This window comes from Klebsiella sp. KP20-425-1 (assembly GCF_025813515.1).
GTDB lineage: Bacteria > Pseudomonadota > Gammaproteobacteria > Enterobacterales > Enterobacteriaceae > Klebsiella > Klebsiella pneumoniae.
In genome coordinates, this window is the sequence record NZ_CP109614.1 from 1 (window position 1) to 112,669 (window position 112,669).

A 112,669-nucleotide genomic window follows, 5' to 3' on the forward strand; every position below is an offset into this window, starting at 1 on the left:
GTGTCACTTTCGCTTTGGCAGCAGTGTCTTGCCCGATTGCAGGATGAGTTACCAGCCACAGAATTCAGCATGTGGATCCGCCCATTGCAGGCGGAACTGAGCGATAACACGCTGGCACTGTATGCGCCAAACCGTTTTGTGCTCGACTGGGTAAGGGACAAATACCTCAATAATATCAATGGACTCCTCAATGATTTTTGCGGTGCGGACGCCCCGCAGCTGCGTTTTGAGGTGGGCGCTAAGCCCGCCAGCTCGCTGCAGAAAGGGGCGGTAAGCCCGGCTGCGGCGGCCATTCCGGCGGCGCAGGTGCAGACCGCGCGCGCGGCGCCGACGATCGTGCGCCCTGGCTGGGATAATGTCCCGGCGCCGGCGGAGCCGACCTACCGCTCTAACGTTAACGTGAAACACACGTTTGATAACTTCGTCGAAGGTAAATCTAACCAGCTGGCCCGCGCGGCGGCGCGTCAGGTGGCGGATAACCCGGGCGGCGCCTACAACCCCCTGTTCCTCTATGGCGGGACGGGTCTGGGTAAAACTCACCTGCTGCACGCGGTGGGGAACGGCATTGTGGCGCGTAAGCCGAACGCGAAAGTGGTCTATATGCACTCCGAGCGTTTCGTTCAGGACATGGTTAAAGCGCTGCAGAACAACGCCATCGAAGAGTTTAAGCGTTACTACCGCTCCGTTGACGCCCTGCTGATCGATGACATTCAGTTCTTTGCCAATAAAGAACGATCCCAGGAAGAGTTTTTCCACACCTTCAATGCGCTGCTGGAAGGTAATCAGCAGATCATCCTGACGTCGGATCGTTATCCAAAAGAGATCAACGGCGTTGAGGATCGTCTAAAATCCCGCTTCGGCTGGGGGCTGACGGTGGCGATCGAGCCGCCGGAGCTGGAAACCCGCGTCGCGATCCTGATGAAAAAAGCCGACGAGAACGACATCCGCCTGCCGGGCGAAGTGGCGTTCTTTATTGCCAAGCGTCTGCGCTCGAACGTGCGTGAGCTGGAGGGGGCGCTGAATCGCGTTATCGCCAACGCCAACTTCACCGGCCGGGCGATCACCATCGATTTCGTGCGCGAAGCGCTGCGCGATCTGCTGGCGCTGCAGGAAAAACTGGTCACCATCGACAATATTCAAAAGACGGTGGCGGAGTACTACAAGATTAAGGTAGCGGATCTGCTGTCCAAACGCCGCTCCCGTTCGGTGGCGCGTCCTCGCCAGATGGCGATGGCGCTGGCCAAAGAGCTGACCAACCACAGCCTGCCGGAAATCGGCGATGCGTTTGGCGGCCGAGACCATACCACCGTGCTGCACGCCTGCCGCAAGATTGAGCAGCTGCGTGAAGAAAGCCACGACATTAAAGAAGATTTTTCCAATTTAATCAGAACATTATCCTCGTGACGCTATGAAATTTACCGTAGAACGTGAACATTTATTAAAACCGCTGCAACAGGTGAGCGGTCCGTTAGGTGGTCGTCCGACGCTGCCCATTCTCGGTAACCTGCTGCTTCAGGTCGCGGAGGGCGCGCTGTCGCTGACCGGTACCGATCTTGAAATGGAGATGGTGGCGCGCGTGGCGCTGGTTCAGCCGCACGAAGCGGGCGCAACGACCGTTCCGGCACGGAAATTCTTTGATATCTGCCGCGGCCTGCCGGAAGGCGCGGAGATCGCGGTTCAGTTGGAAGGCGATCGCATGCTGGTGCGTTCCGGCCGCAGCCGCTTCTCGCTGTCGACCCTGCCCGCCGCCGATTTCCCGAATCTGGATGACTGGCAGAGTGAAGTGGAGTTTACCCTGCCGCAGGCGACCATGAAGCGTCTGATCGAAGCCACCCAGTTCTCGATGGCGCACCAGGATGTTCGTTACTACTTAAACGGCATGCTGTTTGAAACCGAAGGCAGCGAACTGCGCACGGTGGCCACCGATGGTCACCGCCTGGCGGTCTGTTCGATGCCGCTGGAAGCGTCGCTGCCGAACCATTCGGTGATCGTGCCGCGTAAAGGGGTGATTGAGCTGATGCGGATGCTCGACGGCGGGGATATCCCGCTGCGCGTGCAGATTGGCAGCAACAATATCCGCGCCCACGTTGGCGATTTTATCTTCACCTCTAAGCTGGTTGATGGCCGTTTCCCGGATTATCGCCGCGTATTGCCGAAAAATCCGGATAAACACCTCGAAGCGGGCTGCGATATTCTGAAGCAGGCTTTTGCGCGCGCGGCGATTCTCTCCAACGAGAAATTCCGCGGCGTGCGGCTGTACGTTAGCGAAAACCAGCTGAAAATCACCGCCAATAACCCGGAACAGGAAGAAGCGGAAGAGATTCTGGATGTGACCTACGCCGGAACGGAGATGGAGATTGGCTTCAACGTTAGCTATGTGCTGGATGTGCTGAATGCGCTGAAGTGCGAGAATGTACGCATTCTGCTGACGGATTCGGTGTCGAGCGTGCAGATTGAGGATGCGGCTTCGCAATCCGCAGCCTATGTCGTCATGCCTATGCGGCTGTAGAAAATATCGGGCTATCTTGCTTGTTATTCTGGCTCCGGGCAGTGCTCGCAATCCTCACGTACTTTAGTACGCTCCGGTTGCTGCGCGCTGGCCGAAACCAGACTAACTGCGCCGATAACGCCCTGGTTATGAGCTGATATGTCGCTATCCCGACTTCTAATCAAAGACTTCCGCAATATTGAACATGCGGATCTCGCTTTATCTCCCGGCTTTAACTTCCTGGTTGGCGCGAACGGCAGCGGCAAAACCAGCGTGCTGGAAGCTATCTATACGCTTGGCCACGGCCGGGCATTTCGCAGTTTGCAAATTGGCCGGGTGATCCGCCACGAGCAGGATGCGTTTGTTCTGCATGGGCGTTTACAGGGCGAAGAGCGGGAAACCGCCATCGGCCTGACCAAAGACAAACAGGGCGACAGCAAGGTGCGTATCGACGGCACCGACGGCCACAAAGTGGCGGAGCTGGCGCACCTGATGCCGATGCAGCTGATTACCCCGGAGGGGTTTACTTTACTCAACGGCGGCCCCAAATACAGAAGAGCATTCCTTGACTGGGGATGCTTTCATAACGAAGCCGGATTCTTCACCGCCTGGAGCAATCTGAAGCGCCTGGTCAAGCAGCGCAACGCCGCGCTGCGTCAGGTCAGTCGCTATGCCCAGCTGCGGCCTTGGGATCTGGAATTAATCCCGCTGGCGGAGCAGATCAGCCGCTGGCGTGCCGAATACAGCGCCGCTATCGTCGAAGACATGGCGGATACCTGTCAGCAATTTTTACCGGAATTCACGCTCACCTTCTCTTTCCAGCGCGGCTGGGAAAAAGAGACCGACTACGCGGAGGTGTTGGAGCGGAATTTCGAGCGCGACAGAATGTTAACCTACACCGCCCACGGCCCGCATAAAGCGGATTTTCGCATTCGCGCCGACGGGGCGCCGGTGGAAGATACCTTGTCGCGCGGGCAGCTTAAGCTGCTGATGTGCGCCCTGCGTCTGGCGCAAGGAGAGTTCCTCACCCGCGTCAGCGGGCGGCGCTGCCTGTACCTGATAGATGATTTTGCCTCGGAACTTGATGATGCCCGCCGCGGTCTGTTATCCAGCCGCCTGAAAGCGACGCAGTCGCAGGTTTTCGTCAGCGCGATCAGCGCTGAACACGTTATGGACATGTCGGACAAAAATTCGAAGATGTTCCGCGTGGAAAAAGGTAAAATAACGGATTAACCCAAGATTAAATGAGCGAGAAACGTTGATGTCGAATTCTTATGACTCCTCCAGTATCAAAGTCCTGAAAGGGCTGGATGCGGTGCGTAAGCGCCCGGGTATGTATATCGGCGACACGGATGACGGCACCGGTCTGCACCACATGGTATTCGAGGTTGTGGATAACGCTATCGACGAAGCGCTCGCGGGTTACTGCAAAGATATCGTTGTCACCATCCACAGCGATAACTCCGTCTCCGTCCAGGATGACGGCCGCGGCATCCCGACCGGCATTCACCCGGAAGAGGGCGTCTCCGCAGCGGAAGTTATCATGACCGTCCTGCACGCTGGCGGTAAATTCGATGATAACTCCTATAAAGTTTCCGGCGGTCTGCACGGCGTAGGCGTCTCGGTGGTTAACGCCCTGTCGCAGAAGCTGGAGCTGGTTATCCAGCGCGATAACAAAGTTCACAAGCAGATGTACGAACACGGTGTGCCGCAGGCACCGCTGGCCGTGACTGGCGAAACCGACAAAACCGGCACCATGGTGCGTTTCTGGCCAAGCCTGGAAACCTTCACCAATGTCACCGAATTTGAATATGACATCCTGGCGAAACGCCTGCGCGAGCTGTCGTTCCTGAACTCCGGCGTCTCTATCCGCCTGCGCGATAAGCGCGACGGCAAAGAAGACCATTTCCACTACGAAGGCGGCATCAAGGCGTTCGTTGAGTATCTCAACAAGAACAAAACGCCGATCCACCCGAATATTTTCTATTTCTCCACCGAAAAAGACGGTATCGGCGTGGAAGTGGCCCTGCAGTGGAACGACGGCTTCCAGGAAAACATCTACTGCTTTACCAACAACATTCCGCAGCGTGACGGCGGTACTCACCTCGCCGGCTTCCGCGCGGCGATGACCCGTACCCTTAACGCCTATATGGACAAAGAGGGCTACAGCAAAAAAGCGAAAGTCAGCGCCACCGGCGACGATGCGCGTGAAGGCCTGATTGCCGTGGTATCCGTGAAGGTGCCGGATCCGAAATTCTCCTCGCAGACCAAAGACAAGCTGGTCTCCTCCGAGGTGAAATCGGCGGTGGAGCAGCAGATGAACGAACTGCTGAGCGAATACCTGCTGGAAAACCCATCCGATGCGAAAATCGTGGTCGGCAAAATTATTGACGCCGCGCGCGCCCGTGAGGCCGCACGTCGCGCCCGTGAGATGACTCGTCGTAAAGGCGCGCTGGATCTGGCAGGCCTGCCGGGCAAACTGGCGGATTGCCAGGAGCGCGACCCGGCGCTGTCCGAACTGTACCTGGTGGAAGGGGACTCCGCGGGCGGCTCTGCTAAACAGGGTCGTAACCGCAAGAACCAGGCGATCCTGCCGCTGAAGGGTAAAATCCTTAACGTTGAGAAAGCCCGCTTCGATAAAATGCTCTCTTCCCAGGAAGTGGCGACGCTGATCACCGCGCTGGGCTGCGGTATCGGTCGCGATGAGTACAATCCGGATAAACTGCGCTACCACAGCATCATCATCATGACCGATGCGGACGTCGACGGCTCGCACATTCGTACCCTGCTGTTGACCTTCTTCTATCGTCAGATGCCGGAGATCGTCGAGCGCGGCCACGTCTACATTGCCCAGCCGCCGCTGTACAAAGTGAAGAAAGGCAAGCAGGAACAGTACATTAAAGACGACGAAGCGATGGATCAGTATCAGATCTCCATCGCGCTCGACGGTGCGACCCTGCACACCAACGCCAATGCGCCGGCGCTGGCGGGCGAACCGCTGGAAAAACTGGTTGCCGAGTTCAATGCCACCCAGAAAATGATTGGCCGCATGGAGCGCCGCTTCCCGAAAGCGCTGCTGAAAGAGCTTATCTATCAGCCGACCCTGACCGAGGCCGACCTGGCGGACGAGCAGAAGGTGACCCGCTGGGTGAACACCCTGGTCTCCGAGCTGAACGAGAAAGAACAGCACGGCAGCCAGTGGAAATTCGATCTCCACGAGAACAAAGAACTGCAGCATTTTGAGCCGGTTATTCGCGTACGTACCCACGGCGTGGATACCGACTATCCGCTGGATAACGAGTTCATTATGGGGCCGGAATATCGTCGTATTTGTGCCCTGGGCGAGAAACTGCGCGGCCTGATGGAAGAAGATGCTTACATCGAGCGCGGCGAACGTCGTCAGCCGGTAGCCAGCTTCGAGCAGGCCCTGGACTGGCTGGTGAAAGAGTCCCGTCGCGGTCTCTCCATCCAGCGCTATAAAGGTCTGGGCGAGATGAACCCGGATCAGCTGTGGGAAACCACCATGGATCCGGACAGCCGTCGCATGCTGCGCGTGACCGTCAAGGATGCCATCGCTGCCGATCAGCTGTTCACCACCCTGATGGGCGATGCCGTTGAGCCGCGTCGCGCGTTTATCGAAGAGAATGCCCTGAAAGCGGCGAATATCGATATTTAAGCCGCATGTTTCCCGGTAACGAGTTTTACCGGGGCAACAGGATGTATAAGCCCGGTCGCATCGCGCGATCGGGCTTTTCTTTTGCCGCTAAAAGAGGAATCCGCTGCTGCGGTTCCATCCCCCTTTCTGGCCGACACTTTTACTGTTTTTTGAGCGGAATCGCGTTAGCATGAGGGGAGACTCATCTTACCCGGGGACCCTATGGCTATTAAATTGATTGCAATCGATATGGACGGCACGCTGCTGCTGCCCGACCATACCATCTCTCCAGCGGTGAAAGCCGCCATCGCCGCGGCGCGCGAGCGCGGTGTTAACGTGGTGCTGACCACCGGTCGCCCTTACGCTGGCGTCCACAGCTATTTGAAAGAGCTGCATATGGAGCAGCCGGGTGATTACTGCATTACCTACAATGGCGCGCTGGTGCAGAAGGCTGGTGACGGAAGCACCGTCGCGCAAACCGCGCTGAGCTATGACGACTATCGCTTCCTTGAGCAGCTCTCCCGCGAGGTCGGCTCCCACTTCCATGCGCTGGATCGCAATACGCTGTATACCGCGAACCGCGATATCAGCTACTACACCGTCCACGAATCCTATGTGGCAACCATTCCGCTGGTGTTCTGCGAAGCGGAGAAAATGGATCCTGAGATCCAGCTGCTGAAAGTGATGATGATTGATGAGCCGGCAATCCTCGACCAGGCCATCGCCCGTATTCCGGCGGAAGTGAAAGAGAAGTACACCGTGCTGAAAAGTGCGCCTTACTTCCTCGAAATACTGGATAAACGCGTCAATAAAGGCACTGGCGTGAAGTCGCTGGCCGATGCGCTGGGCATCAAGCCGGAAGAGATTATGGCGATTGGCGATCAGGAAAATGATATCGCGATGATTGAATTTGCCGGCGTCGGCGTGGCAATGGATAACGCCATTCCTGCGGTCAAAGAAGCGGCGAACTTCATCACCAAATCGAACCTTGAAGATGGCGTTGCCTTCGCCATTGAAAAATACGTTTTAGCGTAAACTTCTTTCCGGCCCGGCGTTCGCCGGGTCTGTCTTCTCTTTTTTCATGAACAGATGTTAATCCGCATTTAAATCCCTCAATCCTTGCAGGGGATTCTATAAGCTACCCGCCCTCTTTTTAGCAACTCAGAACTAACATCATACTTTTCATGAATATATACCACCGTTTGATGTTGGTTACGCTGCCATTCGCCTCTGTTCAGGTTTGCGCGGCCGCGGAACCAACGGCGCCGCTCGAACCGGCGTATGCCTATCACGGCGCAGAGCCCGCGGATCTGCCGGCGCCAGAAAGTCGCCAGCCTGCGGCCGCAGCATCGTCCTCGCTACTCCCTTTGCTAGGCGATGAGGCCAGAAAGCGCGGCTACGTCCTGCCGCTGCCGTTTGGCGTCAGCATTAACTATATGGATATGCGGCAGAATATTAATGTCGACAGCATAAACTTCACCGGGCTGTCGCTGGATGGCCGCAATATCGATTGCGGTAAGGATCCTGTCTGCAAGCACGCCGTGAATAACATTTTCGCTAATGGGCCGGTCTCGCTGGATAACTCTTTCCAGATTGGCGTTGGTCATACGCGGGAAAGCAGCAAAACCGAGACGCTCAAGCTGGATGCCTGGCTGCTGCCGTTTATGAACGTTTATGGCCTGGTGGGGCACACCGAAGGGCATTCAATTTCGCAGATAGCTGTCGGCCTGAAGGGACCGAACGGTAAAGTGGTGCCCCTGCCGGGGATGCAGGATCTCGACTTTCGTCTCGATTTTAAAGGTACTACCTACGGGATGGGCACCACCCTGGTGGGCGGCGTCGGCAATTGGTTTACCGTGCTGGACGCCAACTACACGCAAACGCGCTTTGATATCCTCGACGGCAGCATCGATGCGCTTACCTTTTCGCCGCGCGTTGGCTATCGTTTCAGTACGCCATCGGTCGATGCGCTGCATCTCCCCGCCGGAAAGCTAAATCTGTGGGTTGGCAGCATGTATCAGGATGTGCAGCAGGAGTTTAAAGGCAGCCTCAGCGATCTCTCGATGCCGTCGCCGATGCTGCAGAATATGGTTAATCTGGCCAACCAGGACAATAACGGTCGCTTCGATGTGAAGCAGCATCTGCAGTCGCCATGGAACGTTCTGGTGGGCGCGCAATACGAGCTGACGCAGAATTTTAATATTACTACCGAGTTTGGCTTTGCCGAACGTAACAGTTTCTTTATTGCCGGCGAGTATCGCTTTTGAGCCGACTGTTTATCACTTTTCTGCTGCTGATGGTCTGCCCGACAGGCAGCCAGGCCGAGGCGCTCAGCCGCGAGAAAATCGACGGCTGGCTGCAGCATCTCGGCGCCAGCGATAAGTTCGACGCCAGCAAAGGCATCGACTGGGGCGTGATGCCCGGTCCGTTCTATACGCCGGAACTAGGGTTGGGCATTGGCACCGCTGTCGTCGGCCTGTATCGTCCCGACCCGCAGGATACCACCAGCCAGAACTCGACCCTGACGCTCAGCGGCTACGCCAGCTCTACCGGCGCCTTTGGCCTCAGCGTGAAAAACTATACCTTTTTCGATCGTGATCTGTGGCGCGTTTTTGTCGAAGGGTCGATAGCCAACACGCCCACTTATTATTGGGGGCAGGGTTTTCATGCCGGGGATAAAGACAATGAAAAAGAGAAGTATACCGCCCAGGTACTGACCCTGCGACCCACCCTTTATCGGCAGCTTATCGATCATGTTTATCTCGGGGCGGGATGGTCGCTGGCGGCGCAGAATGCCGATGAGATGGACCATGATGATCGGCCGAAGATAGAAAACACTCCACAGGGACCGTCGGTATTCAGCTCCGGCGCCAGCATCGATATCAACTGGGACGATCGCGACTTTGTCCCTAACCCGCGCCGGGGTCAGTATGCCAACCTCCGCTATACCCACTATGCGCCCGGATTAGGTAGCGATACCCGCTTTGAGGAATTTCAGCTGCACTATAGCCATTATCATGCCCTGAGCGAGAAAAGCGTGCTCGCCTGGGAGGCCGATGGCGCCTTCACCCAGGGCGAGGTACCGTGGAGCATGATGCCGCTGCTCGGCAGCGATGAACGGATGCGCGGCTACTACCAGGGGCGCTACCGGGATAAAAACGTCGTCAGCGGCCAGCTGGAATACCGCCGGCAGCTCACCTGGCGGCACGGGATTGTCGCCTGGGCAGGAGCGGGAACCATGGGGCCCTCACTGTCGTCGCTGAATAATGGCCGCTGGCTGCCTTCGGCGGGCGTTGGCTACCGCTTTGAATTCAAACCTCGCGTTAATGTTCGCCTCGACTACGGTATCGGCAATGGCAGCAGCGGCTTTTACTTCCAGGTCGGCGAAGCGTTTTAACGCCTCCTCCCCTTAATTTTCTCTCTTATCGCCTCTTGTCAGGGCCGCTGCGCTTTAATTTTCATGAATTGTTCTTTTTGTGATCCAAATTGTAGTACAACACAATAATGTTGTACTACATTAAGCTCATGTTGATAACGTACAGCATCACGTTAGTAGTACAAACATGAGGCGAAATTCAGCAGCGACGGTAAAGTAGAGCAGTACACATAGAGCACAAGGACTCTCCATGACTCTCAATAAGACCGATCGCATTGTGATCTCGCTGGGCAAACAGATCGTCAGCGGTAAATACGTCCCGGGTTCGGCGCTTCCGGCCGAAGCGGAACTCTGTGAGGAGTTTGAAACCTCGCGCAACATCATCCGCGAAGTGTTTCGTTCCCTGATGGCGAAGCGGCTGATTGAAATGAAGCGCTATCGCGGCGCGTTTGTCGCTCCCAGAAACCAGTGGAACTACCTCGACACCGAGGTGCTGCAGTGGGTACTGGAAAATGACTATGACCCGCGTCTTATCAGCGCGATGAGTGAAGTGCGCAACCTGGTTGAACCCGCCATCGCGCGTTGGGCGGCGGAACGCGCCACCTCAAGCGATCTGGCGGAAATCGAGTCGGCGCTCAATGACATGATCGCCAACAACCAAAACCGGGATGCCTTTAACGAAGCGGATATTCGCTACCACGAGGCGGTGCTGCAGTCAGTACATAACCCGGTTTTGCAGCAGCTTAGCGTGGCGATCAGTTCGCTGCAGCGGGCGGTATTTGAACGGACCTGGATGGGCGATGAAGGCAACATGCCGAAAACCCTCCAGGAACATAAAGCGCTATTTGACGCCATTCGGCATCAGGATAGCAACGCGGCGGAGCAGGCGGCGTTGACGATGATCGCCAGCTCGACACGAAGGCTTAAGGAAATCACATGACGGCTCGCTACATCGCAATAGATTGGGGATCGACGAATTTACGCGCCTGGATTTATCAGGGCGAAGAATGCCTGGAAAGCAGGCAATCTGAAGCAGGTGTAACGCGCCTGAATGGTCGATCTCCCGCTGCGGTGTTAGCGGAAATCACACAGCACTGGCGCGATGGCGCCACACCGGTGGTGATGGCAGGTATGGTCGGCAGCAATGTGGGCTGGAAAAATGCCCCTTATTTGCCGCTTCCAGCCGCTTTCTCGGATATTGGCCAGCAGTTAACTGCCGTTGGCGACAATATCTGGATAATTCCCGGCCTTTGCGTTTGCCGTGACGATAACTATAACGTCATGCGCGGAGAAGAAACGCAACTGCTGGGCGCACGCGCCTTAGCCCCTTCGTCTGTCTATGTGATGCCAGGAACCCACTGCAAATGGGTACTGGCCGATCGCCTGCAGATTCACGATTTTCGTACCGTTTTGACCGGTGAGTTACATCATCTGTTGCTTCAGCACTCGCTGATCGGGGCCGGCTTGCCGCCGCAGGAAATGTCCGCCGACGCATTCGCGGCCGGTCTGCAGCGCGGTATCAACAACCCCGCCGTCCTGCCGCAGCTGTTTGAAGTGCGCGCTTCGCACGTGCTGGGCGTGCTGCCTCGCGAGCAGGTTAGCGAATTTCTTTCCGGCCTGCTGATTGGCGCTGAAGTTGCCACCCTTAGCGACACATTCGCCGGACAGCAGGCGATAACCCTCGTCGCCGGGTCATCGTTAACGTCCCGTTATCAGCAGGCATTCCGCGCCATTGGCCGCGAAGTCACTGCGGTTGCGGGCGATACGGCATTTCAGACAGGAATAAGGAGCATCGCTTATGCAGTGGCAAACTAACCTTCCGCTTATCGCTATTCTGCGCGGTATTACGCCAGACGAGGCGCTGGCCCACGTTGGCGCTGTTATCGACGCCGGTTTCGACGCGGTTGAAATCCCGCTGAACTCGCCGCAGTGGGAGAAAAGTATTCCGCAGGTCGTCGACGCTTACGGCGAGCAGGCGCTTATCGGCGCGGGCACCGTGCTGCAACCGGAACAGGTCGACAGGCTGGCGGCCATGGGCTGTCGGCTGATTGTGACGCCAAATATTCAGCCGGAAGTGATCCGGCGGGCGGTAGGTTACGGCATGACCGTCTGTCCAGGCTGCGCCACCGCCAGCGAAGCTTTCAGCGCGCTGGATGCCGGCGCGCAGGCGCTGAAAATTTTCCCGTCATCAGCTTTTGGCCCGGATTACATCAAAGCGTTAAAAGCCGTGCTGCCGCCGGAAGTTCCGGTCTTTGCCGTCGGCGGCGTGACGCCAGAAAATCTGGCGCAGTGGATTAATGCCGGCTGTGTGGGGGCTGGGCTGGGTAGCGATCTCTATCGTGCCGGCCAGCCGGTTGAACGTACCGCGCAGCAGGCAGCCGCATTCGTAAAAGCGTATCGAGAGGCAGTGAAATGAAAATAACCAATATCACCACGTACCGTTTACCTCCGCGTTGGATGTTCCTGAAGATTGAAACCGATGAAGGCATTGTCGGCTGGGGCGAACCGGTGATTGAAGGGCGCGCCCGTACGGTGGAAGCCGCCGTTCATGAATTTGGCGATTACCTGATTGGTCAGGATCCGGCGCGGATTAATGACCTGTGGCAGGTGATGTACCGCGGCGGCTTTTATCGCGGCGGCCCGATTATGATGAGCGCCATCGCCGGAATTGATCAGGCGTTATGGGATATTAAAGGTAAGGTCCTGAATGCCCCGGTCTGGCAACTGATGGGCGGGCTGGTGCGCGACAAAATTAAAGCCTACAGCTGGGTGGGCGGCGACCGTCCCGCTGAAGTGATTGACGGGATTAAGAAGCTGCGCGGCATTGGTTTCGATACCTTTAAATTAAACGGTTGCGAAGAGATGGGGCTCATCGATAATTCCCGCGCGGTTGACGCAGCGGTGAATACCGTGGCGCAAATCCGCGAAGCGTTTGGCAATGAAATTGAGTTTGGTCTCGATTTTCATGGCCGCGTTAGCGCACCGATGGCTAAGGTATTAATTAAAGAGCTGGAGCCATATCGCCCATTATTTATTGAGGAACCGGTATTAGCCGAGCAGGCGGAATATTATCCGCGGCTGGCGGCGCAAACGCATATTCCCATTGCCGCCGGCGAACGTATGTTTTCGCGCTTTGAATTTAAACGGGTCCTGGAAGCGGGCGGGGTGGCTATTTTACAGCCCGATCTGTCACACGCAGGTGGTATTACCGAATGCTATAAAATTGCCGGCATGGCGGAAGCCTATGACGTTGGGCTGGCGCCGCACTGTCCGCTGGGGCCGATCGCGCTGGCTGCCTGTCTGCACGTTGATTTCGTTTCACATAACGCGGTCCTCCAGGAGCAGAGCATGGGGATCCACTACAACAAAGGCGCCGAACTGCTTGATTTTGTGAAAAACAAAGAAGATTTCAATATGGAAGGCGGCTTCTTTAAACCATTGATGAAGCCGGGGCTGGGCGTGGAAATTGATGAGACCCGCGTGATTGAGTTAAGTAAAAACGCGCCGGACTGGCGAAATCCGTTGTGGCGGTATGAGGATGGCTCTGTCGCCGAATGGTAAATGCGCGTCATACTTCGCACTGGTGATGCGTTGGCTGCATTTTCTTACCCTGGTCACATACTATTGTATGCTCCCAGGGATGCGAAAATTTGCCGCCTTTCCCCAGCACGAATTATTTAGCGCATCGCAACATAGTTATTAATAAAAAACAAAAACACCCTCTGTAAATTACCGGGCATGGTGAGCGGCTTCGCTATGCCCAAAATCTGGAGACAGATTGCGATGGATATTTCAGTTACCGCTGTAAAAACCGGGCGTCGCCGTTATTTGACGCTAATCATGATCTTTATTACCGTGGTTATTTGTTATGTTGACCGCGCCAACCTCGCCGTCGCCTCGGCGCATATTCAGGAGGAGTTTGGTATTAGCAAAGCGGAAATGGGCTACGTATTTTCCGCCTTTGCCTGGCTGTATACCCTCTGCCAGATACCGGGCGGTTGGTTCCTTGACCGCGTGGGATCCCGGCTTACCTACTTTATCGCCATCTTTGGCTGGTCTGTAGCCACGTTGCTACAAGGCTTCGCCACCGGATTAATGTCGCTTATCGGTTTACGCGCTATTACCGGCATCTTCGAAGCGCCAGCCTTCCCGACCAACAACCGCATGGTGACCAGCTGGTTCCCGGAGCAGGAGCGCGCTTCCGCTGTCGGGTTTTATACCTCCGGGCAATTTGTTGGTCTGGCTTTCTTAACGCCGCTGCTGATTTGGATCCAGGAGCTATTGAGCTGGCACTGGGTGTTTATTGTTACCGGCGGTATCGGCATTATCTGGTCGCTGATCTGGTTTAAGGTTTATCAACCGCCGCGTCTGACCAAAAGCATCAGTAAAGCCGAACTCGACTATATCCGCGACGGCGGCGGCCTGGTGGATGGCGATGCGCCGGTGAAGAAAGAGGCGCGTCAACCGTTATCGAAAGCGGACTGGAAGCTGGTTTTTCACCGCAAGCTGGTTGGCGTTTACCTTGGACAGTTCGCGGTAACCTCGACGCTGTGGTTCTTCCTGACCTGGTTTCCGAACTACTTAACCCAGGAAAAAGGCATCACCGCGCTGAAGGCCGGCTTTATGACCACGGTGCCCTTCCTCGCCGCGTTTTTTGGCGTCCTGCTGTCTGGTTGGCTGGCGGATAAGCTGGTGAAAAAAGGCTACTCGCTGGGCGTGGCGCGCAAAACGCCGATCATCTGTGGACTGTTGATCTCCACCTGCATCATGGGGGCAAACTACACCAACGACCCCATCTGGATCATGGCGCTGATGGCGCTGGCGTTCTTCGGTAACGGTTTTGCGTCTATCACCTGGTCGCTGGTCTCCTCCCTGGCGCCGATGCGCCTGATCGGCCTGACCGGCGGGGTGTTTAACTTTGTTGGCGGCCTGGGCGGCATCACCGTCCCGCTGGTGATTGGCTATCTGGCGCAGGATTACGGCTTTGGCCCGGCGCTGGTTTATATCTCCGTGGTGGCGTTAATAGGCGCGCTGTCTTATATCCTGCTGGTCGGCGATGTGAAACGTGTAGGCTAATTTTTTGCGATACGCTACCCTGATGCGTAAGTCTCGCATCAGGGTATCGTCATGAAACAAGTCACTTTTGCTCCCCGTCATCACCAGCTTACCAATATTAATACCTGGACTCCCGACAGCCAGTGGCTGGTATTCGACGTTCGTCCGTCCGGCGCATCGTTTACCGGCGAAACCATTGAGCGAGTGAACGTAAACAGCGGTACTGTGGAGACCATTTATCGTGCCACGCAGGGCGCGCACGTGGGCGTGGTAACCGTGCATCCAACCCAGGAGCGCTATGTGTTTATTCATGGCCCCGAGCGGCCGGATGCGCAGTGGCAGTATGATTTTCATCATCGCCGCGGGGTGGTGGCCTTTCAGGGGGCTGTCGAGAATCTGGACGCCATGGACATTACCCCCCCCTACACGCCCGGCGCGCTGCGCGGCGGCAGCCACGTCCATGTCTATAGCCCCAACGGTCAGTTTGTCAGTTTTACCTACAACGATCACTTGCTGCACGAGCGCGATCCGGCGCTGGATCTGCGCAACGTCGGCGTGGCGGCGCCCTATGGACCGGTGACGCCGCAGGGACAGCATCCGCGCGAATATGGCGGCAGCCACTGGTGCGTGCTGGTAAGCCGCACGACGCCGGCACCCGCGCCGGGCAGCGATGAGATTAATCGCGCCTATGAGGAGGGCTGGGTCGGGAACCATACTCTGGCGTTTATTGGCGATACGCTGGCGGAAAATGGCGATAAAGTGCCTGAGCTGTTTATTGTCGATCTGCCGCAGGATGAAGCCGGCTGGAAGCAGCCTGGCGGGGCGCCGCTGGCCGGTACCGCAACCACAATGCCGGCGCCGCCGGCGGGCGTCAGCCAGCGTCGTTTGACCTTCACCCACCATCGCCGCTACCCGGGACTGGTGAACGTCCCGCGCCACTGGGTGCGCGCCAATCCCCAGGCGACGGCGATAGCCTTTCTGATGCGCGACGACGCCGGCGTAGTGCAGCTGTGGCTTATTTCCCCGCAGGGGGGCGAGCCGCGGCAGTTGACGCATCACGCGTCGGGTATCCAGTCGGCGTTTAACTGGCATCCGTCGGGAGAGTGGCTGGGTTTTGCGCTGGAGGATCGGATTGCCTGCTGCCATGCCGGTACGGGAGATATCACCTTTTTAACCGATACGCATGCGCATGCGCCCTCGGCGGACGCGATCGTCTTTTCGCCAGACGGTAAACAGATTGCCTGGATGGAGGAGGTGGACGGTTATCGTCAGCTGTGGGTTACGCAGACCGGACGATAACTTACTGGGCAGGCATCGGCGCTGGCGGGATCACCGAGTTGGTCGCCAGCGTAGCCTTCTCGCTCTTTTCGACCCGAGATTTGATGGAGCTGTCGGTGCGGAACATATCCCACGGCAGCAGCAGGGTATCCATGACGGCGGTGAACGGCATGTCCAGCGCCACCAGCGATTTCACACCCCAGTTGGTATCGCTGTCCCCCAGCGTTTGCGCACTGGATCGCGTGCCCGGATAGGTTCCCTCTTTGCCACCGGTATGTGACATTACGCTGGAGCAACCGCTCAGGCTTATTATCCCGCTGAACAGGACCAGCTTTAACAGTCGTCTGCTTTTCATTGTTCTTCCATTGTCGTTTCGGGCGTTGAGATAACCTTTCAGCGGTTATATCGGGCCATCCCGTGAATGCATAGTGTTATTGCGCCGCACTGTGGCGGGCATCGCACTTTGCTTTTTGTGCTCCTCCACCCAGTCTAAGCAATCATCGATAAACTGCAAAAAAAATTGCCCTCAATCCCTTGAAAAGCACGGGGAGAAACCCATTTTATAGGTGTAACCCACTGAGAATACGCCTGAGGGGTATTCCGGATTACCGCGGCCTGTCCACGATGGAAGGTCATTTGATTCTCGCTGATTTTCAGGAGCTATTTACTATGCGTAACTTCGATCTTTCCCCGCTATATCGTTCAGCCATTGGTTTCGACCGCCTGTTCAACCTGCTGGAAAACAATCAAAGCCAGAGCAACGGCGGCTACCCTCCGTATAACGTCGAGCTGGTAGACGAAAACCACTATCGCATCGCTATCGCGGTGGCTGGCTTTGCTGAAAGCGAGCTGGAGATCACTGCCCAGGACAATCTGCTGATCGTCAAAGGCGCCCACGCCGCCGAGCAGAAAGAGCGGACCTACCTGTATCAGGGGATCGCCGAGCGCAACTTCGAGCGCAAATTCCAGCTGGCGGAAAACATTCACGTCCGCGGCGCCAATCTGGTGAACGGCCTGCTGTATATCGATCTGGAACGGGTGATCCCGGAAGCGAACAAGCCGCGCCGCATCGAAATCAACTAATTGTCCGTTTCAGGCCGCGTGGCGGCCTGATGTAACAACCTGCTCGCCGTCAGGGAGCAGATGCGAATTTACAGAATTCGCAGGTATTCACTCGCTTCTTAGAAGGAGAAAACAGTATGCGTAACTACGATTTATCCCCCCTGCTGCGTCAATGGATCGGTTTTGACAAACTGGCCAGCGCCCTGCAAACCGCCGGTGAAAGCCAAAGCTTCCCGCCCTATAACATCGAAAAAAGCGACGATAACCACTACCGCATTACCCTTGCGCTGGCCGGTTTCCGTCAGGAAGATCTGGATATTCAACTGGAAGGCACCCGTCTGGTGGTGAAAGGCACGCCGCAGCAGGCGGAAAAAGAGACCACATGGCTGCACCAGGGGTTGGTGAGCCAGGCCTTCAGCCTGAGCTTCACCCTCGCCGACAACATGGAGGTCTCTGGCGCGACCTTCACCAATGGCCTGCTGCATATCGATCTGACCCGCAATGAGCCTGAGCAGATCGCCCCGCAGCGTATCGCCATCAGCGAACGACCAGCGTTAAATAGTTAATTAAGCGAATAACTTATAAGGCCCCGATTTTCGGGGCTTTTTTGTGTGCGAGAGCACAATAAACTTCCTTGCTGCAACGGGTGTTTCAGTTTAAAAAACAATCATACTTTGGGACTCACTCAAACAAGGATACGTTATGAACGAACAGCAGCCATTTGAAGCGATTAGAAAGAGCGATGAGGCGGGGCGGGAGTATTGGTCTGCCGCAACCTTGGTCCCCTGCTTGACTATAAAGAGTGGCGGAATTTTTATAAGGTCATTGCAAAAGCGATAATTTCATGTGAGGCGAGTGGTCATCCCTCGGCAGACCATTTTGTTGAAACCAACAAAATGGTCGAATTAGGTTCTGGCGCCAGCAGGAATCTTGAAGATTTCCACCTCTCACGCTACGCCTGCTATCTGGTAGTGCAAAATGGCGATCCGTCGAAACCGGTGATTGCTGCGGGGCAAACGTACTTTGCCTTGCAAACCCGGCGCCAGGAATTGCAAGATGATCAAATATTTAAGTCTCTACGAGAGGATGAAAAGCGACTGTTCCTGCGCAATGAGCTCAAAGAGCATAATAAACATCTGGTTGAAACGGCCCAACGTGCTGGTGTTGAGACGACTCTTGATTTTGCTGTCTTTCAAAACCATGGTTATAAAGGTCTCTATGGTGGTCTTGACCAAAAAGCAATCCATGAGCGTAAGGGCCTAAAGAAAAGCCAAAAAATACTCGACTATATGGGATCGACTGAGCCGCGGCCAACCTGTTTCGTGCTACCCAAACGGAAGAAAAACTACGTCGGGACGCGGTTGATTCGAAGCAACTCGCCAACAAAACGCATTATGACGTAGGGCAAAAAGTACGCCAGACTATTAAAGACCTGGGTGGCACTATGCCTGAAGCACTTCCTTCCCCGGAGAAAAGTATTCAGCAACTCACTATCGCAGCGAAAAATAAGAACGCGCCTGAGTAGCGTATCTTACTCCATGATTATTGTGCGCCAGGCGGCATACAATCCGCCTGGCCGCGGTCATAATCCCTGTTAATAATAATGTTATTCACAGGGACGGTACCATGAGTGAGATAGCATTGACGGTCAGCGTGCTGGCGCTGGTGGCGGTGGTTGGGTTGTGGATCGGCAATGTCAAAATCCGCGGCGTTGGCTTTGGTATTGGCGGCGTGTTATTTGGCGGCATTATCGTCGGCCACTTTGTCGATCAGGCGGGCGTCGCCCTCAGCAGCCCGATGCTGCATTTTATTCAGGAATTCGGCTTGATCCTGTTTGTCTACACCATCGGTATTCAGGTGGGGCCGGGCTTTTTCGCCTCGCTGCGGGTCTCTGGCCTGCGGCTCAATCTGTTCGCTATTCTTATCGTTATCCTCGGCGGCCTGGTGACCGCGGTGCTGCATAAACTGTTCAATATTCCTCTCCCGGTGGTGCTCGGTATCTTCTCCGGTGCGGTGACCAACACGCCAGCGCTGGGGGCCGGGCAGCAAATTCTGCGCGATCTCGGCGTACCGTTCGAGGTGGTCGATCAAATGGGGATGAGCTACGCGATGGCGTATCCGTTCGGCATCTGCGGCATTCTGCTGACCATGTGGCTGGTGCGTCTGTTCTTTCGCATCAATGTCGAGAAAGAGGCCCAGCGGTTTGAGGAGAGCAGCGGTAACGGCCACGCCCATTTACACACCATCAACGTGCGGGTGGAAAACCCCAACCTCAACCAGATGGCGATTCAGGATGTGCCGATGCTCAACAACGACAACATCGTCTGTTCGCGGCTGAAACGCGGTGAGCTGTTGATGGTGCCTGCGCCGGGCACCCTTATCCAGGCTGGCGACCTGCTGCACCTGGTGGGGCGACCTGAGGATTTGCACAATGCGCAGCTGGTGATAGGCCAGGAGGTGGCGACCTCGCTGTCGACGCGCGGCACCGATCTGAAAGTGGAGCGGGTGGTGGTCACTAACGAAAAAGTGCTGGGGAAGAAAATACGCGATCTGCACGTCAAACAGCGCTATGACGTAGTGATCTCCCGGCTTAACCGGGCAGGCGTCGAGCTGGTAGCCAGCAGCAGCGCCAGCCTGCAGTTTGGTGACATCCTCAACCTGGTCGGCCGTCCGGAGGCAATTGACGCCGTGGCCGCCGAACTGGGTAACGCTCAGCAGAAGCTGCAGCAGGTCCAGATGCTGCCGGTGTTTATCGGCATCGGACTCGGGGTACTGCTGGGATCTATCCCGTTGTTTATTCCCGGCTTCCCTGCAGCATTGAAGCTGGGACTGGCCGGTGGGCCGCTGATTATGGCGCTGATCCTTGGGCGTATCGGCAGTATCGGCAAGCTGTACTGGTTTATGCCGCCGAGCGCCAACCTGGCGCTGCGCGAGCTGGGGATAGTGCTGTTTCTGGCGGTGGTCGGGCTAAAATCGGGGGGTGACTTTGTCGCCACCCTGACCCAGGGCGATGGTCTGAGCTGGATCGCTTACGGTATTTTCATCACCGCCATCCCGCTGCTGACGGTGGGCGTCCTCGCGCGCATGCTGGCGAAAATGAACTATCTGACGCTGTGCGGCATGCTGGCCGGCTCCATGACCGACCCGCCGGCGCTGGCCTTCGCCAACAACCTGCACGCCACCAGCGGCGCAGCGGCGCTCTCGTATGCCACCGTCTATCCGCTGGTGATGTTCCTGCGCATTATCACCCCGCAGCTACTCGCCGTGCTGTTCTGGGGGCTAAGCTAGCGGGCTTTGCGCCTGGACGCGGCGCAGGTGATAGTCCACCTGATACTCGCTGGCGTTGCGGAACATGACCGAATAGTTAAGAAACTCGCCGCTGTCGCTGTAGGAAAGGGAGGTAATACGCAGCAGCGGCGTCTGCTCCGGGACGTTCATTGAGCGCGCCAGCTGCTTGTCCGCCAGCACCGGCGTCAGCGTTTCATAGTTCCCGCTGATGATGATCCCGCACTCTTTCTCAATATAATCAAATTTCGACCCTTCCAGATGACTCAGCGACAGGTTGCGGAACAGCTTCACCGGCATATAGCTATCCTCCAGCATCAGCGGCTTGCCGTCGACGTAGCGCACCCGCCGCGAGAAGTAGATCCGTTCATCAATTTTAATCCGCAGCAGACTGGCGATGGCCGGCGGGGCGGGCATCACCTCGAAGGCCAGCACCTGACTCACCACCTCTTTACCCTGCTTGCGCAGCACTTCCGCCAGGCCGGTCAGATTGCTGGTTTCATGATGGACGTCTTTACGCGCCACGTAAGTTCCCGAGCCGTGGCGACGCACAACCAATCCCCAGTCCACCAGCAGATCGATGGCTTTGCGAATAGTCATGCGCGCCACCCCGAACTCCTCGGCCAGTTTTTTCTCTCCTGGTAGCGGGCTGCCGATGGCGAAGTCGGCGGAATTCAGCCGCAGCCGCAGGCGGTCAGCAATGGATTTGTAGATCACCAGTAGTCCTCTTGTGCAGTAAAAGGGGATGTCGCTTTGTGCTCTTTTTTCTAAAAAAGTAGTTTAATTACAATCAATTAAGACACATTCATTAAGTTAATTTCGCTGCCTGACTTATCGATGTCTAACTTTTGTTATAGAAGTAGACAACTTTGGCCAAATTAAAACCATGAATGGGATCACGAATCGCAACGGCGCGGCATGTTGTCGGACGGGCAAATTTTTATTCTCCAGTCAGGCCGGTAATCAAGAAAAAGAAGGCCACTCACCCTACGAGTTGTTACATGAGGATTTCCCAATGCTCAGTCAAATACAACGCTTTGGCGGCGCCATGTTTACCCCGGTTTTATTGTTTCCTTTTGCCGGGATTGTGGTCGGTATCGCCATCATGCTGCGCAACCCGATGTTCGTCGGCGAAGCGCTGACCGCACCCGACAGCCTGTTTGCCCAGATCGTTCACATCATTGAGGAGGGCGGCTGGACCGTCTTTCGTAATATGCCGCTGATTTTCGCCGTCGGTCTGCCGATCGGCCTGGCGAAACAGGCCCAGGGCCGGGCCTGTCTGGCGGTGCTGGTGAGCTTTCTCACCTGGAACTATTTTATCAACGCCATGGGGATGACCTGGGGCCACTTCTTCGGCGTCGATTTTTCCGCTGAACCCACGGCCGGCAGCGGCCTGACGATGATTGCCGGGATCAAAACCCTCGACACCAGCATTATCGGCGCCATCGTCATCTCCGGTCTGGTGACGGCCCTGCACAATCGCTATTTCGATAAACCCCTGCCGGTATTCCTCGGCATCTTTCAGGGTTCATCGTTTGTGGTCATTGTCGCCTTCCTCGCGATGATCCCTTGCGCCTGGCTGACCCTGCTCGGCTGGCCAAAGGTCCAGCTGGGCATTGAATCGCTGCAGGCCTTTCTGCGCTCAGCCGGGGCGCTTGGGGTGTGGGTTTACATCTTCCTTGAGCGCATCCTGATCCCCACCGGCCTGCACCACTTCGTCTATGGCCCGTTCATCTTTGGCCCGGCGGTGGTGGAGGGCGGACTGCAGGTCTACTGGGCAGAGCATCTGCAGGCGTTCAGTCAGAGTACGGAACCGCTGAAGACGCTGTTCCCGGAGGGCGGCTTTGCCCTGCACGGTAACTCGAAAGTGTTTGGTTCGGTGGGGATTGCGCTGGCGCTCTACTTCACTGCCGCGCCGGAAAACCGCGTCAAGGTCGCCGGTCTGCTGATCCCCGCCACCCTGACCGCGATGCTGGTCGGGATCACCGAGCCGCTGGAGTTCACCTTCCTCTTCATCTCGCCGCTGCTGTTCGCCGTTCACGCGGTGCTGGCGGCGACCATGGCGACGGTGATGTACATCTGCGGCGTGGTGGGCAACTTCGGCGGCGGCCTGCTCGATCAATTCTTGCCGCAAAACTGGATCCCAATGTTCCATCACCACGCTTCGATGATGTTCATTCAGATAGGCATCGGCCTCTGTTTCACCGCCCTCTACTTCGTAGTCTTCCGCACCCTGATCCTGCGTCTGAACCTGAAGACGCCTGGCCGGGAAGAGAGCGAAATCAAGCTCTACAGCAAGGCCGATTACCAGGCGGCACGAGGTAAAACCACGGCCGCCGCCGCGCCAGAGACCCGGCTGGGTCAGGCCGCTGGCTTCCTGCAGGCCCTCGGCGGCGCCGACAACATTGAAAGCATCAACAACTGCGCCACCCGACTGCGCATCGCGCTGGTCGATATGGCGAAAACGCAAAGTGACGACGTCTTTAAAGCGCTGGGCGCCCACGGGGTAGTACGCCGCGGCAACGGGATTCAGGTCATCGTCGGCCTGCACGTTCCCCAGGTGCGCGACCAGCTGGAAAACCTGATGAAAGATTCTCTTTCGACCGAACATACCACCATGACGGAGGCAGTATCATGAAAAAATTCTCAGTTGTTATCGCAGGCGGCGGCAGCACCTTCACCCCGGGCATTGTCCTGATGCTGCTGGCAAACCAGGATCGTTTTCCGCTGCGGTCGCTGAAATTTTACGACAACGACGGCGCGCGCCAGGAGACCATCGCCGAGGCGTGCAAAGTGATCCTCAAAGAGCAGGCGCCGGAGATTGAATTCAGCTATACCACCGATCCGCAGGCGGCGTTTACCGATGTTGATTTTGTCATGGCGCATATCCGCGTCGGGAAATATCCGATGCGTGAACAAGATGAGAAAATCCCGCTACGCCACGGCGTGCTGGGCCAGGAGACCTGCGGACCGGGCGGGATCGCCTACGGTATGCGCTCTATCGGCGGCGTGCTGGAGCTGGTGGATTATATGGAAAAATATTCGCCGAACGCCTGGATGCTTAACTACTCCAACCCGGCGGCGATTGTGGCGGAAGCCACTCGTCGTCTGCGGCCGAACGCCAAAATCCTCAACATCTGCGATATGCCGATCGGCATTGAAGGGCGGATGGCGCAGATTGTCGGCCTCAAAGACCGTAAACAGATGCGCGTGCGCTACTACGGCCTCAACCATTTCGGCTGGTGGACCTCGATTGAGGACCTCGACGGCAATGATTTGATGCCGAAACTGCGCGAATATGTGGCGAAATACGGCTATGTGCCGCCCTCGAACGATCCGCACACCGAGGCCAGCTGGAACGACACCTTTGCCAAAGCGAAAGATGTGCAGGCGCTGGATCCGCAGACCATGCCGAATACCTACCTGAAATATTATCTGTTCCCGGACTATGTGGTAGCCCACTCCAACCCGGAACGCACCCGCGCCAATGAGGTGATGGATCATCGGGAGAAAAACGTCTTCAGCGCCTGCCGGGCGATCATCGCCGCCGGGAAATCCACCGCCGGCGATCTGGAGATTGACGAGCATGCCTCCTATATCGTCGATCTGGCGACGGCTATCGCCTTTAACACGCAGGAAAGGATGCTGCTGATTGTGCCGAACAATGGCGCGATCCATAACTTTGACGCCGACGCGATGGTGGAGATCCCTTGTCTGGTAGGCCACAACGGACCGGAGCCGCTGACGGTCGGCGACATCCCGCATTTCCAGAAAGGGCTGATGAGCCAGCAGGTGGCAGTGGAAAAACTGGTGGTCGATGCCTGGGAACAGCGCTCTTACCACAAGCTGTGGCAGGCGATTACCCTGTCGAAAACCGTGCCGAGCGCCTCGGTGGCGAAAGCGATCCTCGACGACCTCATTGCCGCCAACAAAGATTACTGGCCTGAGCTGCATTAATCCCCGTTGTAATACCGGCGCCCTGCGGGGCGCCGGTTCTTCTCCCCGGTTCCTGATTTACGCTATGCTGAAGCCTGCAGCGCGATGAACAAGGAACTGTAATGAAAATCTCCCGCCTCGGCGAAGCGCCGGATTACCGCTTTTCGCTGGCTAACGAACGCACCTTTCTGGCATGGATCCGCACGGCGCTCGGTTTTCTCGCCGCCGGCGTCGGCCTTGACCAGTTAGCGCCGGACTTTGCCACGCCGCTGATCCGTGAAATTCTCGCCCTGCTGCTGTGTCTCTTTGCCGGCGGCATGGCCATCTATGGCTATCTGCGCTGGCTGAATAACGAGAAGGCGATGCGTCTCAAGCAGGACCTTCCCTATACCCGCACGCTGCTGGTGATTAGCATTCTGCTGCTGGCGGTGGTGGCCGCGGTGATGCTGCTGGTGGTGTATGGCGGATAAACGCCGGGCGCGGCGGGAAAGCGATCCCGGTCTTCAGCCAGAGCGCACCTCGCTGGCCTGGTTTCGCACCCTGTTGGGCTACGGCGCGCTGATGGCGCTGGCGATTAAGCACAGCTGGCACCGCGCCGGCCTGCCGTTCTGGCTGTCGATCGGCGTGCTGGCGATTGTGGCGGTGATCCTCTGGGGCTATACCCGCCGTCGTCATCTGATGGACGTCGACGATAGCGATTTTTTACAGCCGCGGGCGGTTCGTGACAAATTTTTGATCGCACTCGCAGTACTTTCTCTGGCATTCCTGTTTGCTGTTACTCACCTTCAACCGATCGTTTTATTCATTAGGGATATGTCATGACAGGATGTCCGGCGAATTTGCCTCTCACTCATGCCCCCGGCCAGCAACATGACACTCCCTTTCAGGCTGTCGTGGTGGAGGCGCATCATTGCCATCAACCGCAGGCGTTCTATGCGCAGCTTCGTCAACAGGGGCTCACCGCTATCCATTTTATTCCGCAGCTGGCGGCCGGCGACGCCGCGCTTTGGGGAGAGTTTCTCTGCGCAGTCTTTCACCGCTGGGTGCGGGAAGATATTGGGCGCATCAATATTTTACTGTTTAGCGAGACGCTGAGCGCCTGGTGCGGCGAGACGCTGACCCAGCCAGGCGCGCCGGCGGCCAACAGCACCTGCTACGGCTGCCCGTGGCTGCGCCTGTGCCGCTGTGGCGAACAGGAAGACCCGCTGTGCGCGGGTTACCGGCAGTTCTACGATTTTAGCGGGCCCTATATGCGAGTGATGCGGGACCTGCGGCGACAGCAGCGGCCGCCAGAGGCGCTGATGCCGCTGCTGCGCTAAAGATTAGCGCCCCTTCGCCAGGTACTGCGCCATTTCCTCTTCCGGCACCATGCCGCCGCCGGTGGCCCACACCAGGTGGGTGGCCTGCTGCAGCTGTTGCTCACTCAGCCCCTGCAGCTGATGGTACGCTTTGCTGGCGCAGACCCGCTGCGCTCCGGCCATCCCGGCCAGCGCGGAGGGTTCAAGGCGGATATTTTCCGCTGCCGCCAGCCAGCCCAGCATGTCATACATCGTCTGGTCGTCAAGGGTATAGAACCCGTCGAGCAGGCGCTCCATTGCCCGGCCAACGAACCCGGACGCCCTGCCGACCGCCAGACCGTCGGCCGCGGTCAGGTTATCAATGCCTAAATCCTGCACCGCTATCTGGTCGTGGAGCCCGGTATAGACGCCGAGCAGCATGCATGGCGAATGGGTCGGTTCGGCGAACAGGCAGTGAACGTGGTCGCCGAAGGCCAGCTTCAGGCCAAATGCCACGCCGCCGGGGCCGCCGCCGACGCCGCACGGCAGATAGACGAACAGCGGATGATCGGCATCGACCACGCGTCCTGCTTGCGCGAACTGCGCTTTCAGGCGCTCGCCGGCTACGGCATAGCCGAGGAACAGCGTGCGCGAGTTTTCATCATCGATAAAAAAGCAGTTCGGGTCGGATTCCGCTGCCTTGCGCCCCTGTTCGACCGCCACGCCATAGTCCTCTTCATACTCAACCACCGTTACGCCGTGGCTGCGCAGTTTGGCTTTTTTCCACGCCCTGGCATCGGCGGACATATGCACCGTGACTTGAAAACCAATGCGCGCGCTCATGATGCCGATCGACATCCCAAGGTTGCCGGTGGAGCCGACGGCGATGCTGAACTGGCTAAAGAACTGTTTAAACTCCGGCGTCAGCAATTTGCGATAATCGTCTGCGGTCGTCAGCAGCCCGGCTTCCAGCGCCAGCTTTTCCGCATGGGTCAGCACTTCATAAATCCCACCGCGCGCTTTGATTGAGCCGGAGATCGGCAGATGGCTGTCTTTTTTCAGCAGCAGTTCGCCGCTAATTGGCTGGCCGAATTTTTGCTCAAGGCTGCGTTTCATTGCCGGAATGGCAACCACTTCTGATTCGATAATCCCGCCGCTCGCGGCGGTTTCCGGGAAGGCTGCCGCCAGATAGGGCGCGAAGCGCTGAAGGCGGGCATGGGCGTCTTGCACATCGTCGGCGGTCAGACCGACGTAAGGCAACCCCTCCGCCAGGGTGGTGGTTGCCGGGTTAAACCAGGTGGTTTCTTTCAGGGCGATCAGATCCTGCACAAGCGGGAAGGTCGCGGTTAAGGTGGTCAGGTCAGCGTGTTTCATCATACGTCTCTTTGCGCTCAGATAATGAAAGAAAGCAGGAAGGTGGCGGCCAGTGCAAGTAGCGACGCGATAAATGTCGCTGTCGTGTAGTACTTGAACGTTTCACTGAGGCTGGCGCCGCAGTACTGTTTTACCAGCCAGAACAGGGAATCGGTGACGATCGTGCAGCCAATGGCGCCGGAACCGATGGCAATGGCGATGATCTCCGGGCTTACGCCGGGATAAAGCGGCAGCATCGGGGCAACGATGGCGGTAGCGCCCATCATCGCCACGGTGGCGGAGCCAACGGCGGCGTGCAGGATAAGCGCCACCAGCCAGGCCAGCAAAATCGGGTGCATATCAAGGTTCGACAGGATCACCGCGAGGCTATCGGCCAGGCCGCTGGATTTCAAAATCGCGTTGAATGCGCCGCCGGCGCCGATAATCAGCAGGATGTTGGCGATGGACCCAAAGCCGTTTTCGGTATGAGTCAGCAGAACGCCCATCCCCATTTGCCGACGGATGCCGAGCATGTAATAGGCGACAAAGACGGCGATAAACATCGCGGTGATGGGGTTGCCGATAAATTCCAGCACTGTATACAGCGTGCCGCCTTTCGCCATATTCAGTTCAGCGACGGTTTTCACCAGCATCAGGCCAATCGGTAACAGCACGGTAAACAGCGTGGCGCCGAGCGACGGCAGCGTCGATTCTTCGCGAACGTCGAGGTTGGAAAACTCGGCTGGCACTGGTTTAAACGGCAGGCGGTTGCCGAGCAGCCTGAGGAACAGCGGGCCGCCGACCAGCGAGGCGATCAGACCGACCAGCAGGCCATAGACGATAACCGTCCCGATGTCAGCCCCCAGTTTATTCGCCACGAACAGCGCGGCCGGATGCGGCGGTACCACGCAGTGCACCGCCATCAGCGCGGTACACAGCGGAATAGCCAGTTTCAGCAGCGAAGTATTGGTTTTTTTGGCGATGGAGAATGCCAGCGGGATCAGCAGCACCACCCCGACTTCGACAAACAGGGTAATGCCGCAGATCAGGCCGACCAGCACCATAATCACGTCCGCCGACAGCCAGCGGCAGCGCTGGAGCGTCAGGCCGATGCGCTCCGCCGCGCCGGAGACCTCCATCATCTTGCCGAGAATGGTGCCGAGACCGATCACCGCCGCCAGGAAGCCCAGCGTACCGCCGATCCCGCTCTCAATGGCGTTGACCATCTCCAGCGGGCCCATTCCCATCATCGCCCCGACGAAAAAGCTCGCCAGCAGCAGCGCCAGAAACGGATGAAACTTCAGTTTGACGATGGTTAATACAATTAACACGATGCTAATCAGCAATGTGCTCACAACCCAAATTTGCGATTCCATACCCCACCTCGCCGTAAGTAACGTGTGGTTATTGAACAGAAACTCGGCATGGGCTGACAAACGATATAAATGACCTTTCAGATGAGCCAAATTGAATCAAAAAGGTGATTTAGCTCTAAAAGTGACCTCTAAATATGCTATGGGTCAAATTAACTCATCCTTTAGCGGAAGTTCCGGCATTATTTTTTTATCATCCAGACTCCCTATTATCGCCAGGAGCGCATAATGGATGTGCTAAAAACCTTAGGTACCCGGTTGCTGAACGGCTGGCAACTCTCCAGGCTGTCGACGTTTGAGGTGGCGGCGCGGCACGAGTCGTTCGCCCTTGCCGCCGACGAGCTGGCGCTCACCCCAAGCGCCGTCAGTCACCGGATTAATCAGCTGGAAGAGGAGCTGGGGATCCAGCTCTTTGTCCGCTCGCACCGCAAAGTGGAGCTGACGCGTGAAGGGAAGCGCGTTTACTGGGCGCTGAAGGCGTCGCTGGATGGTCTCAATCAGGAGATTCTGGACATCAAAAACCAGGAGCTCTCCGGCAGTCTGACGGTCTACTCGCGGCCCTCTATCGCCCAGTGCTGGCTGGTGCCGGCGCTGGGGGATTTCAGTCGCCGCTACCCGGCCATCTCGCTGACCGTGCTGACCGGCAACGATAACGTCAACCTGCAGCGGGCGGGTATCGATCTGGCAATCTATTTTGATGACGCGCCGTCGTCGCAGCTAAGCCACCATTTTCTGATGGATGAGGCGATCGTGCCGGTATGTACGCCGTATTACGCCCGCCAGCTGCAGTTAACGTCAAATCCTGCCAGTCTGCGCCACTGTACGCTGCTTCACGATCGCCAGGCATGGAGCAATGATTCCGGCACCGATGAATGGTTCAGTTGGGCACAGCAATTTGGAATTGAACTGCCGCAATCGTCGGGCATTGGCTTCGATCGTTCTGATTTAGCGGTGATTGCGGCGATGAATCATGTCGGGGTAGCGATGGGGCGTAAACGGCTGGTGCAGAAGCGGTTAGAGAGCGGCGAGCTTATCGCGCCGTTCGGCGATATGACGCTGAAATGCCATCAGCATTATTACGTGACCACCCTGCCGGGCCGCCAGTGGCCGAAAATCGACGCCTTTATCGAGTGGCTGCATAGCCTGACCTGAAAAAGAGCCGGGCTATCCCTCGGAGTTGTTAGGGAGGCCGGGTAGGGCGTGCGCCGCCACCCGGCAAAATGACGGCACTGCGCTTGCGCGGGCCGGCAGACGACCAGTCCGGTAGCCCGGATAAGGCGTCAGCCGCCATCCGGGGAACGGCCGCCGCGCTTATACCGGCTGCTGATGGTGGGTAAAGCGCGAGGCCAGCGGCAGCCAGCACAGCAGAATCAACAGGCCCATCAGCATCATCAGCAGGCCGAGGCTGCCCTGACCGGTTTGCGGCATCATCGCCGACAGCCAGGCCAGCACGCCGGAGCCGATATTCTGCAAGCCGCCCACCAGCGCCCCGGCGGTTCCGGCGAGGAACGGGAACGGCTCCATCGCGCCGCTGGTGGCCAGCGGGAACAACATCCCGGCGCCGAAGAAGAACAGCGCCGCAGGCACCAGCAGGGTCCAGACGGTCATGATGCCCAGCAGCCCTGGGATCCACATCATCAGACCCGCCAGCAGGCAGCAGATCACCGACTGCCACATCAGGGTCGGGAAACGCTTGTTGGGGCGGCCGGCAAACCACGCCCCGAAGAACGCCGCCGGGATCGGCAGAATAAACAGAATACTCACCGCCATGCTGCTCAGGCCGAGCACCGCGCCCATCAGCACCCCGGAGCAGGCTTCGAATACCGCAATCCCCGCCAGGCCGCCGATCAGCATCAGCAGATAGCAGTTAAAGGCGCCGGTGCCGAACAGCGTTTTGTAGCTGGCCAGAAGTTTGGTGCGCGGCGCCCCTTCCGGGCGCGTTTCCGGCATCCACTTCGCCATGCTGAAGGTCACCCCGGCGCACAGGACCAGCAGGAAAGCGTAGCAGGCGCGCCAGCTCCACAGGGTGTCGAGGATGCCGCCGAGCAGCGGGGCAATCAGCGGGCTGACCAGAATACCCATATTTAACAGGCTATTGGCATGACGCAGCTGAGCGCCTTCGTACAGGTCGCGGGGCAGGGTGCGCGCCATCACGCCGCCGACCCCGGTGCCCATCCCCTGCATGGCGCTGGCGGCGATCAGCACCGGCAGGCTATGGGTGGTAATAGCTACCAGCGTCGCCAGCATAAAAATCGACATCCCGACGAGGATCACCGGGCGGCGACCGACGCGGTCAGAGAGCGGGCCGTAGAATAGCTGTGAAATACCGTAGGTCAGCAGGTAGGCCGCCATCACGCTTTGTACCGCCCCTTCGCGGACGTTCAGCGCGACCGCCATGTCGGCGATGGCCGGAATATAAATGGTCTGCGCCATCTGGCCGACGGCCACCAGCAGTACCAGCATCAACAACAAATTGAAGTTCTTATGCCGTTTCATGTCGATGAATACTTTGTGAGTAAAGAGAAATGAAGAATATGTGACTACCACATCCCGTAAACGATGGAGGAATCTACCATATTAAAATGACAGAACAACTGCAAAGTGCCGATTGTTGAGGGAATTCCAGGCAGATTATGTAAACAGGAACGGCAACTAATGTTGCCATCTCAGGCTACGCCAGGCGCAGGAGGATCGCCCCGGCGGCAATCCCGCAGGCGGCCACGATGCGCAGCGGCATCAGTTGCTCTTTCAGGACGATAAAGGCGATCAGCGCGCCGAAGAGAATGGAGGTTTCACGCAGCGCGGCGACCACCGCCAGCGGGGCCTGGGTCATCGCCCATAGCGCCAGGCCGTAGGAGCCCATGGTGCCGATCCCGCCGAGGATGCCTTTTTTCCAGTGCTGACGTAAATAACGACTGGCCTCACGCCGTCGCGCCACCATCGCCCAGCACAGCAGGCAGAAGCCGTTCATAAAAAAGGTCCACAGGGTGTAGCCCAGCGCCGAGCCCGCCAGCCGGACGCCGGTGCCGTCCACCAGCGTATAACCGGCGATAAAGCAGGCGTTGATCAGCGCCAGCACGATGCCTTTGCGCGAGCTGGCGCGGCCGTTAAAGGCCATCGCCAGAATCGCCAGGCAGATGACGCCGATGCCCAGCCAGGCCAGCGGCGACAGACGATCGCCGAGGAACAGCACGCTTATCGCTGCCACCAGCAGCGGCGCAGTGCCGCGCATCAGCGGATAGGTCTGGCTCATATCCGATACCTGGTAGGTCTTCGCCACCAGCACCGTATACACCACCTGTAACGCGCACGACGCCAGCAGATAGGGGGCGCTGACCAGCGCGGGCTGCGGGGCAAAGGGGAGCATCACCAGGGCGATCAGCGCGGCCGAGCCGCTGACGCCGATCGCCGCGTACATTTTATCGCCGCTGGCTTTGACGATAGCGTTCCAGCTGGCGTGCAGCAGGGCGGCGAACAGCAAAATGCAGAATACGGTGAGGGTCATCGCAGACAGGTTCAACAGTGAAGGTCACCGGAATGTAACACGCGCCCGCGCTGCCTGCCAGCGGGGGGTTAAAGCGAACAAAACAGGCGATGCGTCACCCGCGGTTCATCGTACACCGGGCGGAAACCAAGCCTTTCATAAAAGGGCCAGGCCTGCGCCGGGGCATGGGTGTTGAGAAAGTCGAACCAGGCGCTGGAGTGGGTGATAACCGAGACCAGCAGCTGCTGGCCGATGCCCCGGCGACGGTAGCGTTCGCTGATGTAGAGGTGGCGAATGCGCCCGGCCCGCGGCTGCGGACTGAAGGGATCGCTATTGATGCCGCATACCCCTACCAGCTGGTGGTTGACGAAGGCGCCCAGCAGCGTTTCGCCCGGCGCGTTAAAGCGGTTTTTGCCGCTCTGCCAGTTTTCCGCCAGGCGGCGCAGCATATTGAAATGCTGTTCAAGGCTTTCAATTCGTAGCGCCGCGAACCCCGGGGCATCCGGCGTCGTGGCGGCAATTAACAGGGGTGGCATAGCTTCCTCCATCAAGTCATCCCGGGACGCCCGGCGGGCGCCTGCAGGGGGGCGGTTTCCCGCCCCCCTCAGGTGCGACTTGAACCTGAATCAGCGGAACTGTTTCAGGACTGCATCAAGTAGTTGCAACACAGCAACCATGAGTTTCAGGATCAAAATAATAATATCCATTCCGCCCATACGCGCGTCTCCTGTGGTTAAGGAGCACAATAAGCTGACGTACCTTTCCGCTGCCCGTTGCCAGCTTATCCCTGCCTGTCGCCGGCGGCGTCTGCCCTGGCCGATAGTTCGTCCTTTCCATGAACGGCTTCCCGGCCCGCCGCCTGCAACGACAGGGGTGCGCAGCGCTGAACCACGCGTTGCCGCGCGGGCCAGTGACTGCACGTTGTTGACGTAACACAGTGTGCTCTCTCGGGGTTAAGGCACTGACGGCACCACCCGTTTCAGCCAGGACTTCGTTGCGCCGGTCAAACTTGCGGCCCCCGAATGGCACAAAGTGAACACACCCAGTATAGATAAATACTGTATGGATGAACAGTATTTTTTGGACAAATCCGCCCCTCTCATCCATACTCTATGACAGAGAAAAACCGACCTTAAATTGCGCGAACTGCAGCGATCGCGTATACTTTTGGCGTTGACGTAATACAGTGTGCTTGCGGCTACCACCTGTAACCATGCTGATAAAAACCTCGCTCCGGCGGGGTTTTTTGTTTTCTGCCCTTTTGCGCCGAACTGTGATCTTTCGCGCAAATTTTCGTGGATGAAAATAAATCCATTGTGAAAACGTAAAACCTGTGTTTGTATAAATTCAGCTTATTTTTCGACACAACAGGTCCCTAATGAACGCAACCCTGATCGCTTCGACCCTACTAAAAACCGCGCCAGCCGCGGTGGTCGTCGTGTCTGTGGTGGTCGTCGTCGGCAATGCGCCGTAGGGTCCGGAACAACACGAATTCCAAACCCCGCCGGCGCAAACCGAGCGGGGTTTTTTGTTGGCGAGCCCCCCGGTAAAGTCGGCCCAGAAGAAAAGGACTGGAGCATGGCAAGTTCGGGCACCACATCAAACACAATGCGCTTTACCGGCGCGCAGCTGGTTGTTCATTTACTGGAGCGCCAGGGTATCACTATGGTCAGCGGCATTCCGGGCGGCTCCATCCTGCCTATCTACGATGCCTTAAGCCAGAGCACGCAGATCCGCCACATCCTGGCGCGCCATGAGCAGGGCGCGGGCTTTATCGCCCAGGGGATGGCGCGTACCGAAGGCAAGCCGGCGGTCTGTATGGCCTGCAGCGGCCCGGGGGCGACGAACCTGGTGACGGCGATCGCCGATGCCCGCCTGGATTCGATTCCGCTGGTCTGCATCACCGGCCAGGTACCGGCCTCGATGATCGGTACCGACGCCTTCCAGGAAGTGGACACCTACGGCATCTCTATCCCCATCACCAAACATAACTATCTGGTGCGCGACATTGCCGAGCTGCCGCAAGTGATCAGCGACGCCTTCCGTATTGCCCAGTCCGGGCGTCCCGGGCCGGTGTGGATAGACATTCCTAAAGACGTACAGTCGGCGACCATTGAGCTGGAAGCGCTGCCTGAGCCTGGCGAGCGCGCCCCGGCACCGGCATTCGCGCCTGAAAGCGTGCGTGAAGCGGCGGCAATGATCAACGCGGCGAAACGCCCGGTACTGTATCTGGGCGGCGGGGTGATTAACGCGCCGCAGGCGATCCGTGAGCTGGCGGAAAAAGCCAACCTGCCGACCACCATGACCTTAATGGCGCTGGGCATGCTGCCGAAGGCGCACCCGCTGTCGCTGGGGATGCTGGGGATGCACGGCGCGCGCAGCACCAACTTCATTCTGCAGGAGGCGGATTTACTGATTGTTTTAGGCGCCCGTTTTGATGACCGGGCGATTGGCAAGACCGAGCAGTTCTGCCCGAACGCGAAGATTATCCACGTCGATATCGACCGCGCCGAACTGGGCAAAATCAAGCAACCGCACGTGGCGATTCAGGGCGATGTGGCGGAAGTCTTAGCCCAGCTGAACCCGCATATTGAGGCGCAGCCGCGCGAGGAATGGCGCCAGCTGGTGGCCGACTTGCAGCGCGAATTCCCCTGCGCCATCCCGCAGGAAAGCGACCCGCTCTCCCATTACGGCCTGATTAACGCCGTGGCCGCCTGCGTGGATGATGAAGCGATCATCACTACCGACGTTGGCCAGCACCAGATGTGGACGGCGCAGGCCTACCCGCTCAATCGTCCGCGCCAGTGGCTGACCTCCGGCGGCCTCGGCACCATGGGCTTCGGCCTGCCGGCAGCCATCGGCGCGGCGCTGGCGAATCCGCAGCGCAAGGTTATCTGCTTCTCCGGCGACGGCAGCCTGATGATGAATATTCAGGAGATGGCCACCGCCGCCGAAAATCAGCTGGATGTAAAAATTATCCTGCTGAACAACGAAGCGCTGGGGCTGGTGCATCAGCAGCAGAGCCTGTTCTATCAGCAGGGCGTTTTTGCCGCCACCTATCCGGGGATGATTAACTTTATGCAGATTGCCGCCGGTTTTGGCCTGCAAACCTGTGATTTAAATAATGAAGTCGATCCGCAGGCGGCGCTGCAGGCGATCATCGACCGTCCGGGGCCGGCGCTGATCCACGTGCGCATCGACGCACAGCAGAAAGTGTATCCGATGGTACCGCCGGGTGCGGCCAATACTGAAATGGTGGGGGAATAAGCCATGCAAAAACAATGTGATAACGTCATTCTGGAACTCACCGTCCGCAACCATCCCGGCGTCATGACCCACGTGTGCGGGCTTTTTGCCCGTCGCGCGTTTAACGTCGAAGGCATTCTCTGTCTGCCAATTCAGGGCAGCGAACACAGCCGCATCTGGCTGCTGGTAAATGATGACCAGCGACTGGGGCAGATGATTAGCCAGATTGAAAAGCTGGAAGATGTCACCAAAGTGGCGCGTAACCAGTCCGATCCCACCATGTTTAACAAAATTGCGGTGTTCTTCGAATAGCGCTCAAGGCTTGAACAGCCACGCGCTTATCGCTAAGGTAAGCGCCTTTGCCGGATGACGCTGCGCTTATCCGGCCTACAGGCAGTGAATCCGTAGGCCGGATAAGGCGTTTACGCCGCCATCCGGCGTTTTCAGGCACCAGGACACACCATGACCACCATCGCCCTTATTGACGATCATTTGATTGTCCGCTCCGGCTTTGCTCAGCTGCTGGGGCTGGAAGCTGATTTTCAGGTTGTCGCCGAATTTGGTAGCGGCCGCGAGGCGCTGACGGGGCTACCGGGGCGCGGCGTGCAGGTCTGTATCTGCGATATCTCCATGCCGGATATTTCCGGGCTGGAGCTGCTCAGCCAGCTGCCGAAGGGGATGGCGACCATCATGCTGTCGGTACACGATAGCCCGGCGCTGATCGAGCAAGCGTTGAATGCCGGCGCGCGCGGCTTCCTGTCGAAACGCTGCAGCCCCGATGAACTTATCGCCGCGGTACGCACGGTGGCGGCGGGTGGTTGCTATCTCACGCCGGATATCGCCATGAAGCTGGCCGCCGGGCGCCAGGATCCGCTCACCAAACGCGAGCGTCAGGTGGCGGAAAAGCTGGCGCAGGGCATGGCGGTGAAAGAGATTGCCGCCGAGCTCGGTCTGTCGCCGAAAACCGTCCACGTACACCGCGCCAACCTGCTGGAAAAGCTGGGCGTCAGCAACGACGTTGAGCTGGCGCGCCGCATGTTCGATAGCTGGCAATGAAGGCCGTCGTCTCACGATTGCTGTCGGTCATCGGCTGCGCCTTTATCTTCGCGGCCGCCTGGTTCTGCCTGTGGAGCATCAGTCTGCATCTGGTGGAACGCGCGGATTTAGCGGTGCTGCTGTTTCCCTTTGGCCTGCGGCTGGGGTTAATGCTGCAATGCCCCCGCGGCTACTGGCCAGTGCTGCTGGGAACCGAGTGGCTGCTTATCTTCTGGCTGGCGCAGGAGGTGGCGCTGGCGCACCCGATAATTTTGATGACCGGAAGCCTGCTGACTCTGCTGCCGGTGGCGTTGATCTCGCGCTACCGGCAGCAGCGCGACTGGCTGACGCTGCTGCGTCAGGGCGGGGCGTTAATGGCCGCCGCGCTGCTGCAATCGCTGCCGTGGCTGGCGGAGGGGGACGAGGGGCTTAACGCCCTGCTGTTGACGCTGACCGGCGGCCTGACGCTGGCGCCGACCTGCCTGGTTTTCTGGCACTATCTTACCAGCACCGTCTGGCGGCCGCTGGGGCCGGCGCTGGTGGCGCAGCCGGTTAACTGGCGCGGGCGGCATCTGATCTGGTATCTGCTGTTATTCACCATTAGCCTGTGGCTGCAGCTTGGCCTGCCCGCCGAGCTCTCCCGCTTTACCCCGTTTTGTCTGGCGCTGCCGATTATCGCCCTCGCCTGGCACTACGGCTGGCAGGGAGCGCTGATCGCCACCCTGATGAACGCTATCGCCTTGATTGCCAGCCAGACCTGGCACGATCACCCGGTCGATTTATTGCTTTCCCTGCTGGCACAGAGCCTCACCGGGCTGCTGTTGGGGGCGGGGATCCAGCGGCTACGCGAGCTGAATCAGTCATTACAAAGCGAGCTGGCGCGTAATCGTCGGCTGGCGGAACGCCTGCTGGAGACCGAAGAGAGCGTGCGGCGAGACGTCGCCCGCGAGCTCCATGATGATATCGGCCAGACCATCACCGCGATCCGCACCCAGGCCGGGATCGTACAGCGGCTGGCGCCGGACAACGCCAGCGTGCGCCAGAGCGGTCAACTGATAGAACAGCTGTCGCTGGGAGTTTACGACTCGGTGCGTAGACTGCTAGGCCGTCTGCGTCCGCGTCAGCTCGACGACCTGCCGCTGGAGCAGGCGGTACGTTCGTTGATGCGCGAGATGGAGCTGGAGGACCGCGGCATTGTCAGCCATCTCGACTGGCGGATTAACGAGGCGGGACTGAGCGAGAACCAGCGCGTGACGCTGTTTCGCGTTTGCCAGGAGGGGCTGAATAATATCGTCAAGCACGCCAGCGCCAGCGCTGTCACTCTGCAGGGCTGGCAGCAGGATGAGCGACTAATGCTGGTGCTGGAAGATGACGGTTGCGGCCTGCCGCCGGGGTCGAATCTGCAGGGGTTCGGCCTGACCGGCATGCGCGAGCGCGTGACCGCCCTGGGCGGCACACTGACGATCTCCTGCACCCATGGTACCCGGGTGTGCGTCAATCTACCGCTGCGTTACGCCTGAGAGGATCGCCGATGTTCGCCTTTTTAAAAGCCCCGCCGGACGCTGCGCCGATAAGCGATAAACGCGAGCTTGATGCGCGTTATCGCTACTGGCGTCGCCATATCCTGTTGACCATCTGGCTGGGCTACGCGCTGTTCTATTTCACCCGCAAAAGCTTTAACGCCGCGGTCCCGGAAATTCTCGCCAGCAACGTCCTGACCCGCAGCGATATTGGCCTGCTGGCCACGCTGTTCTATATCACCTACGGACTGTCGAAATTTTTCTCCGGTATCGTCAGCGACCGCTCCGACGCCCGCTATTTTATGGGGCTTGGGCTTATCGCCACCGGGGTGGTGAATATTCTGTTCGGTTTTTCTTCCTCACTATGGGCTTTCGCGCTGCTGTGGGCGCTGAATGCCTTCTTCCAGGGCTGGGGCTCGCCGGTCTGCGCCCGACTGCTGACGGCCTGGTATTCGCGGACCGAGCGCGGCGGCTGGTGGGCGCTATGGAATACGGCGCATAACGTCGGCGGCGCGCTGATCCCGATGGTGGTGGGAGCGGCGGCGTTGCACTACGGCTGGCGTGCCGGGATGACCATTGCCGGCTGTCTGGCGATCCTCGCCGGACTGTATCTGTGCTGGCGGCTGCGCGATCGCCCGCAGGCGGTGGGGTTACCCGCCGTGGGCGACTGGCGTCACGATGCGCTGGAAATCGCCCAGCAGCAGGAAGGCGCTGGGATGTCTCGTAAAGCGATCCTGACCCGCTACGTGCTGGCCAATCCCTACATCTGGCTGCTGTCGTTGTGCTATGTGCTGGTGTACGTGGTGCGGGCGGCGATTAACGACTGGGGCAATCTGTATATGTCGGAGACGCTAGGCGTCGATCTGGTGACCGCTAACTCGGCGGTGACCATGTTTGAGCTGGGCGGTTTTATCGGCGCGCTGGTGGCAGGGTGGGGCTCGGATAAGCTGTTTAACGGCAACCGTGGGCCGATGAACCTGATTTTCGCCGCCGGAATTTTGCTGTCGGTTGGCGGCCTGTGGCTGATGCCGTTCGCCAGCTATGTCATGCAGGCGGCCTGCTTCTTCACTACCGGTTTCTTCGTTTTCGGCCCGCAGATGCTGATCGGCATGGCGGCGGCGGAATGTTCGCATAAAGAAGCCGCCGGGGCGGCAACCGGGTTTGTCGGCCTGTTCGCTTATCTTGGCGCCTCGCTTTCCGGCTGGCCGCTGGCGCAGGTGATGGATATCTGGCACTGGACCGGATTCTTCGTGGTGATTGCGATTGCCGCCGGCATTTCCGCGCTACTGCTGCTGCCGTTTTTAAACGCGCAGGCGCCGCGTACCGCCAGCGAAGCGTGATGTAGCTCACCCTTTCGCCGCGAACGGGGCAAAACTAAGAAATTTTCCCGGTTTTACCTGGACGCCGTCTCAGGCCAGACGGCGCGCTGGTTTTTACAATGCCTGGTTATTACGCAGGCATAAAAAATCAGCTCAGGAGATACCCATGCTGGCCTTTCTGAATCAGGTGCGCAAGCCGACCCTGGATCTGCCGCTCGATGTGCGGCGCAAAATGTGGTTCAAACCTTTCATGCAGTCCTATCTGGTGGTCTTCATCGGCTACCTGACCATGTACCTGATCCGCAAGAACTTTAACATCGCGCAGAACGACATGATCTCCACCTACGGGCTGAGCATGACCCAGCTGGGGATGATTGGCCTGGGCTTCTCCATCACCTACGGCGTGGGCAAGACGCTGGTCTCTTATTATGCCGACGGCAAAAACACCAAGCAGTTCCTGCCGTTTATGCTGATCCTCTCCGCCATCTGTATGCTGGGCTTTAGCGCCAGCATGGGGGCGGGTTCTACCAGCCTGTTCCTGATGATCGCCTTCTATGCGCTGAGCGGTTTCTTCCAGAGCACCGGCGGCTCGTGCAGCTATTCCACCATCACCAAGTGGACGCCCAGACGCAAACGCGGCACTTTCCTCGGCTTCTGGAATATCTCCCACAACCTCGGCGGCGCGGGCGCGGCGGGCGTGGCGCTGTTTGGCGCCAACTATCTGTTCGACGGCCATGTGATCGGCATGTTTATCTTCCCGTCGATTATTGCGCTGATCGTTGGCTTTATCGGCCTGCGCTACGGTAGCGACTCTCCGGAATCCTACGGCCTCGGCACGGCGGAAGAGCTGTTTGGCGAAGCGATCAGCGAAGAGGACAAAGAGACCGAAGAAAATGCGATGACCAAGTGGCAGATCTTTGTTGAGTACGTGCTGAAAAACAAAGTGATCTGGCTGCTGTGCTTCTCCAACATCTTCCTCTACGTGGTGCGTATCGGTATCGATCAGTGGTCCACCGTGTACGCCTTCCAGGAGCTGAAGCTGTCGAAAGAGGTGGCGATTCAGGGCTTTACCCTGTTTGAGGTCGGCGCGCTGGTCGGCACGCTGCTGTGGGGCTGGTTGTCGGATCTGGCCAACGGCCGCCGCGCGCTGGTGGCCTGCATCGCGCTGGCGCTGATTATCGCCACCCTTGGGGTTTACCAACACGCCAGCAACCAGTACGTCTATCTGGCCTCGTTATTTGCGCTGGGCTTCCTGGTGTTTGGTCCGCAGCTGTTGATCGGCGTCGCCGCCGTCGGTTTCGTACCGAAAAAAGCGATCGGCGCCGCCGATGGAATCAAGGGCACCTTCGCCTATCTGATCGGCGATAGCTTCGCCAAACTGGGTCTCGGGATGATCGCCGACGGCACCCCGGTCTTCGGCCTGACCGGCTGGGCCGGCACCTTTGCGGCGCTGGACGCCGCCGCCGTCGGCTGTATCTGCCTGATGGCCATCGTGGCTATCTTTGAAGAGCGTAAAATTCGCCGCGAGAAAAAGAACCGTATTTTGCAGACCGCCTGATTCACCAGGTATTTGGTAACCTTGCCCGGCCTTCGCGCCGGGCTTTTTTATTTCTTGCGCATTATGCCAGGTCCGACAGTCGACAGCAGGCAAATTCCCATTATGATAGACAGGCTGCGATTGGATGAGAGGATGCATGATCTGGATAGGACTGGCCACCCTGGTAGTGGTGTTTGTTGTGGGATTTCGGGTGCTTACCTCTGATTCACGCCGCGCGATCCGCCGCCTGAGCGAACGCCTCGGCATCACGCCTGTCCCGCTGGAATCGATGATCGATCAGCTGGGAAAAACCGCCGGTAATGAGTATTTGCGTTACCTGGAGCGGCCGAATGAAGCGCATCTGCAGAACGCCGCCCAGGTGCTGCTCATCTGGCAGGTCGCGATTGTCGACGCCAGCGAAAAAAACCTGCATTACTGGTATCGCCTGATGCAAAAAGCGCGTTTAGCGGCGCCGATTACCGAGGCGCAGATCCGCCTGGCGCAAGGGTTTCTGCGCGAGCTGGACCCGGATGTGAGCGATTTACATAACCTACAGCAGCGCTACAACGACCTGTTTCTCCCGGAAGACGGCGTGCACTGGCTGCACTGATCTCATTGTTATCCGGCCTGTGGTTCATCGCTTTTGTGTGCCGGATGGCGGCTGCGCCTTATCCGGCCTACGGTTTCCTCACTCGTCACTTGTAGGCCGGATAAGCGTAAGCGCCATCCGGCAGGATAACTACAGTAGGATTTTCAGGCCGTGTTTTTGTACGACGCTAAGCAATTTTAATGACATTCCGCTTGGTCGCTTAGCGCCAGTCTCCCATTTTTGCACGGTAGACACGCTGGTATTCAGATAACGAGCGAACACGGGTTGGCTAACATTGAGTTGTTCACGTAGCGCTTTAATTTCAATGGGTTGAAGTGCGGCTACGCTACCGAGACATGATTCATCAAAATGGCGCATTGTTTCCTGTGGGATTGCGCCAACGCTGAATAGCCCCGACGCAGCGCTATGGATCGCTTCGAAAGCCGGGCTTTTGTATTTATTTTTTGCTGTCATCGCAAATCTCCACCAGTTCTTTACTTTTAACTAAGACCGTCGTTTTCTCTTCAGAGAGATTGGCATAGTGTTTTTGCTAACTCACGAAACCCCATTAATTCGCGATGGTTGATATTGGCCATATCCTGTTTGGCATATAGAAAGGTATAAAACCAATACTCTGCGCTTTTGGTAAGGATGATTGCGCGATCGCGATTCTTGTTGAGTCGCTTTTTATAAACCCCTCCTCCTAAATCAACCACTTTGCCCTGAAGCGCAGATTGAATTGCCTGATAGAGCTCGTCGTCGGAAATGCCATGAGAGCTAGCCTCTCTGGCGAACCATTTGGTTTTAAAGATACGCATTGCTGACATCCTGTCGTTAAAAGTATAGCACATAGTGCTATATTAAATTCTCCTGAGATTTGTTAAAGCGATAGCAAGCATCGTTTTTTTAAACATGCGAGCAGCTACGCACCCTCTTATGAAAAGCGAGAAGAGTTGCGAAAACGTTAAGTACGTCACATACAAAATGTTACACTGCGCAGCTTTCCGCCACTTTCTTCGCAGGTCACTCATGAGTCATTCAAATGAAACCAAACCCCATGCACGCGATCTCGCGCGGCCAAACTGGTCGGCGGTTTTCGCGGTTGCTTTCTGCGTCGCCTGCCTGATTACCGTTGAGTTTTTGCCGGTCAGCCTGCTGACGCCGATGGCGCTGGATTTAGGCATCTCCGAAGGGATGGCCGGGCAGTCGGTGACGACGACGGCATTCGTCGCGATGTTTTCCAGCCTGTTTATCACCACGGTGATAGGTAAAACCGATCGCCGCTACGTGGTTATCCTGTTTTCACTGCTGCTGACCTTTTCCTGCCTGCTGGTATCTTTCGCTGATAGCTTCACCCTGCTACTACTGGGGCGCGCCTGTCTGGGCCTGGCGCTCGGCGGTTTCTGGGCGATGTCCGCATCGCTGACCATGCGGCTGGTGCCGATGCGCGTGGTGCCGAAAGCGCTATCGATTATTTTCGGCGCGGTATCGATCGCGCTGGTAATTGCTGCCCCATTGGGCAGTTTCCTTGGCGGGCTTATCGGCTGGCGCAACGTCTTTAACGGCGCGGCGGTGATGGGCGTGCTGTGTACGCTCTGGGTGCTGAAAGCGCTGCCGTCGCTGCCCGGTGAATCGGCTTCTCAGCAGCAAAATATGTTTGGTCTGCTGAAGCGTCCGGGGGTGATGGCCGGAATGTGCGCCATTTTCATGGCTTTTGCCGGACAGTTCGCCTTCTTTACCTATATTCGCCCGGTGTACATGACCCTCGCCGGGTTTGATGTCGACGGCCTGACGCTGGTGCTGCTGAGCTTTGGTATCGCCAGCTTTATCGGCACCTCGCTCTCCTCGGTGCTGCTCAAGCGTTCGGTGAAAGCGGCGCTGGCGATCGCGCCGCTGGTGCTGACCGCCTGCGCGGTGGCGCTGGTGCTGTGGGGAGAGAGCAAAATCATCGCCTCGACGGTGGCGATTATCTGGGGCTTCGCGTTTGCGCTGATCCCGGTGGGGTGGTCAACGTGGATCACCCGTTCGCTCTCCGATCAGGCGGAAAAAGCCGGGTCGATTCAGGTGGCGGTGATCCAGCTGGCCAACACCTGCGGCGCCGCGGTCGGCGGCATTGCGCTTGACCACTTAGGGCTGCTGTCGCCGCTGGTGTTGTCAGGGATATTGATGCTGTTTACCGGCCTGCTGGTGGCGGCCAAAGTGAAGGTGAATTCACCCGCTTAAGGCCGCTCGCCTTTTGCCAGCCGGGCATTGATGTCGGCAATCACTTCCGGCAGGTCCGCCAGGGTATCAACCACATAATGCGCCCCGGCGGCATACAGTTTGCCTGCCGCCCGCTCGCGGCGGGTGGCGATTTCCGCTTTCGACATCGCCTGGTACTCCTCCCAGGTAGCGCCGAATTCGTTACCGGACACCGCCAGCCCGACGCTCCACATCCCGGCATGTAACCCTTCGCTGATGCCCGGTGCGGCGTCGTCGACCTTCACGCAGTGGGCCACATCGTCTATGCCCAGGGTAATCACGTTCTGCAGCGCCATCCACGGGCCCGGACGACCGCCGGCGGCAAGGTCATCGGTGGCGACCCAGTGGTCCGGGGCGTAGCCCTGGGCGGCGGCGGCCGGTACCAGCTTTTCCATCACCGGACGCGGATAGCCCGAGCAGGAGCCGATCTTCAGGCCCTTGGCGCGCAGCGCGGCGATGGTGTCGACCACGCCGGCTATTGGTGCGGAAAAATCGACAACCTTAGCGATTTGCAGCGGCATAAACGCGGCGTAGATCGCATCGATATCGGCGGCAGTCATCGCGCGGCCGAATTTGGCCTGCCAGCGGCTATCGACAGCGGGGAGTTTGCCCAGCGCCTCAATGTGCTGCCATTTGCCAAGCCCCATCGGCACGCGGGCCTCTTCAAGGGTGATCTCAATATCGAAGGCCTGGCGGAAGGCCTCGACGAAGATTTGCGTCGGGGCGAAAGAGCCGAAGTCTACGGTGGTGCCTGCCCAGTCAAGGATCAGTGCGCTAATACGGTTCATGGCGGTTCCTTATTGTTTCCAGTACATGGCGTTGTCGATAGCCGCCAGCAGGGCGGTGATATCGGCGTCGTAGACTTCGCCAATGTTGCCGATGCGGAAGCAGTCGCTTTGCGATACTTTGCCCGGATAGATAACGAAGCCCTGATCTTTCAGCTTCTGGTAGAAGGTGTGAAAGCGATACTGCGGCGCATCCGGTGAATAAAAGGCGGTAATGATCGGCGAGTGCAGGCTATCGTCGAGCAGCGGCCGGAAGCCGAGCGCGCGCATCCCGGCGACCAGCCGGCGCTGATTGTTGCGGTAGCGCTGATGGCGAGCGCTGACGCCGCCCTCCTGCGCCAGCTCTTTCAGCGCCTGGGCGAAGGCCAGCACGGTATGGGTCGGCGAGGTGAAGCGCCACTTGCCGTGGTTGTCCTCCATGCAGCGCCACTGGGCGTACAGATCCAGCGACAGCGAGCGCGAACGGCCTTTGCAGGCGGCCAGCTGCGCTTCACGGGCAATCACGAAGGCAAAGCCCGGCACGCCCTGAATGCATTTATTGGCGGAGCTTATCAGGTAATCAATATTCAGCGCGGCGATATCCAGTGGAATGCCGCCGAAGCTGCTCATCGCATCGACGATATAGCGTTTATCGTACCGTTTCGCCAGTTCGGCCACCTCTTCGATCGGATTCAGCATGCCGGTGGTGGTTTCGCTGTGTACCATCGCGATATGGGTGATCGCCGGGTCGTTCTGCAGGATCTGTTCGATCGCGGCCGCGTCCGGACGGGAGACTTCGCCACAGTCGTAAGGGTGGCAGGCGATGCCCATCAGTTGCGCCATCTCAATCATACGCGCGCCATAGGCGCCATTGCTGACGATCAGCACTTTGCCCTGTTCGCCGATGACGCTGCCGAGCACCGCTTCGACCGCGTAGCTGCCGCTACCCTGCAGCAGCACTGCGGTATAACCGTCGGCCGGGGTAGCCAACTGCACCAGCTGCTGGCGAATGGTCTGTACCACGCCGAGATTGTAATCATCATCCCAGGTGCAGCTATCGAACAACATCGCCTCTTTCACCGTACGGGAGGTGGTTAACGGGCCGGGGGTCAGCAGCAGGTAATTTCGTGAAGTCATTTGTCTCACCATTTGGTCTATACCAGATTTATAGTTATCATGGAGACAAAGCCGGGACAGGGTCAAAGGAAATGTGGCGCTGCAACAAAAAATTCATCTGGCTATGTATAATGAGCGCACGAAAAGTGGCAGTGAGTAAACATGAAATCACCCTCTGGCGAGATGCCGCAATACCTGATGATTAAGGCGCAGCTGCAGGCGCGTATTCAAAACGGCGCCCTCAAAAGCGGCGACAAGCTGCCTTCCGAGCGCGAGCTGTGCGCGCTGTTCAACACGACGCGGATTACGGTGCGTGAGAGCCTGGCGCAGCTGGAGGCCAGCGGCGTGATTTACCGCGCCGACCGCCGCGGCTGGTTTGTGACGCCGGAGCGTCTGTGGCTGGATCCGACGCAAAATACCAACTTCCACAAGCTGTGTCTCGAGCAGGGTCGCGAACCGAAAACGGTGCTGCTTGATGGCCGCCTGGCTGCCGTGCCGCTGGATGTGATGGCGCCGCTGGCGCTGCAGCCCTTCGATCAGGTCTACCTGCTGACCCGGCTGCGCTATGCCGACGGGCGTCCGGTGTGCTACTGCGAAAACCACTGTCTGCCCGCGCGGGTGCCTGAGCTGCTGCGCCACGATCTCAACGGCAGTCTGACCGAGATTTATCAAACTCACTACGACCTGATCTATACCAGTATGCATCTGTCGTTTTATCCCACCTCAATGCCGCCGCAGGCCGCCGAGGCGCTGGGGGTGATGGAGGGGCGCCCGGCGCTGCTGTTGCGCAGGCTGAATTACGATCAGCACGGGCGTATTCTCGATTACGATATTGAATACTGGCGGCATGATAGCCTGCGGATCGAAGTCGATACCCATTGATTTTATTAGTTAAATTTTTTGATCTCCCCGGTGGCGCTAGCGCTTACCGGGGCTACGCATCCCGCTCGTTTTAACTCCTTCGACACACTTCTTTCATCGTTTTGTCATAAACCCTCGGTAGCGTGAAGGCAAATCTGGTCTACACCAGAATAACTAACTATCCGATGAGGCTTAAACGATGAAACTCTCCCGACTTGCTCTGCTGTCCCTGTTCGCGCTGACCAGCTCTCCGGTTTGGGCGGACGGCGTCGTCACGGTTTACTCCGCCGACGGCCTGCATGACGGCGATAACAGCTGGTATCAGAGCCAGTTCGCTGCCTTCACCAAAGCGACGGGCATCAAAGTGCAGTATGTGGAAGGCGGCTCCGGCGCGATCGTCGAGCGTCTGGCCAAGGAGCGCACCAATCCGCAGGCTGATGTGCTGGTCACGGTGCCGCCGTTTATCCAGCGCGCCGCGAAAGAGCAATTGCTGGCAACCTTTACCCCGCAGGGAAGCGCGCAGATCCCCGGCGCTAACGACCGCTACGCGCCGCTGGTGAACAACTATCTGACCTTCATCTATAACAGCCAGTTGCTGAAAAGCGCGCCGGCCAGCTGGCAGGATCTGCTGGATAGCCGCTACAAGAACAAGTTGCAGTACTCCACGCCGGGTCAGGCGGGCGACGGTACCGCGGTGATGCTGCAGGCGTTCCATAGCCTCGGCGGTAAAGACGCCGGTTTTGCGTATCTGGGTAAGCTGCAGGCCAATAACGTTGGCCCATCGGCCTCGACCGGTAAGCTGACGGCGCTGGTCAACAAAGGCGAGCTGTACGTCGCCAACGGCGATCTGCAGATGAACCTGTCGCAGATGGCGCGTAACCCGAACGTTAAAATTTTCTGGCCGGCGGATGACAAAGGCGAGCGCAGCGCGCTGGCGCTGCCCTACACCATCGGGCTGGTGCAGAACGGACCGAACAGCGAAAACGGCAAAAAGCTGATCAATTTCCTGCTGGATAAACCGGCGCAATCCAGCGTCAGCGCGCGCTCCTGGGGCCTGCCGGTACGCAGCGATGTAGCGCCGGATGATGCTAACTTTAAGGCGGCGAAAGCGGCGCTCGACGGCGTGAAGAGCTGGGAACCTAACTGGGACGATGTCGCGGTATCGCTGTCGGCTGACATTGCCCGCTGGCATAAAGTGACCGATAGCGAGTAAGCCTGATGTTAATGAAAACCACCGTCACTTCTTCCCCGTCGCTGGCGGGGACGTCCGGGATCACCCTGGACTCGCTGCGCGTTTCATACCACGGCAACGTGGTCTTAAAACCGCTGTCATTGACCATTGAGCCCGGTGAGGTGCTGGCGCTGATTGGCCCTTCCGGTTCCGGGAAAACCACGGTGCTGCGGGCGATTGCCGGTTTTGTGCAACCGGCTGGCGGGCGGATCCTGATCGGCGATACTGACGTCACCCAGTTGCCGCCGTACAAACGCGGGCTGGCGATGGTGGTGCAGAACTACGCGCTGTTCCCGCATATGAAGGTGGAAGATAACGTTGCTTTCGGCCTGCGGGCGCAAAAGCAGCCCAGGGGGCTTATCGCCGAGCGGGTGACTGAAGCCTTAAAAATCGTCGGCATGGCGGATTACGCCACCCGCTACCCGCATCAGCTTTCCGGCGGCCAGCAGCAGCGCGTGGCGATAGCCCGCGCGATTGCCGTGCGTCCTCGGGTGCTATTGCTTGATGAACCGCTGTCGGCGCTGGATGCGCAAATTCGCCATAACATGGTGGAAGAGATTGCCCGCCTGCATCGCGAACTGCCGGAGCTCACCATCCTCTACGTCACCCACGATCAGACCGAAGCGCTGACCCTGGCGGACAAAATCGGCATCATGAAAGACGGGTCGCTGATCGCCCACGGTGAAACGCACGAGCTGTACCACTATCCGCCGAACCGCTTTAGCGCCGAATTCCTCGGCCGCGCCAATATCCTGCAGGCGACGGCGCTGAAAGACAGCCCCGAGCCGGGGCTGGTTAGCGTAAGCTGCGGCGGCGGCCTGATTAACGCCTTCAGCCGGGGCGGCCTGCATGGCAACAAAAAGCTGTTATGCATTCGCCCGCAGCACATGAGCCTGGCGCCGCGATCGGCAACCAGTAATCGTCTCAATGCTACCCTGACCTCGGTACACTGGCAGGGCGATCTGACGCATCTGCTGTGCGATGTTGCCGGCGAAGCGGTGCGGATTGTGATGACCCACGTGAACCCGCTGCCGCGCGCGGGGGACAAGCTGGCGCTCTACTTCGAACCTGGCGATGCGGTTCTGATCGAGGTGCAATGATGGCGCAAACCCTCACGCTTGCGCGTCCGGCGCGAAACTTACGGCCTTACCTGTGGCTGGCATTGCCGCTGCTGGTGCTGGCGACGCTATTTTTCTATCCGCTACTGCTGATCGCCGAACAGGCGCTGCGAGACGCCAGCGGCAACCTGAGCCTCGAGACCTTCTGGCAGGTGATTGACTCAAAACGCTTTATTGGCGCGCTGCTCAATACCTTACAGATTGCGGTGTTCGCTACCCTTGGCTGCCTGGTACTCGGCAGCGTGCTGGCGCTGATTCTGGTCTTTATTCCGTTCCCCGGAAGCCAACTGGTGAGCCGGGTCATTGATACTTTTATTGCGCTGCCGACCTTTCTTATCACTCTCGCATTCACCTTTATTTACGGCTCGGCGGGGCTGCTCAACGGCACCCTGATGGCGCTGTTTGCTTTTGAACTGCCGCCGGTAGACTTCCTCTATTCGATTAACGGCGTGATTCTGGCGGAGATTACCGTCTTTACGCCGCTGGTGATGCGTCCGTTGATGGCGGGACTGCGGCAGATAGATAAGAGCCAGCTGGAAGCGGCGAGTATTCTCGGCGCTCATCCGTTACGGGTGATTACTCAGGTTATCTTCCCGGCGGCGCTCCCGGCGCTGATGGCGGGCGGCAGCCTGTGCCTGCTATTGACCACTAACGAGTTCGGGATCGTGCTGTTTATTGGCGCCAAAGGGGTCAATACCCTGCCGATGATGGTCTACAGCAAGGCGATTCTGGAGTCGGATTACAGCGTGGCCTGCATGATTGCGCTGATCAATATTCTGCTGTCGCTGGGGCTGTTTATGCTCTATCGGCTGGCGGCGGCGCGCACTGGCGTAAGGAGTTAACGATGTTGATTTGGTCGCGTAAAGGCCGCGCGGCGGCGGGCGCGCTGGCGGTGACGCTTTTTGCCGGCGTTTTCCTGCTGCCGCTGGCGGTGATTTTACTCTCCAGCCTGAGTAAACAATGGAACGGCCTGCTGCCCACCGGCTTTACCTTTGCCCACTTTGTTAACGCCTTTCGCGGCGCGGCGTGGGATTCGCTGTTTTCGAGCCTGATGGTGGGCTTCTGCGCCAGCCTGTTGGCGCTGCTGTGCGGGATGTGGGCGGCGCTGGCGCTGCGCCAGTATGGCGCGACGCTACAGAAATATCTTGGCCTGGCGTTTTATCTGCCCAGCGCTATCCCCTCGGTTTCCGTCGGGCTGGGCATTCTGGTGGCGTTTAGCCAGGGGCCGCTGCAGATGAACGGCACCTTCTTTATCGTTCTGGCGGCGCACTTCGTGCTGATCTCCGCCTTTACCTTCAGCAACGTAACGACCGGGCTGGCGCGTATTTCCGCCGATATTGAAAACGTCGCCTCCAGCCTGGGCGCTTCGCCGTGGTATCGCCTGCGCCATGTGACGCTGCCGCTGATGACGCCGTGGATGATCTCGGCGCTGGCGCTGAGCCTGTCGTTGTCGATGGGAGAGCTAGGGGCGACGGTGATGATCTATCCGCCGGGCTGGACGACGCTGCCGGTGACCATTTTCAGCCTCACCGATCGCGGCAATATCGCCGATGGCTCGGCGCTGACCATTGTGCTGGTGGGCGTCACGCTGCTGTTGATGATGAAGCTTGAGCGTATCGCCCGCCGATTAAGCCAGAGATAAAGAATTGATGACGCCACCAGGGCACGGGTCTGACTGCCCGGCGGCGCTGCGCTTGCCGGTCCTGGGGTGGGGTCCCACAGGAAGGAACTTAGGCCGGATAAGGCATGTATGCCGCCATCCGGCATAAATGGAGCGCACCAGTTGTAGCCCGGCTAAGCGTAGCGCCAGCCGGGAACGCTCCTTCGACAACGCTATCGCATCAGAACCACGCCTCAAACATCCCACCGACGTTCAGCGAATCCAGCTGCTGGTCCTGGGTGCCGTTTACCTTCGCGGTGTGCTCGTTATCCACCTGGCCGCCGGTGACGTAGAAGCGCAGCATCGGGCGGAACTCCGGCCCCATGCCGATGGCGATGTTCTGCGACAGCGTCAGCTTCCAGCCGTGGTTATCCCCGCCCTGGTCGTAATCCACGCGCTGGTAGCCCGCTTCCAGCCAGGTGGAGTGCACGTCGTTCCAGAAGTACATCGGCCGCACGATGGCGCCGTAGTTTTTACGGTTGTCGGTATTATCCTTGCCGTTGTCGTAGTCGTGGAAGGCCAGCAGGTATTCCACCTGCGCCTGCTGGGTGAACTTATGGCTGCCCTCGAAGCTGGCGTAGACCGTGGTCAGGTCGTCGGTCTTGTTGTAGACGCTGTTATCCGAGTTGTCGGAGTAGCGCAGGATCACCTTGTTCACCCCGCTGTCGTTGGTGTGGCTCAGCACCAGGCCGCCCTGCCAGGCTTCGAGACGCGCGTCGCTGTCCACCGCCTTTGAGTCAAAGCCGTAGTTGGCGTACACCTCGACGTCGATCGGCCCGGCCTTGATGTTGTGGGTTTTGGTGGTCAGCGCGTAGTGGCCGTTATCGCCGGTGTCGGAGCTGCCGGTACAGGTGATGCGCGACGGGTTGGTCTCGTCGGCCATCACTTCCGGGCTGCAGGATTTCACCTGCGAGACCGCCGCCACGTCGAACTGCACGCCGCCGATATCAAAGTTCTTCACCCCGGCGCCCTGGCCGTCGTGGTTCATCCAGAAGTAGTCGTTGATCCCCTGTTGCGGACGCTGGTGGAAGTCGCGGCCGGCCCAGATATAGGCGTTGGGGTTGGATTCCAGCACGTTGGTGACGCCGACGTAGGCCTTCTTCAGGTTAACTTCGTCGCTCCAGTGGTCGAACATCACGTTAAGATCCCAGATAGCCCCCTGCGCGCTTTTGAAGGCCTTGCTGATCTGGAATTCGCCGCCGTTGCTTTCGTTGCCCAGACGGCCGATCGCCGAGGCGCCGTTATAGGAGCCGTCGACGCCGACATATTTCTGGTCGCCGGTCTGGAAGTGGGCGCCATAGCGGGCGTAGCCGCTGAACTTGAGGCCGAACGGAATGGCCATATCCGGCGAGGCGGCGGTGGTTTCCGGGTTAGTAATCACGTCGACCTTTTTGTTGGCCGCGGCGTCGATTTTTGCCTGGCGGTCGGCCAGCGCTTTATCAACGGCTTTGGCGACGATGGCGTCGATCTGTTCCTGCGTAAATTCTTGCGCCATGACAGAAATTGGGCACAGCGCGGCGACCACCGCCATGGCTAAAGGCAGTTTTTTTACAGTATTCATGGTTATCTCGCTTTAATAATTAATATATTTCAGATAATAACCATCCCATTCTGGCTAGAATAAATAGCCAAAATAAGCTGATTTGTTTTTTAGGGTACAGCGACGCCGGAGAATAATATTCTCGCTAACGTTATTCCATATTAATTAACGCTGGTACAGATGGATTAATTCTTCTGAGAACTCGCGGGCCAGCAGCGAATTCATCAAATGATCCTGGGCATGTACCATAATCAGCGTCATGGGCTGACGCGCTTCACCGGCATCCTGCCCGATGAGCTGGGTTTGCATCTGATGCGCCCGGCGGGCGTAGCCGTCGGCCTCGTTTAAGAGTAAGCGCGCTTCGTCGATATTTCCGGTTCGGGCCGCATGCAGCGCTTCAAAACATAATGAGCGTGACTGTCCCGCATTAACGATAATTTCCATTACCGCATCTTCTAATTCAATCATGTGTATTCCTGAGGTATTTATTATTTAATAATGCAGTGGAAGTCCATTTTCTGCATTATTACGCTGTCATCTTATTATCTCTCCGGAAGGAGAGGGATTAGCTAACGGTTTCTGCTACCGGAACGCTATTTTTGGCTTTCTCAACTTCGGTTTTCATTAAGGAACGTTCATAAGCGCGCAGGAACGGCAGGTAAATGACCGCCGACATCACCATGCAGATGAGACACATCACCACCGGGCTCAGGGTCCAGTTAGCCGCCCACGACGCGCCAATTGGGGCCGGCGTAGTCCACGGCGTCAGCGACACCACCTGGCTCAGCCAGCCAAGACGCGTCGCGCCGTAAGCCAGCACCGCGTTGACCATCGGTACGCAGACGAAGGGGATAAACATCATCGGGTTCATGATGATCGGCGCCCCAAACAGAATCGGCTCGTTGATATTAAAGAAGCTCGGCACGATGCCCATCTTACCGATGGTGCGCAGATGGGTGGCCCGGCTACGCAGCAGCAGGAAGGCCAGCGGCAGGGTAGAACCGACGCCGCCAATCAGCAGATAGTGATCCCAGAAGCCCTGCAGGTAGACGTGCGGCAGTACCGTGCCAGCCGCCAGCGCCGCCTGGTTTGCCGACAGGTTGGCCATCCAGAACGGGTTCATAATGCCGGTAACAATCAGCGAGCCGTGGATACCGGCGAACCAGAAAATCTGGCACATCAGAACAGAGAGCAAAATCGCCGGCAGCGAGTCGGAGGCGGAAACCAGCGGCTCCAGCAGATGCATGATCGCCTGCGGCAGGATCATCCCGGTCTGCGCTTCGATAAACAGATTCAGCGGATGCAGAGTCGCAATAACCACCAGCACCGGGATCAGGATTTCAAACGAACGGGCGACGCCGGTGGGGACCTCTTTCGGCAGACGAATCGTAATGTTGTTTTGCTTCAGCCACGCGTAAACGCGGGTGGAGTAGATGGCGGTGATCAGCGCGGTGAAAATGCCCTGACCGGACAGATACTGAGTGGAAATTTTGCCATCGGCATAGGGTGCGGCGACCAGCAGGAAAGCCATAAACGCCAGCAGACCGGACATCACCGGATCGAGCTGAAACTGACGACCGAGGCTGGCGCCAATGCCGACCGAGATAAAGAAGGTCATCACGCCCATGCTGAGGTTAAACGGCAGCATCAGCTGTTCGCGGTAGTGCTGGGAGAAATCAAGCCAGCCGCGAGCAAAGCCGTTGGTGGTATCGGGTGAAAACGGCGGAAAGATAAATACCAGCATGAAAGAGCCGATGATCATAAACGGCAAGGCGGCAGTGAAGCCATCGCGGATAGCGATAACGTATTTCTGCTGCCCAAGGCGTCCTGCCAGCGGAGTAATAGATTGCTCGATCACGGCAATCATGGACTGATACAGAGAACTCATTTCAACACCTCTCAGTGCGCCGCTGGGATCAGCGACAGAGCATAATTCAGGACGTTGTCTCCCCGCTGCATACCGTAGTCCATCGTATCGATGGGCTGAACGGGAATGTTCAGGGAAGCCGCTTTGTCAGACAGGGTTTTCAACATGTATTTCACCTGGGGGCCAAGCAACACCACCTGATACTGCGGAAACTGCATGTCAAATTCGGAAACGCCATAGGCGTCAATCTGCACCGGCAGGTCACGTTCATTCGCCGCCTCAACCATCTTTCTGACCAGCAGACTGGTGGACATCCCGGCAGAGCAGCACAGCATAATCTTGTACATCGACGACCATCCTCAAAATGTAAAAAGTTATTGCGTGGGTGATTTGATATCAGACGGAAACCGGTTTCCATTTATAAAAAGCAGAACTGTGATAGTGGTCAAGATCTCCTGCTTATAGGGCGGATTTATTGGATTTCGCTCACATTATTCTGTCGATTTGGCGATGTTTTGCGCTGAAATGGAAAATCGGTTTCCAAACAAATGGCGAAATGGATATACTGCGCTGGTCATAATTGAAGCGATTCAGGTTTACAGGATTTTGGCGGGACGCGGCGCCCGCGCAGGGGAAAATGATGTCGACAATCAATGATGTTTCACGACTTGCCGGGGTTTCCAAAGCCACGGTGTCGCGAGTGTTGAGCGGCTCACGTGGCGTGAAGGAAGCCAGTCGTCAGGCGGTGCTGCAGGCGGCGGAAGCGCTCAATTACCGGCCAAACATGATAGCCCAGTCGTTGCTCAGCCAGTCCACCGGCTGCATCGGCGTCATCTGCGCCCAGGACAACATCAACCAAACCACCAGCTATCTCTACGCCCTGGAAAAACAGCTCAGCCAGCACCAGAAACACCTGCTGCTGCGCTTCGCCAACACCAGCCACGGCGTGATGAACTCTCTGGAGGAGTTGACCTGCGGGCTGTGCGATAACGTGCTAATCATCGGTGCGCGTTTTCCTCTGAATATTAACCGCCCGGACGTGGTGCTGGTGGACTGCCTCGATAGCGAAGGCGACAACAGTATTCAGTTCGATCATGCTTTCGCCGCCGAAACCGCCTGTCACTATCTGATTAGCCAGGGGAGACGGCAGATTGCGCTGATTCATCCGCAGAGCAGCGGCTTTGCCGACCAGGTGCTGCTGGGCTACAAGCACGCGCTGGAAAAAAACTTTTTGCCGTTTAATCGCAACCTGGTGTTTCTGGATAATACGTCGCCGTCGGTGGCGGTGCAGGAGCTGGTCAATAACGCCACGACGCTGAACTTTAACGCGCTGCTGGTGAGCGATGAACAGCAGGCGCAGCGCGTGGTGCCGCAGCTGCAGGCGTTTAACCGCGCCGTTCCGCAAAATGTCATGGTGTTTAGCCTCGCCGGATCGTTACAGCTGCCCGGTATCCCGACTATCCCGGCGATTGAATATTCCATGGACGCGATGGCGTCGCGGATCGTCAACTGGCTGACCGAGAAAACGGACAACCCGGGCGGCAGCCCGCTGCGCGGCGATTTAATTATTCCGAAGCACTAAACGCTGCTCTTGCCCTGACCCGCCGCCGTTGGCTGCGGGTTTTTTGCTGGCTGGTTTTTGTCGTATCCCTCACATTATAAATAAAACTCATATCTGACGCCGGATTTTCGAACCGGACAGCCTGCGTGACCTGCCTTAAGTTGAGTACGAAAGTTCCACTCAAAAAACACTAACCAGAACATTCGTACCGCCTGCTTGAGGAAGTCACCCTATGAATCACACGAACGTTGTCGATGTGAAAGCGTGGATAGATACCCGCCCGGTCTCGCGCTTTCAATGGAACGTGCTGCTGCTCTGTTTCATCATCATTATGCTGGATGGGTATGACGCCGCGGTGATGGGCTTTGTCGCCCCGGCGCTCATCGAAGACTGGGGCATCAGCCGGGCCGAAATGGGGCCGATTCTTGGGGCGGCCATGTTCGGCGTCGCCATTGGCGCCCTGGTAGCGGGTCCGCTTTCTGACCGCTACGGCCGAAAGCGAATTTTACTCTGGTCGGTGGCGCTGTTTGCGCTGTTCAGCCTGGCCGGCGCCGTGGCGCAAAGCCCGACGCAACTGGCGCTGATGCGTTTTCTCACCGGCCTTGGCCTTGGCGCCGTAATGCCCAACTGCGTCACGCTGGTGGCGGAATATATGCCGGAGCGGCGTAAAGGGGTGATGATCACCCTGATGTACAGCGGTTTTAACGTGGGTTCCGGCCTCGGCGGCTTTATCGCCGCCGGTTTGTTATCGCATTACAGCTGGCACTCGGCGCTGGTTTTTGGCGGCGTGCTGCCGCTCGTGGTGCTCCCCTTTATGATCGTGATGTTGCCGGAGTCGGCGATGAACATGGTGGCGCGCCGACTACCGGGCGAGCAGATCGCCAGGGCGCTTAACCGGCTTGGGGGCCAGTTTACGGCTGAAACCGTTTTCCAGCTGAATGCGCCGCCCATCACGCGGAGCAGCAAAGTGGCGCAGCTGTTCCGGCATGGCTATGCCCGCGGCACGATAGCGCTGTGGTTAACCTATTTTATGGGGCTGTTCGTGATTTACCTGCTGAACGGCTGGCTGCCAACCATTCTCCGCTCCGGCGGGCTGTCGCTGCAGCAGGCGGCGATGATGACCGGCTTGTTCCAGCTCGGCGGCCCGCTGGGCGGGATCCTTGTCGGTATGCTGATGGATCGCGCTTCGGCGAAAGCCGTGATTGCGGCAACCTATTTCCTCGGCTGTCTGTGCCTGTTGTCCCAGGGGGTAATGGATTTCGGTTCGGCGGTGCTGTCGGTGCTGATTTTTATCAGCGGGATGTGCATTAACGGCGCGCAGAACGGTCTGCAGGCCTATTCGCCCGCCTATTATCAAACCGAGATCCGCGCTACCGGAGTCAGCTGGATGCATGGTATCGGCCGTACCGGGGCTATCCTCAGCTCCACGCTGGGCGGGATGCTGATGCTGGCCGTGCCGGGACACTCGTCGATCTTTTTGGTGCTTGCGCTGCCGGCCTGCCTGGCGGGGATCTGTATTTTGTTGCACCGTATGAATCACGCTAAGCCTCGACTCACAGAGGCAGAACTTGACGCTTTGTCATCCCCCCTCGAACACCGATAAGTGGAGTTATCTGATGGCTAACATTCTCGGCGGTATCGCCGTCTCTCATACCCCGACTATCGGCTTCGCGGTCGATCATCATAAACAGCAGGATCCGGCGTGGGCGCCGATCTTCCAGAGCTTCGAACCGCTGCAGCGCTGGCTGGAGGAGAAAAAACCGGATGCGCTGGTGTACATCTTTAATGACCATGTGACCGCCTTTTTCTTCGATCACTATTCGACTTTTACGCTGGGAATCGACAGTCAATATGACGTTGCCGATGAGGGCGGCGGACCGCGCTGTCTGCCGCCGGTCCAGGGCAACGCGGCGCTTTCAAGGCACATTGGCGCCAGCCTGATGGCCGACGAGTTTGATATGTCGTTCTTTATGGATAAAAAGCTCGACCACGGCCTTTTCTCGCCGCTTTCGGCGCTGTTGCCCTGGGATGAAGCGCAGGGGTGGCCGACGGCGGTGATCCCGTTACAGATCGGCGTGCTGCAATTTCCGGTACCAAGCGCGCGCCGTTGTTACAAACTCGGCCAGGCGCTGCGCCGGGCGATTGAAAGCTTCCCGGAAGATATCAATGTGGCGATTGTCGCGACCGGCGGGCTCTCGCATCAGGTTCATGGCGAGCGCTGCGGATTTAATAATCCCGACTGGGATGCCCAGTTTGTTGATATGCTGGTTAATGACCCGGAAAAGCTTACCGAAATGACCCTTGGCGAATATGCCGAGCTGGGGGGGATGGAGGGGTCCGAAGTGATCATGTGGCTGGTGATGCGCGGCGCGCTATCAGCCAATGTCACCGAAACCTGGCGCGACTATTACCTGCCGTCGATGACCGGTATCGCCACGCTGATCCTTGAGAACAATGCGCGCCTGCCCCCCGTCGATACCCTGACGCGCCATCGCCAGCATATGGCGCAGCAGCTGGCCGGGGTGGAGAAACTGCCGGGAACCTATCCTTTTACCCACGAGCGCAGCCTGAATGGCTTGCGGCTTAACCGTTTCCTGCATCGGCTGATTGAGCCTGCCTGGCGCGAACGTTTTCTGCAGTCGCCTCAGTCGCTTTATGCCGAAGCCGGACTGAGTGAGGAGGAACAGCAGTTGCTCAACGCGCGCGACTGGCGGGGATTAATTCAGTATGGCGCCAGCTTCTTCCTGCTGGAGAAAATGGGCGCGGTGGTCGGCGTATCCAACCTGCATATTTACGCCGCGATGCGCGGGCAGACGCTGGAGGCGTTTCAGCAAACGCGAAACCAGCAGGTAACCTATTCGGTGGCGGGTAAACGTTAAACGGCCCCGTCCTGAACCTGCTGATAAATAAAACGCAACAGCGCCTGCGTCGCCGGGGAGGGCAGGCTGCCGGCGCGAAACGTCAGCCCGATACGCCGGGTGGTATTGGGCAGGGGAACCGGCAACACGCTGAGCAGCCCATTGTCAGTTTCAAAACGCATCTGGCTGGCGGAGACCGCCGCCAGCATGTCGGAGCCCTGCAGCAATCCTCGCACCATCGCCGCATCCCCGGTCTCCACCGTCGGCTGGGGCAGCGGCAGCCCCAGGGTGACAAACGCCTTATCCAGCAAATTGCGCGCCGGCGCGTTGGCGCGCGGCAGCACCCATTGCGCTGTCGCCAGCTGGCTGCGCGGGTCCGGATGGCGAAGCAGCGGGTGGTTATTACGCAGTAAAATCAACATATCCTCTTCGAATAACGCTTCGCTACAGAGGTCCGGGAGATCTTCATCCTGGCGCAGGGCGCCGATAATAAAATCGATATTACCTGCCCGCATATCGGCGACCAGCGACTCATACGGGCTTTCATTGGTCATGAGGGTGATGCCCGGGTGCTGGGCCAGAAAGGCGGCGATGGCGGAGGGCAGTAGCCGGGTCCGGCTCAGCGGCAGGGCGCCAATGCGCACGGTGCCCTCCAGCACCCCGCGACGGGCAGCGAGATCGCTCCAGATGTTTTCCAGCTCGTTGAGCGCTCTGCTCACCGGGGGATAGAGTAGCTCCGCGGCAGGCGTGGGACGCACCCCCTCTGGCGTCCGGCGAAATAGCGCCGAATCCGCTCCTTTTTCCAGGACCTTCAGCGCGGCACTGACCGCCGGCTGAGTGATCCCCAACTGTTGCGCGACGGTTTGGGTATGGTTGACGTGATAGAGCTGAATAAAAATGGCTAAGCGGCGGGTATTGAACAGCCAGCCGGCGTCCGCCAGCGGGCCGCTGCTGCGGGTATGGTGCTTCTGCAGCAGCGCCGGGATGGCCTGCAGGTCGTCAATCGCCCGCCGGGCGCGCGGCAGGATGCACTTGCCATACTCGGTGGGCACCATGCCGCTGTAATGGCGTTCGAACAGCGTGACGTTCAACGCGGCTTCAAGATCGCGAATAGCCCGGGTTATCGCTGACTGCGTGCGGAATAAGTCATCGGCCGCGCGTGAGACGCTACCGCGCAGCGCGACCTGACAGAAAAAGCGCAGCTGCATGATATTTATAATTTTATCGTGCTTTCTCTTTAGCATTGTTCGTCAGGCCTGAAAAAGTGAGTGAGACGACAACATAAATAAAAATCATAGCCTTCGCAAGTTAACGAATTACCTCCCCACGACGGGACATGACAAGCTGAAAAAAACAACAGAGGAAGCCATCATGTCTCATCCGGTTAGCGAAAAAAGTGCCCTTGTCGTCAGCGCCCACTCGGCCGATTTCGTCTGGCGCGCGGGCGGTGCGATAGCGCTGCATGCCCTGCAGGGCTATCAGGTCCATGTGGTCTGTTTATCCTTTGGCGAGCGCGGCGAGTCCGCCAAACTGTGGCGTAAAGGCAACATGACCGAGGAGGCGGTGAAGCAGGTGCGTCGCGAAGAGGCGCAGGCCGCCGCCGCGATCCTGGGCGCCAGCGTCGAATTCTTTGATATCGGTGACTATCCGCTGCGCGCCGATAAAGAGACGCTATTTCGTCTGGCGGATGTGTATCGCCGTATCCAGCCCCACTTTGTCCTGACGCACTCCCTGCACGATCCCTATAACTACGATCATCCGCTGGCCTCCCATCTGGCGCAGGAAGCACGGATTATCGCCCAGGCAGAGGGCTATCGCCCCGGTGAGAAAATTGTCGCTGCTCCCCCGGTTTACTGTTTCGAACCGCACCAGCCGGAGCAGTGCAACTGGAAACCCGATGTGTTACTGGACATCACCGCCGTCTGGGAGAAAAAGTATCAGGCCATTCAGTGCATGCAGGGTCAGGAGCATCTGTGGGAATACTACACCCGCGTGGCGCTGCAGCGCGGGGTGCAGGCCAAGCGCAATATCGGCATCACGGCCGCGCGCGATATCGTTCACGGCGAAGCCTTCCAGAGCATCTTCCCCCGCGTAACGGAGAACCTGGCATGAACCTGATAAATAAAAAAGGCCTTGTGATCCGCCATCTGCCGCGTCATGACGAGGCGGTTTTGCGCCGCTGTGAGGCGGCCGGGGTGGCGACGCTCCATGAAGCCTGGGATCGTCAGGGGCTGATGGGGCCGGCAATCCGTCCGATTCAGCAGGGCGTCAGCCGGGCGGGCAACGCGGTAACCGTGCTGGTGACGCCTGGCGACAACTGGATGTTTCATGTGGCGGTCGAGCAGTGCCGCGCCGGCGATATTCTGGTGGTGGCCCCGACCTCGCCGTGCGGCGATGGCTTCTTCGGCGATCTACTGGCGACGTCTCTCCAATCGCGCGGCGTGGTCGGGCTGGTGGGCGATATCGGCATTCGTGATTCGCAAACGTTGCGGGAAATGGGATTCGCCGTCTGGTCCCGTCAGGTTTATGCCCAGGGGACGGTGAAAGAGAGCCTTGGTTCGGTTAACGTCCCGGTGATATGCGCAGGTCAGCTTGTACAGCCGGGCGATGTCGTAGTGGCCGACGACGATGGCGTCGTGGTGCTGCCTCACGCCCGGGTCCGTGATGTGCTCCATAAAGCGGAAGCCCGCATGAGCAATGAGCTTGCGAAGCGTGAGCGGATGCGCAATGGCGAGCTGGGGCTGGATATTTACGCTATGCGTCCGCGTCTGGCGGAAAAGGGCCTGCGGTATTACGACCGCGCAGACGAGGTGGAGGAATAAATGGCGCAACGCGGAATCCCCTGTCTATGGATGCGCGGCGGCACCTCTAAAGCGGCCTGTTTTCTGGCCGACGATCTGCCTGCCGATCCGGTGCGACGTGATGCGGTGCTGCTGGCGGTGATGGGCTCGCCTGATCCCCGGCAAATTGACGGGATCGGCGGCGCCGATCCGCTGACCAGCAAAGTGGCGATTATCCGCCGCTCCGCACGGCCTGACGCCGATGTGGACTATCTGTTTGCCCAGGTGAACGTGGCGGCGGCCACCGTGGATTACGGCCAAAACTGCGGCAATATTCTTGCCGCCGTTGGCCCTTTCGCCATCGAGCGTGGTCTGGTTCGCCACGATGCGCCGCTCACTCGGGTGCGTATTTATATGGAGAACACGGGGCAACTGGCGGTGGCAGAGATCCCCTGCGATGCCGACGGGGTCGACTACGCCGGCGAGAGTCGTATTGATGGCGTGCCGGGCAGCGCCAGCCCGATCCTGCTCCATTTTCTTGATGTCGCCGGCTCCAGCTGCGGGGCGCTGCTGCCGACCGGCCGGGTTCGTGACCGTTTTGACGGCGTCGAGGTGACCTGCATCGATAACGGAATGCCGGTGATCCTGCTGCGCGCGTGCGACCTCGGTTGCACCGGCTATGAGACGCGCGAACAGCTGGATAATGACGACGCGCTTAAACGTCGCCTGGAGTCGATTCGCCTGCAGGCCGGGCCGCTGATGCAGCTTGGCGACGTCAGCCAGCGCACGGTGCCCAAGATGACCCTGATCGCCGAGCCGCGACACGGCGGCGCCATCAGCAGCCGCACCTTTATCCCCCACCGCTGCCACGCGTCGATCGGCGTATTTGGCGCGGTGAGCGTGGCCAGCGCTTGTCTGCTCCCCGGCTCTGTCGCGCAGGGCCTGGCGCAGGTAGCGCCAGGCGATACGCCGCTGCTCAGCGTCGAGCATCCGACAGGCGAATTTAGCGTGACGCTTCAGCTTGATGCTGACGGCGCCCTGGCTGGCTGCGGCCTGTTACGCACGGCGCGACTGCTGTTTGCTGGCGAGGTTTTTATTCCGGCCCGCGTCTGGCCGCGTGAGGAGTGATGATGACAATCGCGTTTATTGGTTTTGGCGAGGTGGGTGGCATTCTGGCGGCGGATCTGGCCCGTGAGCATGCGGTGACCATTTGGGATTGCAAGCTCAATGGCCCGGAGCGAGAGGCAATGCTCAGGAAAGCCCGTGATTCGCGCGTTCAGGTGGGAAATTCGCTGGCGCAGGCGCTGGAGGGGGCCACGCTGGTTTTTTCTACTGTGACCGCCGGTGAGGCGCTAAAGGTGGCGCAGCAGGCGGCCGCGCTGCTGCAGCCGGGACAATATTTCCTCGATCTCAACTCCGTGGCGCCGGAGACGAAACGGCAGGCGGCTGAACATTTTCTGCCGGGCGCCTACATTGATGTCGCGGTGATGGCGCCGGTGCCGCCGGCCCGATTGCAGACACCGTTATTGATCGGCGGGCCGCAGGCGGAGGCGATCGCGCCGCGTCTGCAGGGGCTGGGGCTGAATGCCCGCTATGGCGCCAGTACGGTGGGCCAGGTGTCGGCGATAAAAATGTGCCGTAGCGTGATGATCAAAGGTCTTGAAGCGCTTACCACAGAATGCCTGTTCGCGGCTCGTGAATACGGCGTTGAGGAGGAGGTGCTTAGCTCCTTGCATCATAGTTTCCCCTCTCTGGGCTGGACAGGCGCGTTCCCCGACTATCTGATCAGCCGGGTGGCGGAACATGGCATTCGGCGCAGCGAAGAGATGGAAGAGGTGGTGAAAACCCTGCGTGACGTGGGGAGCGCCGGGATAATGAGCGAGGCGATCGCGAAAAGCCAGCGCCAGCTGCCGGAGCAGATGGCCGCCCGTAGCCTGAGCTACAGGCAGCTGATGCCGTTTGACTGGAAAACGCTGGTCGCGAGGCTGAAATAACCGCTATTTGGCCGGACAGACGATTTTGTCGATTGCGGCCTGGTAGCTTTTCTGGTTATTGCGCTCCTTCGCCAGCGTTGCTTCGCGGACCGCGTTCTTGTTACCGTCGGTCGCCAGCACTTTATTGGCAAAATCGTTGTCGCTGAGGTGGCTTGCTGGCGCGCATTTTTCCTTCACCGCTTTGAGCACCTGCTGTTTTTGCTGCTCGAACTGCAGGCTTTGCAGCGGTGATTCGGCCCACGCCGACGTGGCGCTCAGGGCGGTGACCAGGCATACCATCCAACATGCTTTCATCAGGCTTCTCCTTCCGTAATCGCTTCCGTCAACTATATGCGCAGGCGCGAAAACACGCAAATAGTGGTCAGTTTAACTTATTGAAAATGCAATTTTTATCGCCTGCTCAGGCGGCTCTCACCCGCCGCCGCGAGTCGATGGCGATCAGCACCACCGACGCGAGGATCAGCAGAGTGCCCAGCCAGTCCGGCAGCGTGAAGGTGATCCCCAGCAGCAGGAGCGACAGCAGGGCGCTGCTCAGCGGTTCGGCGCAGCTGAGGATCCCGGCCTTCGCGCCGCCAATTTTCTGCGCGCCGTTGAGATAGAGGCTGAAGGTCAGCGAAGTACCGATCACCACCAGGTAGAAAAAGGCTAACAGCAGGCTACCGTTCACCACAAAATCGGTGCCCTGGCCGCCGTAAAACGGCAATAGCATCGCGCCGCCGAACAGCATGCTCCAGCCGACGATGGGCAGCGTCCCGTAGCGGGCAATTAGCGTTGAAGGATAGGTGGTATAAAACGCGGCGGCAAACGCCGAGGCGATCCCCCAGAACAGCGCCGCCGGCGAAATCGACAGCGTCGTTGGGTTGCCGTGGGTCACCAGCAGAAAGGTGCCCGCCAGCGAGGTGCAGATAGCCCCCAGCACCAGCGGAGTGGGACGCGCTTTGCGGGCGAGGGCGAACCAGGCGACGATGATCGTCGGCGACAGAAACTGCAGCACCGTGGCCGTGGCGGCATTGGATTTTTCAATGGTCATCAGAAAGGTGAACTGCACGGTTAGCGCGCCAAACAGCGAGAAAAACAGCAGGCTTAGGGCGTCGCGGCGGTTTTGCAGCACGCGGAAAATGCGGTCGCCGTGAACAAAGCCGAGCATCAGCAGGATCAGCCCGGCGAACAGCAGACGCGTCATGGTCAGAAACGGCGACGACATCTGGCTTTCCTGCATAATAAATTGCGCACACACCCCGGAACTGCCCCACAGCACGGCGGCAATCAGTACGTTCAGCATCCCTTTTTTGCTGGAGCCCATCTTTTCCTCAAGCGAAATATGACAAAGGGGAATCATAGCATGCGCGCGCCCGGGCGGCGGGGCAGGAAATGGTAGTCGGGCGCGGCGGCGTAACTATTTTGCAGGCCCGGTAAGGCGAAGCCGCCGCCGGGCATTAACCGATAGTCGCGTTCTAGCTTAAATCGACATTTTTACTGCCGAACAGCCAGGTGAGGACAAAACCGCACAGGTAGGAGACCGCCAGCCCGCCGGCGTAGACCGCCATCCCGGCGTAAATTCCGCTGCCGGAGGTCATCAGCGGCAGCGCCACCAGACCGGACGGGCCGAACACCGTGTTCAGGCCGACCGGCAGCCCCAGCCAGGCGATCAGTCCGACGAAGAACCCGCCGCAGGCGCCGCCGAGGCAGGCGGTGACAAACGGCTTCATCCGCGGCAGGGTGACGCCGTAGATCAGCGGCTCGCCAATCCCGAGGAAGCCCGGAATAATCGCCCCTTTAATCTGGGTTCGCAGCAGCGAATCGCGCTTCGCCCGCCAGAACAGCGCCAGCGCCGCCCCCACCTGCCCGGCCCCGGCCATCGCCAGGATCGGGAACAGCGAGTTAAAGCCCTGGGCGTCCACCAGCGCAAAATAGACCGGGACAAACCCCTGATGGACGCCAAACATCACCGCCAGCAGGAACAGGCCGGCCAGCACCGCCGAGCCAAACGGGTTGCCGTTAAGATGCAGGAACAGCCATGACATGCCGGTAAACAACCAGCCGCCAACCGGCATGATCACCGTAAAGGTCACCGCGCCCATGATCAGCAGCGTCACCGCCGAAGTGAGGATCATATCGAGGTTGGCCGGCATCACCCGCCGCACCTGGCGTTCAACCCACGCGCCAAGGATAGCGGCGATCAGTACGCCGATGATATTGCCGCGCGGATCGATGCCATGGCCGAAGAAGGTGGAAATGCCGGCGTAGAAGCCGCTGGTTGCCTCCGGGTTGTAGCCCAGCACGAACAGCGAGGCGATAATCGCGCCGTTCACGCCGGAGCCGCCGAACGCCTTCTGCGCGTTATAGCCAATCAGGATACTCAGAAAGGTGAACATCCCTTTGCTGAAGACCTTCATATAGCCAATCAGCGCCACCAGGCTGGCGTTCGGATGGGCGTTCTCCAGCACGAAAACCTGTTCCGCCAGGGTGGCGAAGCCCAGCAGCAGCCCGACGGCGATAAAGCCGGGGATCAGCGGCGTAAAGATGGTGGCGAATTTGGCGAGAAACTTCTGCACCGCGCTGGTCTGCTTGCCCTTCAGCGCCTGCTTTTTCTCCGCCGCGACGTCGGCCAGCGTCGGCGCGGCGGCGGGCGCTGCCTCCAGCAGGCCGTTCATCATTTCGGCGGCGGTTTGCGCCTTGCCGGGGCCGAGCACCACCTGGAACTGCTCGTCGCTGACGATCACCCCCATCACGCCGTCAATCTGGCGGATGGCGGCGCTGTCGGCCAGACTTTCATCGCGCAGGGTCAAGCGCAGGCGCGTCATGCAGTTGCCCGCCTGCGCGACGTTTGCGGCGCCGCCCACGTGGGCGAGGATCCGCGCTATCATCTCTTTCGTTATTTTTGCCATTGCCCGTTACCTGTCTGTCGGCGCTCAGGTGTTGCTGAGCGCCTTGCGGATATAGCCGTTGTTTTTCGCCAGCAGCGACTGCGCCTCTGCGGCGCTTAAGTCCGCCAGCACCATCACGATCGCCGTTTTACAGTGGCGGCCGCAGGCCTCCAGCGCCTTCTGGGCGGTGGCGCGATCGCAGTCGGTAGCCTCCATCACGATAGAGACCTGGCGCTCAATCAGCTTGGCGTTGGTCGCTTCGACGTCGACCATCAGGTTGCTGTACACCTTGCCGACGCGGATCATCGCCCCGGTGGAGATCATGTTCAGCACCAGCTTCTGCGCGGTACCGGCTTTCAGACGGGTAGAGCCAGTGACCACTTCCGGGCCGACCACCGGGGTGATCGCCACGTCCGCCAGCTGGGCCATTTCGCCATGCGGGTTACAGCTGACGATGGCGACAAAGGCATTCTGACTATGGGCGTATTCCATGGCGCCAATGACGTACGGCGTGCGTCCGCTGGCCGCCAGTCCCACCAGCACATCGCGGTTGCTGAAGTTCAGGTTCTGCAGATCCATCGCCCCCTGCGCTTTGTTGTCTTCCACATTTTCCACGGCGCTGAGAATCGCTTTATGTCCGCCGGCGATGATCCCCACCACCTGCTCCGGGCGGGTGCCGAAGGTCGGTGGGCATTCGCTGGCATCGAGGATCCCCAGACGCCCTGAGGTACCCGCGCCAATGTAAATCAAGCGGCCACCGGCCTGCAGCGCTGCCGCGACCTTATCCACCACCTCGGCAATCTGCGGCAGATAGGGCGTTATCGCCTGGGCTACCTGCTGGTCTTCCTGGTTTATCACCGTCAGCATCTCGAGGGTGGAGAGGGTGTCAATGTTGGCGCTGTTGGCGTTACGTCGCTCGGTCAGCAGTTTGCTCAGGTCGATACTCATAGAAACCTCGTTATTCTCAGTGGCGCGCAGTATAAGGAATTATTTATTCCTTGCCTGTGAAGAGTATCACGATTAGTACGTGGAGAATAATACGAGAATGGTAGATATGGCGGGAAATAGTGCGGTAATAAATCTGGAATATTTTATTACCGCAGCAGGAGATTAGCGTGCGTCGCGCGGTTTGCTGAGGCCCAGCAGCAGCGCCAGCAGGTAGCAGATGGCCATCGCGAGGCTCATTTTCAGCATTGTTTCGCCGCCGAGACCCGCCAGCGGCGCGGCGATGCCGCCGAAGACAAACATCAGGGTGCCCATCAGCGCGGACGCGGTCCCGGACTGCGCGGCGTCGACGGCGCTCATCGCCTCCGCGCCGGCGACGGTGCTGATGCCGCTCATCAGCGACACGGTAAAGAACAGGCCGACCAGCGCCAGCACCGGCAGATGCAGCCAGGCAAACAGCAGCATGATCGCCGCACAGCTCACGGCCAGCGTCAGGCCGCCGCGCAGCAGGCTTTCGGCGCTAAAGCGGCGCGCCAGACGGGAAAAGATCATCGCGGCGATGATCAGCCCGATACCGTTCAGACCGAACAGCAGACTGAACTGCATGGCGCTCATGCCGTATTCGCTCTGCATCACGAAGGAAGAAGAGCCGATGTAGGAGAACAGCCCGGCCATCATAAAGGCCTGGATCAGGCAGAAGCGCAGAAAGCGGCGATTTTTCAGCACCGGCTGGCCGGGCCGTTGGCGGCTGGCATGCGCCGCTGTGGCCGGGCGCGTTTCCCGCAGGATCGCCAGGCTCATCACCAGCAGCACGCCGCCAATGGCGGCCATCGTCCAGAAGAGAATTCGCCAGTCGAAGGCGGTGATAACGTAGCCGCCCAGCACCGGGGACAGCACCGGCGCAATGCCGTTCACGGTCATCAGCAGGGCGAAAAACTGGGTCAGCAGGGTGCCCTGGTATTTATCGCGGGCGATGGATCGCGACAGCACCGAGCCGCCGGCGCCGGCGAAGCCTTGTAAAAAGCGCCAGACAATCAGCATGTTGATATCGCGGGTCAGGGCGCACATTGCCGAAGAGAAGATAAACAGCAGCAGAGACAGCGCCAGCGGTTTCAGGCGGCCAATGCGGTCGCTCAGCGGGCCGAAAAACAGCTGACCCAGGCCGAGACCAATCAGCGCGGCGGTCAGCGACAGCTGGGTCTGAGTGCTGGTGGCCTGCAGCTGCTGAGTGATCTCCGGCAGCGCCGGCAGATAAAAATCCGTGCACAGCGGGCCGATACCCGACAGCAGGCCGAGGATCAGCGCCCAGGAGAGGGAAACACGTGCCATAACGATTCCTTGTAGAGGCCGGGCTCGGTCGCCCGGCGGGTAAGTTTAACTGGCGCCGCCGCCCAGCGACTGCCAGAGGGTGATCCGGTTATTGAGGTCGGTCTGCTGCAGGGACAGCAGCGTCGTTTTCGCCGACCACAGCGTGCGCTGAGCGGTGAGCACCGACAGATAATCGCCGACCCCGGCCTGATAGCTCTTCATGGCGATATCCAGCGATGTCTGCTCGGCGGCGACATACTGCCGCTGAGCATCAAGCTCTTCGCTCAGCGTTTCCCGGCGCGCCAGCGCATCGGCAACGTCCTTAAACGCGCTCTGAATCGATTTCTCGTAGGTGGCGATCAGCCCCTTTTTCTCCGCTTCCGCATAGCGCAGCTGCGCCAGGTTGCTGCCGCCGGTGAACAGCGGCAGGCTGATGGAGGGGGCGAACGACCACACCTGCATCCCGTGGCTGAACAGCGACGACAGCGAGTCGCTGCCGACCCCGGCGCTGGCGGTCAGGGAAATCGACGGGAAGAAGTTCGCCCGCGCCGCGCCGATATCGGCATTGGCGCTCTTCAGATTGTGCTCCGCTTCCTGAATGTCCGGCCGACGCAGCAGCACCGACGACGACACGCCCGCCGGCACCAGCGCGATGCTGTTATCCCCGAGACTCTCGAGAGTGCCGGGCAGTAGGCTCTCCGGCACGGTTTCCCCCGCCAGCAGGTTAATGGCGTTTTTATCCTGCGCCACCAGCGTACGATAGCTGGCGACGCTGGCGCGCGCCTGCTGATAGACGCTTTCCGCCGAGCTTAAATCACCCGCGGAGGCGGTGCCAACCGCCATCTGGCGGGCGACGATGTTGCGCGAGTTTGCCGCGCTATCCATGGTCTGCTGCGCCAGCGCCAGATTGCTGTTATCCGTCGCCAGCGTCACCCAGGCGGTGGTCAAATCGGCAATCATCGTCAGCCGGGTATTCTGCGCGGTGAATTCGCTGGCAAGCCAGGTTTCGCGCGCCGCGCGCGACAGGCTCTGGTTCTTGCCGAACAAGTCCAGTTCGAAGCTGGAGACCGCGCCGTCGGCCTGTGAAGCGGAGCTCAGGCCGCTGGCCACCGTTTTGCTGCGGGTGTGGCTCAGTTCGGCATCAACGGTGGGAAACAGCGATGCCCGCGTTTCGCCATACTGGGCGCGCGCGGCCTCGATATCGGCCAGCGCCTTTTGCACATCGCGGTTGCTGTTAAGCGCGATGCTGACCACTTTTTTCAGCCGCGCGTCATTGACCACTTTCTGCCAGTCGCCGACCACCGCCGTCGATTCGCCGTGCGCCCCGGGCAGGGTGGCCGGCACCGGCGCGGCCGGGCGATCATAATGCGGGTCAAGCGAGACGCAGCCCGCGGTCAGGAGCGCGATAAACATAAAACTTAAACGAAACATACCTTACTCCTGAGAAGGACGTTGGCGGGTGAAGAGACGTTTCACCAGCACGAAGAACAGCGGTACGAAGAACACCGCCAGCAGGGTGGCCGTCAGGGTGCCGCCGATAATCCCGGTGCCGATCGCCACGCGGCTGTTGGCTCCGGCGCCGGTGGCGATGGCCAGCGGCAGCACCCCGGCGATAAACGCCAGCGAGGTCATGACAATCGGGCGCAGGCGAGTCTGCGCGGCGCGGATCGCCGCCCGGGAGAGCGAATACCCCTCATCCACGGCGGATTCAGCGAACTCCACGATCAGGATGGCGTTTTTCGACGACAGGCCGATGGTGGTCAGCAGCGCCACCTGGAAGTAGACGTCGTTGCTTAAGCCGCGCAGCGTCGCCGCCAGCGCCGCGCCAAGCAGGCCGAGCGGGATGACCATGATCACCGAGAACGGCACCGACCAGCTCTCATACAGCGCCGCCAGGCACAGGAATACCACCAGAATCGAGATGGCGTAGAGGCTCATCGCCTGGCCGCTGGCCAGCTTTTCCTGCAGCGAAATGCCGCTCCACGCCCAGGTGGAGCCCGCCGGCAGGCTGTCGGCCAGCTTTTCCATCTTGTCCATCGCCGCGCCGGAGCTGAAGCCGGCGGCGTTTTCGCCCTGGATCTCAAAGGCGGCGGAGCCGTTGTAGCGCACCAGGCTTTCCGGGCCGTATTGCCAGTGGGTGGTGGCGAAGGCGGAGAACGGCGTCATGCTGTTATCGCTGCCGCGAACGAACCATTTGCCAAGGTCCGACGGCACCGCGCGCGCGTCGCTTTCGCCCTGGATATAGACCTTCTTCACCCGGCCGCGATCGATAAAGTCATTCACGTAGGTACCGCCCCAGGCGCTGGAGAGCGTATCGGTCACGTCGCTCAGCGACAGCCCCAGCGAGACGGCTTTGTTGTTATCGATATCCACCTGCAGCTGCGGCATCTGCGGCAGATCGTTAGCGCGCACCGACTGCAGCTCGCTGCTCTGGTTGGCCGCCGCCAGCAGCTGGCTGCGCAGCTTCATCAGGCTGTCGCGGTCGGTACCGCCGCTGGCCATCAGCTCGAAGGTGAAGCCGTTGCTCTGTCCGAGACCGTCTACCGACGGCGGGGTCATGGCGAAGAGGGTGGCGTCGCGGATCGTCCCCAGCTCTTTGGTGGCGCGCAGGGCGATGGCCTGGGCGGTATTGTCGTCCCCTTTGCGTTGCGACCAGTTTTTCAGCGACACGAAGGCCATCCCGGCGTTCTGCCCGCTGCCGCTAAAGCTGAAGCCGTCGACGGTGAAAATGACATCGGTATTGGCTTTCTCTTTGGTGAGGAACCAGTCGGTCACCTGGCGGCGCACCTCGGCGGTACGCACCGCCGTCGCCCCGGCGGGCAGGGTGTACTGGACCATGATCTCCCCCTGGTCCTCCACCGGCAGGAAGCTGCCCGGCAGCTTCCACATCGCCAGCGCCATCGCCCCGCAAATCAGCGCGTAAGCGCCCATCATCACTGCGCCCCGGCGCAGGCCGCCGAGCACCCGGCGCTGGTAGCCCTCCTCCGTACGTCCCCACAGGCGGTTAAAGGCGCCGAAGAACCCTTTGGTGTGCGGTTTGGAGTGGCTGAGCAGCGCGCCGCACAGCGCCGGGGTGAGGGTCAGCGCTACCACCACCGACAGCATCATCGCCGAGATAATGGTTACCGAGAACTGGCGATAGATGACCCCGGTCGAACCGCCGAAGAAGGCCATCGGCAGGAACACCGCCGACAGCACCAGGGCAATCGCCACCAGCGCGCCGGAGATTTCGCCCATCGATTTTTCGGTGGCTTCGCGAGCGGGGAGCCCTTCGTCGCGCATAATGCGCTCGACGTTCTCCACCACCACGATGGCGTCATCCACCAGCAGGCCGATCGCCAGCACCATGGCGAACAGCGTCAGGGTGTTAATCGAGTAGCCGAACAGGGCCAGCACCCCGAAGGTGCCAAGCAGCACCACCGGCACCGCCACCGCCGGAATGAGCGTCGCGCGGAAGTTCTGCAGGAACAGATACATCACGCAGACGACGAGGATAATCGCTTCGAACAGGGTCTGAATCACGTCCTCGACCGAGATTTTGATGAACTCGGTGCTGTCCTTCGGATAGGCAATATCGTAACCCTGCGGCATCTGACGCTGGAATTCGGCGATTTTGCTTTTCACCAGCGTCGCGGTGTCCAGCGCGTTGGCGCCGGGGGCCATCATCACCGCGATCCCGGCGGCCGGGTGGCCGTTCAGATTGGCGGTGGCGGTGTAATCCTCGCTACCCATTTCCACCCGCGCGACATCGCTCAGGCGCACCACCGAGCCGTCGGCCTGGCTTTTCACGATGATCGCTTTGAACTGGTCAGGGGTTTGCAGCCGGGACTGCGCGCGCACGGTGGCGGTTAATTGCTGGGCATTGGACGACGGTAGCGCGCCGATTTTACCGGCGGAAACCTGCACGTTCTGCGCCTCAATCGCCGACTGGACGTCGGAAGGCATCAGCGAGTAGGAGGCGAGTTTGGTCGGGTCCATCCAGACGCGCATCGCGTATTCGGCGCCGAATACCTGCAGGCTGCCGACGCCCTCCACGCGCGCCAGCGGGTCCTGCATATTGCTGACCAGCCAGTCGGAGATATCGGAGCTGGTGGCGCGGTTGGTTTTGTCATACACCGCAAGGATCAGCAGAAAGCTGCTCTGCGATTTTTCCACCGTTACGCCGGACTGCTGGACTTCGCTCGGCAGCCGCGATTCCGCCTGCTGCACTTTGTTTTGCACCTGCACCTGGGCGGTGTCCGGGTCGGTCCCCTGCTCAAAGGTGACGGTGATGCTGACCGAGCCGTCGGAGCTGCTGGTGGAGCTGAAGTAGAGCAGATGGTCGAGGCCGGTGAGCTGCTGCTCGATCACCTGGGTGACGCTGTTCTCCAGGGTTTCGGCGGACGCCCCGGTATAGGTGGCGGAGATTTTCACCGCCGGCGGGGCGACGTCCGGATACTGGCCTACCGGCAGGGTGCGGATCGCCAGCACCCCGGCGAGCATAATCAGAATGGCGATCACCCAGGCAAAGACCGGGCGACGCACGAAGAAACGGGAGAACATCAGGCGTTGCCTCCGTTATTGTTGACGGCGACGGCCTTCACTGTCTGTCCGGGGGCCACTTTACCGGTGCCTTCGACAATCAGCTTGTCGCCCGCTTTCAGGCCGCTCAGCACCAGCCATTTATCGCCGTAGGTGTCGCCGGTTTCCACGGTACGCTGCTCAACTTTGTTGGCGGCATCGACCACCAGCGCCGTGGCGTCGCCTTTGGCATCGCGGGTGATCCCCTGCTGCGGGGCGAGGATCGCGTCGTTCATGATGCCTTCATCGATGCGCGCGCGGACGAACATCCCCGGTAGCAGGACGTGCTGCGGGTTGGGGAAGATAGCGCGCAGGGTTACCGAGCCGGTAGATTCATCGACGGCGACTTCGGTGAGCGCCAGACGCCCTTTTTCGGGATAGGTACTGCCATCTTCCAGGGTTAACGTCACGCTGAGGGTGTCGCTGTTGCTGGCCAGGCTTTGCTTGCGTAAACGCAGGAGATCGACGCTGGATCGCGTCAGATCGACATACATGGTGTCGAGCCCGCGGATCGTCGCCAGCGCGGTATCCTGATCGGCGGAGACCAGCGCCCCCGGCGTAACCGACGAGATGCCGATGCGCCCGGCAATCGGCGCGGTGATGGTGGTCCAGTTCAGGTTAATGCGCGCGCTCTCCAGCGCCGCTTTCTTCGATTCCACGCTGGCCTTGTCCTGGGCGCAGGTGGAGGCGGCGTCGTCAGCATCCTGGCGGGAAACGCCGTTATCCCTGATCAGCGACGCGTAGCGCTGGGCCTTCTGGCAATCGGAGACCACCAGCGCCTGGGCCTGTTTCAGCGCCGCCGCCGCTTCGTTCCAGGTCGCGCGATAGCTGGAGGGATCGATCTGGTAAAGGGCCTGCCCGGCCTTCACCATATCGCCTTCGGTAAACAGGCGTTTCTGGATGATGCCACCCACCTGCGGGCGAACTTCGGCGCTGAGCGAGGCGGTGGTGCGGCCGGTGAGCTGGCTGACTACCGGCACCGGCTGGCTTTGCAGGGTGACCACGCCCACTTCCGGCGTGGGTTGCTGCGGAGCAGATGTCTGCGCATTATCGCATCCGCTAAGGAGAAATAATGCTGTCGCGATGGGAGCTATGATGTATTTCATTATATTTTCTCAAGATATAAGACGTCCGCCCCGTTTATTTAAAAACGAGGGAATAGGTTGGGCGCTGAGGCATTTTCGGGTGAGCGAAAATGACAAAAAAGGAACACAGATGTTCCTGAACGTGATTGTTATTGTGTCTCCGCTGAAGCCAACCTCTTCGGTCTTCAGGAGGTGAAAAGCGCATCTCCTCTGGTTTTGTGGTGAGAATGATCATTCTCATTTTTCCCCATTATACGATCCGTCGCGATAATGGAAAGGTTTTTTTGCTTACTTTTAGAACGCAAAAAATTAAGGCAAATAATCATGGAGAAAATAAGAATATTTTGTGAAAGTGGAGAGGGAAAATAACCATTCGGCAGCGCGATACTGGAGATAGTTAATGACACTAATCATTACAAAAAGCATTAATCCCGACGATCAACAAGAATTGTTTGCCGGTCTACGGCAGTATAATCAGCAGTATCTCGATGCGGCGCAGTTTGGCGATCTGGGGATTTACTCGCGCGATGCGCAAGGGGTGATGCAGGGCGGGCTGATTGCCAAACGCAAGGGCAACTGGCTGTGCATTGAGTATCTGTGGGTTAGCGAGGCGACGCGCGGGCGCGGGCTGGGGAGCGAGCTGATGCAGGAGGCGGAACAGCAGGCGCAGGCGCAAGGCTGCAGCCATCTGCTGGTGGATACCTTTAGCTTCCAGGCGCTGCCGTTTTATCAGAAATTAGGCTATCAGCTGCAGATGTCGCTGCCCGACTTCCCGCACGCAGGCATGCAGCGCCACTATTTGTCGAAGGCGCTGTAACGATCCTGGTATCCCCGGGCGGTCAGGTACCGTACCTGTGGTTGTGCCGGATGGCGGCATAAATGCCTTATCCGGCCTACACAGTCCTCCCGTAGTTTCGCCCCACCCAGGACCGGCAAGCGCAGCGCCGCCGGGCAGGATATCAGGCACGGCACCTGTATTCTTGCCGGGTGGCGGCTGTTGCCTTACCCGTCCTGGGGGTCGTGCGACCAGTTGTTGATATACCCACTTGCGCGACTGAAACTGCCGGTGCTGGCGGCCTCAAAATCGCTGAGACGTTCCCGGAAGGCCGGGGCAGCCCGCATGGATGCGGGCTGAGGGCCGTGTTTTGCACGGACGCTGCCTCGGCCCGACCCGAAGCCTGCAGGGATAAGTCGAAGGGACCGCGTAGCGGCGATTTTGCTGGCCGGAGCCCGGGGGTACAGGGGGCGGCGGCGACTGGCCGCCCCCTGTGCGCTCCCTGCGCCATAAGAGACATAGCGCAGAAGAAATATCGGGAGCGCAATCTGCCGGGAATTAACATAGAAGTTGTAGCCCTGCTAAGCGTAGCGCGAGCAGGGAAAATCCCGGATGGCGGCGCGTGGCGCCTTATCCGGGCTACAAAAGCATTTGCCGGGCGGCGGCTGCGCTTAACCCCCGACGCCGTGGCCCATCAACGCCAGCGCGTGGCTGACGATGGTCTGGCGGTTGACCGCCTGTAAACGCGGATCGCTGTGAATGCGTGAAAATGGCACCAGCACCAGGCTAATCACCGTGGTAAACAGCAGCTCCGGCGACAGCGCCGGATTGATCTTGCCCTCCAGCTGCCAGCGACGCACCGTCTCCAGCATCACCTGAAAACGCTCCTCGCCGAAGCGGGCATCCATATGCTGACGCAGGATCGGCATCTCGCCGATGATCTCCTGCATCCACAGCGGCGCAAACCAGGCGTTTTTCTCCGCCATATGCGCCAGCGTCTCGACCATCATCGTCAGCGCCAGCACCGGATCCTGCGGATGATCGACAAAGATGCGGCTGATGTGATTGCGCAGCGGCATAAAGCGCTCCTCAATCAGCTGAGTCACCAGCGCATCCCGCGAGCTGAAGTAGTAATGCAGCATCGCCGGCGTCACCCCGGCCTCTTTGGCGATGGCGTTCAACGATACGCGGCCCGCCCCGTCGCGGGCAAACAGCGTCAGGGCGATGTCCATCAACTGTTCGCGGTTGGCGGTACCCGGTTTTTTACCGCGCGGCCGACCCGGGCGGCGGGGAGCATCCTGATCCTTTTGTGCTGTCATGATATGGCGATCTCTTGACCCGACTCATTCTTTCACTAAATATTAATTATGCATTTAATTAATTTCAAGAGAGCGTTGTAATGACTTCTCAAGTCGCTAACCCACCGGTGCAGTCGATACGCCTGCTGTTCAGCGCATTGCTGCTGGTGATGCTGCTTTCAGCGCTGGATCAGACCATTGTCTCCACCGCGCTGCCGACGATTGTCGGCGAACTGGGCGGGCTGGACAAGCTTTCCTGGGTGGTCACCGCCTATATCCTCAGCTCCACCATCGCGGTGCCGCTGTACGGTAAATTTGGCGATCTGTTCGGCCGCAAAATCGTGCTGCAGGTGGCGATTGGGCTGTTTCTCGTCGGCTCCGCGCTCTGCGGGCTGGCGCAGAATATGACCCAACTGGTGCTGATGCGCGGCCTGCAGGGGCTCGGCGGCGGCGGCCTGATGGTGATCAGCATGGCGGCGGTCGCCGACGTCATCCCGCCCGCCAACCGCGGCCGCTATCAGGGGCTGTTCGGCGGCGTTTTCGGCCTGGCGACGGTGATCGGCCCGCTGATCGGCGGTTTTCTGGTGCAGCACGCCTCCTGGCGCTGGATCTTCTATATCAACCTGCCGCTCGGCCTGTTCGCGCTGCTGGTGATCGGCGCGGTATTCCACAGCAGCAATAAACGCAGCCAGCATCAGATTGACTGGCTGGGGGCGATTTATCTCAGCATGGCGCTGCTGTGCATCATCCTGTTTACCTCGGAAGGGGGCAGCGTCCATGCGTGGAATGACCCGCAGCTGTGGTGCATTCTGGCCTTCGGCATCGTGGGGATCATCGGCTTTATTTACGAAGAACGGATGGCCGCCGAGCCGATTATTCCGCTGGCGCTGTTCCGCAACCGCAGCTTCCTGCTGTGCAGCCTGATCGGCTTCGTCATCGGCATGTCGCTGTTCGGGTCAGTCACCTTCCTGCCGCTCTATCTGCAGGTGGTGAAGGAGGCGACGCCCACCGAGGCCGGGTTACAGTTAATCCCGCTGATGGGCGGCCTGCTGCTGACCTCGATTATCAGCGGGCGGATTATCAGCCGTACCGGTAAATATCGCCTGTTTCCGATCCTCGGCACCCTGCTCGGCGTGACCGGCATGGTACTGCTGACCCGCATTACCATTCACTCGCCGCTGTGGCAGCTGTACCTGTTTACCGGCGTGCTGGGAGCGGGTCTGGGGCTGGTGATGCAGGTGCTGGTCCTGGCGGTGCAGAATGCGATGCCGGCGCAGATGTACGGCGTCGCCACCTCCGGCGTGACCCTGTTCCGCTCGATTGGCGGCTCCATCGGCGTGGCGCTGTTTGGCGCGGTGTTCACGCACGTGCTGCAGAGCAACCTGCAACAACTGCTGCCGGAAGGCGCGGTGCTGCCGCCGGGAATGAATCCGGTGGCGGTCCAGCACCTGCCCGCGGATATCCGCCTCGACTACCTCGACGCCTTCGGCGCGGCGATCCACGCGGCGTTTCTGATGGCGGCCGGCATTATGGCGGTGGCGTTTGTCCTCTCATGGCTGTTAAAGGAGGCGCCGCTGAAGACCGCGACGCATTAAGCGGCCCCGGCGATGTGCAGCAGTGCCTGACGCAGCGCCGGTGCGGCAAAATCGATAAATTTGCGCAGCTTAAGCGGCGCCAGATCCCGAGCGGTATACAGCAAATGGACCGGCGCCGGATCCGGCTCGACGTTTTCCAGCAGCAGACGGAGCTCCCCGTGGCGCAGGCCATCCAGCGCCTGATAATGCAGTAAGCGGGCCACCCCCACCCCCAGCCGTGCGGCATCGGCGGCGCTCTCTGGCGTGGTGACGGATAGCACCGGCGGCAGGTTAATCAGCTGGTCCTCGCGCTCAGCGGCGCGAAAGCGCCAGCCGCGATAGGGCATCGGCGATTCAATGCGGATGATCGGCAGCGCCGCCAGATCGCGCGGCCGCTGCGGCTCGCCGTATTTCGCCAGCAGCGCCGGATGGGCGCAGGCCACAATCCGCATGGTGCCAAGGCGGGTGGCCACCATGCTGCTGTCCGCCAGGTCGCCAATCCGCACCGCCAGATCGACATGGTCGCTCACCAGGTCGGCATTACGATCGCTGAGCAGCAAACGGACGCGAATTAGCGGGTAGCGGGCGATAAATTCACTGATTACCGGAAGAACGTGCTGGCGTCCAAACATCGTCGGCGCGGAGATCACCAGCTCGCCCTTCGGTTCCTGATATTCGCCCGTCGCCTGGCGTTCGGCGTTTTCCACCTCCTCAAGGATCCGCCGCGCGGCGGCGACATAATCGACCCCGGCGTCGGTGAGCGTCAGTTTGCGGGTGGTTCGCGCCAGCAGGCGTACGCCCAGCGCGCTCTCCAGTTCGCCAATATGGCGGCTGACGGTGGTCAACGGCATATTCAGCGCCCGCGCTGCCGCCGACATGCTCCCCAGCTCGGTCACTTTCACCAGCAGCGCCATCGCGTTTAATCGATCCATTATTCTCCCGTTTTGCGGAAAGATGATTGCCACTTTACCCGTATTATCATTCTTCACAGTACAGTCCATGATGGCGCCAGACAACAGGAGGCGCTATGGCAGCAACCTTTCTCGATATCGCTATCACCCCGGACGTGATGGATGTGCAGCATGAAATGGGCAGCGACTCGCTGTGGCAAACGCCGCACAGTCGCCGCCAGGCCGACCGCTTCGGCGACAGCGAAGCGGGGATGATCGCCACCCGCGACAGCTTTTATCTGGCGACGGTGTCGCAGAGCGGCTGGCCCTACATTCAGCATCGCGGCGGCCCGCCGGGTTTCTGCATCTGCTGGATGACACCACCCTGGCGATGGCCGATTTCGGCGGTAACCGCCAGTACATTACTACCGGCAATCTGCGCGGCAGCGACCGGGCCTGCCTGTTTTTGATGGATTATCCGCGCCGTGCCAGGCTGAAAATCTACGCCACCGTCGAGGTCCTGGCGGCAGAGGACCACCCGCAGCTGCTGGCGCAGGTGGCGCCGGCCAACTATCGCGCCCGCATTGAACGTCTGTTTCTTTTTCATTTGCAGGCGTTTGACTGGAACTGCCCGCAGCACATTACGCCGCGCTACAGCGCGCAGCAGGTGGCGGAGTACAGCCAGAACCTGCAGCAACGTATTCATGACCTGGAGCAGGAGAATCAGCGCCTGCAGCAGCAATTAGCCCGCAAAGGAGAGTAAGTATGACCGAACAACGTCCCCCGTTACCGCCGTTTACCCGCGACAGCGCTATCCAGAAGGTCCGCGCCGCGGAAGATGGCTGGAACAGCCGCGATGCGGAAAAAGTCGCCCTGGCCTACACCGTGGATAGCGAATGGCGCAACCGCAGCGAATTTGTCCACGGTCGGGGGCAAATTGTTGAGTTCCTGCAGCGAAAATGGCGCAAGGAGCAGCAATACCGGCTGATTAAGGAGCTGTGGGCATGGCAGGAGAATCGCATTGCCGTGCGCTTCGCCTATGAGTGGTGCGACGACAGCGGCAACTGGTTTCGCTCGTATGGCAATGAGAACTGGGAGTTTGATAAGCACGGACTGATGCAGACGCGCTACGCCTGCATCAACGACCTGCCGATCGCCGAAAGCGAGCGCCTGTTCCACTGGCCGCAGGGGCGCCGCCCGGACGATCATCCGGGGCTCAGCGATCTGGGGCTGTAAAACCGGCGCTGCGCGACGGATTAATCGGCTTTCGGGAAGTCGACCACCGTGTCGTTAACCCGGTTCACCATGTTGGTGAACAGGATGGCGCTGATGGCGCTGATAATCTCAATCACCTGCTGGTCGCTAAAACCGGCGTTGCGCAGCGCGGCGACGTCGGCTTCCGGCAGCGTACCGGTGGTGGTCACCAGGGTCTGCGCGAATTTCACCAGCGCATCAAGCTGCGCCTCTTCCGCATACTCCCCGCGGCGCAGGGCATGGATCTGCTCGCTGCTGAAGCCGGCTTTTTTCGCCATCAGGGTGTGCGCGGCCAGGCAGTAGTCACAGCCGGTGGCTTCGCTGACCGACAGATTAATCGCCTCCAGCTGTTGGGCGCTGAGGCTGCCTTTATGGAGCATCGCATTGTGCGCCAGCGCCTGCTGCAGCGCCGCCGGCGAGTGGCCGCCGATGGCCAGGTAGGCGTTCGGCACTTTGCCCATCGCTTTTTTAATCCCGGCGAAAATATCGGCGGCTTTGCCGGTGGCGTCTTGTTCACGGATATCTGCTAAACGGCTCATGGTTAACTCCTGTTGTTATCGAGGGTGTGTTGGCAATGGGGTCATCTTAGGCGCTTGCCGCATGCTAGACTGGCGGTCTTCGTCTCACCTTTTTGTCTTATCGTCTCAGGAGAAGCATGGACAGTCTCAGTCATCTGCTGGCGCTGCTGGCGCCGCGCTGCGAAGTGAACCTGCACTGTCGCTTCGGCGGCCGCTGGCAGGCCGGGCACCAGCAAATGCGCAGCGGCGTGGTGCCCTGGCACGTGGTGCTGCGCGGCGAGGGGCGGCTCAACGTCGGCGGCCAGACCCATCACCTGCGCGCGGGAGATGTCGTCCTCCTGCCCCACGGTTCGCCGCACCTGATGGAGAGCCTGGTGGAGTGGGGCCAGGTGCTGCCGGTGGCGCACCGGTTTAACGGCACGGTGACGGAAATGCGCGCCGGCCCGGCGGAGGGGGCGCTGGAGATGCTGTGCGGCGAATTCTATTTTGGTCCGCACGTCAGCTGGCTGTTCAGTGAAGCATCGACGCTGATCCATCTCCATACCGATGCGCGTGAAGACTGCCCGGAGCTGGACGCGCTGCTTAATATACTGGTGCGCGAGAGCCTGGCGCAGCGTCCCGGCGGCAGCGCTATCGTGCGCAGCCTCGGCGATACGCTGCTGGTGCTCCTGCTGCGCATGCTGCTTGGCGAGCAACAGCCGCCCGGCGGGCTGCTGCGCCTGATGAGCGATGAACGCCTGATGCCGGCGGTGCTGGCGGTGATGGCGACCCCGGAGCAACCGTGGACGCTGGAGAGTATGGCCGCCCGCGCGTTTTTATCACGGGCCACCTTTGCTCGTCATTTTGCCCGCGTCTATCACCTGACGCCGCAGGCGTGGCTGTCGCAGTTGCGAATGGCGCTGGCCGCCCGGCTGCTGCGCCTGGAGCGTCAGACCAACCTCGAGGTCATTGCCGAACGCTGCGGCTTTCAGTCGCTGGCGTCCTTCTCGAAGCGCTTCAAAATGCGCTATGGCGTGACGCCGGGCGAGTGGCGACGGGGCTAGCGCCTCGCGTTTCGCGAAGATGATTTTATTTCCAGTTGCGTGGTTTGCTGTTTATTACCCGACCCGAAAGTCGCTATAGTTTTGCACGAAAAAAACAATGACAGTCAGGACAGACAGGGTGAAGAGGATGAGATTACGTTTACGGGCCGCCGCCGCGGTAATGCTGGCGGGTCTGGCGCTGGTCGGCTGCGACCAAAAGGGTAATGAAGCGAAGCACATTAAGGTGGGCGTGATTAACGGCGCCGAGCAGGATGTAGCGGAAGTGGCGAAGAAGGTGGCCAAAGAGAAGTACGGTCTGGAGGTCGAGCTGGTGGGATTCAGCGGCTCGCTGCTGCCTAACGAATCGACCAACGCCGGGGATCTGGACGCCAACGTCTTCCAGCATCGGCCTTTCCTTGAGCAGGACAACAAAGCGCATAACTATCATCTGGTGGCGGTCGGGAATACCTTCGTCTTCCCGATGGCCGGCTATTCGCGCAAGATCAAGTCAGTCGCCGAACTGAAAGACGGCGCGACGATCGCTATCCCCAACGATCCGACCAACCTCGGGCGGGCGCTACTGCTGCTGCAAAAAGAGAAGCTGATTACCCTCAAAGCCGGGACCGGCCTGCTGCCGACGGCGGTGGATATCACCGACAACCCGCATAACCTGAAGATCATGGAGCTGGAAGGGGCGCAACTGCCGCGCGTACTCGACGATCCCAAAGTCGACGTGGCTATCATCAGCACCACCTACCTGCAGCAAACCGGGCTGTCGCCGGTTCGTGACGGCATCTTTATCGAAGATAAAAACTCGCCCTACGTGAACATCATCGTGACCCGGGAAGACAATAAAGACGCGCAAAACGTGAAGGAGTTTATGCAGTCGTACCAGTCGCCGGAGGTGGCGAAGGCGGCAGAGACTATCTTCAACGGCGGCGCGGTGCCTGGCTGGTAAGCCAACACACAGGGAGAGGTGCGTATGGTACGCCAACGGCAGGCTGACCTGCTGCTGATTGCCGCGACGGTGATTGCCGCCTGCGGCTGGATATTTTCCCGCGAGGCGATCGCCGGCATGCCGGTGTTCGCGTTTCTTGGGCTGCGTTTTTTCTTCGCCGCGCTGCTTCTGCTGCCGTTCTGCCGCGGTTTTCGCCCGCAAAAGCAGCACTGGCCAAAACTCATCATCAGCGGACTCTGGTTTGCGCTCAACCTCTGCCTGTGGATCTATTCGGTCTCCACGACGGCGTCGCTCGGCGAAGGGGCGTTTATCATGAGCCTGTCGATGATGTTCGTCCCGCTGACCGCATGGGTGATGATGAAGGTGCGCCCGCCTCGCGCCTGGTGGGAGTGCCTGCCGATCGCGGTGGTAGGCCTGGGGCTGCTCAGTCTGCATATGCCGATAGCCTTCCACCCCAGCCAGGGCTGGTTTTTGCTGACGGCGCTGGTGCAGTCGATCTGGTTCTGTTACACCAGCCGCTGCGCGCGTGAAGTACCGCTGATCCCCCTGACCACCGTGCAGCTGGCGATCACCGGTATCGTCGGGTTGACCATCTCCGCTGCCGTTGAACGCTGGGACCAGCCGATGACCCTGCCGACTCTCGGCTGGTTGGTGGCCAGCATTGTCATCGCTACCAGCCTGCGCTTCGGTCTGCAGATGAAGGGGCAGAAGTACGCGGCGGTGGCCAGCGCGGCGATCATCATGGTGCTCGAACCGCTGCTGACGGTCATTGCCGCCGCGCTGTGGTACGGCGAACAGCTGCCGCTGCAGAAGATTATCGGCGGCGTGCTGATCCTCGTGGCCCAGCTGTGGTTCCTCTGGCGGATGCTTAAGCCGTAAGCGAGCCGCTTCGCCGCTGCGCCATCAGCTGCAGCAGCGGCACCAGCGACAGCCCGTCCGGCATCTCGCCGCGGGCGATCAGCTGGTTTATCTCGTCGAAGGTAAACCAGCCGGTCTCCATCACCTCATCCTGATCTGCATCCATCCCCACCCAGCGTAAACCGGTGGCCAGCCAGGTGATAAACAGCTGATCGCTACTGCCGTAGGAGGGGTTAAAGCGAATGATCTCCTCAACGCGTTGCGCCTGCCAGCCGGTCTCTTCCCGCAGCTCGCGCAGCGCGGCGACCGCCGGGTCTTCCCCTTCATCGACGCCGCCAGAGGGGATCGCCCACACCACCTTATCGATCAGGTAGCGGTAGTGGCGAATCAGCAGCACTTTCTCATCCTGGATGGCCACAATCCCCACCGCCGGGCGCGGGTAATGAATGGAATAAAAGTCGCGGCGCTCGCCGGGGGCGACATCAATACCCACCTTACGCATGCTGAACCACGGCGTCTCGGCGATGACCTGCGGGTCGTGCATATCGGCGGCGGTCAGTTTCTTTTTCATCCTGCCACTCCTGTCAAAAATTGAGCCTTAAGAACAACATAGCCGGAGGCGGATGGCAACCGCCGCAGGTTGGCCCGATTTCATCGATCATTGCCCAAACGCCCCTGTTGAGCCAGGCGGGGACTCAGTACGATGTTCGTCAGATGACCCCAGAGGAACGCCAACATGAACATCACCCACATCCGTAATGCGACCCAGATTATTCACTACGCCGGGAAAAGATTTCTCATCGATCCGATGCTGGCGGACAAAGGCGCCTGGCCGGGTTTTCCGGGCACCGCGCGCAGCGAACTGCGCAATCCGCTGGTTGAGCTGCCGTTTTCCCGCGATAAAATTGTCGACGTTGACGCGGTGATCGTCACCCACACCCATGACGATCACTGGGACGCGGCAGCGATCGCCGCGATCCCGAAAACCCTGCCGGTGTTCGTCCAGCATGAGGCCGACGCCGCGCTGCTGCGCAGCCAGGGATTTCAGGATCTGCGCCTGCTGTCGGCAGACAGCGAATTTGCCGGCGTGCGTCTGCTGAAAACCACCTCCGGGCAGCATGGCAGCGACCGCACCTACGCGGTGCCGGCGATGGCTGAACGCCTGGGCGAGGCCTGCGGCGTGGTGTTTCGCCATCCGCAGGAGAAGACGCTGTGGCTGGTGGGGGATACTATCTGGCGCGATGACATTGCAGCCGACCTGCTGAAGCTGCGCCCGGACGTGGTGGTCCTCAACGCCGGCTACGCCCACGTCATCGGCTTTGGCCCGATTATCATGGGCAAGGAAGATCTCCTGAACGTGCACTTCACCCTGCCGGAAGCGAAAATCATGGCTATCCACCTCGAGGCGGTCAACCACTGTCTGGTGAGCCGGGAAGAGATGCGCCAGTATGCGCTGGATAATCAGATTGCCGATGTGGTGAGTATCCCGCAGGATGGGGAAACCGTGGTTTATTAACATGAGCAAGGGGAAAGGACGATGAAACTCACCGACGTGGCGATTGTCGCTGTAGAGGGCTTTAGCCCGTTTCACTACGCCGTCCCCTGCATGCTGTTTGGCGATTCGGTTTCGGAAATCAAACGCTTTAATCTGCACATTTGCGCCGAGCGGCCGGGGCTGATGCGCGCCCGCGATGGTTTTGCGCTGTACGCCACCGGCGATTTCGCCGCGCTGGAACAGGCGGATATCGTGGTGGTGCCTTACTGGGGCGAGGTCGATCGGCGTCCGCCGCAGGCGCTGCTTGATAGCCTGGTGCGGGCCCGGGATAACGGCGCGGAGATTGTCGGCCTGTGTCTCGGCGCGTTCGTCCTCGGCTACGCCGGGCTGCTGGACGGCAGGCGAGCGGCGACTCACTGGGAGTTCGAGCAGGATTTCCAGCGCCGGTTTCCGCAGGTGCAGCTGGATATCAACGCGCTGTACGTCGACGACCAGCGGATCATTACTTCGGCGGGCACCGCGGCGGCGCTGGACTGTTGCCTCTACATCATCCGCCAGCGTTTCGGCAGCCTCGCGGCCAACCAGATCGCCCGGCGGATGATTGTTTCGCCGCACCGCGAGGGCGGCCAGGCGCAGTTTATCGCCCAGCCGGTGCCGAAAAACACCCGCGATGCGCGAATCAACTGCCTGCTGGATTATCTGCAGCAGCATATTGCCGAGCCGCACAGTCTCGATTCGCTGGCCCGGGTGGTGGCGATGAGCCGCCGTACCCTGACCCGCCACTTCGCCCGGGCAACCGGGATGAGCATTACCGACTGGCTGACCGCCGAACGTCTGCGCCGCAGCCAGACTCTGCTTGAGGCGGGCGATCTGCCGGTCGAGCAGGTGGCGGAGGCGGTGGGCTATCTTTCAGCGGTCACCTGGCGCCAGCAGTTTAAAGCGCGCTTTGGCGTCAGCCCGACGAAATGGCGGCGTACCTTTCGTCGCGGCGCTTAGCCGGCGAGGGTCGCACTGTCGATCACGAAGCGGTATTTCACGTCACCCTTGACCATTCTTTCCCAGGCTTCGTTGATCTCATCGCCGCGGATCAATTCGATATCGGCGACGATGCCGTGTTCGGCGCAGAAGTCGAGCATCTCCTGAGTTTCCGGAATACCGCCGATCATCGAGCCGGCAATCGACCGGCGGCGGAAGATCAGATTGAACACTTCCGGCGACGGATGCGGCGTGGCCGGGGCGCCAACCAGCGTCATGGTACCATCGCGTTTCAGCAGCGTGGTGAAGGCATCGAGATTGTGCGGCGCCGCCACGGTGTTGAGGATGAAGTCGAAGCTTTTGACGTGGGCCGCCATTTCGTCGTCGTTGCGCGACACCACCACGTCATCGGCGCCCAGCGCTCTGGCCGCATTACGCTTGGATTCGGAGGTGGTAAAGGCCACCACGTGGGCCCCCATGGCATGGGCCAACTTGATCCCCATATGCCCCAGGCCGCCGATGCCGACCACGCCGACTTTTTTACCCGGCCCGACGTGCCAGTGGCGCAGCGGCGAGTATGTCGTGATCCCAGCGCACAGCAGCGGCGCGACGGCGGCCAGCTGCGCTTCGGGATGGGTTATCCGCAGCACGTAGCGTTCATTGACCACTATCTGCTGTGAATAACCGCCAAGCGTGTGTCCCGGCGCGTCCTGGGTCGGCCCGTTATAGGTCAGCACCATGTGGTCGCAGTAGTTTTCCAGCCCCTCAGCGCACTCTTCGCACTGTTGACAGCTATCGACCATACAGCCGACGCCCACCAGATCGCCGACGGCGTAGCGCGAGACGGCGTTGCCGACCGCGGTCACCCGACCCACAATTTCATGCCCCGGCACGCAGGGATACAGCGTTCCCGCCCATTCCGATCGCGCCTGGTGGAGATCGGAGTGGCAGACGCCGCAGTAAGCGATGGCGATCTGTACATCCTGCGGCCCCGGGTCGCGGCGGGTGATGGCCATTGATTCCAGCGGCTGGCTGGCGGAGTAGGTACCAATAGCGTTGATCAGCATAGCGAAACCTCTTCTTGATGAATGGACTCAATAGAACGGGAGGGGAATGCGGGTGGTCAGTGGCATCGATAAGCGTAGCCTGGACTGGCCGAGATGCGAGGGGGAAAGCGGTAGAGAAACCCTCAGGCGCGGCCTTAACCAGCGCAGTAAATAATAAGATGGCCTTATCTTTATCGCCGCTAAGCCTTATAGGTATTTACGGCATATAGTATTATTTATTCCTGTAGAATAGAGATAAATAGTTATTGCAGATAATGATGCTTACACTCTTTTTATCCCCGTAACGTCTTGTCTTTTATTCGTTATTTCACCTGTTGATACTATGATTCTCAATGAATCACTTTTTCAACCTGACCTGATGGCATAAAAACCATGTCGATACCTGCAGCCAGCCCCTCTACCGACCAGGCGTTAACGTCCTTTTACTACGGAAGACAGACAAAGCCGTTATTGGCGGTGAAATCCCTGTTATCTGCGTTCCTGCCCGTCAGCTCACCCTTTGCGCTGCCGCGATCGACCTATTATCGTTTTCCGCCGACCCAGGCTGAATCCGGATTAATTCTGCTCGAAGAGGGGATTGCCTCGCTATGCCATGCGGAAAACAACATGGTGATATCAACGATATTTGCCCCTTCGCTATTGGGATTAATCGATGGTTACGGCGTCTTTAACGGTATTCCGGAAAAACACCACTGCTCTCTGTTTGCTGAGACAGATTTGCGCGGACGCTGGATAGGACACCAGGCCGCGGTCGAGATCCTCAATGCGCAAAACCTGTGGCAGGAGATGGCCCATGTTCTGGCGCAGCGGCTGATGGTGTTGAGCATGCGTTCGCAGGAGATGATGGGGGTGGATTCTTATCCGATGGTGCGAACCCTGCTAACAGAGCTGGCGGACTATCCGGAGGCATATCGTCGCCAAATCAACGTCCTGAGCTTTATTCAGCGCCGTACCAACCTGTCGCGCAGCCGTGTTATGTCGATTCTGGCAGAGCTGCGCAAAGGTGGTTACATTACGGTCCATCGCGGGGTGCTGGAAAAGATAACCCGCACGCTTCCCGCCCACTTTTAAACCCGCGCGGCGGAGGGGCGTGATTTTCCCACCCCTCGTGAATCAAACCTGCTAAGGCTCAACCGGCGTCAGAAAGTCCAGCCGCAGCGGCTCAGCCAGCAGAGACTCCATCTGCGTCATAAACGCCTGAAAATAGGGCATCGCGACATGGGCATCGAGGGCGTCCTGTCCCTGCCACGCCTCGCGCATATAGAAGGTGTCCGGCGCGTCGCGCAGCTGAAACAGGGCATAGTCGAGGTTGCCCGGCTCCTGTCTCGTCGGCAGGAGCAGCGCCTGCAGGGCCTGGCGCAGGGCGTCCGTTTGGCCCGGTTTCGCCTTGAGCACGGCGATAAGCGATATCATCTTAAAACCCCTCCAGCACGATCTTGCCGACGGCGCGTCCGGTTTCCAGCTGGCGATGCGCTTTCTGCAGATTGGCGGCGGTGATAGCGCCGTAGTGTTCGCCAAGGGTGGTTTCGATAGTATGGTTGTCGATCAGCGCCGCCACGCGGGTGAGCAGCTGATGCTGGGCGATCATATCATCCGTCTCAAACATTGAACGGGTGAACATAAATTCCCAGTGCAGGGACAGGCTTTTGGCTTTCAGCGGCACCACGTCCAGGGTCTCCGGGTCATCAATCAGCGCCAGCTTGCCCTGCGGGGCGAGGGCGTTGATCAGCGCGTTGAAGTGCTGCTCGGTATTGGTCAGGCTGGCGACATGGGTTACCGACGTGATACCAATGCGCGCCAGCTCGTCGGCGAGCGGCTTGCTGTGATCGATCACATGGTGCGCGCCCGCCTCGCGGGCCCACTGCTGGCTCTCGGGACGCGAGGCGGTGCCGATCACCGTCATGGCGGTCAGTTTACTGGCCAGCTGGGTCAGGATAGACCCCACGCCGCCCGCCGCGCCGACGATTAGCAGCGTGTCGCCCGCATTGCCGCCTTCCTCAACGCCGAGACGGTGAAACAGCAGCTCCCAGGCGGTGATCGCCGTCAGCGGCAGCGCGGCGGCGGAGGCATTATCGAGGGTGCGCGGTTTGTGCGCCACCAGGCGCTCATCCACCAGCTGATATTCACTGTTGCTGCCGGCCCGGCCCAGCGCGCCGGCGTACCAGACCTCGTCCCCGGGCGCGAACAGCGTCACTTCCTCACCGACGGACTGCACCACGCCAACGGCGTCCCAGCCCAGCACCCGCGGCGTGTCGCCCTGAAAGCCGGCGCGCACTTTGGTGTCTACCGGATTGACCGAGATAGCCTTCACAGCGACCAGCAGATCACGCCCGTGGGCGGTGGGGATCGGCAGGTCGATCTCGGTTAAAGAAGGGATGTTGTTGCCGTCAGCGGCGGCTTGAGTAATGGCGATAGCTTTCATAACTGCTCCGGTCTGTGATTCGGGTGAATGAAAAGATGGAGCCATCGTAGACCGCTGCCGGGAGGGGAAAAACGGGCTAACGGCAATAACAGTTATATGCAGAAAGTGAAAATCAGCCCACCTGATAGAAGTCGAGCATCACCCCATCCTGGGTCCGGCCACCGGCGCAGATAAACAGCGAGGTGGTTAGCCAGCTGAGCGCGGGAGCATCCACCTCAAAGGTGGGCACGGTGCGAAAATAGATGGCTTCTGGCGGAATATCGCTAAAAAAGCGCATATCGTCGGCGAAAAGCTGGTCATGATACTGGGCCGGCACCCGGCGGATGCCATTGTTTTCCACATAGACCGTGCCTTCCGCCACCTGCAGGGCATAGCGGGCGGACAGCCTGCAGGTGCCGTCGGGTTCGATTATCTGGCTGTCGACGCCGCCGGGTAATACGTGGCCGCGAAGTTGACCCGAGACGCTGCCGCCGACAATCGGGATCAGCTGGCGCTTACCGGTCTGCGGGCTGCGGGAGACGATTATCGGTTTATCAACCTGGATGGTAATGGAAAAACAGTGTCTGAGTTCGGGGGTCATTATGGCTCTCCTGTTTCGGTTGGTAACGGCACGCGGCCACCGCGCCAGTGTAACGGGTTTGCGAGAGACAAAATAACGCAGGGTTTGGATAAAAATGATTGGCTGGGATGATGAGTTTGGGGGGCTCAGGTTGGTAGGGAGTGGCTGTGGGGGAGCAGGGGCAAACTGGCGGAGATCACAGGAGTGATATTGTGTTTTTATCTTGTTGTTTTTATTTTATTTTATAAATATATAATTATTTTTTATACATATACTTATACGCATTTTCTTGACTGACAAGCTATCTTATAGATAAAGCGCCAGTGACCGTTCTTATCAAAAAACTTTTTTTTAGAAAAACTGTTCACACTGTTCACTACACATTTTTATCTTTATTATTCATATGTTTACGTGGTGAATGGTTGGTGAACAGTGAACACTTTACTGTTCACCACCACAGGTTATAGGTACAAGCGCTATAGTCTGTTTTGAGCGAAAAGCGGAAGCGGAATGTATGCTTAAAATCGAGTAGTTTTGAGCTGTATTACGGTACTGAAGTTCGTTGAAGCAAGCAGAACGATGAAAAACACCTGTATGTGATCACTGCTAAAAAGCCCTCCGCTATAGAGGGCATTAAACTAATATAGGTTGTTTGGTCTCAACAAATAAGGTTATTCAAAGAAGGAGAATTTGATCCTCTTTCATATCTGGCGCAGTCACATTCTGTATAGGCTCTCCAATCATATTGAAATCAGCTAAGTTTGGTGGTGGGATCACGGTGAAGGCTTGCTGTCCTCGATGTTCACATCTATCGCGCAGAAGCATCAAAATGCGCCCCAAAACGTTCATTCCGGAATATGTATGGTTACCAATACTTTTAGCCCCCCAAAACTGATCTTTTTCAGAATACTCAACGATTGGTTTATCACCGGTAGAAAGAAGAAGAGTTGAGAATTTTTCCCAATTTTGACAAAGTTTAACGCAAACCGCCCACTTCATAATTGCCACTCGTTCTTGATCCCAGCATGTGCGGGTTAATGAATGGTATTTTCTTGAGATCCTTTTTCCATACATAGGATTATTTTGAGAAAGGATTTCTTTCTGTACTTCTGGGTATGCAGTAAACCTCATAGCTTGATATAGGGTTTCACTCGACTGAATTTTTATATCATTAACAACAATAGGGTAACCTCGGGCCATATTAGACAACCCGCCCCATTTCTCTGTGGTTTTCCTGAAAACTACAGAGTTATTGTAATTATATTCTCTCAAATCAGACATTTTAGTATGTTTTTCTCATCATCAATGGATACCATTTGCTTAACGGATTCCAATCTTCCATATTTGGATTGCCCCACCAAAAAACAAGAGGGGTGTTGTTAGGACAGTTTCTGTAGGTAAATATGGTGCCACCAAAACCGAGGCCTCTATATGTTTTATAACCTAGTGGTTTCATTGAGGCTGCAGGATTATTACAGAGTGATATTATATAAAATCCTTTTTCACATAAAATCTTTTCAAATCTGTCTCTGTCATTTCCATTTTCGAAAACATAACTCGCAGCGAACCCTGTGCGTCCAGGTGCCTGGCCTTGAGGTGCAGTACTTATAAACCTTATTGGATCGAGATTATTTGGAATGTTAACATTTTCTTCTTTAGGCCAGAATACATCAGACTGATTCCTCATTATGAATTTGTTTTCATATATTTTTCCGAAGCAAACAAGGGATAGACTGATACTCTTTCCTGATATATTTATTGTTTGGATAAGATTTTTTTCTATATTATACAGGGCCGAAGTATGGGTGTACAGAGATGCAATAAGCAATGAACATTGATGTGGCGCGGAATGAATTATCCACTCTTCGAGATCTCGACAAACTCTATCACCAGTGAAAACAACATCATCCTGATAAACGAACCTATTCTTTGTATAATTATTGATATTAATTGGGAAGTTGTGAGTATTTAAACAGCTATTATTAAGTATTTCCAACATGTCACTTTGGCTTTTACCGTCAAGTTGCACATCTAAGAAAGAAGTATCATGCAATGTTTTACTTGCCGTATCCTTTATGGCATTATCTAAAAGTATTTCAAAATTATCTTTGGTAAAATACTGCTTTTTCAAAAGAAGATCAGTTTGTTTTAAAACAAATAAGCGGTCATCTTCATCAAATTGGGATACCCACTTTAACACATGATCCTTATCATTTTCATCACAAAAGTCGTTGTTTACATAATCTTTAATGGTATGAGCAATAGACTCAGCCAGAGTATCCATTAGTTGTATTATCTCTTTAGTAATAGGCATTTTATCTTCCTGCTATAAGTTGCTCTCAAACTCTAGATTGTAAGCACTGGCGCCGTCACTGAAGGCTTGCAGTCACTGGACATACTCTGTCCAACACTGATGAGTAGTATCATATGCCCCCCTACGGGGTTTGTCGAATATGGACCGTTAATATTTAAGACTTAGCTAGATATAATTTTATTTTTTTTCAATGTGTTAGATGGATAGGCCTACTAGCTACTCCAGCGAGTAAGCTCCGATTGCCAGACGACAATTTTACAGTAGTCATAGTTCGGTTTTTGCAAAAACCAGGATACTTGGTTTCTATAGCCTATAATTTTTTCACGGAGCGCATCATTGCAGGTAGCTTAAAACAATTGAACTTCTTCGCCTTTATTAGCATAGGCTGAAAATAGCAATATCCGCTTTTGGCACTGAGCAGCCTGATCACGTTTAAGGGTAAAAAGTTTTTTCTGGAAAAACTGTTCACACTGTTCACTCGGTTTTTTTATTGTTTATTTTCATAATGTTATCTGGTGAATACTCGATGAACAGTGAACACTTTACTGTTCACTCGGGTCGGTGTGCAGGTAAAAAAAGACCGGCAATGCCGGTCCGGGTAGTTTATTTCGCCGCGGGTTCATCGCACTTCGGCAGCCAGTCGGCGTTGCTTTCCTCCCTGAGGGCGAGATTGGTCTGCATGCCCTGATTTGTGCGGCGCTTCTCATAATTCAGACCGTACTCTTTCAGCATGGCTGAGAGCCCCTTGCCGAACATGGTCAGGCTGAGCGCATTCCTGTAACCGTGGGCTTCCATGTACACCAGATAGGCGTGATACAGATACAGGCGCGGCTGGCGCGGGATAATGTTGGCGTTCCCCATATACATCCCGTCCGGCTCCGGCAGCGCTTCCAGATAGCCGCAAAAATCAAACGTCGGGTCAGCGTCGCGCTTGATACTGAGTGCCTCGTCGGAGTTCTGCTGTGACTGGAGCAGGGCGCGGGCACTCATCGGGTCGCTGAACTGCTGCATCAACTGGCGCACGATGACGGCCAGCTCGCGGGCGATTTTATCCCTGAGCTGCGGGTCGCGCTCCTCCGGGGCTATCTGCTCCGGGAAGTGGATAATCACCCGGCGACGTGACACGCCGCCGCTGCGGTCGGTGAAGCGCATCGGATTGTTGTTCACGGCCAGAATCACCGCCGGAATATGCGTCGAGTACGGGTTCTGGTATTTCGGGTCAACGGAGACCGCATCGCCACCGGTAATGACCTTGAGTCCGGCACCGTCACCGCTCCATTTCTCCTGGTCTGGCAGACGAATGAGCGAGAAGCCTGTCAGGGAGGCGCGCTTGCGGGGGTCTTCCAGCGTGTTGATGTCCGCTGACGTGGCGTTATCCCTAAGCTCATTTCTCAAAGGGCCTATGGTTGCACAAGGTTGTACCATGGTATTCAAAACTTTTTAAACCAAGAATGACAATTTCATTATTAGGCCGGAATAGTTACTAATTTTAGTATAGGTTGCGATTGTTTAAAGCATTCTTTATTATGATGCAGATTTTATTATTACTAACGGGGTGCAAAAAACACGTATGGAAAAAAATGTTGGTAACCACAATAAAAATTCTGATGTACTTATACTTAAAGGTATGTTGAACAATTTAAAAGATGGTTTAAATAATTTTGAATTATTGCTTAAATTGCAGTTTAAAATATTGGCGTGCGTGATGAGATGTGAGCGAAAAATTAAGTCTCTTAAAAAGGATAATGCTAACTTAAGGTCGGCATTAAAAAAATCAAGACTTCCAAAAGAAAAATCCCTGGCAGTAAAAGAAAAAATTAAATACAATTCTGAAGTAATTGCTGCAGAAAAATTCAAGATATATACGTATAAAATGTTTGGCGATGCTGTTGCATTTTTATACATCGATAAATATACAATTAAACAGTTATACTACAATGTACATAATTACAATATTAAAGAAACATCGGGGGATTTGAGCGGTAAGTCTGGATTGCGAGAGGAATGGGAATGCGTAAAACTTGCATGTGATAATAAAGTTCCAGCTCTGTTGCATGATATTACAATGAGTATAAGGCATGGAGATGTATCACTTTTAGGTAAAGATGAACCATTTATTATTGAGATGAAATCAAGCTCAAATACAAATAAGAGAGTTGAGCGGCAAAAATCTAACCTTGAAAAATTAGGAAGTTTCATAGCAAAAGACGAAGCCGAAAATTTTCGAGGGATTCCATTGTTAATCAGGAAAAATTTGTTAACTGAAGAGGAATCATATTCTCAGATTTTAAATGAGTGTCTTAATGATTGTCGCAGCAAAGGAATGGCTTTGGTAGAAGCTGAAAAAGGATTTTACATCTGCGCAGTTAGAGAAGGGAATATGGCTTCTATGCTAGAAAATATAGATTTTGATGAAAAAAAAGAAGTTTTTCCTGTATTTCTCAATCAATATAAAAATAATGGGGAGTGGCTACCATTAACACCATTTACTCTATTAATTAACGATCCCTACGATCTCCATGATTTTATCGAAGGGGAATTAACAATAGCTTGTTTTTTAATGCTCGATGAATACAAAAAAATTGCTATAGAACTAGGCTATGAATTAGTTTTTGTTTCTAATGATGAATATAGTATCTTGTTAAAAAGAATTGGTGAAGATATTATATTTGGTGTTTCCTGGCAAATGTTGTTAAGAGTTCCATTAGAGATGATGTCAATGTCATGGTTGATAAAAGAAAGTATTAATGTATATAGTAACTCACTAGGAAATAGCACCCATAAAGATGAATTAAATCAGGGGCAGGGGAATACTAAAAATTCATTATTCGAAAAATACAAGAATTTATTTTCTCACTAATTAAGCATTGTAATGATATTTGATTTTTTCTACAGGCTTGGACGAAATCATATAGCTCCAAGCCTGTTGTATCGGTATCAAAAAGAAAGTGATATTATTGTTTATCTAATATATTTTTTTACTTCCATATTATCTTCATCGTCAAAAGAGTACTCAACTATCATACGGCTATTTTTACCTGACTTAATATCTTGAAGCCAAGCTGAGGCAACCCTAGGGTCTAAATGCTGTTTTTTACTCGGTTCATTATTTTTTAGCTTATCAAGCCTTATTGCTCTTTGAAGAGTTTTATCGATGTAGTCTTCCAAATCAATGGACAAGTTCCTTTTGGGATATAAATATTGGTATTCATCACACAATAGTACTCCTGGTAATTTAATTTCGCGTAGGTCGAAAGAATACCAACTATAGTTTTTAGACTCATTAGCTAATTCTGAAACTAGATGAGCCCCATTTTGTTGCAAGAGAGATATTTTGTGATCGATGCTAATGTCGGATATTTCTCTTAAAGACTCAAAATGCATGTTTTCGTAGATAGTATTTAATAAAATACTCTCCATGTAAGAGTAAAAATCAGTACCATCGATGATAATATTAGTTTCATTGTAGACTGCAAGAGACATAAGATATATGAAGAAAACTGCGGGAGTACTATTACCTCTGTTTATATCAAGTCTAAGGGAGTTGACATAATCAGGCGGAGAGTTTGAGAAAATTTCTCTTATTAACCAGTCTGGAATAGTGATTCTTGTTAGAATGTCAGCGTTCAAACTTGAACGACATAAAAAAATACACATCTTTAATTTTAATTTTATTGAAAATGATGGGAATAACTGATCGATGAAAGATAAAACACATGTATACTCTACTAAGTCTGTTTGTTGCAACTTTTCTTTTATTTCATTTTCAAGCATTTTTAATTTAAAAAAATCATTCCTTTTTTCTAATATTTCCCAATGAAATAATTGCTCTTGAGCGTACGCATGCCCCTCTAAAATAGCTAGCATGCTTAAAGGAATGTTTAGGATTTCTTGATAATTATTGACATACCCAAAGAAATGGACTCTGATATACACACCCATATCGTCATCATATTGTAATGATGCTTTAATATTTTTATAATTTAATTTATTAGTACTGTTGTTTTTGAAGTGATAATGTAAAATAATCTCAGTATCATCAACTAATAAATTATCAAAAGCCTCCTTTGTTTCATATTTAAAATAGTTATATAGTCGACCTGAATAATTTAACCCCCAGTGAGTTGTAGAACAATCAAGTAAATGGATTGTTTCATGGAGATATGTTTTATAAAATTCAATTTCGCTATCATTAAAATCATATATGCTTTTATTGTCTATGATATTTTGTGCTTGCGGTAAACTTATGTTTAATTCATCGTTTGAAATCTCAATTAAATGTGATGAAAAATCATAAGAACCCAATGTTTTGCTGTTAAATATACACCCGCTCATAGCAAATCCCCTAAAAGATAATCAGAGTACCATTGAATCATCGTTTTCCTTTGAGAAAAATATTGTGCGTGATTATAGGTTCCTCGGATATTGTTCTTATCAACATGTGCTAATTGCATTTCAATCCAGGTACTATCAAATCCCTGTTCATGTAGGATTGTTGACATTGTATGTCTAAAACCGTGACCTGTAGCACGTCCTTTGTAACCAAGTAACTCAATCACTTGTGAAACACTTTCTTTTGAAATTGGTTTGCTACGATTGTTCCTGCCAATAAAAATATAGGGATAATGGCCGGTGATGGGTTTTAGCTGTTTAAAGAGGTCTACCACCTAAGTAGACAAAGGTACAATATGTGGTCTGCGCATTTTCATACGTTCCGCTGGTATCTCCCATATACCTTTTTGGAGGTCTACTTCTTCCCACGTAGCAAAGCGCATCTCCTGCGTTCTTACACCAGTCAGCATGACCATCTTCGTAGCATTTTTAGTGATGATGCTACCGGTATAAGCTTCGAGATCCCGAATAAAATGAGGCAATTCTTCGGCAGATAGAAATGGATGATGTTTTTGCTTAGGAACGGCCAGAGCGATGGCTAAATCAGGCGCAGGATTGTATTCAGCGCGGCCAGTTATGATTGCGTAGCGATAAACCTCACCGCACCTCTGACGTACCTTACGTGTTTTCTCTAGTGCCCCACGCTTCTCTATTCGTCGCAACACTTCAAGAAGTTCTAAGGGTTTGATTTCACTAATAGGACGTTTACCAATGAACGGGAAAACATCTTGCTCAAATGTTTTAATAATTTCTTCGCGGTAGGCAAGTGTCCAGCGATCGGCTTTATTTGAGTGCCACTCACGACATATAGCCTCGAATGAGTTTTCTGTTGAGAGCTGCTGTGCCAGCTTTTGGGCTTTACGTTCTTCCACTGGATCTATGCCGTTTGCAACCTGCTTCCGAGCTGTATCGCGTTTCTCACGTGCTTCAGCTAGGCTCACAAGGTCGTAGCTACCAAATGACATTAACCGCGCTTTTCCGGCAAAGCGGAAACGGAAACGCCAGCCCTTCGAGCCATCGGGATTGATAAGCAATGACAGGCCCTGCCCGTCGTTCAATGTGTATGGCTTGTCTTGGGGCTTTGCTCGTTTGATTTGTATATCTGTAAGTGCCATGTGTATAAGCCAAAAATGTGTATAAAAAATCTATACACATCACTATACATATTTTTCATGGATTCAGGGAGATCTTGTCGGACGGTTACGGATGAGTGATTTACTATATGCTTTGAAAATAAAGGATTTTTAGACTTTCTCGGATGGTGACGGAAGAATTTTGGCGGAAGATCACAGGAGTTGAACCTGCCCGGGACCGCTGGCGGCCCCAACTGGATTTGAAGTCCAGCCACCTCACCGGAGATGACGATCTTCCGCGCCTCGATTGCTACATGGAGGCGGGGTGCATTATAGCTACTTTCAGCCGTTTACCACATACCTAAACGCACTTTTTTACTGTTAAAACTGGACTTTACAGAACAGTCCTGGACAAATCCTCACAAAATCCGTGAGTTACACTTTTTCACTCCCTGATTCCCTACCGCGATCACAGAAAACAAGAAACGTAATCTGATAACGAGATATCGCAATTCATCTTAGTGCGGCAAAGGTTTACAAAAACCGTAACCGGTACCAACCCTCGGTGCCGCTAAGGGAATAGTGCGCATATGAAAGATCACATTTTGTCCGTCAAAGAGAAAATTGGTTATGGCATGGGTGATGCCGCCAGCCACATTATTTTTGATAACGTCATGTTGTACATGATGTTTTTTTACACCGATATTTTTGGTATCCCCGCCGGCTTTGTCGGCACCATGTTCCTGCTGGCGCGCGCGCTGGACGCGATTTCCGACCCGTGTATGGGTCTGCTTGCCGACCGTACCCGCAGCCGCTGGGGTAAGTTCCGCCCATGGATCCTCTTCGGCGCTATCCCGTTCGGCCTCGTCTGCGTGCTGGCCTACAGCTCGCCGGATTTAAGCCACAACGGCAAGCTGATCTACGCCGCCGTGACCTACACGCTGCTGACCCTGCTCTACACCGTGGTGAATATCCCTTACTGCGCGCTGGGCGGCGTGATCACCGACAACCCGACGCAGCGCATTTCGCTGCAGTCCTGGCGCTTCGTGCTGGCGACGGCGGGGGGCATGCTCTCCACCGTGCTGATGATGCCGCTGGTCAACTTTATCGGCGGCGAAGACAAAGCGCTCGGCTTCCAGGGGGGCATCGCGGTGCTGTCGGTGATTGCCTTCCTGATGCTGGCCTTCTGCTTCTTTACCACCAAAGAGCGTGTCGAAGCGCCGCCGAGCAGTACCTCGATGCGTGAAGACCTGCGCGATATCTGGCGCAATGACCAGTGGCGGGTGGTCGGCGTGCTCACCATCCTCAATATCCTCGCGGTCTGCGTTCGCGGCGGCGCGATGATGTATTACACCACCTGGATCATGGGCTCGGCGGCGCTGTTCACCGCCTTCCTCACGACCTACTGCGTCGGCAACCTGATTGGCTCGGCGCTGGCGAAACCGCTGACCGACTGGAAATGCAAAGTCAGCGTCTTCTGGTGGACCAACGCCCTCCTGGCGGTGCTCAGCGTGGCGATGTTCTTCGTACCGATGGACGCCGAAATCACCATGTTCGTCTTTATCTTCATCATTGGCGTACTGCACCAGCTGGTGACGCCAATCCAGTGGGTAATGATGTCCGACACCGTCGACTACGGCGAATGGTGTAACGGCAAACGCCTGACCGGCATCAGCTTCGCCGGCACCCTGTTTGTGCTCAAGCTGGGGCTGGCGCTGGGCGGCGCGCTGATCGGCTGGATGCTGGCCGGCGGCGGCTATGACGCCGCCGCTAAAACCCAGAACAGCGCCACCCTCACCATCATTATCGCCTTGTTCACCCTCGTTCCGGCGGTGTGCTACCTGCTGAGCGCGGTGATCGCCAAACGCTACTACACGCTGAAAACGCCGTTCCTGAAAAAAATGATGGCCGAGCTGGCCGAGGGCGCGCGTCGCAACGAACAAGATTTCACCGCCGCCCCGATCGACAAAGAATGGCAAAACTAAGAGGACGTTTTAATGAAAATCAGTGATGGAAACTGGCTCATTCAACCAGGGCTCAACCTGATCCAACCCGTACAGGTTTACGAGGTGGAGCAGCAGGGGAATGAAATGGTGGTTTATGCCGCGCCGCGCGATGTCCGCGAACGCGCCTGGCAGCTGGATACGCCATTGTTCACCCTGCGCTTTTTCTCACCTCAGGAAGGGATAATCGGCGTGCGCATGGAGCACTTCCAGGGCGCGCTGGATAACGGCCCGCACTATCCGCTGAACGTGCAGAAAGACGTCCATGTCGAAATAGAAAATACGGCCGAGTTCGCCGAGCTGAAAAGCGGCAGCCTCAGCGTGCGGGTGACTAAAGGTGAATTCTGGGCGCTGGATTTTCTGCGCGACGGCGTGCGTATCACCGGTAGCCAGCTGAAAAACAACGGCTACGTGCAGGATAGTAAGACCCAGCGCAACTACATGTTCGAGCGCCTCGACCTCGGCGTCGGCGAAACCGTCTATGGCCTCGGCGAGCGCTTTACCGCGCTGGTGCGCAACGGCCAGACGGTAGAAACCTGGAACGAAGACGGCGGCACCAGCACCGAGCAATCTTACAAAAATATCCCGTTCTACCTGACCAACCGCGGCTACGGCGTGCTGGTGAATCATCCGCAGCGCGTCTCTTTCGAGGTGGGTTCGGAGAAAGTCTCTAAAGTCCAGTTCAGCGTTGAAGGCGAATACCTCGAGTACTTCGTGATCGACGGCCCGACGCCGAAAGCGGTGCTTAACCGCTATACGCAGTTCACCGGCCGCCCGGCGCTGCCGCCGGCATGGTCGTTCGGTCTGTGGCTGACGACCTCGTTCACCACCAACTATGACGAAGCGACGGTGAATAGCTTTATCGACGGCATGGCCGAGCGCCATCTGCCGCTGCACGTCTTCCACTTCGACTGCTTCTGGATGAAGGCCTTCCAGTGGTGCGATTTTGAATGGGATCCGCTAACTTTCCCGGACCCGGAGGGGATGATCAAGCGTCTGAAGGCGAAAGGGCTGAAGGTCTGCGTGTGGATCAATCCGTACATCGGCCAGCGCTCGCCGGTGTTCAAGGAGCTGAAAGAGAAGGGTTATCTGCTGAAGCGCCCGGACGGTTCGCTGTGGCAGTGGGATAAGTGGCAGCCGGGGCTGGCGATTTATGACTTCACCAATCCGGAAGCCCGCCAGTGGTACGCTGACAAACTAAAAGGCCTGGTGGCGATGGGGGTCGATTGCTTCAAGACCGACTTTGGCGAGCGTATCCCGACCGACGTCCAGTGGTTTGACGGTTCCGATCCGCAGAAAATGCACAACCACTACGCCTTCATCTATAACGAGCTGGTGTGGAAGGTGCTGAAAGAGACCGTCGGCGAGCAGGAGGCGGTGCTGTTCGCCCGCTCCGCCTCGGTGGGCGCGCAGCAGTTCCCGGTGCACTGGGGCGGCGACTGCTACGCCAACTACGAATCGATGGCGGAAAGCCTGCGCGGCGGGCTGTCGATCGGCATGTCCGGCTTCGGTTTCTGGAGTCACGATATCGGCGGTTTCGAAAACACCGCGCCGGCCCACGTCTACAAGCGCTGGTGCGCCTTCGGCCTGCTCTCCAGCCACAGCCGGCTGCACGGCAGCAAATCCTATCGGGTGCCATGGGCCTACGATGACGAGTCCTGCGACGTGGTGCGCCACTTCACGCAGCTGAAATGCCGCATGATGCCGTATCTCTATCGTCAGGCGGCGCTGGCCAACGAGTGCGGCACGCCGATGCTGCGCGCGATGATGCTCGAGTTTCCGGACGATCCGGCCTGCGACTATCTCGACCGCCAGTATATGCTGGGCGATTCGGTCCTGGTGGCGCCGGTGTTCTCCGAGGCCGGCGAAGTGCAGTTTTATCTGCCGGAAGGGCACTGGACGCACCTGTGGCATAACGATGAATTGCCGGGTAGCCGCTGGCATAAGCAGCATCACGATGCGCTGAGCCTGCCGGTCTACGTTCGCGACAACAGCCTGCTGGCGCTGGGCAACAATGACCAGAAGCCGGATTACGCCTGGCATGAGGGCACCGCCTTCCAGCTGTTCCACCTTGAGGATGGACGCGAGGCACGCTGTAACGTTCCGGCGGCAGACGGCTCGACGATCTTCACCCTGAAGGCCAGGCGCCAGGGCAACGCCATCGCCGTGAGCGGCGAAGGCGAGGCCCGCGGCTGGACGTTATGTCTGCGCAATATCCCGCAGGTCGCGGGCGTGCAGGGCGGTACGCAGACCGGTAGCGAATGGGGAGTGGTGGTGAGCGCCGAGGGCAATACGCTGACGATTACGTTGTAAATAGGTTAACAGCAGCAGCCCTCTTCGCCAGGCGGAGAGGGTTTTTTTATTCCATTTTTGTACAAAAAGTAACGTTCATTTCATTGTGGTGACTCAGGCCGCAGACGCGGTTGTCGAACGGTGTTAGCGTATTCTGCCGCTGAGAGGAGCCCGCCATGGACGTAGAAAATATCTTTCGTGACGTGAAGCTAAGCAAAACGGAAATGACCGTGCTGCGCTTTATTCAGAACGACCCGGAGCAGTGTATCCGCCAGGGAGTTCGCGCTGTGGCTGAACAGTGCTACAGCAACCCCTCTTCCCTGGTCCGGCTGGCAAAGAAACTGAAGTTCAGCGGCTGGCTGGAGCTGGTCTATTTCATCAAGTTCAATATCACCATGCCGAAGCTCGATGTCACCAACGATATCGACTACATGAGCGTTCAGCCGGAAGAAGCGCTGACGCCGCTGCTGGCAAGCCTTAAACAGCAGCGCATCCTGATCCACGGCAGCGGCTTTTCACAGCTGATCGCCCAGTATATTTACAACAAGTTTCTCGTCACCGGCGTGAATGCCAGCCTGGCGCTGTGGCCCGATTACGAAATCCTCGAACAGAAAAACGCCGCCTGCTTCGACTCCATCTGGATCATTTCTAAATCCGGGCGCAGCAGCTCGGCGCTCAACTGGGTTAAGGCCCTGGAGGGGAAGGAGATTAATCTGGTCTGCTTTACCGGCGACTACCAAAGCCCGCTGGCGCAGGCCGCGGATACGGCGTTTATTATTCACGACCCGCAGAAGTTCGATGATGATATTTACTGGAGCAACCCGTTTTTCGGCTACTGCATCTTAGGCTTTGAGCGACTATTGAAGATGTGGTTTACCAGTCTACGTAGCAATAGTTAGCCCCCGCTAAGCGCGGTGCGAGCGGGGGAATCCCATCGGCAGCGGATTACCGCCAGGCGGCGAACTGCTCATCGTCGAGATAGGCTTCGACCAGGGTTTTCGCCAGCGAATAGGAACCGATCAGCGGGTGCGCCATCAGCGCCCGCACCGCCAGCGATTTATCCTGCTGCAGGATCGCCGCCACCGCCAGCCGCTCATACTCCTTCACGCAGGCAATCATATTCTTCTGCGCTGTCGGCACCTTCACCGGCGTCACCGGCTTGAGGCCATCCCGGCTCAGGTCGCAGCTGATCTCGATCACGTCGTCCGGGCGTAAAAAATCGAGCGTGCCATTATTCTGGATCGACACCACGATCCGCTTGGTGGTGGTGCTGTTCACCGCTTCCAGGATATCCAGCGCCACTCCGGCATAGCCGCCGGTGTCCGGCTCTTCGATAAACTGGCGCAGCGTCAGCGGTTCGCGGGTGTGGAATTTCTCCTGCCGGGATTCGTTCTGCATATAGCTGTTTTCCCGGCGCAGATAATGCTGCATCCAGATGGTGAAGGCGGCCTCCGGTTGCGTTCTGGCATCCACGGTGCGCAGCGCCTCGCGCATCTCCTGATTGATGCGGGCGATCTGCTCTCCGCGCGTCTCGCCGGCCCCCTGAATCGCCTTCAGCGCCTCGTCGCGATAGTAGTAATAATAGAGATATTCATTGAGGAGCTGATTATCGCAAAGCCGTACCAGCTCCGGGGAGAAGTACTGCATCGCCGTCTTCTGGTACAGTTCCGGGCTGGCGATCAGCCGTTCGGTCACCTCTTCCCCACGGACGGTGAAGTGGGTAAACCAGGAGAAATGGTTCAGCCCATAGCATTCCACGCTGAGGTCGCGCTCCTCACAGCCAAGGATCGCCGGCAGTTCACGAATCAGCTCGGAGGGGGCATCGCAGATCCCATAGATCCGGCGCTTAAAGCCGGACTTAATAATCGCTTCCGTCACCAGACCTGACGGGTTGGTAAAGTTAAACAGAATAGCGTCTTCGGCGGCATGTTCTTCGATCAGCCGGCAATAGCGAAGGATCGCCGGGATCGAGCGCATGGCCATCGCGAAACCGCCGGCGCCGGTGGTCTCCTGGCCGAGAGTGTTATGCTCAAGCGCAATACGTTCGTCGCGAATGCGGCTTTCATCGCCGCCAACCCGCAGGGTGGTAATGATATAGTTGGCGTCCTGCAGGGCTGCGACCGGGTCGGTGGTGGTACTAAACTGAATATCCGGGCGAATGGTATTAAATACATAGCGGGCAATTTCGCCAAATATCGCCAGATTATCAGCAGAGTTATCGAGAAAAACGACTTCTGTTAAACCAATGCGGTGAGCGTTATAGGCCAGAGATTTCGCTAAAAATGCAGAGCGAACGCCGCCCCCGCCTAATACGGTTAATTTCATAAATACTCCTCATTAATTTTCTGCTAACCAGTTATCAACCCGGGAACGTACCTGTCCCACTTTGACGCCATAAATAACCTGAACTTCATTTCGATTGCGTACGACGCCGTTGGCGCCGGTATTTTTTAATTGCGCGTCATCAACCCGCGCCATATCGCGCACGGCCACGCGCAGGCGAGTAAAACAATTATCGACGGAGAGAATATTCTCCTTGCCCCCGAGGCCGCGGATAATGTCATCGGTGACCGACTGCGGTTGCGCGACTTTCTGGCGGTACTCTGCTTTGCTGTAGAGCTTCACGTTCTCGTCATCTTCCCGGCCCGGCGTTTTCAGGTTCAGCTTCACCACCAGGGTGCGGAAAATCACGTAGTAGACGGCGAACTGGCCGATACCGATAAGGACATAGCCCGGCCAGCGCGTTAAGGAGACCGGCAGCGGCAGGTTATAGATCAGAAACTCGATCAGGCCTGATGCTCCCCAGGGACGTACGGTGAAGATGTCGCAAATGGCCTGCGAGGCGGCGGTTAACGTCGCGTGGATCACCCACAGCAGCGGTGAGACAAATAAGAAGGTGAACTCAATCGGCTCGGTGATGCCGGTCAGCATCGAGGTGATAATCGCCGGCAGCAGAATCGCCTTCGCCATCGCTTTCTTCTCCGGTTTCGCGGTGTGGTAGAACGCCAGCGAGGCGCCCGCCAGGCCGAAGATGGTGGTCATCCCTTGCTGCGAAAAACGTAATGCGTCGTTCATGACCGGCGTCAGGTCGGGATGGCGCATATAGGCGAGGAATATGGCCTGGGTGCCGGAGACCACCTGACCATCCACGTTCAGCGTGCCGCCAATCTGGGTGAGCTGGAAGGGGGACCAGACGAAATGGTGCAGGCCGGTGGGGATAAGGAATTTTTCAAAGAAACCATAGACGAAGACCCCGGCGACCCCGGCATTTTTCATAAAACCGGTGAGGGCGGAGATGCCGTGGGTCATAAAGGGCCAAATCCAGGTAAAGGCGATGGCGTAGAAGATAACCACCGGCGTCATCGCCACCAGCGTCAGCTTGGCGCCGCCGTACATCGACAGCGCGCCAGGCAGCTCAATGGCAGAGACTTTATTGTGCACCCACGCAATCGTGCAGCCGAGAATAATGCCCAGGAAAACGCCCATATCCACCACCACAAAGCCCAGCAGCTGGGTTTGCCCGGTGCCATAATATTCACCGTTAATTTTTTCGGCGAGTCCATGGGTGTGTTCCAGCCAGGAGTGGTTGGCGCCAAGAAACATAATAAAGCACATCACTGAAACCAGTGCGACTTCGGTTTTTTTATCCTTTGCCAGGCCATAGCTGATGCCGACGCAAAATAATAAGCCGAGGTTGCCAAATAAAGGCCAAAAGGTGTCGCCGAGCATTTGCCCAAGCTGATGTAAGAAACTGGTTTCAGCAATTAATGTCGGATTAGTTAATACTGAACTGAGGGCCAGAATTAAGCCAATGACCGGCAAGAACAATACGGCGCCGATCATGGCCCGGGAGAATTTTTGCATATTCTCCAGAATACGCTGACGTATTTCAGGCATGATTGATCCTTTTATATTTTTGTAGGTACAGGGAGCGGTTTTTTATCGACTTCCAGTGATTTGGTTATAGCAACTCTGATATTTGAAAGGAACCTGTTGCGCTAAATAGGTACAGATAGCCGCGTATTGCACACAGGTTTCAGGACTCGCACCCCAACTCTCTCCCTGAAAGGGAGAGAGTTGTCAGAGTGGAGTTTTGCCGGGAAGCAATCCCTCTCCCCATAGAGGAGAGGGAATGGGCATCGCTATGGGGTGACGGGAGTGGGCGCTGGCGCGGCGGGGGCGGGGCTGACCTCGCCGTTGCGCATGATTTGCGCCACCTGCTGTTTCTCCATATTCACGGCGCTGAGCTGCCCGTTGACCGTCGGTTTGAGCGGGGCATCGGCCTGCACGCTGCCGCTGGCGGTCAGCTGGAGATTGCCATCCCCGCTTATAGGTAGCGACGGCCAGCCCCAGGCCTGCAGAATATTCAGCGGCACGCCGCGGCCGCTGAAGCTCAGATTGACCTGGCGCTGCGGCAGCTGGGATACCGCGGCGGTGGCCTGCAAAATGCCGCGCTCGGTGAAGGCGCTAAGCTCAGTGATATTGACCGTCGAGGCTGTGGCGTTCAGTTTGAGTGATGGGCGGCGCACGTCGATCCGGTTGAAAGTCGCCGCCGCGGCGTTCAGCGTCGCGCTGCCGTTCCATACTCCCCAGCTACCGTTTTTCACCAGCTGTAGCTCGCCGCCATAGCCATCGAGGGCGGTAATTTGCCACGGGAAAGCAGGGTCCACATCGATGATCAGATTGCGGCTGGCGCTGAATTTTTTCAGCGTCAGGCTTTGCAGCCAGGCTGGCAGCGGCGTCATCCACAGCTGTTTCCAGTTCGCCGGCAGCGTGTACTCCAGTCCGGCGAAGGCGGTGTCGTCGAGCACCAGGGCGTTCCCGGCGCGCAGCCAGTTGCCGGAGGTGCGCACCATGCCGCCCTCCCAGCGCGAGGAGAACTGGCGCAGCGCAATGCCCTGGGGAGAGAATTCGGCATTGAGGATCGGGTCGAAAAGATGCAGCGAGCCGTAGATAAATTCGCTGGCGTTCATCGACAGCGTGCCGTCCTCACTCTGCCAGCCGCCGTGGCTAAGGGTCAGGTTGCGCAGGCTCAGGTCGAGGTCGGTTACCGCCCAGTCCGGTCCCTGCAGGCGGGCGTCGGTGATGTCCAGGCGGCCAATCTGCAGAGAGGGGACCGTGGTTAACGGCGCGAAAAACTCGGCCAGCGAGGCGGGGCTCTGCAGTCGAATCTCGTTGAGCTGGAGGTTATCCACCCGCCAGCTGCCATCGGCGCTGCGTTTGGCATTGCCGGTTAAGGTGCCGCGGGCGACATCGGCGCCGAGGGTGGAGAGGGTGACCTCGCCCTGATCAATCTTACCCTGAATCAGAACGTTGCTGGCTTCGACGCCATTGAGCGTCATCGAGCCCGCGCTCATCTGGATCTGCGCCGTTTTCCCCAGCACATTGCCCGCCTCCGGCGTCCATGGGCTGACGCCGCCGGTGACGCGCTGCGCGCTGAGCGCCCAGCCGGTTTCCGGGCTGTTGAAAGCCATATTGCGCAACATCAGCCGGTCGGCAGCGAACGGCAGGTCTGCAGAGTGGGGTGACAGATTCAGAGTGCCGTCGTTAAGGACTATCTCATCCGCATGCAGCGGATCGCTAAACTGGCGGGTGCTGAAGCCAATGTCGACCGTTTTTGCCACCAAAGTGGCAGGCTTGCCTTCCCGACCAAAGGTGACGTTTCGCAACTGCACATGAAGGGGGGAGGAGAAATCGTGCTCCATCTCATCGAAGGAGACCTGCCAGCCGGTGCCATTGCTGAGCCAGGCGCTGGCCTGGCGGGCGCCCCAGTGGGTTTGCAGCAGGAACCACGCGCCAATAATGACGAGCAGCAGAGCGACTAGCAGCCAGAGAATCAGCTTTCCAAGAAATTTCATGGTCTTCCATTCTGTGAGATGCACATCACCGTGTTATGCCCGATTTAGGCGCACTTCTCAAGGCAGGCGTGGTTTATTTCCGTGATGGGGCAGGTGGTTGGAGGACGTCCCGGCCGATGCGCGACCGGGAACGAATGAGATCACGCCTTTTCTGGCGGGAAAATTAAATTCAGAACAATCGCCGTGATACCGCCGGCGGCAATCCCGGAGGAAAGCAGGTTTTTCAGCCAGTCCGGGGCGAACTGCAGGATCAGCGGCTGCTGCGACACGCCGAGGCCTACCGCCAGCGACAGAGCGATAATCAGGATCGCCCGACGGTTCAGCGGTTCACGGGAGACGATGCGCACGCCGGACGCGGCGATGGTGCCGAACATCACCAGCGTGGCGCCGCCGAGCACCGGCTCAGGGATGTGCTGCACGAAGCCGCTCACCGCCGGGAACAGGCCGAGGACGATCAGCATCAGGGCGACCACAAAGCCGACGTAGCGGCTGGCGACCCCGGTCAGCTGGATCACGCCGTTGTTCTGGCCGAAGCAGGAGTTCGGGAAGGTGTTGAAGACCGCGGAAACGAAGGAGTTCAGGCCGTTAGCCAGCACGCCGCCTTTCAGGCGCTTCATATACAGCGGACCCGAGACCGGCTGTTCGGAGACGTCGGAGGTGGCGGTGATATCGCCGATGGTTTCCAGGGAGGTGATCATAAACACCAGCATCAGGGGCAGCAGCAGACTCCAGTCGATGCCGAGGCCATAATAGAGCGGCGTCGGGACGGTGATGAGGCTGCTGTTGGTCGGGGCGGTGTTGGCTGGCAGCATATCGAGGAACCACGCCGCCAGATAACCGGCAGCCATGGCAATCACTAGCGAGGCGATGCGCAGGTACGGGTTGCGCTGGCGGTTGAGGATAATAATCAGCGCCAGCACGATACCCGCCAGCAGCAGATTTTTCGGCGCACCAAAGGTGTGGTCAGCCATCGCCGCGTAGCCGCCGCCGATGGAGGTCAGTCCGACCTGAATCAGCGACAGGCCGATAATCATCACCACCACGCCGGAAACCAGCGGGGTAATGATACGGCGCGCCAGGTGCAGGATCCGGGAGAGGACCATTTCGGTGCAGCTGGCCAGCATCAGGGTGCCGAAGAGGGCGGCCATCATGGTGGGGACGTCGGCGCCGCCGGTTTTCAAGGCGGTACCGCCCATGATCAGCGGGGCGACAAAGTTGAAGCTGGTGCCCTGGATGGAGAGCAGTCCGGAGCCGACCGGGCCCCAGGCTTTGATCTGAATAATAGAGGCGACGCCGGAGGCGAACAGCGACATGCTGATGATATGTTGGGTATCTTGCGCCGGGAGACCGAGAGCCTGGCAGATTAACAGCGCCGGGGTGATCACCGCGACAAACATCGCCAGCAGGTGCTGGAAGGCGGCGAACAGGGTTTGCGGTAGCGGCGGGCGATCTTCGAGGCGGTAGATTAATTCGCTGGCTGGTTTATGCGCAACCGGTTGCGCATTTTCTGACTCTGCGGTGTTAACGGACATCACAAGCAATCCCAAGGTGGCAAAGCGGGAATTTTATCGGACTGTAGACCAAAAGCAAACGTTTGCCAGCGTTTGCTCATAAAAATTTATACCGTGAATATGCGCAACGAGATAATTAACATTTTGTATGCTAAATCGCATCATTCAGGATACAAAATATCTTTTTCTGTCAATTTTTCCGCCGTTCTGCGTAAAATCCCCCTCTGACTCCTCATGATGAGAAGCTAAAGACACCAGGAATATCGTCGCGTGTGAATGGATCATGCGCCCATAAGGAGCTTTTTATGTTTCATCTCGATACCTTATCGACGCTCGTTGCCGCAACGCTCGTGCTGTTACTCGGCAGAAAACTCGTACAAACCGTTCCCTTCCTTAAGAAATACACTATTCCTGAACCCGTTGCCGGCGGTCTGCTGGTGGCGCTGGCGCTGCTGGCGCTGAAAAAAAGCATGGATATCGAAATTGATTTCGATATGAGTCTGAAAGATCCGCTGATGCTGGCGTTCTTCGCCACCATCGGTCTTAACGCCAACCTCGCCAGCCTGCGGGCCGGCGGCAAGGTGCTGGGCACTTTCCTGATCGTGGTGGTTGGCCTGCTGCTGCTGCAGAACGCCCTCGGTATCGGCATGGCGACGCTGCTGGGGCTGGATCCGCTAATGGGTCTGCTGGCCGGGTCGATTACCTTATCCGGCGGCCACGGCACCGGGGCGGCGTGGAGTAAGCTGTTCGTTGAGCGCTACGGTTTTGCCAACGCCACCGAGGTGGCGATGGCCTGCGCGACTTTCGGCCTGGTGCTGGGCGGCCTGATCGGCGGCCCGGTGGCGCGTTATCTGGTGAAGCACTCTTCCTCACCGGACGGGACACCGGACGATCAGGTGGCGCCAACCGCCTTTGAAAAGCCGGACGTGGGGCGGGTGATCACCTCGCTGGTGCTGATCGAAAGTATCGCCCTGATCGCCATCTGTCTGACGCTGGGCAAGGTGGTTGCGCAACTGCTGGCGGGGAGCGTCTTCGAGCTGCCGACCTTCGTCTGCGTGCTGTTTATCGGCGTGATCCTCAGCAACAGCCTGGCGCTGGCGGGGTTGTATCGGGTGTTCGATCGCGCGGTATCGGTGTTGGGCAACGTCAGCCTGTCGCTGTTCCTCGCCATGGCGCTGATGAGCCTCAAGCTGTGGGAGTTGGCCTCGCTGGCGCTGCCGATGATTATTATCCTGGCGGTGCAGGCGCTGGCGATGGCGCTGTATGCGGTGTTCGTCACCTATCGGATGATGGGCAAAAACTACGATGCCGCGGTGCTGGCAGCCGGGCATTGCGGGTTTGGCCTGGGGGCAACGCCGACGGCGATCGCCAATATGCAGGCGATTACCGACCGTTTCGGGCCATCGCATATGGCCTTCCTGGTAGTGCCGATGGTGGGGGCGTTCTTTATCGATATCGTCAACGCGCTGGTGATTAAGCTGTACCTGCTGCTGCCGATGTTTGGTTGATAAAAAACCCGGAAGCGGTGCTGCGCACCTGTCCGGGCTACAAGATCGTGCTGTTTGGGGTTTTGTAGCCCGGCTCAGGCGTTTACGCCGCAAGCCGGGAATAACTTCACAATCTTACGCTTCGTCGTGCTCTTCCCACGCTAACGCGCGTTTCACCGCTTTCTTCCAGCCGCTGTAACGATAGTTACGCTCAGTAGTTTCAATCCCCGGGCGGAATTCGCGCTCAATCACCGCTTTCTCCTGCAGTTCATCCAGATTCTGCCAGAAACCGACCGCCAGACCGGCCAGATAGGCCGCGCCCAGCGCCGTCACTTCGCGTACTTCCGGACGCTCGACACGGGTGCCGAGGATATCGGACTGGAACTGCATCAGGAAGTTGTTAGCCACCGCGCCGCCGTCTACGCGCAGGGCGTGCAGACGAATGCCGGAGTCAGCCTGCATCGCTTCCAGCACGTCGCGGGTCTGAAAGGCGATGGACTCCAGCGTCGCACGGATAATGTGGTTGGAGTTCACGCCGCGGGTGAGGCCGAAAATCGCGCCGCGGGCATACGGGTCCCAGTACGGTGCGCCAAGACCGGTGAACGCGGGTACCACGTATACGCCGTTGGTATCCTTCACTTTGGTGGCGAAGTACTCGGAGTCGAAGGCATCGCTGATGAGCTTCATCTCGTCGCGCAGCCACTGAATAGACGCGCCGGCCATAAACACCGCCCCTTCCAGAGCGTAGTTCACCTCGCCGCGCGGGCCGCAGGCGATGGTGGTCAGCAGACCGTGGGTGGAGGTGACCGCTTTTTCGCCGGTATTCATCAGCATAAAGCAGCCGGTGCCGTAGGTGTTTTTCGCCATCCCTTCCTTGACGCACAGCTGGCCGAACAGGGCCGCCTGCTGGTCACCGGCGATCCCGGCGATAGGAATACGGGTCCCGCCTTTACCACCGATGTTGGTCTGGCCGTACACTTCGGAAGACTTGCGCACTTCCGGCAGCATGGCGCGCGGAATGTCCAGCGCGTCGAGCATCTTGTCGTCCCAGTCGAGGTCGTGGATGTTGAACAGCATGGTACGCGAGGCGTTGGTGTAGTCGGTGACGTGCACGCGGCCCTGGGTCATCTTCCAGATAAGCCAGGTGTCAACGGTGCCGAACAGCAGCTCGCCGCGCTTCGCACGCTCACGGGAACCTTCGACATGGTCGAGGATCCATTTCACCTTGGTGCCGGAGAAGTACGGGTCCACCACCAGGCCTGTGGCCTTGCGGATATACTCTTCCATCCCGTCACGCTTGAGCTGCTCGCAGATCTCCGCGGTACGGCGGCACTGCCAGACGATAGCGTTGTAGATGGGTTTACCGGTCTCTCGCTCCCACACCACCACGGTCTCACGCTGATTGGTGATGCCGATGGCCGCGATCTGATCGGAGTTGATATCCGCTTTGGCCAGCGCTTCGACCAGCGTCGAGCTTTGGGAAGCCCAGATTTCCATCGGGTCGTGTTCGACCCAGCCTGGCTTAGGATAAATTTGTTCAAATTCTCGCTGGGAGACGCTGACGATATTGGCATCATGATCCATCACAACGGCCCGGGAGCTGGTAGTGCCCTGGTCAAGCGCAACGATATATTTTTTGTCGGTCATAGTCGGTGTCCCGTAGTCAGATTACAGCGAAGCTTTATGTTGAGCGGTGGAAGAGGAGGGGCTCTGTTGCTCTTCCTCCACGCAGGTGTCGCAAGGCAGGTGACGGCCAATCAGCTTACGATAGCTGAATGCGCCCAGCGCCGCGCCGACCACCGGTGCGCACAGCGGCACCAGGAAATAAGGAATATCTTTGCCGCCGGTGAAGGCGACGTCACCCCACCCCGCCAGCCAGGCGAAGGCTTTCGGGCCGATGTCACGCGCCGGGTTCATGGCGAAGCCGGTCAGCGGTCCCATGGAGGCGCCAATCACCGCAATCAGCAGGCCAATCAGCAGAGGGGCCAGCGGGCCGCGCGGTATGCCGTTGCCATCGTCGGTCAGCGCCAGGATGACGCCCATCAGGATAGCGGTAATCACCATCTCTACCGCGAAGGCCTGCACAAAATTGATGTGCGGGTTCGGGTAAGTGGAGAAAATACCGGCCAGATCGAGGCTTTCCACGCTGCCGCGAATCATATGGTGGGTGGTTTCATAATCGAGGAAAAGATTGTAGTAAAGCCCGTAAACTAATGCCGCAGCGCAAAAGGCGCCAGCGAATTGCGAAATAATAAAAGGAACCACTTTGCGGCCTTCGAAGCAGGCGAACAGCCACAGCGCGATAGTCACCGCTGGGTTAAGGTGCGCACCGGAGACCCCGGCGGTCAGGTAGATCGCCATGGCGACGCCCAGACCCCAGATGATGCTGATTTCCCATTGTCCGAAGCTGGCTCCCGCGACCTTGAGCGCAGCCACGCACCCAACGCCGAAAAAGATCAACAACCCGGTACCGAGGAACTCTGCGATGCACTGGCCTTTTAAGGTTGATGTTTGGCTCATAATCGAATCCTGAAGCGTGGTGATGATTATTGTATGTAGGGTGGTCACAGACGACCATATTGCCATGTAGGCATAGTGTTAATTTATCGTTAACGAGCAAAAACGAGAAATATCGAACTTCAAATGTGTGTTCCTCGTCAAGAAAATGAGCGTTTTCGCGCCATTTGCGCGCATCGAGAGCGCTGCCGGAGCGTTTCACCACGCATTTTGTTAACCATAAAATTAACATTGACCCATGAACTACGAGCGAACTGCGCTGAAAGCACCAGGTAAAGACTGAAAAGTGTTGCAAACCGCAATCTACGCGGCTTGCCGCTGGACAGGGGCGGC

102 protein-coding genes, 1 tRNA gene, 5 pseudogenes and 1 other annotated feature are annotated in these 112,669 nt (G+C 57.6%); of the genes and pseudogenes, 61 read left to right on the plus strand and 47 right to left on the minus strand.

The features are described 5' to 3' along the window. The 13 genes from dnaA to OHJ17_RS00065 all read left to right on the plus strand — a co-directional run bounded on the left by dnaA (position 1) and on the right by OHJ17_RS00065 (position 15,873). Entirely contained in the window at positions 1-1,404 is a 1,404-nt protein-coding gene (dnaA, locus tag OHJ17_RS00005; RefSeq protein WP_004151534.1) for a chromosomal replication initiator protein DnaA, read from the plus strand. Positions 1,405-1,408: 4 nt separating this feature from the next. Continuing rightward, positions 1,409-2,509 (plus strand): DNA polymerase III subunit beta, encoded by a 1,101-nt coding sequence (gene dnaN / locus OHJ17_RS00010; protein ID WP_004151533.1) that lies wholly within the window; start codon positions 1,409-1,411, stop codon positions 2,507-2,509. Positions 2,510-2,647: 138 nt separating this feature from the next. Beyond that, the gene (recF, locus tag OHJ17_RS00015; protein ID WP_004150293.1) at positions 2,648-3,721 is read left to right on the plus strand and encodes a DNA replication/repair protein RecF; all 1,074 of its coding nucleotides are present in this window, start codon (positions 2,648-2,650) and stop codon (positions 3,719-3,721) included. A gap of 28 nt (positions 3,722-3,749) precedes the next feature. Next, positions 3,750-6,164, plus strand: coding sequence for a DNA topoisomerase (ATP-hydrolyzing) subunit B (gene gyrB / locus OHJ17_RS00020; protein ID WP_004173845.1), 2,415 nt, complete (start codon positions 3,750-3,752; stop codon positions 6,162-6,164). A 201-nt stretch (positions 6,165-6,365) separates the two neighbouring features. Then, entirely contained in the window at positions 6,366-7,178 is an 813-nt protein-coding gene (gene yidA, locus OHJ17_RS00025) for a sugar-phosphatase (RefSeq protein WP_004151530.1), read from the plus strand. Positions 7,179-7,327: 149 nt separating this feature from the next. Beyond that, positions 7,328-8,410 (plus strand): porin family protein, encoded by a 1,083-nt coding sequence (locus OHJ17_RS00030; protein ID WP_031592731.1) that lies wholly within the window; start codon positions 7,328-7,330, stop codon positions 8,408-8,410. After that, positions 8,407-9,540 (plus strand): BamA/TamA family outer membrane protein, encoded by a 1,134-nt coding sequence (locus OHJ17_RS00035; RefSeq protein WP_023279351.1) that lies wholly within the window; start codon positions 8,407-8,409, stop codon positions 9,538-9,540. Before OHJ17_RS00030 ends, OHJ17_RS00035 begins: the two co-directional genes overlap by 4 nt. Before the next feature lie 229 nt (positions 9,541-9,769). Next, positions 9,770-10,459: a D-galactonate utilization transcriptional regulator DgoR gene (gene dgoR / locus OHJ17_RS00040; RefSeq protein ID WP_004210724.1), complete on the plus strand. Its 690-nt coding sequence runs from the start codon at positions 9,770-9,772 to the stop codon at positions 10,457-10,459. After that, positions 10,456-11,334, plus strand: a complete 879-nt coding sequence (locus OHJ17_RS00045; RefSeq protein WP_032433709.1) for a 2-dehydro-3-deoxygalactonokinase — start codon at positions 10,456-10,458, stop codon at positions 11,332-11,334. The genes dgoR and OHJ17_RS00045 overlap by 4 nt, the downstream gene beginning before the upstream one ends. Further along, complete coding sequence (locus OHJ17_RS00050) at positions 11,318-11,935, plus strand: 2-dehydro-3-deoxy-6-phosphogalactonate aldolase (protein WP_004181595.1); 618 nt, start codon at positions 11,318-11,320, stop codon at positions 11,933-11,935. Before OHJ17_RS00045 ends, OHJ17_RS00050 begins: the two co-directional genes overlap by 17 nt. Next, entirely contained in the window at positions 11,932-13,080 is a 1,149-nt protein-coding gene (gene dgoD / locus OHJ17_RS00055; RefSeq protein ID WP_032433708.1) for a galactonate dehydratase, read from the plus strand. The genes OHJ17_RS00050 and dgoD overlap by 4 nt, the downstream gene beginning before the upstream one ends. Before the next feature lie 177 nt (positions 13,081-13,257). Then, positions 13,258-14,595, plus strand: coding sequence for an MFS transporter (locus OHJ17_RS00060; protein WP_015875263.1), 1,338 nt, complete (start codon positions 13,258-13,260; stop codon positions 14,593-14,595). 51 nt (positions 14,596-14,646) lie between these two features. Beyond that, complete coding sequence (locus OHJ17_RS00065; protein WP_032433707.1) at positions 14,647-15,873, plus strand: DUF3748 domain-containing protein; 1,227 nt, start codon at positions 14,647-14,649, stop codon at positions 15,871-15,873. A gap of 1 nt (position 15,874) precedes the next feature. Here the strand turns inward: OHJ17_RS00065 and OHJ17_RS00070 are convergent, their stop codons facing one another. Further along, on the minus strand, positions 15,875-16,207 hold the full coding sequence (locus OHJ17_RS00070) for a YceK/YidQ family lipoprotein (RefSeq protein ID WP_004151524.1): 333 nt from the start codon (positions 16,205-16,207) through the stop codon (positions 15,875-15,877). Between the two features lie 245 nt (positions 16,208-16,452). Beyond that, positions 16,453-16,528, plus strand: a sequence feature (ROSE (Repression Of Heat Shock gene Expression) occurs in the 5'-region of heat shock genes and acts as an RNA thermometer to modulate expression.). On the opposite strand from OHJ17_RS00070, the gene ibpA reads away from it, so the two are divergent. From ibpA to OHJ17_RS00090, 4 genes and pseudogenes are all read left to right on the plus strand, one after another. Further along, positions 16,522-16,935 carry a small heat shock chaperone IbpA gene (gene ibpA, locus OHJ17_RS00075; protein ID WP_004151523.1) on the plus strand — a complete coding sequence of 138 codons (414 nt, stop codon included), beginning with the start codon at positions 16,522-16,524 and terminating at the stop codon, positions 16,933-16,935. (Overlaps the previous feature by 7 nt.) A 116-nt stretch (positions 16,936-17,051) precedes the next feature. Continuing rightward, positions 17,052-17,480 (plus strand): small heat shock chaperone IbpB, encoded by a 429-nt coding sequence (gene ibpB / locus OHJ17_RS00080; RefSeq protein ID WP_004181593.1) that lies wholly within the window; start codon positions 17,052-17,054, stop codon positions 17,478-17,480. Positions 17,481-17,616: 136 nt separating this feature from the next. Beyond that, positions 17,617-18,439 (plus strand): annotated as a pseudogene (gene dinD / locus OHJ17_RS00085) (DNA damage-inducible protein D). A gap of 101 nt (positions 18,440-18,540) precedes the next feature. Then, positions 18,541-20,202 (plus strand): putative transporter, encoded by a 1,662-nt coding sequence (locus OHJ17_RS00090; RefSeq protein ID WP_015959172.1) that lies wholly within the window; start codon positions 18,541-18,543, stop codon positions 20,200-20,202. On the opposite strand, the gene OHJ17_RS00095 is transcribed toward OHJ17_RS00090, so the two are convergent. Next, complete coding sequence (locus OHJ17_RS00095) at positions 20,194-20,916, minus strand: GntR family transcriptional regulator (protein WP_004151520.1); 723 nt, start codon at positions 20,914-20,916, stop codon at positions 20,194-20,196. The two genes, OHJ17_RS00090 and OHJ17_RS00095, sit on opposite strands and share 9 nt — an antisense overlap. A gap of 298 nt (positions 20,917-21,214) precedes the next feature. Between OHJ17_RS00095 and OHJ17_RS00100 the strand changes: the two genes are divergently transcribed. The 5 genes from OHJ17_RS00100 (at position 21,215) to OHJ17_RS00120 (ending at position 25,454) form a co-directional block, all read left to right on the plus strand. Continuing rightward, positions 21,215-22,837: an alpha-glucoside-specific PTS transporter subunit IIBC gene (locus OHJ17_RS00100; protein ID WP_002923307.1), complete on the plus strand. Its 1,623-nt coding sequence runs from the start codon at positions 21,215-21,217 to the stop codon at positions 22,835-22,837. After that, positions 22,834-24,156 (plus strand): 6-phospho-alpha-glucosidase, encoded by a 1,323-nt coding sequence (locus OHJ17_RS00105; RefSeq protein WP_002923306.1) that lies wholly within the window; start codon positions 22,834-22,836, stop codon positions 24,154-24,156. Before OHJ17_RS00100 ends, OHJ17_RS00105 begins: the two co-directional genes overlap by 4 nt. A gap of 101 nt (positions 24,157-24,257) precedes the next feature. Next, complete coding sequence (locus tag OHJ17_RS00110) at positions 24,258-24,605, plus strand: YidH family protein (RefSeq protein WP_002923305.1); 348 nt, start codon at positions 24,258-24,260, stop codon at positions 24,603-24,605. Continuing rightward, a complete protein-coding gene (locus tag OHJ17_RS00115) occupies positions 24,595-24,957 on the plus strand; it encodes a DUF202 domain-containing protein (protein WP_002923304.1) in 363 nt (120 codons plus the stop codon). Before OHJ17_RS00110 ends, OHJ17_RS00115 begins: the two co-directional genes overlap by 11 nt. 74 nt (positions 24,958-25,031) lie before the next feature. Further along, on the plus strand, positions 25,032-25,454 hold the full coding sequence (locus tag OHJ17_RS00120) for a radical SAM protein (protein ID WP_002923302.1): 423 nt from the start codon (positions 25,032-25,034) through the stop codon (positions 25,452-25,454). A 3-nt stretch (positions 25,455-25,457) separates the two neighbouring features. Here the strand turns inward: OHJ17_RS00120 and dsdA are convergent, their stop codons facing one another. Together dsdA and dsdX are read right to left on the minus strand one after the other, a co-directional pair. Beyond that, positions 25,458-26,786: a D-serine ammonia-lyase gene (gene dsdA, locus OHJ17_RS00125; RefSeq protein WP_004173854.1), complete on the minus strand. Its 1,329-nt coding sequence runs from the start codon at positions 26,784-26,786 to the stop codon at positions 25,458-25,460. A gap of 17 nt (positions 26,787-26,803) precedes the next feature. Next, positions 26,804-28,141, minus strand: coding sequence for a D-serine transporter DsdX (dsdX, locus tag OHJ17_RS00130; RefSeq protein ID WP_004173855.1), 1,338 nt, complete (start codon positions 28,139-28,141; stop codon positions 26,804-26,806). Positions 28,142-28,232: 91 nt separating this feature from the next. Between dsdX and OHJ17_RS00135 the strand changes: the two genes are divergently transcribed. Both OHJ17_RS00135 and dsdC read left to right on the plus strand, forming a co-directional pair. Continuing rightward, complete coding sequence (locus OHJ17_RS00135) at positions 28,233-28,367, plus strand: hypothetical protein (RefSeq protein ID WP_004150275.1); 135 nt, start codon at positions 28,233-28,235, stop codon at positions 28,365-28,367. Continuing rightward, a complete protein-coding gene (gene dsdC, locus OHJ17_RS00140; protein ID WP_004150274.1) occupies positions 28,367-29,290 on the plus strand; it encodes a DNA-binding transcriptional regulator DsdC in 924 nt (307 codons plus the stop codon). Before OHJ17_RS00135 ends, dsdC begins: the two co-directional genes overlap by 1 nt. 159 nt (positions 29,291-29,449) lie before the next feature. Here the strand turns inward: dsdC and emrD are convergent, their stop codons facing one another. The 5 genes from emrD to OHJ17_RS00165 form a co-directional block, all read right to left on the minus strand. After that, positions 29,450-30,634 carry a multidrug efflux MFS transporter EmrD gene (gene emrD, locus OHJ17_RS00145; RefSeq protein WP_004181587.1) on the minus strand — a complete coding sequence of 395 codons (1,185 nt, stop codon included), beginning with the start codon at positions 30,632-30,634 and terminating at the stop codon, positions 29,450-29,452. Positions 30,635-30,809: 175 nt separating this feature from the next. Beyond that, on the minus strand, positions 30,810-31,643 hold the full coding sequence (locus OHJ17_RS00150; RefSeq protein ID WP_002923296.1) for a DMT family transporter: 834 nt from the start codon (positions 31,641-31,643) through the stop codon (positions 30,810-30,812). Between the two features lie 68 nt (positions 31,644-31,711). Then, a complete protein-coding gene (locus OHJ17_RS00155; RefSeq protein ID WP_002923294.1) occupies positions 31,712-32,158 on the minus strand; it encodes a GNAT family N-acetyltransferase in 447 nt (148 codons plus the stop codon). 90 nt (positions 32,159-32,248) lie between these two features. Then, positions 32,249-32,368, minus strand: a complete 120-nt coding sequence (gene tisB / locus OHJ17_RS00160) for a type I toxin-antitoxin system toxin TisB (protein WP_004145059.1) — start codon at positions 32,366-32,368, stop codon at positions 32,249-32,251. 452 nt (positions 32,369-32,820) lie between these two features. Beyond that, positions 32,821-32,988: a hypothetical protein gene (locus OHJ17_RS00165; RefSeq protein ID WP_014343455.1), complete on the minus strand. Its 168-nt coding sequence runs from the start codon at positions 32,986-32,988 to the stop codon at positions 32,821-32,823. 12 nt (positions 32,989-33,000) lie between these two features. On the opposite strand from OHJ17_RS00165, the gene ivbL reads away from it, so the two are divergent. The 8 genes from ivbL (at position 33,001) to OHJ17_RS00205 (ending at position 40,889) form a co-directional block, all read left to right on the plus strand. Further along, the gene (gene ivbL, locus OHJ17_RS00170; protein WP_002923286.1) at positions 33,001-33,096 is read left to right on the plus strand and encodes an ilvB operon leader peptide IvbL; all 96 of its coding nucleotides are present in this window, start codon (positions 33,001-33,003) and stop codon (positions 33,094-33,096) included. Between the two features lie 104 nt (positions 33,097-33,200). Continuing rightward, positions 33,201-34,889 carry an acetolactate synthase large subunit gene (ilvB, locus tag OHJ17_RS00175; RefSeq protein ID WP_004198592.1) on the plus strand — a complete coding sequence of 563 codons (1,689 nt, stop codon included), beginning with the start codon at positions 33,201-33,203 and terminating at the stop codon, positions 34,887-34,889. Positions 34,890-34,892: 3 nt separating this feature from the next. Beyond that, on the plus strand, positions 34,893-35,180 hold the full coding sequence (ilvN, locus tag OHJ17_RS00180) for an acetolactate synthase small subunit (protein ID WP_002923283.1): 288 nt from the start codon (positions 34,893-34,895) through the stop codon (positions 35,178-35,180). A 150-nt stretch (positions 35,181-35,330) separates the two neighbouring features. Next, complete coding sequence (uhpA, locus tag OHJ17_RS00185) at positions 35,331-35,924, plus strand: transcriptional regulator UhpA (protein ID WP_002923282.1); 594 nt, start codon at positions 35,331-35,333, stop codon at positions 35,922-35,924. A 17-nt stretch (positions 35,925-35,941) separates the two neighbouring features. Continuing rightward, on the plus strand, positions 35,942-37,423 hold the full coding sequence (gene uhpB / locus OHJ17_RS00190) for a signal transduction histidine-protein kinase/phosphatase UhpB (RefSeq protein ID WP_020324525.1): 1,482 nt from the start codon (positions 35,942-35,944) through the stop codon (positions 37,421-37,423). Positions 37,424-37,434: 11 nt separating this feature from the next. Next, the gene (locus OHJ17_RS00195; protein WP_004145056.1) at positions 37,435-38,763 is read left to right on the plus strand and encodes an MFS transporter; all 1,329 of its coding nucleotides are present in this window, start codon (positions 37,435-37,437) and stop codon (positions 38,761-38,763) included. A 145-nt stretch (positions 38,764-38,908) separates the two neighbouring features. Beyond that, positions 38,909-40,300, plus strand: a complete 1,392-nt coding sequence (gene uhpT / locus OHJ17_RS00200; protein WP_002923280.1) for a hexose-6-phosphate:phosphate antiporter — start codon at positions 38,909-38,911, stop codon at positions 40,298-40,300. 136 nt (positions 40,301-40,436) lie between these two features. Beyond that, the gene (locus OHJ17_RS00205) at positions 40,437-40,889 is read left to right on the plus strand and encodes a DUF1198 family protein (RefSeq protein ID WP_002923278.1); all 453 of its coding nucleotides are present in this window, start codon (positions 40,437-40,439) and stop codon (positions 40,887-40,889) included. 129 nt (positions 40,890-41,018) lie between these two features. On the opposite strand, the gene OHJ17_RS00210 is transcribed toward OHJ17_RS00205, so the two are convergent. Further along, positions 41,019-41,342, minus strand: a complete 324-nt coding sequence (locus tag OHJ17_RS00210; RefSeq protein WP_004173862.1) for a helix-turn-helix domain-containing protein — start codon at positions 41,340-41,342, stop codon at positions 41,019-41,021. Further along, positions 41,326-41,686: pseudogene (locus OHJ17_RS00215) on the minus strand (type II toxin-antitoxin system RelE/ParE family toxin). Before OHJ17_RS00215 ends, OHJ17_RS00210 begins: the two are co-directional and overlap by 17 nt. Before the next feature lie 211 nt (positions 41,687-41,897). On the opposite strand from OHJ17_RS00215, the gene nepI reads away from it, so the two are divergent. Continuing rightward, positions 41,898-43,091, plus strand: a complete 1,194-nt coding sequence (gene nepI, locus OHJ17_RS00220) for a purine ribonucleoside efflux pump NepI (protein WP_009485057.1) — start codon at positions 41,898-41,900, stop codon at positions 43,089-43,091. On the opposite strand, the gene phnX is transcribed toward nepI, so the two are convergent. Together phnX and phnW are read right to left on the minus strand one after the other, a co-directional pair. Next, positions 43,088-43,897: a phosphonoacetaldehyde hydrolase gene (phnX, locus tag OHJ17_RS00225; protein ID WP_015959164.1), complete on the minus strand. Its 810-nt coding sequence runs from the start codon at positions 43,895-43,897 to the stop codon at positions 43,088-43,090. The two genes, nepI and phnX, sit on opposite strands and share 4 nt — an antisense overlap. Positions 43,898-43,906: 9 nt before the next feature. Next, positions 43,907-45,010, minus strand: coding sequence for a 2-aminoethylphosphonate--pyruvate transaminase (gene phnW, locus OHJ17_RS00230; RefSeq protein ID WP_020802514.1), 1,104 nt, complete (start codon positions 45,008-45,010; stop codon positions 43,907-43,909). A gap of 141 nt (positions 45,011-45,151) precedes the next feature. Here phnW and phnR point away from each other — a divergent pair, with 141 nt between their 5' ends. From phnR to phnV, 5 genes are all read left to right on the plus strand, one after another. Next, positions 45,152-45,871: a phosphonate utilization transcriptional regulator PhnR gene (gene phnR / locus OHJ17_RS00235; RefSeq protein WP_004145049.1), complete on the plus strand. Its 720-nt coding sequence runs from the start codon at positions 45,152-45,154 to the stop codon at positions 45,869-45,871. Between the two features lie 178 nt (positions 45,872-46,049). Next, complete coding sequence (phnS, locus tag OHJ17_RS00240; RefSeq protein ID WP_004173867.1) at positions 46,050-47,063, plus strand: 2-aminoethylphosphonate ABC transporter substrate-binding protein; 1,014 nt, start codon at positions 46,050-46,052, stop codon at positions 47,061-47,063. Between the two features lie 5 nt (positions 47,064-47,068). Next, the gene (gene phnT, locus OHJ17_RS00245) at positions 47,069-48,181 is read left to right on the plus strand and encodes a 2-aminoethylphosphonate ABC transport system ATP-binding subunit PhnT (protein WP_004188029.1); all 1,113 of its coding nucleotides are present in this window, start codon (positions 47,069-47,071) and stop codon (positions 48,179-48,181) included. Next, positions 48,181-49,041 carry a 2-aminoethylphosphonate ABC transporter permease subunit gene (gene phnU / locus OHJ17_RS00250; protein ID WP_002923191.1) on the plus strand — a complete coding sequence of 287 codons (861 nt, stop codon included), beginning with the start codon at positions 48,181-48,183 and terminating at the stop codon, positions 49,039-49,041. Before phnT ends, phnU begins: the two co-directional genes overlap by 1 nt. Positions 49,042-49,043: 2 nt before the next feature. Next, entirely contained in the window at positions 49,044-49,841 is a 798-nt protein-coding gene (gene phnV / locus OHJ17_RS00255) for a 2-aminoethylphosphonate ABC transport system, membrane component PhnV (protein ID WP_004145044.1), read from the plus strand. A 199-nt stretch (positions 49,842-50,040) separates the two neighbouring features. Here phnV and OHJ17_RS00260 read toward each other — a convergent pair whose 3' ends face one another. The 4 genes from OHJ17_RS00260 to OHJ17_RS00275 all read right to left on the minus strand — a co-directional run bounded on the left by OHJ17_RS00260 (position 50,041) and on the right by OHJ17_RS00275 (position 53,613). Continuing rightward, positions 50,041-51,420 carry a carbohydrate porin gene (locus OHJ17_RS00260; protein WP_004173868.1) on the minus strand — a complete coding sequence of 460 codons (1,380 nt, stop codon included), beginning with the start codon at positions 51,418-51,420 and terminating at the stop codon, positions 50,041-50,043. 144 nt (positions 51,421-51,564) lie between these two features. Next, entirely contained in the window at positions 51,565-51,867 is a 303-nt protein-coding gene (locus tag OHJ17_RS00265) for a PTS lactose/cellobiose transporter subunit IIA (RefSeq protein ID WP_002923158.1), read from the minus strand. Between the two features lie 97 nt (positions 51,868-51,964). Further along, entirely contained in the window at positions 51,965-53,287 is a 1,323-nt protein-coding gene (locus OHJ17_RS00270; protein ID WP_002923156.1) for a PTS cellobiose transporter subunit IIC, read from the minus strand. 11 nt (positions 53,288-53,298) lie between these two features. After that, positions 53,299-53,613, minus strand: a complete 315-nt coding sequence (locus tag OHJ17_RS00275; RefSeq protein WP_004145041.1) for a PTS sugar transporter subunit IIB — start codon at positions 53,611-53,613, stop codon at positions 53,299-53,301. Positions 53,614-53,906: 293 nt separating this feature from the next. On the opposite strand from OHJ17_RS00275, the gene OHJ17_RS00280 reads away from it, so the two are divergent. The 3 genes from OHJ17_RS00280 to OHJ17_RS00290 all read left to right on the plus strand — a co-directional run bounded on the left by OHJ17_RS00280 (position 53,907) and on the right by OHJ17_RS00290 (position 57,706). Beyond that, positions 53,907-54,848 carry a LacI family DNA-binding transcriptional regulator gene (locus tag OHJ17_RS00280; RefSeq protein WP_002923154.1) on the plus strand — a complete coding sequence of 314 codons (942 nt, stop codon included), beginning with the start codon at positions 53,907-53,909 and terminating at the stop codon, positions 54,846-54,848. A 211-nt stretch (positions 54,849-55,059) separates the two neighbouring features. Then, entirely contained in the window at positions 55,060-56,430 is a 1,371-nt protein-coding gene (locus OHJ17_RS00285) for an MFS transporter (RefSeq protein ID WP_004173870.1), read from the plus strand. Between the two features lie 13 nt (positions 56,431-56,443). After that, positions 56,444-57,706 (plus strand): gallate dioxygenase, encoded by a 1,263-nt coding sequence (locus tag OHJ17_RS00290; RefSeq protein WP_002923152.1) that lies wholly within the window; start codon positions 56,444-56,446, stop codon positions 57,704-57,706. Here OHJ17_RS00290 and OHJ17_RS00295 read toward each other — a convergent pair. Continuing rightward, positions 57,703-58,929, minus strand: coding sequence for a LysR family transcriptional regulator (locus OHJ17_RS00295; protein WP_032433705.1), 1,227 nt, complete (start codon positions 58,927-58,929; stop codon positions 57,703-57,705). The genes OHJ17_RS00290 and OHJ17_RS00295 overlap by 4 nt on opposite strands. 127 nt (positions 58,930-59,056) lie before the next feature. On the opposite strand from OHJ17_RS00295, the gene galB reads away from it, so the two are divergent. From galB to OHJ17_RS00315, 4 genes are read left to right on the plus strand one after another with little or no spacing between them, the layout of a single operon-like run. Then, positions 59,057-59,797 (plus strand): 4-oxalmesaconate hydratase, encoded by a 741-nt coding sequence (gene galB / locus OHJ17_RS00300; protein ID WP_002923146.1) that lies wholly within the window; start codon positions 59,057-59,059, stop codon positions 59,795-59,797. Then, on the plus strand, positions 59,794-60,507 hold the full coding sequence (locus tag OHJ17_RS00305; protein WP_002923144.1) for a 4-carboxy-4-hydroxy-2-oxoadipate aldolase/oxaloacetate decarboxylase: 714 nt from the start codon (positions 59,794-59,796) through the stop codon (positions 60,505-60,507). Before galB ends, OHJ17_RS00305 begins: the two co-directional genes overlap by 4 nt. Next, positions 60,508-61,593: a 4-oxalomesaconate tautomerase gene (locus OHJ17_RS00310; protein ID WP_032433285.1), complete on the plus strand. Its 1,086-nt coding sequence runs from the start codon at positions 60,508-60,510 to the stop codon at positions 61,591-61,593. It begins immediately after the preceding gene. Between the two features lie 2 nt (positions 61,594-61,595). Then, positions 61,596-62,459, plus strand: coding sequence for an NAD(P)-dependent oxidoreductase (locus tag OHJ17_RS00315; protein ID WP_032433704.1), 864 nt, complete (start codon positions 61,596-61,598; stop codon positions 62,457-62,459). A 3-nt stretch (positions 62,460-62,462) separates the two neighbouring features. Here OHJ17_RS00315 and OHJ17_RS00320 read toward each other — a convergent pair whose 3' ends face one another. The 8 genes from OHJ17_RS00320 to eefA form a co-directional block, all read right to left on the minus strand. Further along, positions 62,463-62,753 carry a YicS family protein gene (locus tag OHJ17_RS00320; RefSeq protein ID WP_002923120.1) on the minus strand — a complete coding sequence of 97 codons (291 nt, stop codon included), beginning with the start codon at positions 62,751-62,753 and terminating at the stop codon, positions 62,463-62,465. 106 nt (positions 62,754-62,859) lie between these two features. After that, positions 62,860-63,762: a DMT family transporter gene (locus OHJ17_RS00325; RefSeq protein WP_002923118.1), complete on the minus strand. Its 903-nt coding sequence runs from the start codon at positions 63,760-63,762 to the stop codon at positions 62,860-62,862. 151 nt (positions 63,763-63,913) lie between these two features. Continuing rightward, the gene (murP, locus tag OHJ17_RS00330) at positions 63,914-65,347 is read right to left on the minus strand and encodes a PTS N-acetylmuramic acid transporter subunit IIBC (protein ID WP_032433703.1); all 1,434 of its coding nucleotides are present in this window, start codon (positions 65,345-65,347) and stop codon (positions 63,914-63,916) included. A 24-nt stretch (positions 65,348-65,371) separates the two neighbouring features. Further along, positions 65,372-66,274 (minus strand): N-acetylmuramic acid 6-phosphate etherase, encoded by a 903-nt coding sequence (gene murQ / locus OHJ17_RS00335; protein WP_002923109.1) that lies wholly within the window; start codon positions 66,272-66,274, stop codon positions 65,372-65,374. 162 nt (positions 66,275-66,436) lie between these two features. Further along, positions 66,437-67,600: a multidrug effflux MFS transporter gene (locus OHJ17_RS00340; RefSeq protein ID WP_002923107.1), complete on the minus strand. Its 1,164-nt coding sequence runs from the start codon at positions 67,598-67,600 to the stop codon at positions 66,437-66,439. Positions 67,601-67,645: 45 nt separating this feature from the next. Then, positions 67,646-69,010, minus strand: a complete 1,365-nt coding sequence (gene eefC / locus OHJ17_RS00345) for a multidrug efflux RND transporter outer membrane subunit EefC (protein ID WP_004186228.1) — start codon at positions 69,008-69,010, stop codon at positions 67,646-67,648. Between the two features lie 3 nt (positions 69,011-69,013). Beyond that, positions 69,014-72,121: a multidrug efflux RND transporter permease subunit EefB gene (eefB, locus tag OHJ17_RS00350; protein ID WP_020316808.1), complete on the minus strand. Its 3,108-nt coding sequence runs from the start codon at positions 72,119-72,121 to the stop codon at positions 69,014-69,016. Further along, positions 72,121-73,245: a multidrug efflux RND transporter periplasmic adaptor subunit EefA gene (gene eefA, locus OHJ17_RS00355; RefSeq protein WP_009485155.1), complete on the minus strand. Its 1,125-nt coding sequence runs from the start codon at positions 73,243-73,245 to the stop codon at positions 72,121-72,123. Before eefA ends, eefB begins: the two co-directional genes overlap by 1 nt. 206 nt (positions 73,246-73,451) lie before the next feature. Between eefA and OHJ17_RS00360 the strand changes: the two genes are divergently transcribed. Beyond that, complete coding sequence (locus tag OHJ17_RS00360) at positions 73,452-73,574, plus strand: hypothetical protein (protein ID WP_004150240.1); 123 nt, start codon at positions 73,452-73,454, stop codon at positions 73,572-73,574. On the opposite strand, the gene OHJ17_RS00365 is transcribed toward OHJ17_RS00360, so the two are convergent. Next, on the minus strand, positions 73,534-73,650 hold the full coding sequence (locus tag OHJ17_RS00365; RefSeq protein ID WP_014343452.1) for a hypothetical protein: 117 nt from the start codon (positions 73,648-73,650) through the stop codon (positions 73,534-73,536). The genes OHJ17_RS00360 and OHJ17_RS00365 overlap by 41 nt on opposite strands. On the opposite strand from OHJ17_RS00365, the gene OHJ17_RS00370 reads away from it, so the two are divergent. Continuing rightward, a complete protein-coding gene (locus tag OHJ17_RS00370; RefSeq protein ID WP_004181565.1) occupies positions 73,625-74,041 on the plus strand; it encodes a GNAT family N-acetyltransferase in 417 nt (138 codons plus the stop codon). The genes OHJ17_RS00365 and OHJ17_RS00370 overlap by 26 nt on opposite strands. Positions 74,042-74,670: 629 nt before the next feature. Here the strand turns inward: OHJ17_RS00370 and OHJ17_RS00375 are convergent. After that, the gene (locus tag OHJ17_RS00375) at positions 74,671-75,318 is read right to left on the minus strand and encodes a TetR/AcrR family transcriptional regulator (RefSeq protein ID WP_032433702.1); all 648 of its coding nucleotides are present in this window, start codon (positions 75,316-75,318) and stop codon (positions 74,671-74,673) included. 80 nt (positions 75,319-75,398) lie between these two features. On the opposite strand from OHJ17_RS00375, the gene OHJ17_RS00380 reads away from it, so the two are divergent. Continuing rightward, on the plus strand, positions 75,399-76,892 hold the full coding sequence (locus OHJ17_RS00380) for an MDR family MFS transporter (RefSeq protein ID WP_004145022.1): 1,494 nt from the start codon (positions 75,399-75,401) through the stop codon (positions 76,890-76,892). On the opposite strand, the gene OHJ17_RS00385 is transcribed toward OHJ17_RS00380, so the two are convergent. Further along, on the minus strand, positions 76,889-77,860 hold the full coding sequence (locus OHJ17_RS00385) for a LysR family transcriptional regulator (RefSeq protein WP_072196958.1): 972 nt from the start codon (positions 77,858-77,860) through the stop codon (positions 76,889-76,891). The genes OHJ17_RS00380 and OHJ17_RS00385 overlap by 4 nt on opposite strands. A gap of 38 nt (positions 77,861-77,898) precedes the next feature. On the opposite strand from OHJ17_RS00385, the pseudogene OHJ17_RS00390 reads away from it, so the two are divergent. Then, a pseudogene (locus tag OHJ17_RS00390) lies at positions 77,899-78,524 on the plus strand (pyridoxamine 5'-phosphate oxidase family protein). 2 nt (positions 78,525-78,526) lie between these two features. Beyond that, positions 78,527-78,997, plus strand: coding sequence for a nuclear transport factor 2 family protein (locus tag OHJ17_RS00395; RefSeq protein ID WP_004173883.1), 471 nt, complete (start codon positions 78,527-78,529; stop codon positions 78,995-78,997). 20 nt (positions 78,998-79,017) lie between these two features. Here OHJ17_RS00395 and OHJ17_RS00400 read toward each other — a convergent pair whose 3' ends face one another. Further along, positions 79,018-79,554, minus strand: a complete 537-nt coding sequence (locus OHJ17_RS00400; protein ID WP_032433699.1) for a carboxymuconolactone decarboxylase family protein — start codon at positions 79,552-79,554, stop codon at positions 79,018-79,020. Between the two features lie 116 nt (positions 79,555-79,670). On the opposite strand from OHJ17_RS00400, the gene OHJ17_RS00405 reads away from it, so the two are divergent. The 3 genes from OHJ17_RS00405 to OHJ17_RS00415 all read left to right on the plus strand — a co-directional run bounded on the left by OHJ17_RS00405 (position 79,671) and on the right by OHJ17_RS00415 (position 82,392). Further along, positions 79,671-80,576: an AraC family transcriptional regulator gene (locus tag OHJ17_RS00405; RefSeq protein ID WP_004150236.1), complete on the plus strand. Its 906-nt coding sequence runs from the start codon at positions 79,671-79,673 to the stop codon at positions 80,574-80,576. A gap of 127 nt (positions 80,577-80,703) precedes the next feature. Beyond that, a complete protein-coding gene (nlpA, locus tag OHJ17_RS00410) occupies positions 80,704-81,513 on the plus strand; it encodes a lipoprotein NlpA (RefSeq protein ID WP_004173884.1) in 810 nt (269 codons plus the stop codon). A gap of 24 nt (positions 81,514-81,537) precedes the next feature. Then, the gene (locus OHJ17_RS00415) at positions 81,538-82,392 is read left to right on the plus strand and encodes a DMT family transporter (RefSeq protein ID WP_114505221.1); all 855 of its coding nucleotides are present in this window, start codon (positions 81,538-81,540) and stop codon (positions 82,390-82,392) included. Here the strand turns inward: OHJ17_RS00415 and OHJ17_RS00420 are convergent. Next, the gene (locus OHJ17_RS00420; protein ID WP_009308807.1) at positions 82,382-82,942 is read right to left on the minus strand and encodes an NUDIX domain-containing protein; all 561 of its coding nucleotides are present in this window, start codon (positions 82,940-82,942) and stop codon (positions 82,382-82,384) included. The genes OHJ17_RS00415 and OHJ17_RS00420 overlap by 11 nt on opposite strands. Before the next feature lie 165 nt (positions 82,943-83,107). On the opposite strand from OHJ17_RS00420, the gene OHJ17_RS00425 reads away from it, so the two are divergent. Both OHJ17_RS00425 and OHJ17_RS00430 read left to right on the plus strand, forming a co-directional pair. Beyond that, on the plus strand, positions 83,108-83,887 hold the full coding sequence (locus OHJ17_RS00425; protein WP_004173886.1) for an MBL fold metallo-hydrolase: 780 nt from the start codon (positions 83,108-83,110) through the stop codon (positions 83,885-83,887). A gap of 21 nt (positions 83,888-83,908) precedes the next feature. Further along, positions 83,909-84,862 (plus strand): GlxA family transcriptional regulator, encoded by a 954-nt coding sequence (locus OHJ17_RS00430; RefSeq protein WP_032433698.1) that lies wholly within the window; start codon positions 83,909-83,911, stop codon positions 84,860-84,862. Here OHJ17_RS00430 and OHJ17_RS00435 read toward each other — a convergent pair. Continuing rightward, positions 84,859-85,908 carry an NAD(P)-dependent alcohol dehydrogenase gene (locus tag OHJ17_RS00435; protein WP_004901462.1) on the minus strand — a complete coding sequence of 350 codons (1,050 nt, stop codon included), beginning with the start codon at positions 85,906-85,908 and terminating at the stop codon, positions 84,859-84,861. The genes OHJ17_RS00430 and OHJ17_RS00435 overlap by 4 nt on opposite strands. Positions 85,909-86,280: 372 nt before the next feature. On the opposite strand from OHJ17_RS00435, the gene OHJ17_RS00440 reads away from it, so the two are divergent. Continuing rightward, a complete protein-coding gene (locus OHJ17_RS00440; RefSeq protein WP_032433696.1) occupies positions 86,281-86,979 on the plus strand; it encodes a winged helix-turn-helix transcriptional regulator in 699 nt (232 codons plus the stop codon). A 51-nt stretch (positions 86,980-87,030) separates the two neighbouring features. Here the strand turns inward: OHJ17_RS00440 and OHJ17_RS00445 are convergent, their stop codons facing one another. The 6 genes and pseudogenes from OHJ17_RS00445 to OHJ17_RS00470 all read right to left on the minus strand — a co-directional run. Continuing rightward, positions 87,031-87,321: a putative quinol monooxygenase gene (locus OHJ17_RS00445; protein ID WP_002922965.1), complete on the minus strand. Its 291-nt coding sequence runs from the start codon at positions 87,319-87,321 to the stop codon at positions 87,031-87,033. Between the two features lies 1 nt (position 87,322). Continuing rightward, the gene (locus OHJ17_RS00450; RefSeq protein WP_019724978.1) at positions 87,323-88,330 is read right to left on the minus strand and encodes a zinc-binding alcohol dehydrogenase family protein; all 1,008 of its coding nucleotides are present in this window, start codon (positions 88,328-88,330) and stop codon (positions 87,323-87,325) included. Between the two features lie 112 nt (positions 88,331-88,442). Further along, a complete protein-coding gene (locus OHJ17_RS00455; protein ID WP_002922963.1) occupies positions 88,443-88,910 on the minus strand; it encodes a DUF3237 domain-containing protein in 468 nt (155 codons plus the stop codon). Positions 88,911-89,564: 654 nt separating this feature from the next. Next, positions 89,565-90,170: an NADAR family protein gene (locus tag OHJ17_RS00460; RefSeq protein WP_025987674.1), complete on the minus strand. Its 606-nt coding sequence runs from the start codon at positions 90,168-90,170 to the stop codon at positions 89,565-89,567. A gap of 1 nt (position 90,171) precedes the next feature. Beyond that, entirely contained in the window at positions 90,172-91,203 is a 1,032-nt protein-coding gene (locus OHJ17_RS00465; RefSeq protein ID WP_019724980.1) for a phosphoribosyltransferase-like protein, read from the minus strand. A gap of 603 nt (positions 91,204-91,806) precedes the next feature. Further along, positions 91,807-92,580, minus strand: a pseudogene (locus tag OHJ17_RS00470) (primase-like DNA-binding domain-containing protein); the annotation flags it as partial. A 193-nt stretch (positions 92,581-92,773) separates the two neighbouring features. Between OHJ17_RS00470 and OHJ17_RS00475 the strand changes: the two are divergent. Further along, positions 92,774-94,063, plus strand: coding sequence for a hypothetical protein (locus OHJ17_RS00475; RefSeq protein WP_019724982.1), 1,290 nt, complete (start codon positions 92,774-92,776; stop codon positions 94,061-94,063). Between the two features lie 101 nt (positions 94,064-94,164). On the opposite strand, the gene OHJ17_RS00480 is transcribed toward OHJ17_RS00475, so the two are convergent. The 3 genes and pseudogenes from OHJ17_RS00480 to OHJ17_RS00490 form a co-directional block, all read right to left on the minus strand. Continuing rightward, on the minus strand, positions 94,165-95,538 hold the full coding sequence (locus OHJ17_RS00480) for a hypothetical protein (protein ID WP_019724983.1): 1,374 nt from the start codon (positions 95,536-95,538) through the stop codon (positions 94,165-94,167). Then, positions 95,535-96,710: pseudogene (locus OHJ17_RS00485) on the minus strand (tyrosine-type recombinase/integrase). Before OHJ17_RS00485 ends, OHJ17_RS00480 begins: the two are co-directional and overlap by 4 nt. A gap of 161 nt (positions 96,711-96,871) precedes the next feature. Then, a tRNA-Sec gene (locus OHJ17_RS00490) sits at positions 96,872-96,966 on the minus strand. Between the two features lie 292 nt (positions 96,967-97,258). Between OHJ17_RS00490 and OHJ17_RS00495 the strand changes: the two genes are divergently transcribed. From OHJ17_RS00495 to OHJ17_RS00505, 3 genes are all read left to right on the plus strand, one after another. Further along, entirely contained in the window at positions 97,259-98,653 is a 1,395-nt protein-coding gene (locus OHJ17_RS00495) for a glycoside-pentoside-hexuronide family transporter (protein ID WP_004150230.1), read from the plus strand. A gap of 12 nt (positions 98,654-98,665) precedes the next feature. Continuing rightward, complete coding sequence (yicI, locus tag OHJ17_RS00500; RefSeq protein ID WP_032433695.1) at positions 98,666-100,984, plus strand: alpha-xylosidase; 2,319 nt, start codon at positions 98,666-98,668, stop codon at positions 100,982-100,984. A gap of 155 nt (positions 100,985-101,139) precedes the next feature. Further along, a complete protein-coding gene (locus OHJ17_RS00505; protein ID WP_004173889.1) occupies positions 101,140-101,862 on the plus strand; it encodes a MurR/RpiR family transcriptional regulator in 723 nt (240 codons plus the stop codon). 46 nt (positions 101,863-101,908) lie between these two features. On the opposite strand, the gene OHJ17_RS00510 is transcribed toward OHJ17_RS00505, so the two are convergent. The 4 genes from OHJ17_RS00510 to OHJ17_RS00525 all read right to left on the minus strand — a co-directional run bounded on the left by OHJ17_RS00510 (position 101,909) and on the right by OHJ17_RS00525 (position 108,353). Next, a complete protein-coding gene (locus tag OHJ17_RS00510; protein WP_032433694.1) occupies positions 101,909-103,288 on the minus strand; it encodes a family 4 glycosyl hydrolase in 1,380 nt (459 codons plus the stop codon). Between the two features lie 12 nt (positions 103,289-103,300). Continuing rightward, entirely contained in the window at positions 103,301-104,860 is a 1,560-nt protein-coding gene (locus OHJ17_RS00515) for a PTS transporter subunit EIIC (RefSeq protein WP_004186176.1), read from the minus strand. A gap of 245 nt (positions 104,861-105,105) precedes the next feature. Beyond that, the gene (locus OHJ17_RS00520) at positions 105,106-106,821 is read right to left on the minus strand and encodes an AsmA family protein (protein WP_004901441.1); all 1,716 of its coding nucleotides are present in this window, start codon (positions 106,819-106,821) and stop codon (positions 105,106-105,108) included. Between the two features lie 140 nt (positions 106,822-106,961). Then, positions 106,962-108,353: a nucleobase:cation symporter-2 family protein gene (locus OHJ17_RS00525; RefSeq protein ID WP_002922950.1), complete on the minus strand. Its 1,392-nt coding sequence runs from the start codon at positions 108,351-108,353 to the stop codon at positions 106,962-106,964. 284 nt (positions 108,354-108,637) lie between these two features. Between OHJ17_RS00525 and gltS the strand changes: the two genes are divergently transcribed. After that, complete coding sequence (gene gltS, locus OHJ17_RS00530) at positions 108,638-109,840, plus strand: sodium/glutamate symporter (protein ID WP_002922948.1); 1,203 nt, start codon at positions 108,638-108,640, stop codon at positions 109,838-109,840. Positions 109,841-109,954: 114 nt separating this feature from the next. Here gltS and glpK read toward each other — a convergent pair whose 3' ends face one another. Both glpK and OHJ17_RS00540 read right to left on the minus strand, forming a co-directional pair. Next, positions 109,955-111,466, minus strand: a complete 1,512-nt coding sequence (gene glpK, locus OHJ17_RS00535; RefSeq protein WP_002922944.1) for a glycerol kinase GlpK — start codon at positions 111,464-111,466, stop codon at positions 109,955-109,957. A 21-nt stretch (positions 111,467-111,487) separates the two neighbouring features. Then, positions 111,488-112,339 (minus strand): MIP/aquaporin family protein, encoded by an 852-nt coding sequence (locus OHJ17_RS00540; RefSeq protein WP_002922941.1) that lies wholly within the window; start codon positions 112,337-112,339, stop codon positions 111,488-111,490. Positions 112,340-112,669: the final 330 nt, after the last annotated feature.

Excerpts from the sequence above, each read along its gene's own strand:
- dnaN (WP_004151533.1), top strand. The coding sequence starts at position 1,409 with ATGAAATTTACCGTAGAACGTGAACATTTATTAAAACCGCTGCAACAG.
- recF (WP_004150293.1), top strand. The coding sequence starts at position 2,648 with ATGTCGCTATCCCGACTTCTAATCAAAGACTTCCGCAATATTGAACAT.
- gyrB (WP_004173845.1), top strand. The coding sequence starts at position 3,750 with ATGTCGAATTCTTATGACTCCTCCAGTATCAAAGTCCTGAAAGGGCTG.
- yidA (WP_004151530.1), top strand. The coding sequence starts at position 6,366 with ATGGCTATTAAATTGATTGCAATCGATATGGACGGCACGCTGCTGCTG.
- OHJ17_RS00030 (WP_031592731.1), top strand. The coding sequence starts at position 7,328 with ATGAATATATACCACCGTTTGATGTTGGTTACGCTGCCATTCGCCTCT.
- dgoR (WP_004210724.1), top strand. The coding sequence starts at position 9,770 with ATGACTCTCAATAAGACCGATCGCATTGTGATCTCGCTGGGCAAACAG.
- OHJ17_RS00045 (WP_032433709.1), top strand. The coding sequence starts at position 10,456 with ATGACGGCTCGCTACATCGCAATAGATTGGGGATCGACGAATTTACGC.
- OHJ17_RS00050 (WP_004181595.1), top strand. The coding sequence starts at position 11,318 with ATGCAGTGGCAAACTAACCTTCCGCTTATCGCTATTCTGCGCGGTATT.
- dgoD (WP_032433708.1), top strand. The coding sequence starts at position 11,932 with ATGAAAATAACCAATATCACCACGTACCGTTTACCTCCGCGTTGGATG.
- OHJ17_RS00060 (WP_015875263.1), top strand. The coding sequence starts at position 13,258 with ATGGTGAGCGGCTTCGCTATGCCCAAAATCTGGAGACAGATTGCGATG.
- OHJ17_RS00065 (WP_032433707.1), top strand. The coding sequence starts at position 14,647 with ATGAAACAAGTCACTTTTGCTCCCCGTCATCACCAGCTTACCAATATT.
- OHJ17_RS00070 (WP_004151524.1), bottom strand. The coding sequence starts at position 16,207 with ATGAAAAGCAGACGACTGTTAAAGCTGGTCCTGTTCAGCGGGATAATA.
- ibpA (WP_004151523.1), top strand. The coding sequence starts at position 16,522 with ATGCGTAACTTCGATCTTTCCCCGCTATATCGTTCAGCCATTGGTTTC.
- ibpB (WP_004181593.1), top strand. The coding sequence starts at position 17,052 with ATGCGTAACTACGATTTATCCCCCCTGCTGCGTCAATGGATCGGTTTT.
- OHJ17_RS00090 (WP_015959172.1), top strand. The coding sequence starts at position 18,541 with ATGAGTGAGATAGCATTGACGGTCAGCGTGCTGGCGCTGGTGGCGGTG.
- OHJ17_RS00100 (WP_002923307.1), top strand. The coding sequence starts at position 21,215 with ATGCTCAGTCAAATACAACGCTTTGGCGGCGCCATGTTTACCCCGGTT.
- OHJ17_RS00105 (WP_002923306.1), top strand. The coding sequence starts at position 22,834 with ATGAAAAAATTCTCAGTTGTTATCGCAGGCGGCGGCAGCACCTTCACC.
- OHJ17_RS00110 (WP_002923305.1), top strand. The coding sequence starts at position 24,258 with ATGAAAATCTCCCGCCTCGGCGAAGCGCCGGATTACCGCTTTTCGCTG.
- OHJ17_RS00115 (WP_002923304.1), top strand. The coding sequence starts at position 24,595 with ATGGCGGATAAACGCCGGGCGCGGCGGGAAAGCGATCCCGGTCTTCAG.
- dsdA (WP_004173854.1), bottom strand. The coding sequence starts at position 26,786 with ATGAAACACGCTGACCTGACCACCTTAACCGCGACCTTCCCGCTTGTG.
- dsdX (WP_004173855.1), bottom strand. The coding sequence starts at position 28,141 with ATGGAATCGCAAATTTGGGTTGTGAGCACATTGCTGATTAGCATCGTG.
- dsdC (WP_004150274.1), top strand. The coding sequence starts at position 28,367 with ATGGATGTGCTAAAAACCTTAGGTACCCGGTTGCTGAACGGCTGGCAA.
- emrD (WP_004181587.1), bottom strand. The coding sequence starts at position 30,634 with ATGAAACGGCATAAGAACTTCAATTTGTTGTTGATGCTGGTACTGCTG.
- OHJ17_RS00150 (WP_002923296.1), bottom strand. The coding sequence starts at position 31,643 with ATGACCCTCACCGTATTCTGCATTTTGCTGTTCGCCGCCCTGCTGCAC.
- OHJ17_RS00155 (WP_002923294.1), bottom strand. The coding sequence starts at position 32,158 with ATGCCACCCCTGTTAATTGCCGCCACGACGCCGGATGCCCCGGGGTTC.
- ivbL (WP_002923286.1), top strand. The coding sequence starts at position 33,001 with ATGAACGCAACCCTGATCGCTTCGACCCTACTAAAAACCGCGCCAGCC.
- ilvB (WP_004198592.1), top strand. The coding sequence starts at position 33,201 with ATGGCAAGTTCGGGCACCACATCAAACACAATGCGCTTTACCGGCGCG.
- ilvN (WP_002923283.1), top strand. The coding sequence starts at position 34,893 with ATGCAAAAACAATGTGATAACGTCATTCTGGAACTCACCGTCCGCAAC.
- uhpA (WP_002923282.1), top strand. The coding sequence starts at position 35,331 with ATGACCACCATCGCCCTTATTGACGATCATTTGATTGTCCGCTCCGGC.
- OHJ17_RS00195 (WP_004145056.1), top strand. The coding sequence starts at position 37,435 with ATGTTCGCCTTTTTAAAAGCCCCGCCGGACGCTGCGCCGATAAGCGAT.
- uhpT (WP_002923280.1), top strand. The coding sequence starts at position 38,909 with ATGCTGGCCTTTCTGAATCAGGTGCGCAAGCCGACCCTGGATCTGCCG.
- OHJ17_RS00205 (WP_002923278.1), top strand. The coding sequence starts at position 40,437 with ATGATCTGGATAGGACTGGCCACCCTGGTAGTGGTGTTTGTTGTGGGA.
- OHJ17_RS00210 (WP_004173862.1), bottom strand. The coding sequence starts at position 41,342 with ATGACAGCAAAAAATAAATACAAAAGCCCGGCTTTCGAAGCGATCCAT.
- nepI (WP_009485057.1), top strand. The coding sequence starts at position 41,898 with ATGAGTCATTCAAATGAAACCAAACCCCATGCACGCGATCTCGCGCGG.
- phnX (WP_015959164.1), bottom strand. The coding sequence starts at position 43,897 with ATGAACCGTATTAGCGCACTGATCCTTGACTGGGCAGGCACCACCGTA.
- phnW (WP_020802514.1), bottom strand. The coding sequence starts at position 45,010 with ATGACTTCACGAAATTACCTGCTGCTGACCCCCGGCCCGTTAACCACC.
- phnR (WP_004145049.1), top strand. The coding sequence starts at position 45,152 with ATGAAATCACCCTCTGGCGAGATGCCGCAATACCTGATGATTAAGGCG.
- phnS (WP_004173867.1), top strand. The coding sequence starts at position 46,050 with ATGAAACTCTCCCGACTTGCTCTGCTGTCCCTGTTCGCGCTGACCAGC.
- phnT (WP_004188029.1), top strand. The coding sequence starts at position 47,069 with ATGTTAATGAAAACCACCGTCACTTCTTCCCCGTCGCTGGCGGGGACG.
- phnU (WP_002923191.1), top strand. The coding sequence starts at position 48,181 with ATGGCGCAAACCCTCACGCTTGCGCGTCCGGCGCGAAACTTACGGCCT.
- phnV (WP_004145044.1), top strand. The coding sequence starts at position 49,044 with ATGTTGATTTGGTCGCGTAAAGGCCGCGCGGCGGCGGGCGCGCTGGCG.
- OHJ17_RS00260 (WP_004173868.1), bottom strand. The coding sequence starts at position 51,420 with ATGAATACTGTAAAAAAACTGCCTTTAGCCATGGCGGTGGTCGCCGCG.
- OHJ17_RS00265 (WP_002923158.1), bottom strand. The coding sequence starts at position 51,867 with ATGATTGAATTAGAAGATGCGGTAATGGAAATTATCGTTAATGCGGGA.
- OHJ17_RS00270 (WP_002923156.1), bottom strand. The coding sequence starts at position 53,287 with ATGAGTTCTCTGTATCAGTCCATGATTGCCGTGATCGAGCAATCTATT.
- OHJ17_RS00275 (WP_004145041.1), bottom strand. The coding sequence starts at position 53,613 with ATGTACAAGATTATGCTGTGCTGCTCTGCCGGGATGTCCACCAGTCTG.
- OHJ17_RS00280 (WP_002923154.1), top strand. The coding sequence starts at position 53,907 with ATGTCGACAATCAATGATGTTTCACGACTTGCCGGGGTTTCCAAAGCC.
- OHJ17_RS00285 (WP_004173870.1), top strand. The coding sequence starts at position 55,060 with ATGAATCACACGAACGTTGTCGATGTGAAAGCGTGGATAGATACCCGC.
- OHJ17_RS00290 (WP_002923152.1), top strand. The coding sequence starts at position 56,444 with ATGGCTAACATTCTCGGCGGTATCGCCGTCTCTCATACCCCGACTATC.
- OHJ17_RS00295 (WP_032433705.1), bottom strand. The coding sequence starts at position 58,929 with ATGCTAAAGAGAAAGCACGATAAAATTATAAATATCATGCAGCTGCGC.
- galB (WP_002923146.1), top strand. The coding sequence starts at position 59,057 with ATGTCTCATCCGGTTAGCGAAAAAAGTGCCCTTGTCGTCAGCGCCCAC.
- OHJ17_RS00305 (WP_002923144.1), top strand. The coding sequence starts at position 59,794 with ATGAACCTGATAAATAAAAAAGGCCTTGTGATCCGCCATCTGCCGCGT.
- OHJ17_RS00310 (WP_032433285.1), top strand. The coding sequence starts at position 60,508 with ATGGCGCAACGCGGAATCCCCTGTCTATGGATGCGCGGCGGCACCTCT.
- OHJ17_RS00315 (WP_032433704.1), top strand. The coding sequence starts at position 61,596 with ATGACAATCGCGTTTATTGGTTTTGGCGAGGTGGGTGGCATTCTGGCG.
- OHJ17_RS00320 (WP_002923120.1), bottom strand. The coding sequence starts at position 62,753 with ATGAAAGCATGTTGGATGGTATGCCTGGTCACCGCCCTGAGCGCCACG.
- OHJ17_RS00325 (WP_002923118.1), bottom strand. The coding sequence starts at position 63,762 with ATGGGCTCCAGCAAAAAAGGGATGCTGAACGTACTGATTGCCGCCGTG.
- murP (WP_032433703.1), bottom strand. The coding sequence starts at position 65,347 with ATGGCAAAAATAACGAAAGAGATGATAGCGCGGATCCTCGCCCACGTG.
- murQ (WP_002923109.1), bottom strand. The coding sequence starts at position 66,274 with ATGAGTATCGACCTGAGCAAACTGCTGACCGAGCGACGTAACGCCAAC.
- OHJ17_RS00340 (WP_002923107.1), bottom strand. The coding sequence starts at position 67,600 with ATGGCACGTGTTTCCCTCTCCTGGGCGCTGATCCTCGGCCTGCTGTCG.
- eefC (WP_004186228.1), bottom strand. The coding sequence starts at position 69,010 with ATGTTTCGTTTAAGTTTTATGTTTATCGCGCTCCTGACCGCGGGCTGC.
- eefB (WP_020316808.1), bottom strand. The coding sequence starts at position 72,121 with ATGTTCTCCCGTTTCTTCGTGCGTCGCCCGGTCTTTGCCTGGGTGATC.
- eefA (WP_009485155.1), bottom strand. The coding sequence starts at position 73,245 with ATGAAATACATCATAGCTCCCATCGCGACAGCATTATTTCTCCTTAGC.
- OHJ17_RS00360 (WP_004150240.1), top strand. The coding sequence starts at position 73,452 with ATGATCATTCTCATTTTTCCCCATTATACGATCCGTCGCGATAATGGA.
- OHJ17_RS00370 (WP_004181565.1), top strand. The coding sequence starts at position 73,625 with ATGACACTAATCATTACAAAAAGCATTAATCCCGACGATCAACAAGAA.
- OHJ17_RS00365 (WP_014343452.1), bottom strand. The coding sequence starts at position 73,650 with ATGCTTTTTGTAATGATTAGTGTCATTAACTATCTCCAGTATCGCGCT.
- OHJ17_RS00375 (WP_032433702.1), bottom strand. The coding sequence starts at position 75,318 with ATGACAGCACAAAAGGATCAGGATGCTCCCCGCCGCCCGGGTCGGCCG.
- OHJ17_RS00380 (WP_004145022.1), top strand. The coding sequence starts at position 75,399 with ATGACTTCTCAAGTCGCTAACCCACCGGTGCAGTCGATACGCCTGCTG.
- OHJ17_RS00395 (WP_004173883.1), top strand. The coding sequence starts at position 78,527 with ATGACCGAACAACGTCCCCCGTTACCGCCGTTTACCCGCGACAGCGCT.
- OHJ17_RS00400 (WP_032433699.1), bottom strand. The coding sequence starts at position 79,554 with ATGAGCCGTTTAGCAGATATCCGTGAACAAGACGCCACCGGCAAAGCC.
- OHJ17_RS00405 (WP_004150236.1), top strand. The coding sequence starts at position 79,671 with ATGGACAGTCTCAGTCATCTGCTGGCGCTGCTGGCGCCGCGCTGCGAA.
- nlpA (WP_004173884.1), top strand. The coding sequence starts at position 80,704 with ATGAGATTACGTTTACGGGCCGCCGCCGCGGTAATGCTGGCGGGTCTG.
- OHJ17_RS00415 (WP_114505221.1), top strand. The coding sequence starts at position 81,538 with ATGGTACGCCAACGGCAGGCTGACCTGCTGCTGATTGCCGCGACGGTG.
- OHJ17_RS00420 (WP_009308807.1), bottom strand. The coding sequence starts at position 82,942 with ATGAAAAAGAAACTGACCGCCGCCGATATGCACGACCCGCAGGTCATC.
- OHJ17_RS00425 (WP_004173886.1), top strand. The coding sequence starts at position 83,108 with ATGAACATCACCCACATCCGTAATGCGACCCAGATTATTCACTACGCC.
- OHJ17_RS00430 (WP_032433698.1), top strand. The coding sequence starts at position 83,909 with ATGAAACTCACCGACGTGGCGATTGTCGCTGTAGAGGGCTTTAGCCCG.
- OHJ17_RS00435 (WP_004901462.1), bottom strand. The coding sequence starts at position 85,908 with ATGCTGATCAACGCTATTGGTACCTACTCCGCCAGCCAGCCGCTGGAA.
- OHJ17_RS00440 (WP_032433696.1), top strand. The coding sequence starts at position 86,281 with ATGTCGATACCTGCAGCCAGCCCCTCTACCGACCAGGCGTTAACGTCC.
- OHJ17_RS00445 (WP_002922965.1), bottom strand. The coding sequence starts at position 87,321 with ATGATATCGCTTATCGCCGTGCTCAAGGCGAAACCGGGCCAAACGGAC.
- OHJ17_RS00450 (WP_019724978.1), bottom strand. The coding sequence starts at position 88,330 with ATGAAAGCTATCGCCATTACTCAAGCCGCCGCTGACGGCAACAACATC.
- OHJ17_RS00455 (WP_002922963.1), bottom strand. The coding sequence starts at position 88,910 with ATGACCCCCGAACTCAGACACTGTTTTTCCATTACCATCCAGGTTGAT.
- OHJ17_RS00460 (WP_025987674.1), bottom strand. The coding sequence starts at position 90,170 with ATGTCTGATTTGAGAGAATATAATTACAATAACTCTGTAGTTTTCAGG.
- OHJ17_RS00465 (WP_019724980.1), bottom strand. The coding sequence starts at position 91,203 with ATGCCTATTACTAAAGAGATAATACAACTAATGGATACTCTGGCTGAG.
- OHJ17_RS00475 (WP_019724982.1), top strand. The coding sequence starts at position 92,774 with ATGGAAAAAAATGTTGGTAACCACAATAAAAATTCTGATGTACTTATA.
- OHJ17_RS00480 (WP_019724983.1), bottom strand. The coding sequence starts at position 95,538 with ATGAGCGGGTGTATATTTAACAGCAAAACATTGGGTTCTTATGATTTT.
- OHJ17_RS00495 (WP_004150230.1), top strand. The coding sequence starts at position 97,259 with ATGAAAGATCACATTTTGTCCGTCAAAGAGAAAATTGGTTATGGCATG.
- yicI (WP_032433695.1), top strand. The coding sequence starts at position 98,666 with ATGAAAATCAGTGATGGAAACTGGCTCATTCAACCAGGGCTCAACCTG.
- OHJ17_RS00505 (WP_004173889.1), top strand. The coding sequence starts at position 101,140 with ATGGACGTAGAAAATATCTTTCGTGACGTGAAGCTAAGCAAAACGGAA.
- OHJ17_RS00510 (WP_032433694.1), bottom strand. The coding sequence starts at position 103,288 with ATGAAATTAACCGTATTAGGCGGGGGCGGCGTTCGCTCTGCATTTTTA.
- OHJ17_RS00515 (WP_004186176.1), bottom strand. The coding sequence starts at position 104,860 with ATGCCTGAAATACGTCAGCGTATTCTGGAGAATATGCAAAAATTCTCC.
- OHJ17_RS00520 (WP_004901441.1), bottom strand. The coding sequence starts at position 106,821 with ATGAAATTTCTTGGAAAGCTGATTCTCTGGCTGCTAGTCGCTCTGCTG.
- OHJ17_RS00525 (WP_002922950.1), bottom strand. The coding sequence starts at position 108,353 with ATGTCCGTTAACACCGCAGAGTCAGAAAATGCGCAACCGGTTGCGCAT.
- gltS (WP_002922948.1), top strand. The coding sequence starts at position 108,638 with ATGTTTCATCTCGATACCTTATCGACGCTCGTTGCCGCAACGCTCGTG.
- glpK (WP_002922944.1), bottom strand. The coding sequence starts at position 111,466 with ATGACCGACAAAAAATATATCGTTGCGCTTGACCAGGGCACTACCAGC.
- OHJ17_RS00540 (WP_002922941.1), bottom strand. The coding sequence starts at position 112,339 with ATGAGCCAAACATCAACCTTAAAAGGCCAGTGCATCGCAGAGTTCCTC.